The organism is Haloarcula sp. CBA1122 (assembly GCF_009741785.1).
GTDB classification, from domain to species: domain Archaea; phylum Halobacteriota; class Halobacteria; order Halobacteriales; family Haloarculaceae; genus Haloarcula; species Haloarcula hispanica.
This window is the reverse complement of sequence record NZ_WPCB01000002.1, coordinates 57672-153867: the sequence shown is the minus strand read 5'-3', so window position 1 is coordinate 153867 and position 96196 is coordinate 57672. Positions and strand designations below refer to the sequence as shown.

Annotated in this window: 84 protein-coding genes and 4 pseudogenes (1 of these 88 running past the window's edge); 45 read left to right on the top strand and 43 right to left on the bottom strand. The window is 61.8% G+C overall.

The annotated features are described in order from the left end of the window. Window positions 1-160: 160 nt before the first annotated feature. From GJ630_RS01700 to GJ630_RS19410, 6 genes are all read right to left on the bottom strand, one after another. Window positions 161-985 (bottom strand): nucleoside phosphorylase, encoded by an 825-nt coding sequence (locus tag GJ630_RS01700; RefSeq protein ID WP_014040070.1) that lies wholly within the window; start codon window positions 983-985, stop codon window positions 161-163. Next, a complete protein-coding gene (gene cdd, locus GJ630_RS01695; protein WP_004593122.1) occupies window positions 982-1368 on the bottom strand; it encodes a cytidine deaminase in 387 nt (128 codons plus the stop codon). Before cdd ends, GJ630_RS01700 begins: the two co-directional genes overlap by 4 nt. 71 nt (window positions 1369-1439) lie before the next feature. Then, window positions 1440-2807 carry a phosphopentomutase/phosphoglucosamine mutase gene (locus tag GJ630_RS01690; RefSeq protein ID WP_191449285.1) on the bottom strand — a complete coding sequence of 456 codons (1368 nt, stop codon included), beginning with the start codon at window positions 2805-2807 and terminating at the stop codon, window positions 1440-1442. Between the two features lie 44 nt (window positions 2808-2851). Next, a complete protein-coding gene (locus GJ630_RS01685) occupies window positions 2852-3652 on the bottom strand; it encodes an FkbM family methyltransferase (RefSeq protein WP_050037852.1) in 801 nt (266 codons plus the stop codon). Between the two features lie 201 nt (window positions 3653-3853). Then, on the bottom strand, window positions 3854-4576 hold the full coding sequence (psmB, locus tag GJ630_RS01680) for an archaeal proteasome endopeptidase complex subunit beta (protein WP_191449284.1): 723 nt from the start codon (window positions 4574-4576) through the stop codon (window positions 3854-3856). A 93-nt stretch (window positions 4577-4669) separates the two neighbouring features. Beyond that, window positions 4670-4840, bottom strand: a complete 171-nt coding sequence (locus tag GJ630_RS19410; protein WP_004593118.1) for a hypothetical protein — start codon at window positions 4838-4840, stop codon at window positions 4670-4672. 273 nt (window positions 4841-5113) lie between these two features. Between GJ630_RS19410 and GJ630_RS01675 the strand changes: the two genes are divergently transcribed. The 3 genes from GJ630_RS01675 to GJ630_RS01665 all read left to right on the top strand — a co-directional run bounded on the left by GJ630_RS01675 (window position 5114) and on the right by GJ630_RS01665 (window position 6365). Then, the gene (locus GJ630_RS01675; RefSeq protein ID WP_004515717.1) at window positions 5114-5485 is read left to right on the top strand and encodes a DUF555 domain-containing protein; all 372 of its coding nucleotides are present in this window, start codon (window positions 5114-5116) and stop codon (window positions 5483-5485) included. A gap of 71 nt (window positions 5486-5556) precedes the next feature. Further along, a complete protein-coding gene (locus GJ630_RS01670) occupies window positions 5557-6099 on the top strand; it encodes a CBS domain-containing protein (RefSeq protein ID WP_004515718.1) in 543 nt (180 codons plus the stop codon). A gap of 86 nt (window positions 6100-6185) precedes the next feature. Next, window positions 6186-6365: a hypothetical protein gene (locus GJ630_RS01665; RefSeq protein ID WP_014040074.1), complete on the top strand. Its 180-nt coding sequence runs from the start codon at window positions 6186-6188 to the stop codon at window positions 6363-6365. A gap of 27 nt (window positions 6366-6392) precedes the next feature. Here GJ630_RS01665 and purM read toward each other — a convergent pair whose 3' ends face one another. Genes purM through GJ630_RS01650 form a run of 3 tightly spaced genes read right to left on the bottom strand, consistent with a single transcriptional unit; the run spans window position 6393 to window position 9673 of the window. Beyond that, window positions 6393-7409 (bottom strand): phosphoribosylformylglycinamidine cyclo-ligase, encoded by a 1017-nt coding sequence (purM, locus tag GJ630_RS01660; protein WP_064287906.1) that lies wholly within the window; start codon window positions 7407-7409, stop codon window positions 6393-6395. A 60-nt stretch (window positions 7410-7469) separates the two neighbouring features. Continuing rightward, window positions 7470-8144, bottom strand: coding sequence for a site-2 protease family protein (locus GJ630_RS01655; RefSeq protein WP_014040076.1), 675 nt, complete (start codon window positions 8142-8144; stop codon window positions 7470-7472). Continuing rightward, entirely contained in the window at window positions 8144-9673 is a 1530-nt protein-coding gene (locus GJ630_RS01650; RefSeq protein WP_050007622.1) for a TraB/GumN family protein, read from the bottom strand. The genes GJ630_RS01655 and GJ630_RS01650 overlap by 1 nt, the downstream gene beginning before the upstream one ends. A 247-nt stretch (window positions 9674-9920) precedes the next feature. Between GJ630_RS01650 and GJ630_RS01645 the strand changes: the two genes are divergently transcribed. The 4 genes from GJ630_RS01645 to GJ630_RS01630 all read left to right on the top strand — a co-directional run bounded on the left by GJ630_RS01645 (window position 9921) and on the right by GJ630_RS01630 (window position 11573). After that, the gene (locus GJ630_RS01645) at window positions 9921-10196 is read left to right on the top strand and encodes a PadR family transcriptional regulator (RefSeq protein WP_004515723.1); all 276 of its coding nucleotides are present in this window, start codon (window positions 9921-9923) and stop codon (window positions 10194-10196) included. Window positions 10197-10253: 57 nt separating this feature from the next. Continuing rightward, the gene (locus GJ630_RS01640; RefSeq protein WP_008309716.1) at window positions 10254-10697 is read left to right on the top strand and encodes an acyl-CoA thioesterase; all 444 of its coding nucleotides are present in this window, start codon (window positions 10254-10256) and stop codon (window positions 10695-10697) included. A gap of 110 nt (window positions 10698-10807) precedes the next feature. After that, on the top strand, window positions 10808-11263 hold the full coding sequence (locus GJ630_RS01635) for a hypothetical protein (RefSeq protein ID WP_014040079.1): 456 nt from the start codon (window positions 10808-10810) through the stop codon (window positions 11261-11263). A gap of 130 nt (window positions 11264-11393) precedes the next feature. Beyond that, window positions 11394-11573, top strand: a complete 180-nt coding sequence (locus GJ630_RS01630; protein WP_014040080.1) for an HEWD family protein — start codon at window positions 11394-11396, stop codon at window positions 11571-11573. Between the two features lie 133 nt (window positions 11574-11706). Here GJ630_RS01630 and GJ630_RS01625 read toward each other — a convergent pair whose 3' ends face one another. Next, window positions 11707-14532, bottom strand: a complete 2826-nt coding sequence (locus GJ630_RS01625; RefSeq protein WP_050037857.1) for an oligosaccharyl transferase, archaeosortase A system-associated — start codon at window positions 14530-14532, stop codon at window positions 11707-11709. Between the two features lie 96 nt (window positions 14533-14628). Between GJ630_RS01625 and aglG the strand changes: the two genes are divergently transcribed. Then, window positions 14629-15564, top strand: coding sequence for a glucosyl-dolichyl phosphate glucuronosyltransferase (aglG, locus tag GJ630_RS01620; RefSeq protein ID WP_191449283.1), 936 nt, complete (start codon window positions 14629-14631; stop codon window positions 15562-15564). A 24-nt stretch (window positions 15565-15588) separates the two neighbouring features. Here the strand turns inward: aglG and GJ630_RS01615 are convergent, their stop codons facing one another. From GJ630_RS01615 to GJ630_RS01605, 3 genes are read right to left on the bottom strand one after another with little or no spacing between them, the layout of a single operon-like run. Continuing rightward, window positions 15589-16692 (bottom strand): sulfatase-like hydrolase/transferase, encoded by a 1104-nt coding sequence (locus GJ630_RS01615; RefSeq protein WP_064287911.1) that lies wholly within the window; start codon window positions 16690-16692, stop codon window positions 15589-15591. A gap of 56 nt (window positions 16693-16748) precedes the next feature. Beyond that, on the bottom strand, window positions 16749-17714 hold the full coding sequence (locus tag GJ630_RS01610) for a lysylphosphatidylglycerol synthase transmembrane domain-containing protein (RefSeq protein ID WP_064287912.1): 966 nt from the start codon (window positions 17712-17714) through the stop codon (window positions 16749-16751). A 25-nt stretch (window positions 17715-17739) separates the two neighbouring features. Further along, window positions 17740-18774, bottom strand: coding sequence for a glycosyltransferase family 2 protein (locus GJ630_RS01605; protein WP_014040085.1), 1035 nt, complete (start codon window positions 18772-18774; stop codon window positions 17740-17742). Between the two features lie 236 nt (window positions 18775-19010). Between GJ630_RS01605 and GJ630_RS01600 the strand changes: the two genes are divergently transcribed. After that, entirely contained in the window at window positions 19011-20711 is a 1701-nt protein-coding gene (locus tag GJ630_RS01600; RefSeq protein ID WP_023843212.1) for a glycosyltransferase family 39 protein, read from the top strand. A gap of 105 nt (window positions 20712-20816) precedes the next feature. Further along, window positions 20817-21962, top strand: a complete 1146-nt coding sequence (locus GJ630_RS01595) for a glycosyltransferase family 4 protein (RefSeq protein ID WP_044951781.1) — start codon at window positions 20817-20819, stop codon at window positions 21960-21962. Between the two features lie 3 nt (window positions 21963-21965). Here GJ630_RS01595 and GJ630_RS01590 read toward each other — a convergent pair whose 3' ends face one another. Next, window positions 21966-23366, bottom strand: coding sequence for a flippase (locus tag GJ630_RS01590; protein WP_023843213.1), 1401 nt, complete (start codon window positions 23364-23366; stop codon window positions 21966-21968). A 183-nt stretch (window positions 23367-23549) separates the two neighbouring features. Between GJ630_RS01590 and GJ630_RS01585 the strand changes: the two genes are divergently transcribed. The 4 genes from GJ630_RS01585 to GJ630_RS01570 all read left to right on the top strand — a co-directional run bounded on the left by GJ630_RS01585 (window position 23550) and on the right by GJ630_RS01570 (window position 28270). Next, on the top strand, window positions 23550-24497 hold the full coding sequence (locus GJ630_RS01585) for a hypothetical protein (RefSeq protein ID WP_050037858.1): 948 nt from the start codon (window positions 23550-23552) through the stop codon (window positions 24495-24497). Window positions 24498-24585: 88 nt separating this feature from the next. Then, the gene (locus GJ630_RS01580) at window positions 24586-25767 is read left to right on the top strand and encodes a glycosyltransferase family 4 protein (RefSeq protein WP_044951784.1); all 1182 of its coding nucleotides are present in this window, start codon (window positions 24586-24588) and stop codon (window positions 25765-25767) included. Window positions 25768-25835: 68 nt separating this feature from the next. Continuing rightward, a complete protein-coding gene (locus GJ630_RS01575) occupies window positions 25836-26813 on the top strand; it encodes an alkaline phosphatase family protein (protein ID WP_014040090.1) in 978 nt (325 codons plus the stop codon). A 2-nt stretch (window positions 26814-26815) separates the two neighbouring features. Next, on the top strand, window positions 26816-28270 hold the full coding sequence (locus GJ630_RS01570; RefSeq protein ID WP_064287916.1) for a sulfatase: 1455 nt from the start codon (window positions 26816-26818) through the stop codon (window positions 28268-28270). Here GJ630_RS01570 and GJ630_RS01565 read toward each other — a convergent pair. Beyond that, complete coding sequence (locus GJ630_RS01565; RefSeq protein ID WP_014040092.1) at window positions 28261-29109, bottom strand: TrmB family transcriptional regulator; 849 nt, start codon at window positions 29107-29109, stop codon at window positions 28261-28263. The two genes, GJ630_RS01570 and GJ630_RS01565, sit on opposite strands and share 10 nt — an antisense overlap. Before the next feature lie 328 nt (window positions 29110-29437). On the opposite strand from GJ630_RS01565, the gene aglJ reads away from it, so the two are divergent. After that, a complete protein-coding gene (aglJ, locus tag GJ630_RS01560; RefSeq protein WP_014040093.1) occupies window positions 29438-30508 on the top strand; it encodes an S-layer glycoprotein N-glycosyltransferase AglJ in 1071 nt (356 codons plus the stop codon). 1 nt (window position 30509) lies between these two features. Here aglJ and GJ630_RS01555 read toward each other — a convergent pair whose 3' ends face one another. Together GJ630_RS01555 and GJ630_RS01550 are read right to left on the bottom strand one after the other, a co-directional pair. After that, window positions 30510-30836: a hypothetical protein gene (locus GJ630_RS01555; RefSeq protein WP_008309691.1), complete on the bottom strand. Its 327-nt coding sequence runs from the start codon at window positions 30834-30836 to the stop codon at window positions 30510-30512. A gap of 46 nt (window positions 30837-30882) precedes the next feature. After that, window positions 30883-31233 carry a helix-turn-helix domain-containing protein gene (locus GJ630_RS01550; protein WP_014040094.1) on the bottom strand — a complete coding sequence of 117 codons (351 nt, stop codon included), beginning with the start codon at window positions 31231-31233 and terminating at the stop codon, window positions 30883-30885. 136 nt (window positions 31234-31369) lie between these two features. Here GJ630_RS01550 and GJ630_RS01545 point away from each other — a divergent pair, with 136 nt between their 5' ends. Beyond that, window positions 31370-31789 (top strand): DoxX family protein, encoded by a 420-nt coding sequence (locus tag GJ630_RS01545; RefSeq protein ID WP_191449282.1) that lies wholly within the window; start codon window positions 31370-31372, stop codon window positions 31787-31789. Between the two features lie 115 nt (window positions 31790-31904). After that, window positions 31905-33563: a rhomboid family intramembrane serine protease gene (locus tag GJ630_RS01540; RefSeq protein WP_191449281.1), complete on the top strand. Its 1659-nt coding sequence runs from the start codon at window positions 31905-31907 to the stop codon at window positions 33561-33563. Here GJ630_RS01540 and GJ630_RS01535 read toward each other — a convergent pair. The 7 genes from GJ630_RS01535 to GJ630_RS01505 all read right to left on the bottom strand — a co-directional run bounded on the left by GJ630_RS01535 (window position 33560) and on the right by GJ630_RS01505 (window position 41779). Next, entirely contained in the window at window positions 33560-34186 is a 627-nt protein-coding gene (locus GJ630_RS01535) for an METTL5 family protein (protein WP_191449280.1), read from the bottom strand. The genes GJ630_RS01540 and GJ630_RS01535 overlap by 4 nt on opposite strands. Window positions 34187-34236: 50 nt before the next feature. Continuing rightward, window positions 34237-35796 carry an ATP-binding protein gene (locus GJ630_RS01530; RefSeq protein ID WP_191449279.1) on the bottom strand — a complete coding sequence of 520 codons (1560 nt, stop codon included), beginning with the start codon at window positions 35794-35796 and terminating at the stop codon, window positions 34237-34239. Window positions 35797-35892: 96 nt separating this feature from the next. Next, window positions 35893-36966 (bottom strand): ATP-binding protein, encoded by a 1074-nt coding sequence (locus tag GJ630_RS01525; RefSeq protein WP_191449278.1) that lies wholly within the window; start codon window positions 36964-36966, stop codon window positions 35893-35895. A 2-nt stretch (window positions 36967-36968) separates the two neighbouring features. After that, complete coding sequence (locus GJ630_RS01520) at window positions 36969-37415, bottom strand: response regulator (RefSeq protein ID WP_008309678.1); 447 nt, start codon at window positions 37413-37415, stop codon at window positions 36969-36971. Continuing rightward, a complete protein-coding gene (locus tag GJ630_RS01515) occupies window positions 37408-39339 on the bottom strand; it encodes an ATP-binding protein (RefSeq protein ID WP_191449277.1) in 1932 nt (643 codons plus the stop codon). Before GJ630_RS01515 ends, GJ630_RS01520 begins: the two co-directional genes overlap by 8 nt. A gap of 64 nt (window positions 39340-39403) precedes the next feature. Then, window positions 39404-40450, bottom strand: coding sequence for a diphthamide biosynthesis enzyme Dph2 (dph2, locus tag GJ630_RS01510; protein WP_050037863.1), 1047 nt, complete (start codon window positions 40448-40450; stop codon window positions 39404-39406). Window positions 40451-40504: 54 nt separating this feature from the next. Next, entirely contained in the window at window positions 40505-41779 is a 1275-nt protein-coding gene (locus GJ630_RS01505; RefSeq protein WP_050038286.1) for a methyl-accepting chemotaxis protein, read from the bottom strand. Window positions 41780-42044: 265 nt separating this feature from the next. On the opposite strand from GJ630_RS01505, the gene GJ630_RS01500 reads away from it, so the two are divergent. After that, complete coding sequence (locus GJ630_RS01500) at window positions 42045-42443, top strand: YlbF family regulator (RefSeq protein WP_008309674.1); 399 nt, start codon at window positions 42045-42047, stop codon at window positions 42441-42443. Window positions 42444-42596: 153 nt separating this feature from the next. Here the strand turns inward: GJ630_RS01500 and GJ630_RS01495 are convergent, their stop codons facing one another. After that, the gene (locus GJ630_RS01495) at window positions 42597-43046 is read right to left on the bottom strand and encodes a universal stress protein (RefSeq protein WP_050037864.1); all 450 of its coding nucleotides are present in this window, start codon (window positions 43044-43046) and stop codon (window positions 42597-42599) included. Between the two features lie 112 nt (window positions 43047-43158). On the opposite strand from GJ630_RS01495, the gene GJ630_RS01490 reads away from it, so the two are divergent. From GJ630_RS01490 to GJ630_RS01480, 3 genes are all read left to right on the top strand, one after another. Beyond that, window positions 43159-43992, top strand: a complete 834-nt coding sequence (locus GJ630_RS01490; protein ID WP_050037865.1) for an MBL fold metallo-hydrolase — start codon at window positions 43159-43161, stop codon at window positions 43990-43992. A 171-nt stretch (window positions 43993-44163) separates the two neighbouring features. After that, window positions 44164-45261: a hypothetical protein gene (locus GJ630_RS01485; RefSeq protein WP_050037866.1), complete on the top strand. Its 1098-nt coding sequence runs from the start codon at window positions 44164-44166 to the stop codon at window positions 45259-45261. 39 nt (window positions 45262-45300) lie between these two features. Further along, on the top strand, window positions 45301-46197 hold the full coding sequence (locus GJ630_RS01480; protein WP_050037867.1) for a hypothetical protein: 897 nt from the start codon (window positions 45301-45303) through the stop codon (window positions 46195-46197). An 8-nt stretch (window positions 46198-46205) separates the two neighbouring features. Here the strand turns inward: GJ630_RS01480 and GJ630_RS01475 are convergent, their stop codons facing one another. From GJ630_RS01475 to GJ630_RS01445, 7 genes are all read right to left on the bottom strand, one after another. Beyond that, entirely contained in the window at window positions 46206-47150 is a 945-nt protein-coding gene (locus GJ630_RS01475; RefSeq protein WP_050007405.1) for an ABC transporter permease, read from the bottom strand. Then, complete coding sequence (locus GJ630_RS01470; RefSeq protein ID WP_023843219.1) at window positions 47147-48148, bottom strand: ABC transporter ATP-binding protein; 1002 nt, start codon at window positions 48146-48148, stop codon at window positions 47147-47149. Before GJ630_RS01470 ends, GJ630_RS01475 begins: the two co-directional genes overlap by 4 nt. After that, the gene (locus tag GJ630_RS01465) at window positions 48135-49520 is read right to left on the bottom strand and encodes a nitrous oxide reductase family maturation protein NosD (RefSeq protein ID WP_064287923.1); all 1386 of its coding nucleotides are present in this window, start codon (window positions 49518-49520) and stop codon (window positions 48135-48137) included. The genes GJ630_RS01470 and GJ630_RS01465 overlap by 14 nt, the downstream gene beginning before the upstream one ends. Further along, on the bottom strand, window positions 49517-50317 hold the full coding sequence (locus GJ630_RS01460; protein ID WP_014040109.1) for a hypothetical protein: 801 nt from the start codon (window positions 50315-50317) through the stop codon (window positions 49517-49519). Before GJ630_RS01460 ends, GJ630_RS01465 begins: the two co-directional genes overlap by 4 nt. A gap of 30 nt (window positions 50318-50347) precedes the next feature. Then, window positions 50348-52330, bottom strand: coding sequence for a TAT-dependent nitrous-oxide reductase (nosZ, locus tag GJ630_RS01455; protein WP_191449276.1), 1983 nt, complete (start codon window positions 52328-52330; stop codon window positions 50348-50350). 1 nt (window position 52331) lies between these two features. After that, the gene (locus GJ630_RS01450; protein WP_050007404.1) at window positions 52332-52844 is read right to left on the bottom strand and encodes a plastocyanin/azurin family copper-binding protein; all 513 of its coding nucleotides are present in this window, start codon (window positions 52842-52844) and stop codon (window positions 52332-52334) included. 242 nt (window positions 52845-53086) lie between these two features. Continuing rightward, window positions 53087-53683 (bottom strand): hypothetical protein, encoded by a 597-nt coding sequence (locus GJ630_RS01445; RefSeq protein ID WP_252718688.1) that lies wholly within the window; start codon window positions 53681-53683, stop codon window positions 53087-53089. A gap of 665 nt (window positions 53684-54348) precedes the next feature. Between GJ630_RS01445 and GJ630_RS01440 the strand changes: the two genes are divergently transcribed. The 9 genes and pseudogenes from GJ630_RS01440 to GJ630_RS01400 all read left to right on the top strand — a co-directional run bounded on the left by GJ630_RS01440 (window position 54349) and on the right by GJ630_RS01400 (window position 63648). Continuing rightward, the gene (locus tag GJ630_RS01440; protein ID WP_014040113.1) at window positions 54349-55155 is read left to right on the top strand and encodes an IclR family transcriptional regulator; all 807 of its coding nucleotides are present in this window, start codon (window positions 54349-54351) and stop codon (window positions 55153-55155) included. A gap of 733 nt (window positions 55156-55888) precedes the next feature. After that, window positions 55889-57171: pseudogene (gene gdhB, locus GJ630_RS01435) on the top strand (glutamate dehydrogenase GdhB). A 6-nt stretch (window positions 57172-57177) separates the two neighbouring features. Continuing rightward, a complete protein-coding gene (rocF, locus tag GJ630_RS01430; RefSeq protein WP_049942903.1) occupies window positions 57178-58125 on the top strand; it encodes an arginase in 948 nt (315 codons plus the stop codon). Between the two features lie 177 nt (window positions 58126-58302). Continuing rightward, a complete protein-coding gene (locus GJ630_RS01425; protein ID WP_014040115.1) occupies window positions 58303-59625 on the top strand; it encodes an aspartate aminotransferase family protein in 1323 nt (440 codons plus the stop codon). A 59-nt stretch (window positions 59626-59684) separates the two neighbouring features. Continuing rightward, window positions 59685-60473 (top strand): basic amino acid ABC transporter substrate-binding protein, encoded by a 789-nt coding sequence (locus GJ630_RS01420; RefSeq protein WP_014040116.1) that lies wholly within the window; start codon window positions 59685-59687, stop codon window positions 60471-60473. 4 nt (window positions 60474-60477) lie between these two features. Next, a complete protein-coding gene (locus GJ630_RS01415; RefSeq protein ID WP_014040117.1) occupies window positions 60478-61158 on the top strand; it encodes an amino acid ABC transporter permease in 681 nt (226 codons plus the stop codon). Beyond that, window positions 61155-61906, top strand: a pseudogene (locus tag GJ630_RS01410) (amino acid ABC transporter ATP-binding protein). Before GJ630_RS01415 ends, GJ630_RS01410 begins: the two are co-directional and overlap by 4 nt. Further along, window positions 61903-62889 carry an amino acid ABC transporter permease gene (locus tag GJ630_RS01405; protein ID WP_191449275.1) on the top strand — a complete coding sequence of 329 codons (987 nt, stop codon included), beginning with the start codon at window positions 61903-61905 and terminating at the stop codon, window positions 62887-62889. The pseudogene GJ630_RS01410 and the gene GJ630_RS01405 overlap by 4 nt, the downstream one beginning before the upstream one ends. 42 nt (window positions 62890-62931) lie before the next feature. Further along, window positions 62932-63648 carry a helix-turn-helix domain-containing protein gene (locus GJ630_RS01400; RefSeq protein WP_191449274.1) on the top strand — a complete coding sequence of 239 codons (717 nt, stop codon included), beginning with the start codon at window positions 62932-62934 and terminating at the stop codon, window positions 63646-63648. 352 nt (window positions 63649-64000) lie between these two features. Here GJ630_RS01400 and GJ630_RS01395 read toward each other — a convergent pair whose 3' ends face one another. Both GJ630_RS01395 and GJ630_RS01390 read right to left on the bottom strand, forming a co-directional pair. Further along, window positions 64001-65038, bottom strand: a complete 1038-nt coding sequence (locus GJ630_RS01395) for a tyrosine-type recombinase/integrase (protein ID WP_064287928.1) — start codon at window positions 65036-65038, stop codon at window positions 64001-64003. Further along, complete coding sequence (locus GJ630_RS01390; RefSeq protein ID WP_151103272.1) at window positions 65035-65448, bottom strand: DUF5805 domain-containing protein; 414 nt, start codon at window positions 65446-65448, stop codon at window positions 65035-65037. The genes GJ630_RS01395 and GJ630_RS01390 overlap by 4 nt, the downstream gene beginning before the upstream one ends. A 1442-nt stretch (window positions 65449-66890) precedes the next feature. Here GJ630_RS01390 and GJ630_RS20255 point away from each other — a divergent pair. Next, entirely contained in the window at window positions 66891-67013 is a 123-nt protein-coding gene (locus GJ630_RS20255; RefSeq protein WP_004962120.1) for a hypothetical protein, read from the top strand. 382 nt (window positions 67014-67395) lie between these two features. Here GJ630_RS20255 and GJ630_RS01385 read toward each other — a convergent pair whose 3' ends face one another. The 3 genes from GJ630_RS01385 to GJ630_RS01375 are packed head-to-tail and all read right to left on the bottom strand — an operon-like array spanning window position 67396 to window position 71002. Beyond that, window positions 67396-67821, bottom strand: a complete 426-nt coding sequence (locus tag GJ630_RS01385) for a hypothetical protein (RefSeq protein ID WP_191449273.1) — start codon at window positions 67819-67821, stop codon at window positions 67396-67398. Between the two features lie 47 nt (window positions 67822-67868). Then, window positions 67869-69791 (bottom strand): HAMP domain-containing protein, encoded by a 1923-nt coding sequence (locus GJ630_RS01380; protein WP_191449272.1) that lies wholly within the window; start codon window positions 69789-69791, stop codon window positions 67869-67871. Between the two features lie 2 nt (window positions 69792-69793). Further along, the gene (locus tag GJ630_RS01375; RefSeq protein WP_371726776.1) at window positions 69794-71002 is read right to left on the bottom strand and encodes an ABC transporter substrate-binding protein; all 1209 of its coding nucleotides are present in this window, start codon (window positions 71000-71002) and stop codon (window positions 69794-69796) included. 336 nt (window positions 71003-71338) lie between these two features. On the opposite strand from GJ630_RS01375, the gene kdgK1 reads away from it, so the two are divergent. The 3 genes and pseudogenes from kdgK1 (at window position 71339) to GJ630_RS01360 (ending at window position 75212) form a co-directional block, all read left to right on the top strand. Next, window positions 71339-72298 carry a bifunctional 2-dehydro-3-deoxygluconokinase/2-dehydro-3-deoxygalactonokinase gene (kdgK1, locus tag GJ630_RS01370; RefSeq protein ID WP_014040128.1) on the top strand — a complete coding sequence of 320 codons (960 nt, stop codon included), beginning with the start codon at window positions 71339-71341 and terminating at the stop codon, window positions 72296-72298. A 100-nt stretch (window positions 72299-72398) separates the two neighbouring features. Continuing rightward, a pseudogene (gene pyk, locus GJ630_RS01365) lies at window positions 72399-74188 on the top strand (pyruvate kinase). Window positions 74189-74240: 52 nt separating this feature from the next. Next, window positions 74241-75212: an ROK family protein gene (locus GJ630_RS01360; RefSeq protein WP_014040130.1), complete on the top strand. Its 972-nt coding sequence runs from the start codon at window positions 74241-74243 to the stop codon at window positions 75210-75212. A gap of 30 nt (window positions 75213-75242) precedes the next feature. Here the strand turns inward: GJ630_RS01360 and GJ630_RS01355 are convergent, their stop codons facing one another. The 4 genes from GJ630_RS01355 to GJ630_RS01340 all read right to left on the bottom strand — a co-directional run bounded on the left by GJ630_RS01355 (window position 75243) and on the right by GJ630_RS01340 (window position 81780). Next, the gene (locus tag GJ630_RS01355) at window positions 75243-76418 is read right to left on the bottom strand and encodes a Cdc6/Cdc18 family protein (protein ID WP_014040131.1); all 1176 of its coding nucleotides are present in this window, start codon (window positions 76416-76418) and stop codon (window positions 75243-75245) included. 62 nt (window positions 76419-76480) lie between these two features. Further along, window positions 76481-77572, bottom strand: coding sequence for a hypothetical protein (locus GJ630_RS01350; RefSeq protein ID WP_014040132.1), 1092 nt, complete (start codon window positions 77570-77572; stop codon window positions 76481-76483). Window positions 77573-77575: 3 nt separating this feature from the next. Beyond that, entirely contained in the window at window positions 77576-79108 is a 1533-nt protein-coding gene (glpK, locus tag GJ630_RS01345; protein ID WP_023843226.1) for a glycerol kinase GlpK, read from the bottom strand. Between the two features lie 128 nt (window positions 79109-79236). Beyond that, window positions 79237-81780 (bottom strand): extracellular solute-binding protein, encoded by a 2544-nt coding sequence (locus tag GJ630_RS01340; RefSeq protein WP_191449270.1) that lies wholly within the window; start codon window positions 81778-81780, stop codon window positions 79237-79239. A 350-nt stretch (window positions 81781-82130) separates the two neighbouring features. Between GJ630_RS01340 and glpA the strand changes: the two genes are divergently transcribed. The 3 genes and pseudogenes from glpA to GJ630_RS01325 all read left to right on the top strand — a co-directional run bounded on the left by glpA (window position 82131) and on the right by GJ630_RS01325 (window position 86497). Next, complete coding sequence (glpA, locus tag GJ630_RS01335) at window positions 82131-83861, top strand: anaerobic glycerol-3-phosphate dehydrogenase subunit GlpA (RefSeq protein WP_151146486.1); 1731 nt, start codon at window positions 82131-82133, stop codon at window positions 83859-83861. Next, a pseudogene (gene glpB / locus GJ630_RS01330) lies at window positions 83851-85124 on the top strand (glycerol-3-phosphate dehydrogenase subunit GlpB). Before glpA ends, glpB begins: the two are co-directional and overlap by 11 nt. Further along, a complete protein-coding gene (locus GJ630_RS01325) occupies window positions 85121-86497 on the top strand; it encodes an anaerobic glycerol-3-phosphate dehydrogenase subunit C (protein ID WP_191449269.1) in 1377 nt (458 codons plus the stop codon). The pseudogene glpB and the gene GJ630_RS01325 overlap by 4 nt, the downstream one beginning before the upstream one ends. Window positions 86498-86522: 25 nt before the next feature. Here the strand turns inward: GJ630_RS01325 and GJ630_RS01320 are convergent, their stop codons facing one another. Next, complete coding sequence (locus GJ630_RS01320; protein WP_008309612.1) at window positions 86523-86975, bottom strand: universal stress protein; 453 nt, start codon at window positions 86973-86975, stop codon at window positions 86523-86525. A gap of 97 nt (window positions 86976-87072) precedes the next feature. After that, window positions 87073-89769 (bottom strand): phosphoenolpyruvate carboxylase, encoded by a 2697-nt coding sequence (ppc, locus tag GJ630_RS01315; protein ID WP_050037886.1) that lies wholly within the window; start codon window positions 89767-89769, stop codon window positions 87073-87075. A gap of 153 nt (window positions 89770-89922) precedes the next feature. Between ppc and GJ630_RS01310 the strand changes: the two genes are divergently transcribed. From GJ630_RS01310 to GJ630_RS01280, 8 genes are all read left to right on the top strand, one after another. Next, window positions 89923-90627 (top strand): helix-turn-helix domain-containing protein, encoded by a 705-nt coding sequence (locus tag GJ630_RS01310; RefSeq protein WP_008309609.1) that lies wholly within the window; start codon window positions 89923-89925, stop codon window positions 90625-90627. Between the two features lie 108 nt (window positions 90628-90735). Then, a complete protein-coding gene (locus tag GJ630_RS01305; protein WP_191449268.1) occupies window positions 90736-92148 on the top strand; it encodes an ABC transporter substrate-binding protein in 1413 nt (470 codons plus the stop codon). Window positions 92149-92150: 2 nt separating this feature from the next. Continuing rightward, window positions 92151-92963 carry an ABC transporter ATP-binding protein gene (locus tag GJ630_RS01300; protein ID WP_151103278.1) on the top strand — a complete coding sequence of 271 codons (813 nt, stop codon included), beginning with the start codon at window positions 92151-92153 and terminating at the stop codon, window positions 92961-92963. Next, entirely contained in the window at window positions 92960-93658 is a 699-nt protein-coding gene (locus GJ630_RS01295; RefSeq protein ID WP_371726743.1) for an ABC transporter ATP-binding protein, read from the top strand. The genes GJ630_RS01300 and GJ630_RS01295 overlap by 4 nt, the downstream gene beginning before the upstream one ends. Beyond that, the gene (locus GJ630_RS01290; protein ID WP_191449267.1) at window positions 93655-94644 is read left to right on the top strand and encodes a branched-chain amino acid ABC transporter permease; all 990 of its coding nucleotides are present in this window, start codon (window positions 93655-93657) and stop codon (window positions 94642-94644) included. The genes GJ630_RS01295 and GJ630_RS01290 overlap by 4 nt, the downstream gene beginning before the upstream one ends. A gap of 139 nt (window positions 94645-94783) precedes the next feature. Beyond that, complete coding sequence (locus GJ630_RS01285) at window positions 94784-95947, top strand: branched-chain amino acid ABC transporter permease (protein WP_371726740.1); 1164 nt, start codon at window positions 94784-94786, stop codon at window positions 95945-95947. Further along, window positions 95944-96099, top strand: coding sequence for a hypothetical protein (locus tag GJ630_RS19400; RefSeq protein WP_197427612.1), 156 nt, complete (start codon window positions 95944-95946; stop codon window positions 96097-96099). The genes GJ630_RS01285 and GJ630_RS19400 overlap by 4 nt, the downstream gene beginning before the upstream one ends. After that, window positions 96096-96196, top strand: the start of a protein-coding gene (locus tag GJ630_RS01280) for an alpha/beta fold hydrolase (RefSeq protein WP_191449265.1). The gene runs 754 nt beyond the window's last position; only the first 101 of its 855 coding nucleotides appear in the window; the start codon lies at window positions 96096-96098; its stop codon lies beyond the right edge, outside the window. The genes GJ630_RS19400 and GJ630_RS01280 overlap by 4 nt, the downstream gene beginning before the upstream one ends.

Here is a 96196-nt window from a genome sequence, read left to right as displayed (position 1 = left end):
ACGACCGTCTCGCTCCCGCTGGTCGCGAGAAGTGAAACCGCGCGCCGATGGCGCGCGGTATGCTGTTTCTACCGCGTTGCGACTGCACAGCGCCCGCCGCCGCTACCGCTCTGCTACTGCAACAGCACCTGCTGGCGGCTAGCAGCGGTTAGAAATCGGACTAGCGGTCGATAGAGAGGCCGGCGTGCCACCCGTCGGCGTCGGCCTCCTCGACGGCCGCGTCCATCTCGGCGAGATAGGAGACGGCGAGGCTGGCGCATTTCGCTGCCTTGCGCTCGCCTTCGGTTCGGAACTCGCCGGTGACGCGGTTGGCGTACACCGTACAGACAGCGCCGGCCCGCAGGCCGTACAGGTTCGCGAGCGTGAGAATCGTCGCGGCCTCCATCTCGAAGTTGAGGACGCCGGCCTCTTGAAGCGCCGCGATGCGTTCGTCGCTGCCGCTGGCCTCGAAGTCCTCGAACCCCGGGCGTGACTGCCCGGCGTAGAAACTATCCGTCGAGCAGGTGACGCCGAGGTGGTAGTCGTAGCCGAGTTCCTCGGCGGCGGCGACGAGTGCCGAAACGATCCGATGGTCGGCGCTGGCGGGATAGTCCTCGCGGACGTACTCCTTGCTGGTCCCCTCCTGCCGTACTGCGCCAGTCGTGATGACGAGGTCGCCGATACTGGCTTCCTCCTGAATTGCGCCACAGGATCCAACCCGAATAAAGGAGTCAGCGCCGACGCGGGCCAGTTCTTCGAGCGCGATTGCGGCCGACGGGCCGCCGATACCCGTCGAGGTCACAGAGATGGGCGTGCCGTCGTGAGTGCCCGTTGCCGTGCGGTACTCGCGGTGCTCGGCGACGATGTCGTGGTCGTCCCAGTAGTCGACGACCTTTTCGACGCGCTCCGGGTTCCCCGGCAGCAGGACGCTGTCGGCCACGTCGGCCTCGCTCACTTCCAGATGGTACTGTACGTCGTCGTTCGGGTCTTCACTATCGCTTGTCATTTGTCGAGATGGTCGCTGGTGATTGTTGTCGGCAGGAGCTCCCCGAGCTCGTACACCGTCGGCTCGTCGCCGTCGGTGATGATCTCGAACGACTCGTCACAGAACTCGCTGAACGTCTGTCGGCACATCCCACAGGGAGTGACGCCGTCGCGCTTGCCAGAGGTGACGGCGACGCGTTCGAATGACTGGTGGCCGTCGCTGACAGCCGCGCCGATGGCTACTTCTTCGGCGTGCAGGCTGTTGCTGTAGTTGGCGTTCTCGATGTTACAGCCGGTGTAGACGCTGCCGTCGCTCGTTTCGAGCGCCGCACCGACGGTGTACTCAGAGTACGGTGCGTACGCCTCATCGATGGCGTCTCTCGCTGCGTCGAGGAGGTCCTCCATGCACTGGGCGTCGAAGGGCCGTGTAGAAATTCTATCGGTCTCGGAAGCGGGCGGGCGTGCCTGCTTCGGGTTCAGGCGTCGGCTGCACTGACAGCGTCAACAGCGTCACGGACCGCCTGTGTGGTTTCCGAGACCAGCGCGTCGATGTCGTCGCTCTCGGCGTAGACGCGGACGTACGGCTCGGTGCCGCTCGGGCGAACGAGGGTCCACGACCCGTCGTCGAAGGAGAGCCGGACGCCGTACTCCGTGGAGACGTCGGCCTCGGGGAACGTCTCGGGGAGGCTAGATTCGAGTCGGGCCATCGTCTCGGCCTTGGCGTCGTCAGGGCACTCGACGCTGACCTTCTCGTAGGGCCGCTCGGAGATGACGGCCCGCCTGTCGGCGACGCTCTCCTCGGCGAACAGGCGCGTCAGCACGGCCGCGCTGGCGACGCCGTCGATCCAGCCGCCGAAGGCGGTGTGAATGTGCTTCCAGGGTTCGGCGGCGAAGACGACTTCGGTTTCGTCGGTCGCATTCGCACGAACGTCGGCGATGCCGACGTGGAGCGAACCGAGGTGGATGCGCTCGACGCGGCCGCCGGCGGCCTCGACACGCTCGTCGATACGCCCGGAGGCGTTGGGCGTCGTCACGACCACCGGGTCCGAAACGTCAGCGGCACGCGTATAGTGCTCGGCGAGCATCGCGAGTATCGTGTCCTCGTGGATGACATCGCCGTCGGCGTCGACGACGACGATTCGGTCGGCGTCGCCGTCGTGGCCGAACCCGAAGTCAGCGTCGGATTCGGCGACGAACTCGCGGAAGTCGGCCAGCGTCTCCGGCGTCGGCTTGCTCTCGCGGCCAGGGAAGGTACCGTCGACGTTCGCCTCCGTCGCCAGCACGTCGGCACCCAGTTCCCGGAGGACCTGCGGCGTCGCCACGCTGGCCATGCCGTTCCCGCAGTCGACGGCGACTGTCAGCCCCGACGGGTCGCCGCCGAGCGACTCGGCGTAGTCGGCGACAGCACCTCGGTACTCGTCGAGGTAGTCGACCGATTCTGTGTCGCCCCAGTCGCGCCAGGCAGTCGGCGTCGAACCGTCCTCGATTCGCCCTTCGATGCGCGTTTCGTCGTCGTCGCCGTACTCGGTGCCGTCGGCGAACACCTTGATGCCGTTGTCCGTCGGCGGGTTGTGGCTCGCGGTAATCATCACGCCGTGGCGGCCCTGTGAGGCATACGCCAGTGCCGGCGTCGGCACGCGGCCGACTCTGACGACTCGCGCGCCGGCGCTTTGCAGTCCCGCGGCCATCGCATCAGCGAGCGCTGGCGAGGTCACACGACCGTCGTACCCCAGCACGAACGTCTCGCCGTCCTGCCCAGTCGCCTGTCCAACTCGCAGTGCAAGGTCCGGCGTCACCTTCGATACGACATCACCGCGGATGCCCGCGGTCCCGAACAGTTCCATACCGGCGATGCGGAAGCCGACCGTATAATTCTCTCGTTCGGACCTCACTTCTTCCCGATGAGGAATGTGTCGCCCTTGCCGTCGCGGACGACCCGTTCAGTCACAGCAAAGCCATGTCCCTCCAGCTGGCTCCGGATACCAGCCACGGAGTGGCCGCTGGCCTGAAGCCGGTCTTCGTGGACCTCACAGTAGACGAGGCGACACGACGGCTGGTTGAGTGTCGCCGAGAGACCATTGAGCACAGCGCCCTCCGTCCCTTCGACGTCGACTTTGATGGCAGTCGGTGCCGGCAGTTGGTTGTCGGCGATGAACTCGTCGCCGTGTCGCTTGCTAATTGTGATTGTCCCGTGCTCTTTGGCTGTCGTCACCAGCGAGTGCCCGGCTGAACCGACTTTTTCGAGCGTAATGGAGAGTTCGGCCTTACCGTCTTCATCAACCAGCGCGTGTTCGAACAGGGAGATATCGGCGCGGTTGTGCTGCATGTTCTGTCGCAAACGCTCGGCGTTGTCGGGATGTGGTTCGAACGCGATGACCGGGTTGTCGGTCACCTGCGATGCCAGACAGGCGTACAGGCCGATATTGGCCCCGATATCGTAGAACACGTCGTCGGGCCGGAGTTCCCCCAGTAGATCGGCGAGTACCGGCCGTTCGTCTATTTTCCAGAGGTCAGTAAACTCGTTGTAGGTTGGTATCAGAAACTCTGTGCTGACATCACCGACCGTGACCGCGTACGTGTCCCCGGCGAGGCGGTAAGAGAGAGACCGATAGCTGCCGTAAGCGTAATCGAGAGGTTTCCGGAATCCGAAACGAGACGCCATCTGAACGACGATATCGGAAGACATCATTGGAGAACACAATTCAGGCATGTTACGTATGCCTGTCGAATCAAGGTCGCTTGATTCGAGATATGCACACGCTCTTTTCAGACGGCGGTACCTCGGGCCACAGTTGCCCGTACCAGGGGTTCGAGCGCGCTCTTACGGAAGCCAGTCTCGGCATAAAAAACGGGTCCGATATCCGGGAAACAGCCCGTGTAACGCTTGTCGCTACAGCAGTTCGTCGAAGTCGTAGCCGTTGATGTCGACACCCTCGCTCGTGACATCAGCCAGGAAGATGCCGTTGCCGGACCCGGTGTCACGCTCGGCGGCGGCGTTAATCGAGGCGGCAGCGACTTCCTTGGCCTCTTCGTTGGTCATGTCTTCCTCGTAGCGGTCTTCGAGGGTCCCGTACGCGACGGTGAGCCCGGAGCCGGTGACGGTGTAGTCGTCCTTCATGACGCCGCCGGCCGGGTCGATGGAGTAGACGTGGTGGCCGTCGTCGTCGACGCCACCGAGGATAGGGTTGATGGCGAAGAAGGGGCCGCCCCGGGCGAAGTTGCCGGCCAGCGTCGAGAGGGCCTTCATGCTGATGTCCTCGCCGCGTCGTGCTTCGTAGAGGTTGACCTCGGCGCGAAGCGTCCGGATGAACGACTGTGCGCCGCCGACGCTCCCGACGAGGGTCAGCGCCGCCGTGGGGTGAATCTGCTCGACCTTCTGGACGTTCTTGTTCGAGACGAAGCGACCACCGAGCGAGGCGCGCATGTCAGTCGCGATGACGACGCCCTCGGACGTGCTGATGCCGATGGTGGTCGTCCCGGTCTTGTTCACCTTCTCCGAATCCTGTGCGGACTGTTCGGGGAGCTCGCCGACTTCGGGCGCGTACGGGTCGCTCTGGAACTCGTCAGCAGCCTGGGGTCCAGAAAGCTCCGACCCCGGAGTCATATCTCGCATTACTGTGCGATACTAGTCGGGCGCTGATAAAACCTCTTTTCCTAGTGGGGCCTGACCGCCACCGTCCGGCCAGGCGGCTATCGGCTGCCCGCGTTACGCGCTCGCCTGGTCGTAGGCCTCGTTGAGTCCCGACACGGCCCGGTCCATCGGCAGTCGGAGACCGAACTGCTCCGTGAGCATCGCCACCGGCAGCAGCATGATGCCCAGCAGCAGGGTGAGTTGATACAGTGCGAACAGCGTTGCGGTGTACAGTCGAGCTACCATCTTCCTCGGTCGTTCCAGAGTGAGTCTGGTATATAAGTCTTGTCGCCGGATTTCAGTTGCGGACTATCGATTGTGAAGAACTACTGGCCCGCTGTCTTGCGGTTTGCTGAAATGCCTGAGAAAACGGACGACTACCCGAACGACTCCCCGATCAGACATAATGGGAACGTGAGTCAGAGGGCTGGTTCACATAAGTTATAGAGATAGTAATGGTGACGTGCGCAACAGAAGCGAATCAAAACTATCGAATAGTCGGGCCACGAGAGCTAGTGTATGAACTACCTCGTGGCGATGGAAGCAGCCTGGCTGGTTCGTGACGTAGACGACATCGACGACGCTATCGGTGTCGCAGTGAGTGAAGCGGGGAAGCGGCTCAACGAGGCCGAGATGGACTACGTCGAGGTCGAGGTCGGCGCGACCGGCTGCCCGGCCTGTGGCGAACCGTTCGACTCGGCGTTTATCGCGGCCGACACGGCGCTTGTCGGACTGGTGCTCGAAATGGACGTGTTCAACGCCGAATCCCCCGAACACGCCCAGCGGATCGCCAAGAGCGAGATCGGTGGCGCACTCCGGGACGTCCCGCTGAAAGTCGTCGAGGTCTTCGAGACCGAAGCCGACGAGGACGAAGCCGAAGCCGAAGCATAATCGGCGCTCCACTTGATTCGCCCGCCGCAGTAGCCGTGGGCTTTTTATATTACCTCTGGTAATTAGCGGATATGGACTTACCGACGCCACAGGACCTGCGGGAGCGCCGCAACGAACTCGGGCTAACTCAGAGCGAACTGGCGGAACGGGCTGACGTCTCTCAGCCCCTTATCGCTCGTATCGAAGGTGGCGACGTGGACCCGCGGCTGTCGACACTCCGGCGGATTGTGACCGCCCTCGAAGAGGCCGAAGGCGGTATCATCAAGGCCCGCGACCTGATGAACTCTCCCGTTGTTGGCGTCGCACCCGACGATTCCGTCCACCAGACGAAGGACCTGATGGACGAGAAAGGGTACTCGCAAGTCCCCGTCATCCGTGACGGGGCACCGCAGGGACTCATCGGGAACTCCGACATCCGCCAGCGGCCCGAAGAGAACGTCGGCGACCTTCCGGTGGCTGAAGTGATGAACGAATCTATCGCGACCGTCGAGCCCGACGCACCCATCGACGAAGTCGATGCTTACCTGAACCACAATGCCGCCGTGATGGTCGTCGAAGGCGGGGAAACTATCGGTGTCATAACCGAAGCGGACATCGCGCGTACGGTCAGCTAACTCCGATTCTCAGATGCGCGAACCGCGATAGTGACTCCGTAATGCCCGTAGGAGGGGCTTAAAACCGAAAACGGTGTCAGGGGTATATGTCTATTCTCACCAATGAGAGACGTATCGACATGCCCAATCCCAGCGACCCACTGTATGCCGAACTCGAAAAGGCCCTCGAGAACGCTGAAAGCGAAGCGGCCAGATACCACATCCGGCAGGCACTCCAGATACGGATCGCGGAGGAGACCGCCGGCAAAGACATCTTGTCCGCCTGATCGGTTTCTGTCAGCTCTTCGAACCGCTCAGTCGGTGAGTTCGAGCCCGTGAATCGCGACCGCCTCGTCTCCGTCAGCTACCGTCCCAATCACGCGAGCGTCCTCGCTTTTCTCGACGATCTCGTCGGCGTCAGCTTCGGGGACTGCGGCGACGAACCCAGTACCCATATTGAACGTCCGGTGCATCTCTTCGTCGGTTACCTCGCCTTCCGCCTGAACGAACTCGAAGACGGGCTGGGCCTCGAAGGGGTCCGTGATCTCGTACCGGTGACTCCCCATCCGCGTGAGGTTCGTCCAGCCGCCGCCAGTGACGTGGGCGGCCGCGTGCGTCTCGTTGGCTCGGAGCGGCTCCAGTACCTCACTGTAAATCCGTGTCGGCGTCAACAGTTCCTCGGCGATGGTTCTGTCGGGGTTCGGCGGGAACGGGTCGGTGTACTCGTGGTCCTGCGTGACCGCCTCGCGTGCGAGCGTGAGGCCGTTGGAGTGGATGCCGGAGGACGGCCAGCCGACGATGGCGTCGCCGGGTTCGGCCTCGCCGGGGAAGACGGCGTCTTTCGGTGCCAGTCCGGCGCAGGTGCCGGCGATGTCCAGCCCCTTGATGACGTCCGGCATCACGGCAGTTTCGCCGCCCACGAGCGCCACGCCGGCCCGCTCGGCCCCCGTCCGGAGCCCCGCGCCGATGTCCTCGCTCGTCTCCTCGTCCGGCGTCTCGACTGCGAGGTAGTCGACGAACGCCACCGGCTCGACGCCGGTCGCGATGAGGTCGTTGGCGTTCATCGCGATGCAGTCGATACCGATAGTCGAGTAGTCGTCGACGGCCTCGGCGACGAGGAGCTTGGTGCCGACCCCGTCCGTCGCGAGCGCGAGGTACTGGTCGCCGATGTCGACGAGCCCCGCGTAGTCGCCCTCGAACTCGCCGGCCGCGCCGATAAGCGCCTTCGTTGCCGCCTCGCTGGCGTCGATATCCACGCCCGTCTCCGCGTAGGTCAGCCCATCCGCGTCTTCCTCGTCCGTGTCGTCGGTCTCGGGTTCACCGTCGGTCATACCCGAGAGCGTGCGTGGCGCGGGCAAAAGAGCGTCGTTCCGGCGGAGCGTTGCGCCCGCTCAGAGAACGAACAGCGCGCCGACTCCGAGCAGAATCGACGGAACCGCCACGGCGAGAAACACCGGTGTGCTCCATTCCCGGACCGTTCGGCCGTCGAGCGGACCGAACGGCAGCATGTTGAAGCCGGCGAGCAGGAGATTGATCTGCAGGCCCATCCGCGCGACCTCCCAGAGGAAGCCGCCCGTACTCGACAGGAGCGCCGCGACGAACGGCACGAGGAACACGACGGCGAGCGCGAGGTTCGTTACCGGTCCGGCGACGGCGATGAGGCCGTGTTGCTTCGCCGTGAGACGGCCACGATGAACGACCGCGCCCGGCGCGGCGAACAGGAAGCCGACGAGGCCGCCCAGGACTGCGAACCCGAGCATCCGGTAGTCGGCCTTGAACGCGGCGATCTGACCGAAGCGGACGGCGACGACCTTGTGGGCCAGTTCGTGCAACAGGAAGCCGACGCCGACGGTCAGCAGGCTGACGGCGAACGTGCTGGCGATTTCGGCCGTCGACAGCCCGCCGAACTGGCCGAAGACGATGCGGCGGAACTCCCGTTCGAGGAAGAACGTAAACGCCAGTCCGAGCGCGAGCCAGGCGACGAGGAGGTCCCGGAGTTCGCGCTGGCTGAAACTGAGGCCGCCGACGGTCCGGCCTCCAGCGGTTCGCTGTCGGCGACCCGCCATCAGAGGACCCCCACGAGAATCTGCGTCCCTTCGCGGACGCCCTGCCAGAGCAGGCGCGAGACGCCCTGCATCCCGCCGATGTCCGACGAGATATACGGGATCAACACCGGGAAGACGACGTATGAGGCGATTGCGCTGCCGACGTTCGTCAGCGCGACGACGAGGATCAGCCGGAACAGCGGCACGTCGCGCATCTGGCTGACGAGGTCCATTACCGGCGACTCCTGGTCGTTGAGTATCTCGTTGAGCGTCGCGATATCGCTGATGTTGACGGAGATGTATCGCAGTTCGACGTAGCCCGCGAACCAGCCGGCGGCAAGCAGCGGAAACAGGCTCGTCAGCCAGCCGAACGCGCCGGCGGCGGCCGCACTCGACCAGTGTGCGCCGGCCACCTTCGCCAGTCCGCCGGCCAGTACGGCGTTGACGGCGACCAGCGCGACGAACAGCTCTAGCAGCACCGCCTGGCTCGCGCCACCGAGGATGAGCAGGCCGAAGAAGACGAGGAAGACGACGCCGAAGCCGTAGCCGACGAGCTTGTACAGTGAAAAGCGACGACCGCCTTCGGTTCCAGTGAGCGACTCCATCGGTGGGAGCGTCTCCGGGTCGTCGAGATAGCCCTGAATCCCCTCGCGGTGGCCGGCTCCGACAACGGCGAGGACGTGATAACCGGCCTCACGGAGGGCGATGAGCCGATGGGCGATGAACGCGTCGCGTTCGTCGATGAGCGCCTCCGCGCCGCCGGGGGAGAACTGACGGAACTCCTCCATCATCGCGCTGACGACATCAGTGTCGGTCAGTTTCTCCATGTCGAACTCCTCGACGTCGGCCTCACCGCGGAACCGGACCAACAGGGCGGCGATGGGAATCCCGATGCCGGCCGCGACGACACAGATGAGCAACAGCGTGTCGAGCAGGCCCTCGGCCGTCCCGCCAAGACCACCCGGCAAAACCGAAAGGGCACCGCTCGGAACGATGAACGGGCCACCGAAGGCCCCGGCGACGACCGCAAACAGCCCGCCGAAGACGGCACCGATGGTCAGCCCGACGGTCAACGGCGGCCCCATCTCGGCTGCGAGGCTGCCGACGAGCTTGAGTTTCTCGACGGCCGTCAGCCGCGCCCAGAACCGCTGGACGGTCGTCTGAATGTCTCGGTCGACGAGTGCGACGCCCAGACCGAGCCGTTCGGCGGTGTCGATACCCGCCTTCATGTCCGCACCCGGCTCGATGTCGAACCGGTCGCCCAGTCTGGTCTGGATGTACGACAGCATCCAGTACGCGAGGAACTGAAAGACGGTGTTCCCGCGAAGAAGATCGCTCGCATCGAGATCGTCAGGCGTTTCACCCTTGATCTGGCGATACCGGCCCTCGTCGAGTTCGACGGCGACGATATCGGGCTCGGATTCTTCGATCGCTGATTCCACTTCCTTGACGCTGTGCTCGGAGACGTGGGCGGTTCCGACGACATCGACGCGTCCCGCTCCTGACGGGTCCGGGAACTCGTCTGCCGCCGACTCCGCGTGTTCGGTCATCACCCGCGTTACACATTCGTTTCCTTTACCCTTGTCGGGTCCGGGTGACTGCCGAGAAACGGCGGTCGAAATCATGTTTGCGGCATTGTATGTTCCCGTTACGCGGCGAAGCTATTACCGACTCTCGTGTTAATACAGCCACAGATGCCGTGGTAACTACTGGACGGTGTCGGGGTTTGTAAATACGCAATAGATTTGCCGATTCAAAAGACTGATATGTACAGGGTCAAACTGTATCGGATATACGATGTATGACCTGACTGGATTCCAGCGGGACCTGCTGTACGTCATTGCAGGCCTTGACGAGCCCCACGGGTTAGCGATCAAGGAAGAACTCGAAAACTACTACGAGAGCGAAGTCAACCACGGCCGACTGTATCCGAACCTTGACACGCTCGTCGAAAAGGCGCTTATCGAGAAGGGCGAACGCGACCGCCGAACGAACTTTTACACGCTGACCAAGCGCGGCCAGCGCGAACTCGACGCCCGGAAAGAGTGGGAAGCGCAGTACGTTTCGGCATAGCCACGTTTTCGACGCCCGTCCGACAGACTCAACCCAGGTGCTGGCCAACCTCGCGCCATGCCGACGGTACTGGAAACCTATATCGAGAACCGCTGGATGGTTCAGCCCAACCACTCGAACCACCTGGGTTCGACTCACGGAGGGAACGTACTGAAGTGGATGGACGAACTCGGGGCGATGTCGGCGATGCGCTTTGCCGGCGAGACCTGCGTCACCGCGCGGATGGACCAGGTGAACTTCAAACGGCCGATACCTGTCGGTGACACAGCTCTCATTGAAGCGTTCGTCTACGACACGGGCGAAACGAGTGTCAAAGTTCGACTTCGAGTCGCCCGAGAGAACCTCAGAACCGGCGAGACTGAGTCGACAGCGGAGTCGTACTCGGTGTACGTCGCGGTCGACGAGGACAGGAACCCGGTTCCCGTTCCCGACGTGACGGCCGAGACTGACCGCGGGGAACGACTGCGACAGCGCGCCCTCGACGGGGAAGCGAACCGCTGATACTGTCTGCTGTACTCACGCAATGGATATTGCCACCTCGGAGTGACGACGACCGTCAGAGAGACAGCCAACAGTACGACCTTTATTCCGCTCCGCTGCCAACCACGACTATGACACTGGATGTCGAGACGCCGGAACGGCCGGAACTGTCCACCGGCGTCGCTGCCGACGAGTACGACGACGCCGAAGTACAGGGCGACGAATACCGGCGCGAGGAGCTCGCCGCGGCCCTCGACGACGGCGCGTGGGCGGAGGCCTTCGAGGAGTGGGCCGCGGACGCGTCGCTCGATGCCGACCAGTGGGCCATCGTCACGGATCTAGGCCTCATCGAGGAGTTCGATTTCTTCTGGGACTCCTTCGCGGGCCGTGTCGGCTACCATGCCCCGGGCTTGCCCGAGGACTGGCGTGAACGGGAGATTCACCCGGACATCGACTCCTGGGGTACTGTCTCAGGTATCAACGCCGGACTGACCGAGTTCGGACAGGTCGTCTGTGAGGTGCTGGCCGACGAGTACATCGACTGGGAAGCGGAGGAAGTCGGTGCGGACGACCTCCCGGACTTTTGAGCGTCGTATCGTTTGCACTACCCGGGAGTCAGTGTCGGTACAGCACACCCACGGCGTCGGTTGCGAATCGCTTCGGACAGCCCGGTCAGGGACCGGCAGCCTGATAACGACCCACGCGCTTGCACCAGATATGGCTGAAATCGTCACCCCACGCAAACGCGAGTGTGAGCGGTGTGGGCGGGTCGACGAGTGGGACCCAGAACAACACAGTTGGCGCATCGTCACCGACGACGACACCAAGCAGTCCGGCGACCCGCACTGCCTCCACGAGTGGGACATCAACGGCACGTTCAATCCGCTAGCCGAGTGAGCGCGGTACCGCTGCTGTCGGTTTTTTCGCGAGCATGGACCACTGCTAGAACGCGGCCCGTCGACGAAATCCTGTAAAAATTCTCAGTTGGACCGAACAGTCGGCCTGACGGTGACTGACCGCTGGGACTCCGTTATGCGCCCGCTTCAGCCGCGTCCTCGGTCATCGGGGTGCGCGATTCACCGCTGGTCTCGTCGCCCTGCTGAATCGTTATCGGCTCCAGTTCGACGGTTGCGGCGGAGTCGTCCTCGCCGATGACCTGTCCTTCGGTCACCTCGGTCGTGCCGGTAAAGCCGGTCCGGTTCCCGTCGTTGGTCCCGATTGCTGTGAACTGGTACTGAGTCTCGGCACGGACGCTCACGTTCGTGTAGCCCTCGTCGGTCCCCCAGTCGTCGTATCCGGTAGTCGAGTAGGGAACGGTCATCTCGAAGTTCCCGTTCTGGTCGGTCTGGGTCCGCTGGCGGTAGACGAACGTCTTGTTCGTGGCCGGGTTACGCATCTCCACGGCGGTCCGCACTGTCGTGTTCGCCGGTCCAGTCCCTTCGACCGTCGCACCGGGGACGCGCTCGAATATCTTCGTCCAGGCCGAGTGCCGGTACTGCGAAGTGTCTGGGAACGCCTCGGTCTCACTGGACCCAACCAGGCGGTAGTGCTCCATCGCCGGAACCCGCTCGGGTGGAGCGCCACCGTACCCACCGAGTTGTGAGGTCGTGTCCTGTTCGACGTACTGACGGGCTTCCTCCATGCTCTGGAACTGGCGAACGATCTGTCCCTGCCGCTGGCCCTCCGGTTCCTCTTCGTTGGTCGGCGCACCACGGTACTGGCCTCCTTGGCGAGTCTCCTTGTTCTCCCAGTCGATGACAATCGGTTGCGGCTCCGCGGCACTGCCGTGGAACCGGTACAGCCGAGTGACCATCGTCTCGTAGTAGGCCTGCTGCTGGAACGTCACCTGCTGGACACCGCCGCCCCGAGACTGGACGTACATTCGACTGTAGAAGTCACTGGCCTGCACCCCGTCGACGAATGCCGATGGAGCGAAAAACTTGCCACGGTAGGGGTCGTTCCCGTTCGTCTCGACCATCCGCCAGTCGACGGCCACGTACCGCGTCTTCGCGTCATCCTCGTCTGTGCTGTCGAGGACATCGTTCGCCCGCGTTTCGTTCTGTGCAACTAGGAACGGGGCAGCCGTGTCCGTTCCCTGCTGGAAGGGGTTCGCATTCGGGACGCGCTCGGCCCTGGTAGTAATCCAGTGCCCGTAGTCCCACCACGACAGGACGCCGTACTGCCCTTCCTGATAGTCGAAGTCCTCTTGTTGCTCGTACGTACCGTAGTAATCGAGCGTCGCGTCGCCACCGGAGCCGTACGCGCCCTCCGCAGGCGTGTTCCCTTCCATCCACTGCAGGCTCTCGTCCCAGCCCTGGATACTTGGGCCGGGGCCGGTCTCGCCAGCCTCGACCGGCGACGTCGTACCGAAGGCGAACAGCGGGACGACGATGACGAGGAGTACCGCGAGAATTGTTATGACCTGATAGTATTCGATCCCGTCGTCGGCACTGAAATCGAACCAGAGTATAAACCGACCGACGACCATCCCTGACAGCACTGCGATTGGCGCAGCGATATAGTACGCGAACCGCTGCTGGGTGAACGTAGCAAGCAGAATGAACAGCGCCCAGACGACGACGAGTAGCTCTTCGGCGGGGGCGTCGTCGGAGAGGAGCTGCTTTCCGAGCAAAAACAGGCCACCGATCGCCGCAACGATGACAGCGAAGCCGTGTGCGTTAAACAGAACGCCGGCGTCCCGCAGTGGGGCCGCTTCGCCGACGGTGCTGGCCGTTTCGCTGATGGAGAATCCGATGACCCGCATTACGTTTCGCGTAAAGAATTCCCACAGAGTAGGGGTCAAGACGGCCATCAGGACAGCCCCGATAGCGAGAATCCCGAACACGGTCGCAGGGTACACGTACCGGCCGTACTCGCGCTGCTCCATGAATCGGGCCAGCCATGCCATGAACACGCAGCCGAGGCCAACGGCCAGTGCCAGTCCCGGCTGTAGCAGCGACTGAGAGGTCGCTGTGATTTCAAGGACGGTGATTCGAGACGCGCTCACTACAGCGGTAGTTATCATCGTGATTGCGCCCGCGATGGCCGTGTGTTCCGGGCTGCTGTCGTGAACATACTCCAGACACAACCGGAGCAGGAAGAAGACACCGAGAATCCCGAGAAGGAGTACACCCGGCGGCCAAACCCAGAGATACAGGGCAATCGCCACACCGGCCAGCATGGACCAACTGATGGTGTCCCGCAATGCATCGATATCTCGCTCAAGGAACTGCTCGTAGATCGGCTTGTCCCGCGCGGCGACGCTGACAGCCACCATGACTCCGAGGACACCGAGTACCTGAAAGAGCGCTTCAGCGACGTGGTGGTCGGAGAAACCGACGAGGCTCCGTTGCAGGAGCCACCCCGTCGAGAATGCCATCACAGTAACTGCAGTTACACCGCCGAGGCGGCCGCCGAGTCGCCGTCCGATGAGGTACGTCGGAATCGCAACGAGTGTTCCGAACACGGCTGGCGCGAACAGGACCGTCATCGCGACCGTCTGGTCGCTGGGTGAACCCAGACCGATAATCAGGGCCACTGTCGCGATGATCTGGTCGAACAGCGTCCCGAACTGCCCGTTACTGGTTCCGTATGGGAAATTCGTCCAGGGGTCGAACGGCATCGTCGAGGGCCAGTTCTGGACCACGTACTGCGTCGAACGGTAGTGGTACCAGGCGTCGTTCCCGCTGAAGAGCACCTCGCCGTCAACGATAAAGTTCTGCCAACTCCGGACACGATTCCACAGCATGAACCCGAGCAGTACCAGGAGGACCGGAACGTGGTACCAGCGCTCGGCCCACTCCAGGGCGGACTCGAGTTCGGGGTTGTCGTCAAGATAGCCCCGTGATTGACTCATTGCACGGAAAAACTGCCAAGGCGCGCATAAGCCTTTTGACCTCTGTGCGAGCGCAGGATGGAAACGCCTAACAGCACCGGTGGCACACCACCGACCATGCGAGTCTCGGTCGTGCTCTGTACGCACACGATGGAGCGGTACGACGACTGCCGGGCGGCGGCCGAGAGTGTCTTAGCCCAGACCTACGACGACGTGGAACTCGTACTGGTCTCGGATGGTAACCAAGAAGTGTACGAACAGTACGACTCTGACTACGGCGACCGGGACGCTGTCCTGACTCACTGCAACGATGCAAACGTCGGACTGCTAGAGAGCCGGAACAACGGGGCCGAAGTCGCCACCGGTGACGTAGTCGCGTTCATCGACGACGACGCAATCGCCGATGAAGAGTGGGTCGCGGCGCTAGTCGATGCCTACGAACGACACGACGCCCTCGCGGTCGGCGGCCGAATGACGCCGGCGTGGGTCGCCGGCAAACCGAGCTTTCTCCCCGAGGAGTTCTACTGGCTCATCGGCGTCACCCACCGTGGCTTTGGCCCGAATGGCGACCCCGACGAACCCGGCGTCGTCCGCAACACCTTCGGCTCGAACATCTCCTTCGACCGGGACGTGTTCCTTGAACTGGGCGGCTTCGACGACGATATCGGCGGCCGCCAGGGCGAGAAGAACCTCCAGGGCGGGGAGACGGAACTCTGTGCGCGCTTGCGAACGGAATACGACGAGGGAGTGTACTACACCCCGGACGCGCTCGTCGCGCACAAGATATTCGACTACCGAACCGACCCCGGGTGGCTCGTCGACCGCGCGTTCTGGCAGGGGTACTCGAAGCGCGGCATGGAGGTGTTTGTACCGGAATCGACCGGCGAGGAGTCCGATTTCCTCAGCGACCTCCTGTTTCGGTTCCTCCCGTTACGTCTCCGTGGACTCGTCGAATCTCCGTCGCTCGGCGCAGTCCTGCAGCTGGTCTTCCTGTTTCTTCTCACCAGCAGTGTCGGCGTGGGATACCTTTACGGAATGTACGTCTGGAGATAGCACTGACCGGTCTACAGTACGACGTTACTCAACGTATCCAAGGTCCTGAAGTCGCTCTTGGACCTCTTCTGCCTGTTCGTTCCTTTCGACATGGGTATCAGTACCTGCTTCCGTCATCGATACACGTCCATCGGTGCTGGTAACGGTGTAGTCGTTGGTTGCGAGTCGGAGTGAAGCCGTATTGTGCCAGGGCGCAATTGTCAGCGTATACGACCTGGATTCTGATCGAATATCGATACCGTTCCACTCCTCGGGCGGATCTATGCCGGCTTGAGTAGCGATCATCGGCCCAATGTCGAGGAGACTACACCGATCTCCAGTAAGCGAAATATCGTTGCTGACAATGGGAACGGTGACCAGCTTATCGGCTGTTCGCCTGCGCTGTGGTTGATGATAGTAGTACCCCTCTTCCCCGAATTCATCGCCGTGATCTGAGGTGAATATGAACGTCGGATCACCATCGAGATCCATCAAAAGATCTTCAATGACGGTATCGACTCTTGAGAGGGCATTTTTATAGGCCGATGTAATCTCTTGGTGTTCGGAATCCTTGAGCGAGGACGGTGAAAACAAGGCTTTCCTATCGAGTGACCTCGAAATGGCGTCATCACCACGGCCATATGGCCGATGGCTACCCATTAAATGCACCCACATGAACCGAGGCCCAGTAGCTTCGTTGAACTGCTCTATTGCTTGCTCGACAACCGCTTTATCAGTCGGAAGATCGGACATTTTCGCATGTGGCGGAAAGAAGCGATGGTAGACTTTTCGAAGAAGATCAAACTGCCCGAGAATCTCCCGTCGGTTGCTGCCGCGATTGCCTGCATCAACGAAATTCTCGTACTTATCGAACCCCTGATTGAAATTGAACACTTCGTCAAGTTGTGGGCTCGGAGCTAGACCGATTGTCGTGTACCCGGCGTTCGACATGACTTCGGGTATTGTTGGTCCAGCTACAGCCGACTTCATCGTTGCCTGGTACTGACTAGACAGGAGGCCTGCTAGACTCGGCCTGGTGTAATGGCCGACTGTCGTTCCCGATTGTGTTGGGAATCCCGAAAGAAACTCCATCTCTTCGATGTAGTCATACCGGACCGAATCAGCTGTAATCAGCACGATATCGTTCATTTACTTGGGATTGACAGTCGGGCATTATATCCCTTCTTGAATCAGGTTTCGAAGTTTCAGGAACGGAGAGTATGAACGGCATATACGGCGCCACCGATAATATTGTTTATTACTCGGAGAATAAGCTGCATTACGACTCCGAACGTCAACGCGACACCGTCTCCGACTCCCACCGAAGTGAACAGATATAGATACGCGCTCTCACGCACCCCAAAGCCTTGGATTGATATCGGCAAAAAGAGGAAGAGTTCCACTAGTGGAATAAATACAAAAAAGTACACGAGTGGTATCTCAATCCCAAGCCCCAAGGCGACGACGTAGTTGCTGGCGATCAGTAAGACTCGGAACACGACCGAAAGTAAAAGTGCAATGACCACTGCTCGTTTGGCTTGACGATACTCGTACACTGCAGTGTACAATCTTTCAGCCCGGTTCCCGATGTCGAGCACTTGTATGTCAAAAATCGTTGTTTCTAGGACTGGACGTAACAGGTCAGTAAATAGCAATAGTGGTATCGTAATTATCCCGACCGCACAGCCGAGGAGTACCATATCTGCGATCCGAGTCGGAACTAGTTCGTAGCCAAATGCGACCGCAACCAAAACGATACACAAGATCGAGTAGAGGCCAGCAATCCGCTCAATCACGACAGAAGAAACTGATGCGGATCCGTCGTTTGTATCCGCATAGAGGTAGTACATCCGTGCAGTGTCTCCACCGATAATTGATGGGAGGAACGCATTGAAGAACTGGCCGATGTAGTAATAAACCCAAGCGGTGAGGAGCGTTAATTTTATACCTTTCACAGAAAGCAGAACTCGCCACTTCCAAGCGCTGAGGCCGACACCAAGAACACTTAGTCCAACAGCGATAATTAGTGTGACTGGCTCAAGCGTTTGGAGATGTTCAATGAGTGTGTCGAATCCGACTCTACTGATCACATACCAGAGTAGTATTACACTGATAGAAACGCGAAGCAAAGCCGAGAGGATGCTACGGATGTCTGTGTTTCTTCTTGACATACTAATACAGGGTGTCAGCTATAGGTCACTTGTTTTCCGCGCCACCGCCGATAACTACTTCCACACGGTAGGGGTCTCTCTCAATGTAGTGTAACTTTGTAATCATCTCCGCCAGAAATCCGAACATAATCAAAATAAGGCCAAATAGAACGAGTGCAACCGTTAGTACAAGTCGGGGAAGATTTGGCAGTAGCGGGACACCCAATACGTACTTCGAGAACACTGCATGAATCCCGATTAGCATCCCTATCCCAAACGAAACCAATCCGAACCCACCGAGGAAGTGAACCGGTCGGGTTGAGTACCGGTTCCAGAATACCTGAAACAAGAGGTCAACAAAGCCCCTTATGAGTCGTTTCGTGCCGTATTTTGAACTGCCCTCCGTCCGGGGGCGATGGTTAACTGGGATTTCTGTAATTCTGTAGCCCCGGTTGTACAATTTTGCCGGAATATACCGGTGACCCTCTCCATACAACTCTATTTCGTTAAGAGCATCTGACCGATATGCCTTCAGAGTACAACCGAAATCGTGGATATCTGGCCCGGTCCAGCGTGCCATCCGTGTCTGTATCGCGGATGGTATCGTCTTTGTCAACGGGTCGTTCCGGTCTCGCCGCCAGCCACTGACGCAATCATAGCTATCGGATTCGCTGTCCCCACTTATCAACATATTGAGGAGGTCCGGAATGTCTTGTGGGTCGTTCTGTCGATCAGCATCAAGAGTTACGATAAATTCGCCAGTTGCTTGTTTGATACCCGCGTTCAAGGCTGCACTTTGTCCAAAGTTGCGGGACAGTAATAATCCGAGAACGTTCTCATTGTGTTCTGCCAAGTCACGGATAACGCTCCTAGTACCATCGGTACTACCATCATCAACGATAACGATGTTATATGGCGAAAATGCCGGTTCGTCCTGGAATACTGACTGGATTTCCTCGATTAGTGGCTCGACATTATCCACTTCATTGTACGCTGGCAGTACAACGGAGGTTCGAACCTTGTCATGGTCTTCACCTGTGAATTCACTTGCGTTACCCCGTACGTCCTCTGTCGTCGCCATTATGTGATGCCGTGACTGTGATTCTTCAAGCAGGTTTATTAACAGTTGTCATTCACAGTACTGCCCACGATAGAAATCATATAGAGTCGTTGTATCGGTAGTTGTTAGTAATTGTCTTCTGGGGCTGGAGAATACTCAGTAATCTCAGCACGAAGAACAAGTTATGATAACCATGTGCAGAGGGTACTCTCGTAAAATCGCACAGACTATTACAGTCAGTGGGTAATCAAGAAGAAATGCCCTCTAATCTGTGGAACAGAATCAGTAAGTCGGTCCGACGTGAGCCGGTTGTCCCGATCATTGCGCTCGCTGCGTTCCTGTTGATGTTCTTCGGTACCTGGCGACTGCGGCCGCATCTGACGTTTCCGGACGAAACCGGCGCTATCGAACTCGCTCTCAGGATGGGATACGAGCAGAACCCCTTCATCGATAACTTCCGGAAGGGTGGGAACCTTCACCTCTACCTTCTGGCGCTCTCTTTTGTCCCGGTGACGCTGTACTGGCTCGTGACCGGACAGTTCGGCGACATCATGTCGGGCGCAGCTAGCGTCGGCAGCTCGCCGAGCTGGGGTGTGTCGCCTGATCTTCTCACAGCCTTCTACGACGTGCTGTTCGCCGGTCGGCTAGTATCTGTCCTGTTCGGTGTTGGGACTGTTGTCGTCCTCTATTACCTCGGTAGAGAACTACTGGACCGCCGTGCCGGAATCCTTGCGTCCGTTTTTCTCACGACTTCTGTCGGGTATGTCCTCACCGCCCACTACGCAACTGAGGACGTCCCGATGACGTTCTTCCTCATGCTCGGGTTCCTGCTAACGGTTCGTGCGTTTCATTCGAGAGAGACCAGAACGCTGTTGGCTGCCGCACTGGTCGCTGGCCTGGCAGCGTCAACGAAAGCAACGGCCGGGCTCCTCGTTCTTCCGATCGCTATCGTCATCATCGAACGCCACTGGGACGGGTCGAGGACCGTTGGTGAGTTCGTCAAAGCGGTTTGGAGGTACCCGACGCTAACTATACTCAGCTACGTCACTACAACGCCATCGATATTCGTCCATCCGGGTTCATGGGCCGACGAGATATCTCGATATATCTACCGAAGTACGAGCGATTCTGTTGCGTACAATTGGTCGGACCCGGGGTGGCTCATCCAGCTCGCACACCTCGCCGAAGGGCAGGGAATCATGCTATTCCTGTTTTCTATACTGTCCGTACTGCTTGTCATCGCCTTCCTCTTGCGGGGTACCCTCGACAGTGCGGTTTGGCTGTTGCTCGTCTATGCCATCCCGTACTTCATCGTCATCACGCAAGGGAATATGACACAGTTCCCTCGGGTAATGCCGCTCTTCCCGATTCTCGCGGTCCTCGCTGGTATCGCTGGCTCGGAGTTGAGTCAGTTCTCCCATCCGGTCCGTCTAGCCGGGATCGGACTTCTAACGCTTGTCATTGTCTTTTCTGGCGTACACACGACCGTTGGTGTCGCAGATATTAACGAATCACGTCAGGAGGCCACGGCGTGGACACACGCCAACCTAGATAGCTCCGACACTGTTGACGTGTACTCGCAGCAAGTGTATCTCCCAGAATTTCCAGACGAGACAACTGTGAACCGATATGAAATCCACTCCACCTTCCCCCGAGAAAACTGGCAGCCAGGGCTTGAACGTCTGGACTGTAACGCGCCCGAGTACGTCGTGCTCTCCAGTTACCACTACTTCCGCTTTTTCAAGGATCCGTCCGTGTTCCCGGATGTGACTGAACGCATGTCGGCGCTGTTTGCCGAGGAAGACTACGAAATCGTCCGGACGTTCGGTCCGCCGGTGAACACCGAACTCAGCGCGGAGCGAAAGTTCAGAGACAGCGCCGGACTTTCGTCGTTCCCCGAGGACGGAAATCCGACTATCCTCGTGATGAAGCGGATAGACGATGAACCGACCTGTTAATGACAACTATATGTCTAAATCACTCCCCGGGACCCGTTCTCTCCACCCACGGACACTACAGGGTAGCCAGCGAATCACCCGTGACACTGGGCGAAAGTGGCATCTATGACTGACGAATCGCTCCAGAGCGTCTGCGTCGTGACCCATCCCCTCGCCGCTGCTGGCGAGAACGCCACACGAAGCCTACTCGACATCCTGTCGGCTGTGACATCAGTCGCGCTCGTGACGGCTGACCTGCCGGCTGATTCCGAGATTCGCGACCGGCACGAACTCGTTGAGCTCACGCGAAAAGGCGCGGGCGACTCCGTCGTCACCGCCGCCGTCCGGTTCCTGCTGAACCAACTCCGGATGTGTCGCGTTATTGCTGACCGTGACGAAGACGTAGTCCTTTTTTTCGGCGCAACGTCGTACCTGCTTCCCATTATCGCGGCTCGGTTGCTCGGTAAAACGGTTCTCGTCGAACCCCGCGGCGACGTGCCGCTGACGCTCCGGCTGAACTGGGAACAGCAGTTGCCGGACCCGGTGGCTGCCGGGCTCGCCGGTGCCGTCCGTGCACTCGAACGAGCCGGCTTCGCCGCGGCTCACGGGGTCATCACGTACACGCCCGAGATGGCCCGCCAACTGGACCTGCATCCGGAATCCCCGACCGTGTATCCGATGGGGGCGCGCTACGTCCGGACGGACGAATTTCGCGTCCAGCAGCCCTACGCCGACCGCGACCGCGTCGTTGGGTTCCTCGGACGGCTCGACGAAGAGAAGGGCATCCGGGAACTCGCTTCTGTCGCCGCGGAACTACCTGGTGACGTGACGTTCCGGTTCATCGGCGACGGTGACCTCCGTGAGTGGCTGGAAACCGAACTCGCGTCTGAAATCGAACGTGGCGCAGTCGAACTCACCGGCTGGGTTGATCACGACGACGTACCCGATCAACTCAACGATCTCTCGCTGCTCGTGTTGCCGTCACAGCCGACGGAGGGACTACCGACGACAATTCTGGAGGCGCTGGCCTGCGGAACGCCGGTACTGGCCTCGCCGGTTTCGGGCGTTCCAGACGTTGTCCGCGAGGGCGAAACCGGCTTCCTGCTCGATTCACGGGAGCCGGCGGCGCTTCGACAGACAATACTCGATATTCTGGACCGAGACGACCTCGACAGCATCAGCGAGAACGGACGCGATCGAATCGATACCGAGTACAGCTTTGAGGCGGCCTGCGAGCGGTACAGGTCGATACTTGTGGCGTGCAATCGGTAGGCGCTACACCATCTGTAACACGCGCTCTCTGATTTCGCGGTCCGTTGCCATGCCGAGACCGTACGCGACGACGCCGAGTGCGACTAAGCCACCAAGCTTCAAAAGCGTCGATGGCGGGAAGATGGTTGACGCCGCGTACACCACTGCGCCCATCATTAACGCTGTGACCGTCTGCCTTCCGAGCGCCCGCCAGTTTGCTGTCACAGTGATGAACCGCCGGAGATACGCGATCTGAATGACGAGCGCGATGCTGACTGTCGTTATTGTTGCCGCCGCTGCACCGAACGATCCGAGTTCCGGGACCAGTAACAGATTGAGTACAACGTTTGCAACGAGGGTCAGCGCTGCCGTCCGGAATACGAGATTCGGGTGGCCGATCCCCGTGAGCGTCCGCTGGATCAGGATTCTCGGGGCCTGCAACAACTTCTCCGCCATCAGGAGGATGAGGATTAACCCACCCGTGTCGAAGTCATAGACGAGTTGCATGAATGGATCGGCGAGTATCGCTACACCGACTACGGCGGGGATGACAAGCAGGAGACCATATGTGAAGCCTTCGCTTAGGGCCGTTTCAATGCGACTGTACTCATTGCGTGACGCCCACTCGCTGATAGATGGAAACACTGCCTGGCTTAGGGCTTGGCTAGCCATTACTGCGACTACACTGACCTTCCAAGAAGCCTCGTATACGGCAACAGCGGTCTTTGACGCGAAGTATGCCAACACGAGCGTGTCTGCCCAGTTGTATGCTAGGGAACTCACACTATTGAATGATGTATACTTCGAGAAACTCCAGAGGTCTCTGACAGTTTCCCAAGTTGGGATAGATAGCGTACTTGATAAGGCGAAGTAAAATATGACAAACTTCACGACAACTCCAATCAAGACACCATATAACAGAGCAAATATCTTCAACCCGGCTATGATTAGCGCGATACTTGTTACTATACGAATTACTTCACCAAAGAGTTCGATAAGAGAGCTAAGCGCCACTCGCCCTTCACCACGAAGGGCTGCTCCGGTAAGCCATCTCCCGGTACTGGAAATAATAAATACAATCAGTAAGGGTACGGCCGCCACACCAATGTATTCGTCTACATAGCCTTCAAGTACGAACAATCCGAGAGACATAATTACAATTGGAGCGAGTGTTATGAGGTATCCTGCAGTCAAGTACGACCCACGCTGTTGAGTTGTCGTTTCGCTGATTCGCTTCTCTATCCCTGTATCGACTCCAAGCCGCGCTCCGGTCATCAGCACGCTCGTGACCGCATCAAAGGTGAAAAAGATTCCAAGAACCGTTCCTCCGAGAGTTTGAGCAAAATATGCGGTTCCAACAAAACCAATTAGACTCAGTACGATATTACTGGCGTATATAACAACACTTGACCGGTCGATATCCATCGATATCTGTGGATTTCTTCCATATGTTTATTATTCTGTCCTTATTAAAACAACGAGGGTTCTTAGCGATGCTAGATGTTGTCACTCAACTCGACTCTCCAATTGTACCGTATTTAATTATCCAGGCCTGGACAGGGTGCCATTTCAAAACATTCATTCGACCACCAAATCAACACAGTACAGATGAGCTTCTCTGATTGGTTTTTTGATACAGTGGACCGCCTACAATCAGATCCTTCTCCAAAGAATCTCGAGATAGCACTCAGAAAGTTATGGGCCGGCTTGCTCGGGAGATTCGCTCCAAAGCAACAGGAAGGGCAGGTGGTTTGGGACGAAGACTGGGATATATTGGTCATCTTGGACGGATGCAGGGCTGATGCCATGGAAGAAATCATACAGGGAACTTCTTATCAATCTCTTTTTGCTGATAGCAAACTCGAGACGCGCTGGTCAGTCGGCGGTACCAGCTCTGAATGGATCAAAAAAACGTTTAATGAAAGACATTCAGCAGAGATCCAAGAAACCGCATATATCACAGGCAATCCATATACGGACCAGATACAATACGATGAGTTTTCAGAGTTCACTCATTTTGGGATCGCCAGTACGGAGTATGATATTCGGACGGTTTCGCCTCGGAAACTGACTGATCACGCGATTAACACTTGGAGAAAACGCGACGAGAAGGGCGTTGATAGAATGATTGTTCATTATATGCAACCGCATGCACCCTTCCGGTCGCGACCAGAGTGGTTTCGTGAATTCAAGGGCACAAAGAAGTTCGGTAGCAAAGTCTGGTGGCGCCTCTGTGATGGCACCGTTTCGCACGATGACTTCTGGACTGCATATATTGACAACCTAGAGTGGATACTGGAAGAAGTTAGTATCCTCTCAACGTCTATTGATGGCTCCATCGCTCTAACCGCTGACCACGGCAATGCAAAAGGTGAATGCGGGGTATATGGCCACCCGAAAGGAGTTCCGGTCAGTGCTGTAAGAGAGGTCCCGTGGATTACACTAGACGGGATAGATACTGAGGAATATACCCCTGAGTATAATGTCTCTGATAGCGGCGGAGATGATCAAAAGCCTGCCCGTGAATCGCAACTTGAAGCCTTAGGTTATAAGTGATAATCATATCTGAATACACTCCATGGCTATCTGGCTAGTAGAGAGACGACAAGAATAACTGTTAATTCCCCCATCTCCCACCATCAGTATGCCGCGAGTTCTCATCGGACCGACCAAAACAGACATTCATAACAACGAATACGGGAAGAGTTACAATCTCCTGAATAACCTGTACGACGATAATTTTACTGTCGATATATACACGAGATCAGTTTCTGATACTCTTAGACCGGAAAACGTTACTGTGTATCCGCTTGGGGGCTCTAACAGGATCTCGTTCTATAGTTATTTGTATTATAGACTTTTAAGAGAACTTCGGGAGGGATCTGTTGATATATATCACCACATGAATCTCAGCTACAGGTGGTTCAATCCAATCCTCGTTTCAGAGCTTCATGACAATGTTCCTGTCGTCGTTGGACCGTGCCAAACAGGGCATGCCATCATGGCTGAGGAATTCAATCGGATGCTTTCTTCTTGGGTAGGGAGAAACCTTCCGAGGCCATTTACCGATCCACTTCACACAATTGTTGACGCGACTCGCGATGTAATCCTTGATCCACCTCGGATGGATTTGTTCAAGCGAACGCTTGACGCCGCAGACCGAATTGTGGTTGTCGATCAAGAAGCCTACGAGATGTATGCTGACCTCGTTGACGAATCGAAGCTCCGGACGATCCCGCTGGGCGTTGATCCGGACGTCTTCGAGTACAGTGAACCGGACGACTCACATGAACTCGTGGCCATCGGTAGCCTTCGGGAACGGAAAGGCTATGATATCTTGATCGAAGCACTTGATCAAATCCAGCAGGAATATCCCGAAGTCCAGCTCCACGTCTTTGGTGACGGGCCGCAAGAAGACGAATTGGTCGCTCAGGTCAAGCATCTCGATCTAGACGAAAACGTCACGTTCCACGGGTATGTTGACCAGTCTATTGTCCGAGAACACTTATCCCGAGCACGTGCCTTCGTCCACCCTTCTCGGTCAGAGGGCTTTTCCATGGTCCGTCTGGAAGCCATGTCGACCGGCTGTCCAGTGGTCGTTACCAATGTTTCTGGAGCAAACGAAATGGTCCGCGACGGGGAGGAGGGCTTTGTCGTTCCGACAGAGGAACCGGAACCAATCGCAGACGCCGTCACCACCTTGCTCTCCGATTACGAACTCACGAAACAGATATCCAGACAGGCACGAGACCGTGTTGAGGAGAAGTACGACTGGCGGAAAATCGCGGAGGAGTACCTCGACCTGTACCGTTCGCTGTCTGGCTAAGGTCGTACCGCCGTCTATCGCGTGCATCGAAAGGTCTTAAGCCGTCGACTGAGACGTTCAGGGTAGATATGGTCCTCGTAGTGCTGGGTATCGATGCACTCGACCCGGAACTAGTAGACTCGACGGCACATCCGAATTTGACGCTCGCTGACCACCACGCTATCGAGACGATCAGGAGCGTCGAGGGCGGCCCCAGCACGCACGAACTCTGGCCGACGATCATTACCGGGCTCAGGCCCCCGGAACACGGCATCACGCTTGACGACGGCGTTGCCTGGGAGAACCCCGTCCTCCGGTTCGGGAGTGCTGCCGCGGACTACCTTCTCCCGTCGGGGCTGCAGACGCGTCTCGGCGCGTGGCTACTGAACAACACCGAACAGGACGCGTTCCGGATCCCGGCGACCTACTACGAGGAGAACGGCCTGTCGACAGTGTTCGACGGCCGGGAGGCGGCTCCAATCGGCATCCCCAACTACGTCATCGACCCGGACACGGAGGACCGCGAACACAGCCTCCGGCGGAACCTCGGCGACCTCTTCGAGCGCGACCTCGAAGCAAAAGGCGGCCACTCGTCGACAGACCCGGCGCTGTTCTACGAGCAGTGCCTCGAAATGTCGATGGTTCGCCTCGCTCGCGCACGTCGGGCGCTCAGAGGTGGGCGACACGAACTGGTGTTTGCATACACGAGCGGGCTCGACCTCATCGGCCACGTTGCGTACGAACAACCGTCTCTACAGGACCGCGCCTATGAAGAACTCGACGAGTTCGTCGGCGAGGTTCGAGACGACCTCGGTGACAACGACGAGCTACTGCTCGTCAGCGACCACGGTCTGCAGGACGGCGTCCACACCGATGAGGCGATGGTTGCGGGGACCGACGCAGCCATGGTCGACGCAATCGAGAGTGTCGTCGACGTCCGGGCGGCTATCGAAGCCGAACTCGACGAAACAGACCACACGTCGACACCGCAGGTGACGGCGTCGGACGACGGCGACCGGTCGGGGGAGGAAGTCAAAGAGCACCTCGAAGATCTCGGGTATATGTAGCCATGTCGGGCGATCCAAACATCTTGCTGGTCATCCTCGACAGCGTCCGTGCACAGAACCTCAGCGCCTACGGCCACGTCAACGAGACGACGCCGTTTCTGGACTCGTTCGCCACAGGGCGGGCGACGCTGTACGAGCAGGCCCGAGCGCCTGGTGCGCGGAGCGTCACGAGCCACGCGAGCATTTTCTCCGGGTTACACGTCGAAGAACACGGTGTCGTCTCGGCGGGGCATCGGCTCGACCCGTCGGCGTCAGTCTTCGCACAGCTGCGAGAAGACGGGTACAGCACCGGCGTGTTCACCGAAAATGACTGGCTGACGGCCGTCGATGTCGGACTCCGGGACGGGTTTGACGAGATCGTCGGGGCGCGGAACGTCCCGTTCCCGGGCGCAGTCAACCCCCACGAGTTTGTCTCGAACGAGGGACGGGGACAGTACGCGGAGTTCGTCAGACTCGCGCTGACAGACGACGCGCCGCTCCGGTCGCTGGCAAACGGTGTGGCGACGAAACTCCAGTCCGATTACAAGCGGTTCCTCCCGGATAGCGTCAGAGCATCGACGCCGGCGGACGTCTACGTGGATTCGCTGCTGGACTGGAGCGACCGACAGGACGGGCCGTGGGCGGCGTGTCTCAACCTGATGGACGCCCACATTCCGTACGAACCGATGCCGGACTACGACCAGTGGGGGGGCTCGGAGGCGTCGTCGTTGCAGGCTTCCTTCGAGGACCAGAAGTGGGACTTCAACGGCGGACACCGTCCGTGGTGGCAGAAGAAGGCGGTCGAGTCGCTGTACGACGGGGGGATTCGCCAGATGGACGCGGAACTCGAACGGCTCGTTTCGTCGCTCGAACGGCGTGGTGAGCTTGATGACACGCTTCTCGTCATCACGAGCGATCACGGCGAGGGCTTCGGCGAACAGAGCGACGTTCGGCCGGGTGTCCGGGTCGCCGAACACGGCGTCGCGATTCACGACAGCGTACTCCACGTCCCGCTCATCGTGCGCTATCCGGGCCAGACCGAGTCTCATCGGGTCGACCGTCCCGCGTCGCTGGTCGAATTTCCGCGGGTCGTGAACCGGCTTCGGGCCGACGATCAACAGACTGCCGGCTTCTGTCCCGACGGACCGGTCCTCGCTACTGCGGTCGGCCTCGACGAGCCGCTGCAGGAACGCGCCGGTGCGTACGTCGGGGACCTGTCGCCGTGGACCGCCACGTCGCGAGCGGTGTTCAAAGACGACAGTGAGGGAGTTGTCAAGTACTGTACTAACCGCGACCGCGCCGCCACCGTCGTCAGCCGCGACGCCCAGACGTCGTACAAAGTGTCCGACGGCGGTGCGGAACACGTCGACAGCGCATTCGAATCGATAGAGGAACTCGACGTCAAGACGGCGGGCGAGGACTTCGACGACCTCGACGACGGGACGTACCAGCGGCTGGAAGACCTCGGCTACGTCTGATGGGCCGTTTCGACGCTCTCGTACTCCCAGATCAGATCGAAGTACCGCTTCATCCCGGCGACGAACGACCCGTTGTCCGTAATCGCGGCCTGGCGCATGTGGTTGGGAACGTCCGGCTCCTCGACCAGTAGAATCGCCTCGCCGCTGTCGTAGTCCATGCTCGGGTCGACGAGCGTGCCGCGCCAGGGGAGTTTCTCCGTGCTGAACCGCAGGTCGACAGCGGGGAACTCCGCCGTCAGCCGCTCGACGATGTCAGCCTGGATGGCTGCCTTCTCCGGTGGGAGTTCGTCGGGATGCAGGAAGAGAACGCTGACTTCGACCCCACGGTCGAGTGTCTTGGCCAGTGCACGCTCGACGTTGTCGAGGTAGGCGAAGCTATTGGTGATAACCCGAAGCGTCTCGGCGGCGTCGTCGTATAGCCGTCTGGTCTCGCGTTCGCTCGGTTCACCCACGTCGACGACGTGGAACAGTTCGGCCGTCGGCGAGATGTCCTCGCTGGCGCGGTCGAACCGCGGTTCGTACTCGGCGAGGAACGCGTCGCGGTAGGAGTCGATGTCGGCGGCGAACGATTCGTATGACTGTCTGTGGTTCTCGACTGCCCGGTCGAGGATTTCGCCGGGCGATTTCGGCTGGTATTCCTTGGGACGACCGGGAATCACCTTGATGAAGCCGCGGTCGGACAGCGCCTCCAGCACGCCGTAGACGCGGGCCTTCGGGATGCCGCTCGCTTCAGCGAGATTCGGGGCCGTCGTCCGGCCGAGCGAGAGCAACTGTTCCAGCGCCGTCGCCTCGTATTCGGTCAGCCCGACCAGGTCGAACACGTCCGCAGGGTCGCTCATACACGCTCATGTGTGGCAGGGGATGTAAAACGCGTCGCCCATCGCCGGAACCTATTAGTGGGTGGCTGTGAGTAGTTACTCGCAGAGTGAGTAACATGACTGCGACATCCCAGACCGAAGAAGACGATCACCTGGCAGACATCGAAGACGGCTGTGGCTGCGCGGAGGTCTGGGAGCACATGAGCGAGCAACGCGACGACTGACACGGCTGTTATCAGTTGCTTCCGACTGTCGCCGCTTGCTTGCCGATGACCGCGGGAAGTTAAAACAGAATCCGCACGCGGCCAGACCCGCATTTATTTGCCTTCGCGTGGATGACGTTGAATCAATGGCCGACCGAGACGACGTCTGTATACTGTTGCCGACATTCAACGAGGCTGAGACTATCGAGTCGGTCGTGTCCGGGTTCCGCGAGCAGGGCTTCGACGACGTCCTCGTCATCGACGGTGGGTCAACCGACGGGACACAGGACATCGCCGAATCGGCCGGCGCGCGGGTCGTCGAACAGTCCGGCTCGGGGAAGGGGCAGGCCGTCAGGGAGGCGGTGACGCGCCACATCGAGCAGCCGTACGTCCTGATGGCCGATGGGGACGCGACCTATCGGCCCGACGAGGCGGACAGGCTCCTCAAGCCGCTGTTGTCGGGTCAGGCTGCCCACGTCATCGGGAACCGGTTCGCGGATATGCAACCCGGCGCGATGACGAAGCTGAACCAGATCGGCAACCGCATCATCAACAGGGCCTTCGAAACGATTCACGGACGGGACCTCACCGATATCCTCTCGGGGTATCGAGCGTTCACGCGACAGTCGTTCCAGCGGAGTTCGCTGACGGCGTCGGGCTTCGGTATCGAGACGGAGATGGCCGTCGAGTGTGTCAAACATAACGTCTCGACGGCGGTGGTGCCGATCACCTATCAGCCCCGACCAGACGAGTCCGACACGAACCTCCGTCCGTTCCGGGACGGCGCGACGATCATCCTGACGCTGTACCAAATGGCGAAGACGAACAATCCGCTGTTTTACTTCGGAAGCGTGGGCCTCGGGAGCACCGTGGTCGGGTTCCTACTTGGAGCGTACGTGGCCTACGACTGGGTCGTCAACAGTATCTCACACGAGGTGATTGCCGTTGTCGGCTCGTTCGCCATTCTACTGGGGATTCAGCTCCTCATGTTCGGCGTCTTATCGGATATGCTCGTGGCGGTGAATCGCGAGCAGACGCGCCGGTTAGAGGACATCGCAGTCCAGCTCACACACGAGAGCCGTAGTCGGCCGGTGGATGTGTTCGACGACCAGCGGGTCGGCGACGCAGAGCACGGCAAGAAGGGCGACGCGGAAGACACCGGAGACAGCGACATAGAGACAGAGCCGGCGGTGTCCTCCCACAGTTCCGACGAGTAGCTCAGAACGGGACCAGCGCGCGTAGCTGGGAGAGAATACTGTTTCTGGTGGCTTCCCGTTTCCGTTCGAATATCGGATGAAGGTCGTTGAGTAGCTCCTGCTCGTTGTCGAACTCCGTGGCGGTCGTCTCCTCGAGTGCCTCGGCGACGGTCATCGAGTGGCCCGACGCGTCGAACGGGACCGCGATGTGGCCGGCGGCGTCCCGGACCTCCCTCGCCGTCGCGGGATACTCGATGTCCACGTCCGACAGGCGGGCGTCGAGTGCCGCGATACCGAACTCGATGACGTCTGGCTCGTCGCTGTTATCGGCTGGTGGCCGTACTCCCATTGGTAAAGCGATGGGGCCGGGGGATAGAAAAGTCTGCGTTGTCGGATCAGCTCTGGCAACCGGCCAGCCACTCCTCGGCCCAGTCCTCGATTTCGTCGAACACTGGACAGAGGGATTCGCCCTTGGGCGTGAGCTGGTAGTACGTCGCGACGGGGGCGTCCTCTTCGAGCCGCCGGTCGACGAAGTCCATCTCCTGGAGGTCGTCGAGGACCCGCGAGAGGGTTCGGGAGCTGGCGTCGGTGGCGCGCTTGAGTTCGTTGAACCGCTGTTCACCGTTCTGGAGTTCGTGGAGCACGACCAGCCGCCAGCGCGACCCGATCTGTTCCAGCGACTCGATGACGGCACACGGCCCGCTCTCTTCCTCCTCGTCCGCGGTGGTGAATACTTCAGATGACATCGGTGCTACCTGGTATCTTCCTTGTCCGGGAACGTACAAATAGGTTCGCATACGAACCAAGTAACGTAATGAAACTACCAATCGCGGTTCGACAGTCTCGTAGCGAAACCACTCCTGTACCGGCGGTGAGCGCCTGATGGCGTTCGAGTCCGCTGGTGCGGGCGAACTGTTCCTGCTGGGACGAATCCTGTTCGGCGGCGTCCTCGCCTTCATGGGCCTGAACCACTTCCAGAGCGCTGAGCAGATGGCCCCCTACGCGGAGGCAAAGGGGCTCCCGGCACCCGTGGCGTCGGTCTACGGGAGTGGCGGGTTGCTCCTCGTCAGCGGCGTCCTCGTCGTCATCGGCGCGTACCCCGTTATCGCGGCCGGGGCGCTGGCGACGTTCCTCGTCGCCTCCGCCGTCACCATGCACGACTTCTGGGCGGTCCCGGACGACCAAGTACAGGACGAGATGACGCAGTTCCTCAAGAACGTCGCCCTCGCCGGCGGCGCGCTGTCCCTGCTTGCAGTGGCCGGCACGTCGTGGCCGTACAGCGTCGGTATGTCCCTGTTTTGAGGTGACGCGTTCACTGGCTCGGGTTGCCTGACACCGACCCGTTCCCTGTTTGTCACTGTTGGAGAGTGACACCTGCCGCCATCCATAAGCCGTCCCGTACCTGAACTGTGCATGAATGATGCAGTCGCTGCCGACGCCGGCCATGCCCGCGTGGCTCCCGTGGCAGGAAGCGGTCGTCCTCATTGTGGTGCTCGCCGTCCTCGTTGCCGTCCGCCGCCTGTCGGCCGCGCGACCTGGCGACGGCGTACGGGCGCGCCTCTTCCTCGGCGTTCCGTGGGGGACGCTGCTGACGATGGCCGGCGTCCTGGCGGTGTATCTGTTCCTGCAGGGCGCGTGGTGGCACCCGCGGAACCCGCTTGTCACGCCGTTCCGGACGTGGTCGTACTTCTACCCGTTCGGGATGCTCACCGGGGCGTTCACCCACGGCAGTCAGGGGCACATCACGGGGAACCTCATGGGCACACTGGTGTATGGGACGGTCGCGGAGTACGTCTGGGGACACTACCCTCGCAAGCGCGGGGTGCAGACCTTCACGTCGCTGCGGACGAACCCGTTCGCCCGGATTCTGGTCGTTCCCGTCGCCATGTTCGTCGTGGGCGTGTTCTCCGCGGTGTTCGCTATCGGGCCGATTGTGGGCTTTTCCGGCGCGGTGTTTGCCGTCGCCGGGTTCGCGCTCGTGACGCGGCCGACGCTGTTTCTCGGCGCGTTTCTCGGGAACCGCGTGCTCGACCTCCTGTATTCGGCGCTTCGCTACCCCGTGTCGACGGCCTCGGGTCAGACCCGGTTCGTGACGCCGTGGTGGTCCAACATCGCCATCCAGGGCCACGCCATCGGCATTCTGGCTGGCGTCATCGTGGCCCTCGCGCTACTGTGGAACCGGGACGAACGCCCCGACACGCTCCGGGTGTTCTTTGCGACGCTCGTGTTCGCCGTCGCCCAGGGCCTGTGGGCGGTGTATCTCCCGCTCGGCGGCGGCCGGTTTCGGCTGTTCCGCTGGGCCGGGACAGCGCTGGTGTTCGTCCTCGCGCTCGTCGTCGCAGCGGCGACCGTCGGTTCTGACCGGAGTTTTCGCCCTGGATTCGATCGTCGCCCGGCCTCACTCGCAGTGGTGGTCCTGCTCGTCGTCCTCGGCGCACTGAGTCTCGCGGCCGTCCCGACGAACGTCGTCGACCTGCAGGACGACCAGCTCCCTGAAGGCGGCATCGAGGTCAGAGACTACGTGGTGACCTACGACGAGAACGTGCCCAACGCGTACTTCGAGAGCATCTGGGTCCCAACGCAGCGGGAGGGGGCGAGCGTCAACGCCAGCGGTGTCATCGTTGCCAGCGCGGAGCGTGAGGTCTGGATCGCCGCCGTCCAGCCGGGCCAGCTCGCCGTTGACGGTCAGGAGCGGGTCACAGTCGGCGGGCCGACCTGGCGTGAATCGGTGTACGCAAACCGGGTGGACTGGTCGGTACTCGGCAACGACAGCGTCTATCGGGTCCAACTCAGGCGTGAGGGCGGCCAGCCCCGGACGGCCTACACCTCGGAGCCGTCGACGGCGGACGTGATACTGGATGGGCGGAACGTGACAGTGGCTGCCCAGCAGAACGGGTTCGACGTGAGCGTAACACGGGGGAACGAAACGGTCGGGCAGGCACCGCTCCCGGCGAACATGACGCAGACGCGGATCGGCGGGCTGACCTTCGAGCGGAACCGCTCACGGCTGTACGCAGGGACAGATGGCACTCGCGTCAAAATTGCGGAGCGTCGCCAGCAAGCGGCGCGGAACTAGGTCCAGTCGATGCGGTACACTTCCGCGGTGATCGCCTGCCGGTCCGACTCGTGGAACTCGAACTGTCGCGGCAGGTCGAACTCCGTCTCGAAGGCGTGGGTCACCTCGCCGCCGTTGTCGTCAGTGAAGGATTCGACAAACGATTGGCTTCCGTCGTTGTGAATCGAGTACGAAACGCCCGCGATGGACGCGGCAGTTTCGAGAAACCGTCGGTCAGCGTGTTCATTGTCCGACTGTGCGCCAAAGGGCGGATTCATGACGACAGTGGTTTCCTCGACAGGAGGTGCCAGCGGGGCCATGGTGGCATCTGCTCGAACCCACGACACTGGCGTCGTCGACCCGACCTTCCGCTCGTTTTCGCGCGCCGTCGACAGCGGTGCAGGGTCGATATCTAGCCCGACCACCCGCGCCGGCGACCGCAGCGCTGCACCCAGCGCCAGCATCCCGGTGCCACAGCCGAGGTCGACGACCGTCTGTCCCTGGATATCGTCCTGGAGGTCCGCAGTATGGACCAGATGCGCCGCCAGGTCCGGCGGTGTCCGGTACTGTTCGAGACTGGCCCGTGGGTTGTCGAACCCGGCGACAACGGCGAGTTGCTGGGCGAGCGCACTCTTTGTCGGCATTACTGGAGATACGCCCGATTCATTCAAAAACGTTTGGAAATGCCCAGTAGTTATTCCGATGGAAGTGCGACGACGAATTCGCTGCCGCCGAGGTCGCTTTCTTCCACCCAGATGTCGCCGCCGTAGCTGTCGACCATCACCGACACGAAGTAGAGTCCGAACCCGGTCCCCGTCGACTCGGTTCCACGCTCCCCTTTCTCGAAGATCGCCTCGCGCTGTTCGGGCGGTATCCCGGGGCCGTCGTCCGCGATGCGAAGGTGGACCATCGAGTCGACGCGTTCCGTCGTCACCTCGATTGTGGTGCCTGAACCGCCGTGTTCGACGGCGTTCGTCAAGATGTTCCCGACAACATCGTCGAGGAGGTCGTCAGCCACGACCTCGATGCCGTCAGGGATGTCTGTTTTGAGTGTGCAGTCCTCGTCCATCGAGGCCGCTTTTCTCGTGGCCCCTTCGACGACCGGCCCCAGTGCGATCGTCTCTGCCTCGGTCAGGCCGTCGTCAGACATCGTGCTCAGCACGCTCCGGACCTTCTGTGTGAGGTCGACGATATCCCGACTCCAGTCCAGAATCGTTTCGGCGTACGTCGCCTGTGTCCCGCCGAGTGCGTCTGCAAGCGTTTCCGCACGCGCTTCGATGACGGTCATCCCGTTGAGGATATCGTGTCTGAGGATGCTGTTGAAAAACTCCATCTGCTCTTCGCGGCGCTTGAGATCCGTGATGTCTGTCCCCTCGACGATTATTTTCTGCACGGTACCGTCGACCGCTACTGGTCGGGCCACGACAGAGGTCGAGATCCGCTGGCCGTCTGCGCCGATATGCTCGGCCTCGAACCTGACCATCTCACCGTCCATCGCCCGCTCGACAGCATCCTGGCAACGGTACGCCACTGCCTCACTGTGGTTCCACCAGGGCGTGTCCCAGAACGGTTCCCCGAATATGGCTTCGTCATCAGCATCGACGAACCCGAGCGCTGTTTCGTTCGCTCTGAGGAGGTTTCCGTCAGCGTCGAGGATACCGATGAACGTCTCCGGTGAGTTGAACGTCGCTTCCAACAGCTGCTGGCTCTGCTCGCGTGTGTCGACAGCTAGCTCGCGTTCGATCTCCGCTTCGACCCACTGCGTGAGATGCTCGAACAGCGTCTGTTGCCAGTCCGAGAACTCCGAAATCGCCTCGTTGTCGTTGACGAAACACAGCGTTCCGTACTCCGCCCCGTCCGCCCGAAGCGTCGTGCCGACGTACGCCTCCAGTCCGAACCGCTCGTAGGCGCGGTCAGTCGACATTGACTCGCTCGCGTTGGTGACGATGTGTATCCCGGATTCGTCGAGGGTGTGTCTGCAGTACGTCTCGGAAAGTGGTGTCTCGTCCCCCGGCGTAATCGTCGAAGACAGGCCGCTACTGGCGACGATTGTGTGTTCGTCGCCGGAGACGACCGCGATATGCCCGTTCGGAAACCCCAGGTGCTCTCGACCGACGTCCAAGACTGGCTCGACACGCTCCCGAAACGAGGTCCCGCTGGCCGCCATCGCTGCAGTGAGGTCCTGCATAGCTGCCAGATAGCGATCTCGCTCCTCCGAGTCGCTACCCTCGGGACAGTCCAGCGGATCATCCATAGCAGGTGACTCGGTCTCCCGGGAGTTGAAGATTCGGACCCGTTTCTCAGGAGCTGAAATGCACCCGAGCGATGACGGTGTGACAAGCAGCCACCCCTACAGAGTCGCGTGCGGGAGTTCGACGTAAAACGCTGCGCCACCGAGGTCGCTGTCCTCGACCCAGACATCGCCGCCGTAGCTCCGGACCATCGTGGCCACGAAGTAGAGGCCGAAGCCAGTACCGCCGGACTCAGACCCTTTCTCGCCACGTTCGAAGATGCGGCGGGCCTCGCTGTTCGAAATCCCGTCCCCGTCGTCCGCTAAACAGACGGTCACGACGCCTTCCTTGACCGTTGTCGTCACGTCGATGGTCACGTCTGGTCCGGCGTGTTCGACCGCGTTCAGAAAGAGGTTCCCGAACACGTCATCGAGCAACTCGTCAGCGACGACAGTGACCGCCTGTGGCTCGATAGTAACGGTACAGTCGTCGCTGACTGACCGGGCGCGGTCCGCCGCATCGTCGAGGACAGTCTGTAGCTCCCGGTGTTCGTGGTCCCGCCCGCCCTCCTCGGTGACCGTCTCCAGCACCGCCCGGACCTTCTCGGTGAGTTCGATGAGGTCGTCGCTCCACTGGACGATGGTCGACGCGTACTCGCGTTCCTCGCTGTCGAGCGTGTCTTCAAGGAGCTCGCCACGCGCCCGGATGACGTTCATCCCGTTGAGGATGTCGTGTTGCAGGATGCTGTTGAAGAAGTCCATCTGGTCGGTCTGGCGCTGAATGGCACGCTGCTGGCGGCTCCTGACGACTGCATACCGGAGCGCTCTCACGAGTCGGTCGCCGTCCAGATCCTCTTTCGGCAGGTAATCCTGTGCGCCCCGGTTGATCGCTTCGATAGCCACCTCCCGGTCCTGCATCCCGGTGAGGACGATGATCGGCACTCCCTCTACGATCTCGGTTGCCCGGTCAAGGGTCGCAAGCCCTGTTGACTCGGGGAGTCCGAGGTCCAGCAGTACCACGTCGTAGGCCGCCTCCGAATGCTCGGCGACCGGCGCAAGCGATTCGACATGGGAAATCGTCACGTCGTCGACGAAGTGCGCCACCGCCGGCGAGTTCAGGTGATGCTCGACGAGGCGGGCATCGCCCGGGTTATCCTCGACGAGGAGCACGTCGAGATGCACCGTCTCAGCCATCGTTATTTCGGCGGCCGCTTGACGACCGTAAGGAAGAAATCTTCAATGCTGCTCACGATGTCGACGAAGCCGTCGAAGTCGACCGGTTTCGTCAGGTAGGCGTTCGCGTGGAGATCGTACGATTCGATGATGTCCTCTTCCGCCTCGGAACTGGTCAGCACGACGACCGGAATCCGCCGGAGCGACTCGTCGCCTTTCATCTCTTCGAGGACTTCCTGCCCTCCTTTGCGGGGCATATTGAGATCGAGCAACAGCAGGTCCGGCCGCGGTGCGTCGCCGTACTCACCTTCCTGCCGGAGGAACGCAAGCGCCTCGACGCCGTCGTTGACGACGTGAAGGTTGTTCAGCACCTTCCCCTTCTCCAGGGCTTTCTCGGTCAGTTTGACATCGCCGGGATTGTCCTCCGCCAGCAGAATCTCCACCGGCCGCCCCTCGCTGGAGTCAGTCATCGCCATTCACCTCCGTCACCGCGGGCAGCGTAAATTTGAATATCGCGCCGTCGTCGGACGGTTCGACCCAGATGCGGCCGTCGTGGCGCAGGACGATTCGCTGGCAGACGGCCAGCCCGATGCCGGTGCCCTCCGTGTCGTGGGCACCGGCGCGGTGGAAGATGTCGAACACCTCCTCGCGGTCCGCCGCCGGAATCCCCGGCCCGTTGTCCGAGACGGTGAACGTCACCATGCCGTCGTCTTCTTCGGCGCTGACCTCGATACGGGGTTCGATGCCGGCCTCCGTCGCGTACTCGATGGCGTTTTCCAGCAGATTCTGGAACACTTGGCCGACCTGGTTCGAGTCGGCGTCGACGCGTGGCAGTGACTCTGCCGTGATGGTAGCGTTCACCTCCTCTATTCGCATCTGCAAGGCGTCCAGCGTCCGGTCGAGGACCGCTTCCGGGTCCGTCTCCTCGAAGTCACCCGCCTTCGTCTCGACGCGGGAGTACCGGAGCAGGGCGTCGACCATCTCCTGCATCCGGTGGGCACCGTCGACGGCGAAGGCCATGTACTCGGCGGCCTCCTCGTCGAGGTCGTCGCCGTATTCGCTGTCCAACAGGTCGACGTAGCTCGACACCATCCGGAGCGGTTCCTGCAGGTCGTGGGACGCGATGTAGGCGAACTGCTGGAGCGCCTCGTTCGAGCGCTCTAGTTCGGCCTGTTTCGATTTGAGCCGCGTCTCGCGTTCGATTCGCTCCAGCGCGGCAGCCGCCGTACTCGCGAGAATCTCAAGCAGGAACCGCTCGTCGCCGTCGAACGACGCCACGGTCTCGGACCCGATACACAGCATCCCCTGGTCATCGAGCGGGAGACACAGGAGCGTCCGCATCGGCATCGCCGGCGCTGACGGGTTCGACAGTTCTTGATAATTCTCGATAACGGTCGGCTCGCTGGTGTGGAAAATACGGTTCTCGTCGCTGTCTGGCCCCATCGGCGGGAGATCCGCCGCCGTTTCCACGCCGGCGAAGTCGGTCGCCTTTGCCGTCGCGCCGATTGGATAGAGCGTGTCGTCGCCGCTGTCGTGGGACCATATCGCGGCGAGCGGCTGGTCGACGATACGCTGTGCAATCTGTGTGACTGTGTCCGCGGCCGCAGTCTCTGTGCGGCTGTACAGCAGTTCGTTCGTCGCGTCGCTGAGCGCCTCGACGCGCTCCTCGCGGCGTTTGAGGGCGGTGATATCTCTAGCTACACTGACGACCTGTTTGAGTTGTCCGCTGTCGTCGAACACCGGTCGATACCACGTCTCGAAGACGAGGTCGTCGACTTCCTGTGTCACGCGGACTTCCTCCCCGTCGAGGGCCTTCTCGACGGCGGTGATGATGTCCGGATACTCACTGTACGTCTCGAACACCGATGTCCCTTCGAGGTCGCCGGGTTCCATTCCGAGCCCTTCCAGCCCCTTCCCGGCTGAATACGTGAACACGCCGTCCGGGTCTAGCGTAAACACCACGACAGGGAGATTCCCCATCAGGGTGTGGAGCTGTTCGCTCTGTTCTGCGTGTTTTCGTTCCCGCTCGCGGATGCTGGTCACATCGTGAATGAACGCCACAACACGGGTCTCGTCGCCGAGAGCAGCTCGCTTGAGCGTTACCTCGACCAGTTGGTCCGTGCTGTCGGGTCCCTCCGTTGCCCACTCGACCTGCGCCGAACCTGACGTGGCTGCCTCGGCTATCAGGTCGTTTGCGTCCGCCGTGGAGAACCCCGGCGGACTGAACTCGCCGACGTGCATCCCGACGATGTCGTCCGGAGTACACCCCAGGAGCGCGCCCGCGGCCTGGTTGGCCCGGACGACGGTTCCGGTGTCGGCGTCGTGGATCATAATCGGGTCCGGACTCGCCTCAAAAACGTCCTGATAGATAACAGCGTCCTCTGTAGAAGCCATGGACCGTATCAGCGCCCGCGCTACAAGACAGTACGCCCCTTGTTATCAGCGGTGAAAACTGGCGCTACCAGGTACCGTGAAAGGTGTCGAACTCCAGGGATTCGAGCGGTTTCTCGCCGATAGCGATTTCGTACTCGCCCGGTGTGAGCATCGGCTTCTTGAACTGCGGGCCGTCGTCGGTGGTGATGCGCGGACAGCCGGTGTTGACGTAGGCGTCCATCCCGAAGTTCGTCAGCCGGTCCGGCGTCACCTCGTCCATGGTTATGAGGTAGGCGTTCTCGTTGTTGTCGACGATCTCCTGGGCCTTGTCCCAGCGGCCCTGACCGATCTTGGTACAGAAGATGACGCCCCAAGACTCGGCGTCCATCGCGCGGTGGACCGCGCCGTAGCGTTGCTTCATGAACTTCTCCGTGTCGGCGACGGTGACGACGTTGTTCACCGGATCCGCGATGACGACGTGTTTCTCGGGGTGTTCCATCGCCAGTCCGAGGGGGTGGAACTTCCCGCCACCCACGTACAGCATCTGGTCGGCGTCTACGTCGGCGCTGGCGTAGTTACAGCCCAGCACCTGGCCCTCGTGGGTGAGCCGCTCGTCGCCCCGGCGCGTGTGGACTGTGTAACCGCGCTCCTCAAGCCACTCGCGCATCTCGTCGAACTTGTTCATATGCTGGGCCGTCGTCACCAGCCCCACGTCAGGGTCCTCTTCGGGGTCCGCGAGCTGTTCCTCGCGGGCCTGCTCCATGATGGGGAAGACGTCGACGTTCGAGAACAGCGGTACGTAGATGATCTTGTCCGATTCCTTCATCGGCGAGTGGCCGAAGTGGACGAACACGTCCGTCCGGCGCATCATGTACGTGTCGAGGTCGCAGGCCCCGTAACACGGCTGTCCCGAGAGCAGCACCGTCACGTCGTCGGGGAGGTTCTCGCGGAGGTCATCGGCGACGGCCGGGCCGCGGCGCTTCAGTCCCTCGGGGAACTGCAGGCCCACCTTCTCGGCGTCTCGCTCCTCGACGGCTTCGACGATTCGGTCGAGCTCGTAATCCCACTCGCGGTCGTGTTTGAGCGACAGTCCGGTGTTCCGGAGGTCGCCGTCAGTCCGCTCTTGACTCATTGCAACCCTGTATCGGTTCGAGCGGCATAACCCCCGTGTTTCGGCGAGCGACAGTTACTCCATAATCTCGGCAAGCTGTCGCTCGACCCGCTCGACGTTCTCCTCTAAGTCACGAGCCATCTGGTGTTGCGTCCCGTTGGCGTCAGCCAGTTCGTCGATAGACTCGGAGACCTCGGCGGCACGCTGGGCGATTTCGTCGATCATGCTGGCGATTTCTTCGGCGCTTGCGGCCTGGTCGTCCGTCGCCTCCGCGACCTCGCTGATACCCTGTTCCGTCTCCGAGGTCGCGTCGAGGATGGCCTGCTGGTTGTCTAGCACCGTCTCCAGATCGGTGAGGGCTTGCTGAACCGCATCGGTCGTTTCTTCGACGTTTTCGGCGGTGTTGTCGGCCATCTCGCGGACCTCGCCGACGATGCGCTCGACCTCGTCGGCGTGCTGTTTGGACTCGTCGGCCAGTTCCTTGATCTCGTCGGCGACGACCGCGAACCCGTCGCTGTCGCTGTTGCTCCGCGCGGCCTCGATGTTGGCGTTCAGCGCCAGCATGTTCGTCTGGTCCGCGATGTCGTTGATGACCTCGACGAACTCGTCGATCTCCTCGATGTGGCCGCGGAGTTCCGTCGAGTCCGACGCGACCTGTTCGGCGGACTCAGTCGCGTCCTCGACGCGTTCGATGGTTTCTTCGGCTGTCTCGACGGACTCCTCGGCGAGCTCCCTGGCCTCGCCGCTCTGACTGCTCACTTCCTCGGCGCTGGAGGCGATTTCCTCGACTGTGGCGCTGAACCCGGAGACCTCGGACTGGACCTCGTCGAGGTTGTCGGACTGCTCGCCGGCCATGTCTTTGATCTCGTCGGACTGCTCGGTAACGGCCGCGGCGGAGTCGCTGATTTCGCCGACCGCCGACTCGACGTCCGTCGCCATCTGGGACTGGAGGTTCTGGAGCGCTTCGCGCTGTTCGACGATATCGCTGAAATCGATCAGTAGCTCTAGCGCACCGATAGCGTCCCCGCCGGGGCCCATGAGCGGGATCGCCACTGCCCGCGCGTGTGCCATCGTCCCGTCGGGTCGTTCTGCCGAGCGGAACTCGTCTTCCCGGACTGGCTCCCCGGTTCTGATGACCTCCTGGGCGAGCGTCTCGTCTTGGCCTTCCGTGCCAAACACGTCGTAGGCGTTCATCCCGACCGCCTTGCTCGCCGGGAGCCCGAGCAGGTTTTCAACCGTCTCGTTCCAGTGTGTGATATCGCCATCCGCGTCGACGACGAACGCCCCTTCCGGTAGCTCCTCGACAAGCGACTCGAACGCGTGGAGCCAGAACTCCTCGCTGTTATCCATAGACTCCGGCAGCAGTTCCCCCGCTGTAGCTTGTTTAGCCATTATTGTAAACAGCAATGAACCGGGTAAATGATTTCTGGCCGATTACAACTGCTGATAACTGAGTGGCGTCATATTGACACCGAGGAGAGGCGGGAATTCACGACTGGAACAGAGTCCCACGGGGTAACAGACGCAGCCTGTCGTACCAGCACTGGGCAGCTATCCCGCCTGAAACAACCCGGTTTCGGCAGGCCTATACCGCCCGAGTCCATACCAATCGGTGATGAGCATCGAGACCGATACCGCCGCTGATATCGACGGTGACCACGTCGAGGCGCTCGCTACAGAGTTCGGCGAGGCAATCGCCGAGCTACCGGTGTACCAGCGATTCAAGGAGACGAAAGACGCCGTCGAGAACCACGACGAGGCGCAGGCGGCCATCAAGGAGTTCGAGCAGATCCGCGAGGAGTTCATGCTCGCCCGCCAGACCGGCAACGCCTCTCAGGAGGACCTCCGGAAGGTCCAGCAGAAGCAGGAGGAACTCCACGACATCCCGGTGATGAGCGACTATCTGGAGGCCCAGAACGAACTCGAACTGCGCCTGCAGGAACTCAACGAGATCGTCTCCGAGGAACTGGCCGTCGACTTCGGCCAGAAAGCCGGCGGTTGCTGCGAAGACTGAACAGCGGTACTTCTCGCGGTCGCGTTTTTCGCTGACTCCGCAGCTACCGGTCAAGAACGCAGATGACGCCGACAGCTACCATCCGTCAGCCGCACTGTTCCACCGACAGTTATGGCCAGTCAGTGACACGGCCCCGCTGGCCGTGCTGTGCTGTCACTCCTCGACTTCGGTTTTCACCACGACCGCCGGTCGCTCGGTCAGCCGAAGCACCTTGTCGGTGATGCTGCCGAGGAGACTTCGGTACTCCGCCGGCCGCCGCTTCGTCCCGAGGACGAGCAGGTCGACGTCCGCCTCGTCGGCGGTTGCGATGATGGATTCGGCAGGCCGTCCGTGTTTCAGGGTTGTTGTTACGTCGACGCCGGACGCCTCCGCGTCATCCTGTATCCGGGCCAGCGTCTCCTGGCCCGTCTCTTCGAGGCCGTGTTCCGGCCCCTCCGATTCGTCGACGTACTCGTCGCCGCTGTAGGCAGTGTACACGTCTTCGTCGACGACATACAGCGCGTGGAGGGCCGCGCCGTGTTCCGCTGCGAGGGCAATCGCGTGGGACTCGGCGTTGGTCGAGGCTTCTGTCCCATCCGAGGCGAGGAGGATGTGATCGTACATACAGGTCGTATTTCTCCCAACTGGGAAATAAACCGAGGGTTCCGTTCTCAGACAGCGGGAGACACCCGGCGTCTTCGAAACATCTTAGCGACCGGGCGTGGCATCTCTGCACATGACAGTCGAATCTGATTGGGACGACTGGCTCCCGCGTGCGGTGGAGTCGGCGACGCCTGACGGGCTGGCGATCTGGTATCTGGGCTGTAACGGCTTCATCGTGAAATCGAGCGGCGGAACGACCGTCTTCATCGACCCGTATCTCGGCACGGGCGACCCCCCGCGGACCGTGCGGATGGTCCCGGTGCCGTTCAACCCCGAGGACATCACCGAGTGCGACGCGGTTCTGGGCACCCACGAGCATACCGACCACGTTCACGGGCCGTCACAAGCGCCGATTCTCGCCGGGACGGGCGCGGACTATTACACGACCGACAGCGGTCACGATGTCATCCGGGAGGAAGCGTGGCTGGAGAACTACAGCGTCACCGACGACCAGCTCCACGAAGTCACGGAGGGTGACACGCTCGAAATCGGCGATTTGACCGTCCACGTCGAACCGGCCAACGATCCCGACGCCGAGCATCCGGTGTCGTACGTGTTCGAACACGAATCCGGCACGTTCTTCCACGGCGGCGACGCCCGTCCCGGCGAGTTCGAAACTGTCGGCGAGCGCTACGACATCGACGTCGGCGTCCTCGCGTTCGGGACCGTCGGGATGATCGACGACAAGGAGACCGGCGAACCCACACGAACGCAGTGGTACAACGACGAGAACATGATTATCGAAGCCGCGAACGAACTCCAACTGGACACCCTCGTCCCGACCCACTGGGACATGTGGAAGGGGATGACGACGGAGCCGACCGTCCTGCACAACCACGCCAACAGCTTCGCGCATCCCTCGACGCTTTCAATCGTTGAAATCGGCGACCGGTACGATCTCGACTGACAACGGTCTGCCAGTGTCGCACGGACGGTCTGTCCGTCTTTGCTGGCTCACGTCCTGTTCGTGTTACTGAGGTTACGTCTCTATATTATATTAATCAGTATCGTATAGAAAAAAGGTGTAAATGTTGGTCAGGTACGTACCTTTAATACTATTGCTGAGACCATACAGACCATGAGCAATTCGCAAGCCTACGACGAAGTTACTGTCACCGCAGATGGCGTGACAGTGACCAAGCGGTTCGAGGCGGACGAGTTCCCCGTACCCGCGATAGCGTTCAATCTCACTTCACGGCGGTCTGTTCCGGTGACGGTCAGGCTAGTCGACACCGTTCCAGAAGACGTAGCAGTCGAGGATCTGGGCTTTCACCCCGAGTACGGCAGCGAGTACTGGGACATCAACGAAAACCGGATCGCCTTCGAGAAGGAACTCGAACCCGAAGCTGACTACACGACCGTCTACGGTATCCGTGCGACGGGCACCGACGACGTCGAGAAGTTCCTGACGGAACCCGAAATCGAGAGTGTGAACCCGCCTCTGGACGAGGACGAGGAAGACCTCGTCGGTGGGGGCGACGAGGCTGTTCGGGACGTCATCGCCGGTGACGCCGACAGCGTTCCCGGTCTGGAAGACGATGACGACGAGGACATCGAGACGCTGGACCTCTCGGACCCGAACAACCCGGACTCAAGCGTCGAAGCCCCGGAAGAGAGCAACGCCGCACCGGCAGATTCCGAGGTCCAATCCGGCGCTGTCGTCGCGACGATGGCACAGGAAATCCGCGATCAGAACGTCTCCCCCGAAGACGTGAAGCTCCTCAAGCGTGCGCTCGACGCCGTCTCCGAGGACGACAGCGACGCCGGCGGCGTCAACGACGCCCGGATCCAGCGCATCCAGAGCGATGTCGCGGACCTCCGTGCGTACACCGACGCTCTCGAGGAGTTCCTCGAAGAGAACGGTACCGGCGAGGACATGATTCAGGAGTTCGGCGAGCGCCTCGATTCCTTCGAAGCGACTCTAGAGGATTTCGAGGACGAGGTCCAGTCGGCGACGGATGCAGCCACGTCCGCCTCCGATCAGGTCGACGACCTCTCCGGGGATGTCGAGAGCGTCGAAGGGCAGCTTGACGCCCTCGAAGACGATATCGAAGCTGTCCGCGAGGAGATCGACGACGGCGAACTCGCCGACCGGATCAACGAAACCGAATCGGAGATCGAAGAGCTCAAACAGTGGCGCGAACAGCTGTCGTCGGTTATCGGCGGCGGCGAATAACCGAACTCGTTTTACCGGTCCCCCGTCTGTGCCTGCATAATGACGACGACGAGAGTGGCCGTGCCGCGCAAGGGCCGGCCCCTCGAAGCAGTGCTGGAGCGACTCGCCGGGCGCACGGGGACCGCCGACCTGGCCGACGATATCATCTCGACGCTTCGCTACGAGAAAGCCGTCACCAAGGGTAACCAGGACGCGGTCGCCGACGTGTACCATCGCATCAGCGACTACTCCTCGCTCGATGAGCCATACGAGCCAGAATACACGCTGCTCCGCGACGACCGCGACGGGATGCCACGGCGGATCGTCTTCGACAGCGTCACTGTCCCGACCGAACACGGTGACGTCCAGCTGGTCGGTCGCGAGGAGCCGTTCCGGGCGCTCCGGACCCACGAGTTCGCGCTCGGGTTCGACAGTGCCGACCTCGTTCTCGAAGAGGTCGTCCAGCTTCGGGACGAACCGCTGACCGCCATCGACGAAATCAACGACCGCATCGACCCGCTGGATACGGACGTACGGGTCGTGACCGGGCTGGGCGATACGGTGTACCACACCCTGCTGGCGACGCCGGATGTCATAGACACACAGGACGGCCCCCTCGACCGGGCCTTCGTCACCAACTACGAGGGCGAACTCTGCATCTCACCGCGCTACGAGCGGCTCGTCGAAGCCGTTCTCGGAACCAGCGCGCTCGATGGCATTTCCTTTACCTATCCGACGGAGGGCGGCGAAGAAGAGGAAGACATCGCGGCGACCGGCCTCGGCGTCTACCTCACCGTCACGGGGTCGACCGCGCGCGACCACGGCCTCGAACTCGGCGAGCAGTTGTTCCCCAGCGAGACCGTGCTTCTGGAAAACGCCCACGAGCGCACCGAGACCACGAAGCAGGTCGCCGGTCTGTTCGAGGAGCCCGAAGAAACAGCGCTGCAGTCGGTCTAAAACCGTTTTCAGAGACGCCGTCGCTGGATGAGTTTCGCAGCGACGCCGATGGGCACGATGACCCACGCCACGAGCGCCGCGGCGACCATCGGCACGGTCAGCCCGGCCTGGGCCAGCACGCTGCCGAAGCCACCGGCGACCACGTCCACCTGTGAGAGCGCGAGCACGCGGAAGCAGTCCACGGGGTTGAGCAGTATCGCCGCGGCGATAGCGCCGGAGCCGAGGTCGAACCCCGCAACCGCCCCCAGTGCGACCAGATCGTGCAACAGCGCGACCCACAGCCAGATGGCCAGCGTCGCACCGAGCGCGTGGGTTTTCGTCCGCGAGACCGTCGAGACCAGCACCGCAACGCCCAGCATCGCACAGGCGGTCAGGACCGCAGCGAGGGCGACGGCGGCGTACTGCCCGACGCTGGCGAGACCGATATAGCGGACGGTCAGCAGCGCGCCGGGGACGAAGCCCAGCAACATCGCGCCGGACAGCACCGCCGCCCGGCCGATGGCAGTCCCGACGACGACACGGCCTTTCGTCACCGGGAGCGCGAGCATGAGTTCGAGCGACCCGCGCTCGTCCGCCCCGACGATGGCGTCGTAGCCGACCGCCAGCGCGGTCAGCGGAACGAGGTAGACGCCGAGTTCGGCGATAGTCGCGATCACCGCGTCGAAGCGACCCGGGCCGACCGAACTCGCGCCGAACTGGACAACCGCGGTGGTGAAGAGACCGAACAGCAGCGCCACGCCGAGCGCCCACCGGCTCCGCACGGCCAGCCGGTACTCCCGGCGAGCGATGGTGAGCAGGCTGCTGTCGGCAAACCGAGCAAGCGCCGATTCGTCGGCAGCGTCCGTGGCCGTACTTCCCTCGGTTCCGCCGTCGTGTAACCGGGTAGCCGGAGCGTCGACCGAAACGACGCCGCCGTCCGGGGTCGGATCTGTCGAGGAGTCGCCCTCGCTCATGCCGGCTCACCTCCGGAGTCCTCGGTCGCCGCCTCCGCAGCCGCCGCCGTGCTGTCGGAGCCGGTGTCATCGCTGTCGTCCGCCCCGACGGCCTCGTGGAACGCGGCCTCAAGGCCGGGTTCGCGGACCTCGAAGCGGTCGATGTCGTACCCCTCACCGACGGCGGTCAGCAGGTCGTAGGCGTCGGTCGGCGTAGTCCGTGCCGTCACCGCCGCGCCGGAGCGGCTGACGCTGGACACTGCCTCGTGGTCCCCGAGGTCGGTCGCCGCGTCGCTCGCAGCCGCCTCGGACGCGAGCGACAGCGACACCGTCACCTCGTCGGCGGCGGCGCGGCGAAGCTCCTCGACCGGTCCCGCCGTCGCCACCTGTCCGTCGGCGATGATGACCGCCTCCGAGCAGAGCCGCTGAATCTCCCCGAGCGCGTGCGAGGAGAAGACGATAGTCACGTCCGTCTCGGCCGCCAGGGATTCCACGACCTCGTGGAACGCCCGGATGCCGTCGGGGTCGAGCCCCGCGGTCGGTTCGTCGAGTATCAGCACGGCCGGCTCGCCGACGAGTGCCGTGCCGAGGCCGAGCCGACGGTTCATCCCGTTGGAGTAGCCGCCGACGCGGCGGTCCGCGGCGTCCGCGAGTCCGACGGTGTGCAGGATGCGCTCGACGTGGTGTGCCCGGTCTTCCCGGGGCACCGAGCGCATCCGGGCGTGGAAGCTGAGTATCTCGCGGCCGGTCAGGCTCGGCGGGAAACCGGCGTGCTCCGGCAGGTAGCGCACTCGCTCGCGGACGGTGGTCCCGTCGGTCGGGTCCGCGCCGGCGACGGAGACGCTGCCAGCGTCCGGTCGGTTCAGCCCGACGAGCAGTTTGAACAGCGTCGTCTTGCCGGCCCCGTTCGTGCCGAACACGCCGAGGGTGGCCCCCTGTTCGACAGACAGACTCAGTCCGTCGAGCGCCTGCACGTCGCCGTACGCTTTCGATACGTCGTCGACATCAATCACATTCATAGTAGCTCCTCCAGTTCTCGTGGGGTGGTTCGGTGAGCGGGCGGGCGTCGACGACACCGGGCGACTGGACGACGGGCACGGACGACTCGGCCAGCCGAACGGCGTCGAAGGCCGGGCTACTGGCGAACACCCGCGCGGCGGGCTTTTCGGCAGTCACTTGCTGGACGGTCCCGGCCGGCTGGTAGCGGGTGTCGCCGACGCCGTCGTCGTCAACATCGGTCGGGTTCGCCCGGGACCAGTAGTTCCCGACGCTCTCGTTCCAGTGGACCTGGTCGCTCATCACCGCGAGCACCGGCCGGTTGTTGCGGATGAAACTGTTCTCGGTCACGGTTCCGTCGGTGCTCCCCGCGGCGATGTGGACACCGATATCGTTGCCGACGACGAGGTTGCCGACGATGCGATTGCTGACGGAGTTGTAGACGAACAGCCCGTTCTCGTTGTCGACGAGGTGGTTGCCGCGGATGTCCGTGTCGTCGATGCTCTTGACGAGGATGCCGTGGCCGGACTGCCCGCTGTTGTTGACCGCGACGTTGTCCTCAATGACGAGGTGTTTCGACACCATCAGCGCGTACCCGACGTCGTTGTTGAAGGCGGTGTTGTCCCGCAGGTGCGAGTCGTCCGAGTACATGTAGTGGACCCCATACCGGAGGTCCCACATCGTGTTCTCGCTGGCGTTGACGTCTTTGGCCCAGTTGAAGTACAGTCCGTCCCGGACGGTGGTGATGTCGTTGTTCCGGATGACGCTGTCCTCGGTCTTCCAGATCTGGACGCCGTTGCCGCGTTTGGTCAACTGCGTTATCTCCTCGCGGCCGACGATGGTGTTGTTGCGGATCTCGGCGTCGTCGACGCCGTCGAGCCAGATGCCGAAGGTCATGTCGGTCACGCGGCTGTCGCGGACGGTGACGTCGCTTCCGTTGACGAATATCGCGGCGTCGTTCGTCGCGGCGCTGTAGCCGCTGTTGCGGACCCAGAGGTCCGCCACGGTGACGCCCTGCGCTTCGACGGCGAGCACGTCGCCCTTGCCGTCGCCGTGCAGCAGCGCTGACCCGGGACCGTTCCCGGACAGCGTGACGTTCCGCGTCGTTACGACGAGAGTCTCGTCGAAGCGACCGGCAAGCGTGACGGTGTCGCCGGGGTCCGCCGCATCGACTGCCGCCTGTGCGCTATCGTAGGTCTCGCCGTCGACCGTTGCGGTGCCGTCGGCCGACGGGGCGGTGAACGAGTCGGTCTCGGGCACGTCGGGGTTGAAGGCGAGGTCGTCGCTGCCGGTCGGGCCGGCGCTGGCCATCCCGACAGCCACGACCGACAGCACGAGCAGGGCCGCGGTAGCGACGGCGAACACGCGCTCGAAATCGTGGGACAGTGGGCTCATGAGTGGGTTTCTGGTTGGTCAGATTTGACCGCGGTGGTCGTGGGGCGGTGCGGGGCGTCATCCTCGTCGTCGGTGTCGCCGTCACGGCCGAGGCGGTCCCGAACGGCGTCGGGAAGCCCGGTGAGCCCGCTACGGAATCGGGCCGGGAGTTCGCTGAACGTCGCCGCCTGGTCGCGGTAGTAGTACGAAACCGCGAGCAGTCCAACGGCAGCTGCGGCCATGTACGCGCCGAGGCCGAACCGGGAGACGCTCGTGATGTTGGCGACCTGATACTGGCCCCACAGCGGCGGCGTGAAGCCGTCGACGCCCATCACCGGCGCGCCCGGGTCGAGCGTGTGGCCGGCCTGCCAGAGCCGGTACTGGATATCGGCCAGCATCACGGTGAACACCAGCACGGTGCCGCCGAACTGGTATTTCAGGCCGCGCTTGAGCTTCTCGGTAGTCGGTGCGACGGCGACGAACACCGACAGCAGTGACACGCCGATGAACGCAACGGGCCCGAGCGCCCACTCGGGCACGTCGATGGCGTTCTCCTCAACGGGGAAGTTGGGCTCGACTAACACCGGGTCGGGGAAGTAGAACCCGACGTAGTGGTTCAGCCGCGCCATCTCGATGAAATCCCCAGTCAGGTGGGGGTAGGCGTACAGGGAGACGTGCAGCGTCGTGCTCGGATACTGGACCGCGTCGACGCTGATGTGCCACATCGGGAACGCGAGCGCCGCGACGAACAGCAGCGCCGCTCCCACGGGGAGGCCCCGTCGAATCTCGCGGAAGTCGTCGATGGTGGGTCGTTGCATGGCTGAACACCTCCGAAATGGGTTGTGTCGCTACCCCTCCGCCGGTTCGACGATCATCCGGCTGCGCATCTCAAGGTGCAGGGCGCTACAGAAGTACGTGCAGTAGATCCAGTACACCCCGGGGTCATCAGCCGTGAACGTGACTTCGCGGGTGTCCTGTGGGGCCACGGCGTAGTTGATGTCGTGCTCGGGGATGGCAACGCCGTGGATGATGTCCTGCACGCCCTCGATGTTGGTCGTGGAGAGTTTCACCTCGTCGCCCTCCTGAACCGTGAAGTCCGGCAGGCCGAACTCCGAGCGCTTGGTCGTCATTTTGACGTGGACGCTGTTCTCGCCCGTGCGCTCGACGCCGGAGTCCTCCTCGGTGATGTAGGTCTCCTCGTAGTCGTCCTTGTCGTAGACCTTCTTGGCGTCTATCTTGTCCTTGTGGGCGAACACGCAGTCGTGTGGCTCGGGGTAGGCCGGGTGGTCCGCGACCAGTTCCATCTCCTCCTCGCCCTGGCCGATGTGGATGAGCTGGTCGTTGTCGGGCATAATCGGGCCGACCGGGAGGAACCGGTCCTTGGAGAGCTTGTTGAGGCTGACGAGCCACTCCCCGTCGGGGTCGGTCGTCATCGCCTCAAGGGCCTGAATGTGCCCGGGGTTGTAGTGGACGTCCTGCTTCTCGATGATGGGGTCCTCGGACCCTTCTTCGGCCTCGACGGCCGCCTCGATGTCCCACTTGACGGCCTGTGAGTCGATGAACAGCGACGTGTAGGCGTGTCCGTTGCCGTCGAAGGTAGTGTGCAGCGGGCCGAGCCCGACGCGCGGTCGCCCGGCGACGACATCCTCCGGGTCGGAAGAATCGGCCAGCGCGTTCAGGTCGATCATCGTCACCGTCGGCGAGAGCTTCCCCGCGACGAAGGCGTAGTCGCCGTTCGGCCCGACCTCGACACAGTGGGGGCTTTTCGGCGTCGGGATGTACTTCACGATCGGACGGTCGCCCTGGTTGAGCGAACTCCCCTGCGTGCCGTCGACGACGGGGATGCCGTTGACCTCCTCGTAGTTGCCGTTCTCGACGGCCTGCTCGATGGCCGGGATGTCGAAGGCCTTGACGTTGTCCCGGTCGTCCTTCGTCATGCCCTGAATGTCGGTGGCCTCCTCGCTGTTGTACGCCGAGGAGATGGCCCACCGACCCTCTTTGCCGGTGTCGACGATGTCGAGGTTCCCGTCGACTTTGACCTGCCACTGGGTCTCCATCGACTCGGGGTCGACGGCGACGAACAGCGACGTGTAGTTGTCCGGGTTCTTCGCGTCGGTCCCGTCGTTGGGCAGCGGCACGCGGAACTCGCCGTTGCCCAGCACATACTTCGTGTCCGGCGAGAGGACACAACAGCCGTGGATGGCCTGCATGTTCGGGACGTCCGTGATGGCGTCCGTCTCGAAATACGTGAGGTTCACGCGGGCGATGCGGCCGTTGGCCTTGTCGTTGACGTACAGGTATTCGCCGTCGTAGTCACCGTCCGTCTCCGAGAGGTTCGGGTGGTGATTGTCACCCCAGCTATACCCGCCGCCCTCTTCCAGCATTTCCTGAGTCCCGTCAGTGAACCCATAGCCCGACGCACAGTCGGTGTTGAACACCGGAATACGGGTGAGTTCCCGCATCGACGGGATACCGATGACCCGCAGTTCGCCGGAGTGGCCGCCGGACCAGAAGCCGTAGTATTCGTCGTGTTCGCCCGGTTCGACCGTGTGGCTCGCGCCGCTGCCCGAGGGTGTCGACTGGCTGCCGGCACTGCCATCGCCACCGCCGGTCAGCGCTGAACAGCCAGCGACGGACCCCATCGCACCGGCGGCGACGCCGGCCTTCATGAAGTCTCGGCGACCGAGCGAGAGGCCGGGCAGCCCCAGCGAGAGGTCGTTGTCCTCAGTCGTTTCGTCCGGTGACTCGACCTCCGCCAGTACCGAGTCGAGGGTTTCTTCGTACTCTTCGAGGACTTCGTTCGGATCGCGTGGGGTTTCGTTTTTGCTCATATCAGACCACCTTGATTGTGCCGACCATCCCGTTCATCTCGTGGGGGATGCAGTAGTACTCGTAGGTCCCCGTCGTCTCCAGCGTAACCTCGTAGCTCTCGCCTTTCGGAATGTTGCCTTCCTGCCCGTTACTGTAGCCGTCTTTCGCGGCCTGCAGGGAGTCGAACCCGCCGGACGCGAAGTAGTCCGCGCCGTCGGGGATCTCGTCCTCGTAGGCCGTCACCGTGTGGCCGATGCTGCCGACGTTCTCGAACGTGACCGTCGTGCCTGCCTCGACCTGGATTTTCTTCGGCTCGTATGCCAGTTCGTCCGTCATTTCGACGGTGCTCGTCTCGGTCCATTCGGACCCGCTCCCGCCGTCACTGGACTCGGTCTCGCCGCCGTCTGATCCGTCACCGCCGCTACCTGAGTCGCCGTCACCGCTACTGTCGGAGCCGCCGCCCGATGAACAGCCAGCTAGCGCGACTCCAGCCGCGAGACCCAGACCGCGAACGAATGTTCTACGCGTTTCCATGGTAGCTCACGGCTGCAACTCGAAGACCAACCTGTATATATAGGGAACCGCACTCTCATCTCGCAGGAAGCGGGGCGAATATGTTCGCCCGGAGATAGTGAATGGTGTCCTCTCGTGACGGTTGCCGCGGAATACAACGACTGTGTACTCGTCTCAGTACTCCTCAAGTTGGGAGGGTGTGCCGGCGTCCAGTTCACCGCGCTTCAGTGACGCCTACATCTGTCTGCCAGAGAGCCGCCCGTTCAGCTGTCCACAGATTCCTGTAACCGCGCGAGACTGGTCAACACCGGATACGTCCAGAGTTGCTCTTCGTACATGTACGTACAGAACTCGTGTGTCTCGAACCGGTAGACGCTTGAGTGGAGCTGGTCCTGGCGCTCCTGTAGAAGCGCAGTAACGTCACTCTGGAACGTCTCGCGATACCACTCGGGCACGACTGTGCTGTCGAGCGTCTCGATGATCTCCTGCAGACTGCTGCGGTACTCCAGCATCGACTCCTGTTCGATTTTGACAGCGCGGTCCAGCGAGGTCCGTTCGTCGATTGCTTGCTCGGTCGCTGCCACCAGCGAGCGTTTGAGCGGCGGCGAGAACCCGACGTTCGTCTCGGGGTGAAACAGCGCTGCGTAGTCCGGCCCAAACTCGATAGCGACGTTCTCGACCAGTGATTCGTCGTACACTGACTCGTAGTGGTCGACAGCCAGCACCGTGTCGGCGTAGGCGTCCCGTAGCGCTTCGACGGGGTCTGATGCGGACTGTCGACCTCGCGCACCGACGGGGGGAGGAGGGCTGGTCGGCGGGGTCGACGGCACGCAGGCGCTGGAGGAAGTCTTCGAGACCACCTTGCTCGGCCGCGAGCTCCGTTTCCTCCACGTCAAGCACGGAGAGAGCCGTCTCGATCGGCTCGAGAATGTGGTCTCGCCATGTATGCAGGAACCACTGCGTGCCGTCCTGCGCAGGCGTCGTTGACATACTAGTGTCTCGTTCAGTAACAACAATAAGTGTTTTAGTTACCGGACAACACCCCCGTGTTCTGGACGACTATTTATATATCCTTGTCGGCTAGCACCACCGTCTCCGGGACCCATCGTGCGGTTTCGATCTAGCAGCGATTACGGTACTGTAGAACAGCAGCAGATTCCATCAGAGGTAATTATATCTGTATTCATCATTTCTGGATAGAAAAACAGACTATATTAGAAACGATCCCGAACTTTCAATCTAGAAGTGCGATATACGATATTGAAATTGATAGCTTAAGGATAAATAACTCGTTAGTAGGTGCAAATTGACCGTCAATCTGAACGCCTCGATAAGACAGCGCCCTACGGCTCACAGCACAGACACACTCACAGCTCGGCTGTTACCGATTCTGTCCGCAATGAGTCGGACGGTCATACTGTGCGTGGCATTACTCCCTGTCGGTCGGTAGCGTCCAAGCGGGTGTTCCGGTCGCTCATCGCTCACATCCGGGTTTTTAAATAATGACGGCAACTCTACTGGGGTAATGACCGACGACGCCGACACACAAAACACGGGCCGGCGAATACAGTCCGTGGAGAACGCCTGCGAGATCATCGAAGCCGTTCAGGAGTCAAACAGCGCGACGTTGCAGGAACTGAACGAGCGAATCGAGCTCTCCCAGGGAACGCTTCACACGTATCTTGCGACGCTGACCGACTGTGGCTTTCTCACGAAGGACGACGACACGTACCAGCTCGGTTTTCGGTTCGTCACGATGGGCGAACACGTCCGCAACGAGACGGAACTCTACACCGCTGGACAGGAGGAAGTGGACAAACTGGCGGACAGGTCCGGCGAGTACGTCCATCTGGTCGTCGAAAACGACGGGCGCGAAGTCGCCATCTACGAGCGGCGAGGGGAACACGCCGTCGGGATGGACTACCACCTCCAGTTGCGGGAGGCCCCACAGCACCTCCACGACAGTGCTTCGGGAAAGGCGATCCTCTCGTGTCTCCCGTCCGAACGCGTCGAGGAAATAATCGACCGTGAAGGGCTCTCGCGACAGACACAGCACACGATTACGGACCGAGAGACGCTCTGCGACGAGCTAGAGACCATCCGGGAGCGAGGGTACGCGACGAACGACGAGGAAGAGATTCGGGGCCTTCGGGCGGTCGGTGCGCCGATTCTGGACAACGACGGGACCGTCGTCGGCGCGGTCAGTGTGACTGCACCGACCAGCCGTCTGAAAGGGACCCGTTTCGACACCGAAATCCCAGAGATGGTGATGGAGGCCGCGAACCTCATCGAAGTCAATCTCGAAATGACCTCGTTTGACCGGGGCACGTAACGACGGTGTCGGACACTCGTCTCCATCTGTCGGCGACGACCACGAAACGACGACGGCGTCCGGTCTCCGACATTTGGATAGCTCAAATCTCGGCTGTGCTACTGTGACCGTCGAACGGAGCGATTCACCCAGCAAATGAGCCACAATAACAGTCGTACCATCGTTAGTAAGAGGTCGAGGTAGCGTATCAGGCCCGATAGCCAAGCCTGCAGGCTGTTTCCGGCGGGTCGCCGCGGGAGTTATACCTGTCGTGGGTGGTCTCTCTCAGTACAGTGCTCCGACACTGCTGTGCCAAGTCTATTTTTGAGATAGTCAAAGCACGGGGAAATTCTCTGTTCAGTACTAGGCCATGGTATAGCACGTCTGCGTCGATATTCTGCTATCCGGCGTGGCTTCATCTGACCAGTGTGGCCTCGCCTATGTTGAGCATATCAAAGCTATATTTATCGGATATTCTGCAAATACGCCACTAATCTGGCCCATAATACTCTATAAGCGACGAATGAAGATGTCTGCTTGGTTTTGCTATGTTCAAACTATTTGTCCCGCAGACAGTCCCAAATATTTATTAACAATACCGGTATTGGTGCCGATACACTGTCTCACTCCAGCCGTCGGATGTTGACAGTCAGGACGGAAGCAGCGTGCTGAACGACGCAGCGTACTCGCCCCATTGGTCCCGAAGCGAACGGGCGTACGCACCGGAACCAAGAGCCGAATCCACCAACCAATCATGAGCACACAGAAGGAGCCATCAGAACAAGCACCAGACGACGATGAATCGCCAATCGCGACAGCCCGCCGCCAACTGGAGCGGGCGGCCGAACACCTCGATCTCTCCGAGGGGCTGCTTGAGCAGCTCCGTCACCCATCGAAAACCGTCGAGGTGTCTGTCCCGATCCGCCGAACCGACGGGAGCGTCGAGGTGTTCAACGGCTATCGCGTCCAGCACTTCGAGGTCAGAGGGCCGTACAAAGGCGGCATGCGATACCATCCGAGCGTCTCCGCCGAGGAGTGTACGGCGCTGGCGATGTTGATGACGTGGAAGTGTGCGGTGATGGACCTCCCCTTCGGCGGCGCGAAAGGCGGCATCGTCGTCGATCCGTCGACGCTCGACGCACAGGAGACCGAACAACTGACCCGTCGGTTCGCCGAGGAGCTCCGCGAAGTCGTCGGGCCGACGAAAGACATCCCAGCACCCGATATGGGGACCGACGAACAGACCGTCGCCTGGTTCATGGACGCGTATTCGATGCAGGAAGGCGAGACGGTCCCCGGCATCGTGACCGGCAAACCGACAGCGGTCGGCGGGACACACGGCCGCGAGGAAGCACCCGGCCGGAGCGTCGCCATCGTCGCCCGCGAAGCGCTCGACTACTACGACGGAACCGTCGAGGGTGCCACTGTCGCCGTACAGGGCTTCGGTGCTGTCGGCGCGAACGCCGCACGCCTCCTCGACTCCTGGGGCGCATCCGTCGTCGCTGTCAGCGACGTCGACGGCGGCATCTACGACGAATCCGGCCTCGATATCGAATCGATTTCGGCTGACGGCGACGAACACGGCCAGCTAGGGGACGTCGACGCACCACGGCAGATATCTAACGCCGAGCTGCTGGAACTCGATGTTGACGTCCTCATTCCCGCGGCAGTCGGGAACGTCCTTACCAAGGAAAACGCTGCAGACGTGCAGGCGAGCATCGTCGTCGAAGGGGCGAACGGCCCGACAACGACAGCAGCCGACGCTGTGTTCAAAGAGCGCGACATCCCAGTCATCCCGGACATCCTCGCCAACGCCGGTGGCGTCACTGTGAGCTATTTCGAATGGCTCCAGCACATCAATCGCCGGAGCTGGTCCCGCGAGGAGGTCAACGAAGAACTCGAAGCCGAGATGCTCGATGCCTGGGAGGCTCTCCGGACCGAAGTCGAGGACCGTGACGTCACATGGCGAACGGCTGCCTACATCGTCGCGCTCTCACGAATCGGTGAGGCTATGACGCCCGCGGGCTATGGCCGTAGCAACGGATGTCCCTTCAGTCTACCCACTCGCGAGACCACAGTCGTTCCGTGTCACCTGTCGCGGTGCTCGGTGTCCCCTTCGCGCTCGGCGCCGACCGGCGTGGCGTCGACATGGGGCCGTCGGCGATTCGCTACGGCGGCCTCAGTACCGCCCTCGATACGGCCGGCGTCGAATACACTGACGCTGGGGACCTCGCACTGCCGACGCTACAGTCGCAGTCGGCGACCACCGACGACGGCGCGAAGTACCTCGATGCGATCGCCGAAATGACCGACACCCTCGCCGACCGGGTGGCGACGGAAATAGCCGACGGGAGCGTGCCGCTGGTGTTAGGCGGCGACCACTCTATCGCGATGGGCACGATGCGTGGCGCGGCCCAGACGGACGAACTTGGCGTCATCTGGTTCGACGCCCACGGCGATTACAACACCCCGACTACGTCGCCTAGCGGGAACGTCCACGGTATGCCGCTTGCGGCCGCCCATGGCTACGGCGACTTCGCAGAGATGCCGTGGGCGACCGCCCCGAACGTCGCCGAGGAGAACACCGCCATCGTCGGAGCGCGGAGCCTCGACGCTGACGAACGAGCGGTCCTCCGTGAGAGCGACATCTCCGTCTTTACCATGGAAGATATCGACAGGCGCGGTATCGGACCGGTCACCGACGAGGCGCTCGACATCGCGACCGACGGCGTCGACGACATCCACGTCAGCCTCGACCTCGACTGGCTCGACCCGGACGACGCGCCGGGGGTCGGGACGCCAGTCCCGGGCGGCGTCACCTACCGGGAGGCACATACGGCGATGGAACGGGTCGCCGACCGCGACGCCGCCGAATCGGTGCTGCGCTCGCTCGACGTCGTCGAGGTCAACCCTATCCTCGACCAGCGCAACACGACGGGCGAACGAGCGGCCGAACTCGCCGCCAGCGCGTTCGGCAAGCGGATCCTGTAGCGTATAGTAGCCATTGAAAAATCAAGGCACACCTGATCGCATGACGGCAGTGCGATCAGTGTGTACATCGTTTCAATTGTTACTATAGCTTCGAACCGCGGCACGCACCCAGTTGTGTGGCCGGCACGCGGGGCCGGAACACAGTGATTTATTACCAATGATGGCGATTGTGATAACATGGACCGCAATACTGCGGAGCCGCGTGTCGATAGCCTTCCCGGCCCACAGAGCAGCGAGTGGGTCGAGTACCACCACGAAACCGCCGCGCCGAGCACGTACGTGTACGATTTCGTCTGGGACATCACTGAAGACGCAATCGGTCCGTTCTGTACCGATGCGGACGGCAACGTCCTGCTCGATTTCACCTGCCACGTCGCCGCGTCACCGCTCGGCTACAACAACCCGAAAGTGCTCGACCGCGCCGACGAGTTCGACATGGTCGACCCGCTGAAAATAGCCGGCCAGGACTTCTACGTTAGCACCGGCGGCTCGCCCGACGAAACGTCGCTGCCGGGTCCCGCCCACCTGATGGATAGGCTGACCGACATTACCAGCCACTACGACTTCGACACCGTCTTCCTCTCGAACTCCGGCGCAGAGGCCGTCGAGAACGCGATGAAGATCTGCTACGACAACTGCGAGACGCCGAAGTACGGCATTACCTTCGACGGCGCGTTCCACGGTCGGACCCTGGGAGCGCTCTCGCTGAACCGTTCGAAGTCCGTCTACCGCCGGAAGTTCCCCGAACTCAGCGGGATCCACGACGTGGAGTACTCCGAGGCCGGGGTCGAGCGCCTCCGTTCGAAACTCGACGCAGACACCGGCCACATCCCGCCCGAGGAAGTCGCATTCCTCATCTTGGAGCCGATACAGGGCGAAGGCGGCTATCGCGTCCCGAGCCCCGAGTTCCTCTCGGCCGTCGACGACCTCTGCCGGGAACACGACATCCCGATCATCGCCGACGAAATCCAGTCGGGAGCCGGCCGCACGGGCGAGATGTGGGCTGTCGACCACTACGACATCGAACCGGACGTCATCACGAGCGCGAAAGCGCTCCGGGTCGGCGCGACCATCTCCCGCTCGGACATCTTCCCGTCCGAAACGTCGCGACTCTCCTCGACGTGGGGGGCCGGAGACATCCTCGGCTCCATGCGCGGCGCACTGACACTCGCCGCTATCGAGGACCACGACCTGCTGGACAACGCCGCCGAGAAGGGGACGTACTTCATGGATCGGCTCCGCGAGGTTTCGGCGGACCGTCAGCTGGTCGAGGACGTTCGCGGTCTCGGCCTGATGACCGCGCTGGAGTTCGATACGGCTGACCGACGCGATGCCGTGATGGAAACCGCGCTCCAACACGGCCTTCTCACGCTCGGCTGTGGCCAGAAATCCCTCCGGCTCCTCCCGCCACTCGACGTCACCGAGCGCGAACTGGAACTCTGTCTCGACATCCTCGATTCGGTGTTTACCGAGGTTGCAGACCCTGTCGCGTCGGCCTGACCCTCGCGACTTCTGCGGTAACCGAAATGTTAAAATATGATTGATTCGACTGTGGGACTATGCCACGAGAGGCACGCGTAGACAGACGGAGGTATCTGCAGGCAATCGGTGGCACTGTCGCGACCCTGTCGGTCGCTGGCTGTCAATCGGGCAGCGGGGACTCACAGACGCTCACCGCGGGAACAGCGCCGGGCTTTCCGCCGTTCGAGATGAAGCAGGACGGCGAACTCGTCGGCTTCGACGTCGAGTTGCTGGAAGCTGTTATCGCGGCGTCGGAGTACGAACTGAGCGGGTGGGAAGAACTGGAGTTCAAATCACTCATTCCGGCGCTGAACAACGGGAACGTCGACGTCGTCGCGGCAGGCATGACGATCAACGACGACCGCGACGAAGCGATCGACTTCTCCGACCCGTACTACAGTTCGAACCAGGCCATCGTCGTCCGCGAGAGCGGGTCGTTCTCGCCGTCGTCGTTAGACGACCTCTCCGGAGCGACGGTCGGTGCACAGAAGGGGACGACCGGCGAATCCGTCATCAAGGACCAGCTCATCGAAGCGGGAACGGTTCCGGAGTCGAACTACAACGCGTACGGCAACTACGTGCTCGCCGTCGAGGATTTGCTGAACGAAAACGTCGACGTCATCATCATCGACGTCCCCGTCGCGAACTCCTTCGTGGCGGACCGCCCTATCGAGTCCGCGTTCGTCCACGAAACCGGCGAGCAGTTCGGCTTTGGGGTTCAGTCCGGCAACGACGAACTCGCGGGTGCGCTCAACAGCGGGCTGACTACCGTCGAGGACGACGGGACGTACCGGGACCTGACCGAGAAGTGGTTCGGACAGAAGTGAGGCCATGGCAGCAATCCTACTCCAGACCGCTGACTGGCTGTTCGTCGCCAACAACTGGGGCCTGTTGCTCGGCGGGACAGCTGTCACCATCGCGCTCACCGTCTCCAGTATTCTCCTGGGATTCGTCGTCGGGTTCCCGGCCGGTGCGATAGAGGTGTACGGCTCGGACAGGGCCCGGCGGTTGGTCGAACAGGTCGGGGTCGTCCTCCGTGGCACCCCGCTGCTGGTCATCATTATGATTCTGTACTTCGGCCTCTCTATCTCCAGTAGCGCGTTCGTCACGGCGACCATCGCGCTCGGTCTCCGGAGCGCCGCCTACCAGTCACAGATCTTCCGCGGTGCGCTCCAGAGCGTCGACGACGGACAGCTGGAAGCGGCACGCGCCGTCGCGATGTCCCGGTTCGAAGCGATTCGACACGTCGTCGTCCCGCAGGCGCTCCGCCGGAGCGTCCCGGGGTTCCAGAACGAGTTTACCATCGTCCTCAAGGACACAAGCATTGCCATCGTCATCGGAATCGGCGAGCTGCTGACGACGGGACAGAACCTCTACGAAGGCGGGCAGTCGACGGCGGCACTCGAAATATTCCTCGCCGTCAGCCTCGTCTACTTCGTGCTGACGTTCGCGACGAATCGGTCGCTCGACAAGCTCAGTGACTACTACGCCGTACCGGAGGGAACGACATGACACAGCCACTACTTTCAATCGACGACTTGCACAAGTCCTACGGGAACGAAGAGGTACTGGAGGGCGTGGGCCTCGAGATGGACCAGGGCGACGTGACGGTCCTCATCGGCCCCAGCGGCTCGGGCAAGTCCACGCTGCTCCGATGTGTGAACCGACTGACGGAGATCAACAGTGGCCGGATCGCCCTCGACGGGCAGGACGTGACCGGAGCCGACACTGACGTCAACGAACTCCGAAAGGAGGTCGGCATGGTGTTCCAGGATTTCAACCTCTTTGCGCACCTGACGGCGCTCGAAAACGTCACGCTCGGCCCGAAAAAGTACTCGGCATGGACGCTGCTGACGCCGAGGAAGCCGGCCGGACCCATCTCGAACAGGTCGGATTGCTGGAGCAGGCCGACTCCTACCCCGCTGAACTCTCCGGCGGACAGAAACAGCGCGTCGGTATCGCGCGCGCACTCGCGATGGACCCGGAACTGTTACTGTTCGACGAACCGACCAGCGCGCTCGACCCGGAACTCGTCGGCGAGGTCGTCGAGGTGATGCGCGACCTCGCAGCGGAGGGCATCACGATGCTCGTGGTCAGTCACGAGATGGACTTCGCGCGGTCGGCCGCGTCGGACATCGTGTTCCTCGACGACGGTGAAATCGTCGAACACGGCCCACCGGAGCAACTGTTCCAGAACCCGACAGCGGACAGAACCGAACAGTTCCTGAGCAGATTGCACGCACACGAGGAGACGGCATGAGCACGGCCGAATCGACAACGTCGCCGAATCCGGGGCTCCGTGACCGCGTGGAGACGGTCTTCACCGTCCGCCCCCTCACAGTCGGCCTGGCACTGTTCTGGGTCTGGGTTCTCGCCCGCTGGACCACTGATTTCGTTCTCGCGGGGGTATTCGGGCTTGACCGCGGCACGCCGTTCGTTCCGGCGGCCCCGTTTCTGACGACAGCGGACACTGTCGCCTCGCTCGCCGCGTCACTTGGTGTTGCCGGAGCGCCGCTCGTGTGGTTCGCCAACGCGCTCCGGTTTGCCGCCGACGCGACGGCGTATCTGCCGGCACTGGCCCACGGCGTCTGGACGACGGTGCTACTGACGGTCTTCAGCGTCTGTCTCGGGTTCACGCTGGCGCTCCCGCTCAGCGTCGTCCGTGTGTACGGAGGGCGGTGGGCCCGGTGGTTCGCGCTGTCGTACACGGAACTCATCCGCGGGACGCCATTGCTCGCCCAGTTGTTCGTCCTCTACTTTGCGACCTCACTCACGCAGGTTCTCAGAGGCGTCCCGGGGGTCGGCGTCGGATTCATTCCCGCGCAGGCGTTCTGGGTCGCTGTCATCAGTTTCACGCTGAACAGCGCCGCCTACCAGTCCGAGTATCTGCGCGCGTCACTGGAGTCCGTCGACGGCGGGCAGTTGACCGCTGCACGCGCCATCGGGCTCTCGAAGCTCGAAGGGATACGGTACGTCGTCGTTCCACAGGGCCTCCGACTCGCGCTTCCCAGCTGGACGAACGAACTCGTGTACCTCATCAAGTACTCCTCGCTGGCGAGTTTCATCACCGTCCAAGAGCTGTACGGCCGGACGAGTACCATCGCTAACGAAACGTACCAGTATACCGAACTCTTCGTGCTGGTGGCGATACTGTATCTGGCCCTGGTCGTGTCGGCATCAGCACTGATGGACCGAGTTGAATCGCACACCGCAACCGCCGGTGTCGGACACACCAGACAATGATTACGCTCTTAGGGTCACCGATCAAATATCTCAGCACATCCCATGAGCCAAACCGATAGCGCCGGAGCACGGCTAACACTCGACCTGTGGCACCCGAACTGCTGGGCTATCGAAGCAACCGACCACACCGATGGCGGTATCCTGGCACATACGGTGCAACAGACCGTCCAGTCGCCGACAGCATCGGTCAACGGCGTGTTTACGGCGTACGGAGCCACGAAGTCGGCTGTCGAGGACTGCCTCGACGCAGTCCGTGCGTCACCTCACGCCGGAGAGATACAGGAACTTCAGGCACGCATCGGACACAAGCGCGATGCACCGGGAACCGTCGTCAGACAGTTCCTGCTAGAGTACGACCCAGAAGAGTTAGTCTGCCCAACACTCCTCGAACACGGATTCGTCCACAGCGCGCCCGTTCGTATCGAAGACGGGCGCGAACGGTGGCAAGTGAGCTTCACCGGAGAGCGGCCCGAAATACAGTCCGCACTCGATGCCGTCGAAGCCGACGCCGACGCTGACGTGTCGGTCGAGTCCATCGTCACGCCTGACAGCGACTCCGAGCGGTCGGTGGGTGGGCTCCGAACCGACTCGCTAACGCCGGCCCAGCGGCGCGCGTTCGAAGCGGCCCGCGAGGCCGGCTACTATCAGTGGCCGCGTGGGATTTCGGTCCGCGAACTCGCCGACCAGATGGATATTTCGAAGACCACGCTCCTCGAACATCTCCGAACTGCGGAGTCGAAACTTCTGGACCCCGAGTAGCCCTCCCAGGGACCTGCATCCGGAAGGGTCTACGTCTGAGACGTGCGTGATCCCGGCATCTGCAGCCACCAGTAGGACGTTCCATTTCGAGCCGGTATGATCTCTTGTAGTCCGGTCGGGAGTCCCCCAACAAGCGCGTGCCAGAGCGCTGCTCGGTCGAGCTACCTGCTGGGAGGCCCCGCAGTGTAATCCGGCCGCACCTCCTGTCTCGTATGCGGCTATCGAAATCGTCCATTGAGACAACACAGCTGAGAAGCAGAATCCGCCCAGTTCTATATAGCGCTATATGATTTATTAGTTCAGCAGCCACCACCCGGAGTGCGGCAATAGTGTTGAATAGACAACAATAAAATCACAGTAGCGAGTAAATTTCGGCCTCGTACACATCCCTGACCCGAGTTCCCCATTCGTGGGTGTAGGTATCGATGACGTCCTGTGCCACGTCGCCTCTGAGGTATTTGACGACGCCGCGATCACCGGTCCGATCCCGAAGGTGTGTCGTGAAGAAGTGCCGGAAGTAGTGCGGCGTAACGTTCTCTTCGGCTCCCCCACCGTCCGAGTACCAACCGAACTCGCGCGCGTGGGATTCGACGATGTGGTGTACCATATTCGGCGTGAGTCGCTCCCCCCAGCTGTCGCTTGTAGACACAAACAGCGGCGCTGCTGGGGACTGTGTGTCCGGCCGAATTGCGAGCCAGTGCCGCAGCACTGATGCCAGTTCGGCGTCGACAGGGATCGTCGTCTCCCGTTTCCGCTTGTTGGACGCTGTCCGCTCTTCCCCGTTACTGGCCTCGCCACGAGCCGTGTCTGCCGCGACGAACAACGAGTCCGGACGCCCGTCGAGCCCCGCTCGGACCGGGATCTCCGGTCTGGGGCCGGGGGTTTCGAGGTTGAGGTCACGGATATCGAGGTTACACAGTTCGCCGGCCCGCATACCCGTTTTCAGCAACGTCACTACGATAGCCCGCTCTAGCGGATGTGGGACGCTGTCGACGAACGTCCGCATCGACTGGAGGTCGATTTCGCGGCGGGTCGGGTCGGTATTGATGGACTCGTCCATCTCTTCCATGACCAGCGTCATCGGGTTCGATTCGAAGACACCTACCTGTGTCATGTACGCGAAAAACCGGTGTAGATAGGAGGCGTACGTCGCGACTGTACTTTCTTCGACGTTACCGCGGAGGCTGTGAACATATGCCATGCAGTCCCGGTGGGAGGCCTCCTGGACGGGAATGGGCTGGTGGCCGTCTGCCAGATAGGACTCGAAGTCCCGAAGGACGCGCTCGTAGGAGGCACGAGTTCGGTCGCTCTTTCCGTGGTACGTGATGTCATCGAGGAAATACCCGACCGGGTCCGACTCGGCGTCCGGCGTGGTCGTATCCGTGCTCATTCGTCCCGAACGTACCCTCCGTGTCGCCCGCTGTACTGCACTTCGTTGTTGGACTGCAGTTCCTGCAGCGTCTCTTCGAGGCGTTCCTCGATATCGTCGGTCAGTCCGGCGAGCAGGTCGTCCCACTCGTAGTAGTCTCCGTCAGCCAGAATCTCTCGGACCCGGTCTTCCAGCCCGTCACCCCCAGGGGTAGCGTCCGGAGAACGGGGTTCCTCGCTCTCGCTCTCAGCGGCGTCCGACTCGGTTGTTTCGGATGCTACTGGCTCGAACCCGCTTCGGCCCGCCTGTACCATCGTCCGGACGAACTCGCTTTGACTCATATCCAGTTCCTCGGCGTGGGCCTGCCACTGTTCTTTCTGGTAGGCCGGAATGTACGTCCGAACCGTCGTTCGTTCACTGTCACTGGACACATTTTACCCTGGGACGCCGGGGACTTCAATGTAGTCCCATACTCAGGGATAAACACACTTATTTGGGTGCGTGGTACCCTATTTGCGGGAGTTATGCGCCGATACTGATATTAGTCTGTCATTTTAGCAGTAGATAAGGTCAGATACACAAATACAAAAGGGGCGTAGATTTCTGTCCCTCATCTGATCGGTCCATTCCATTACCCGGATAAAGTGCTCTGTTGAATAGCGGTGTTGGTTGAGGTGGTCGGAATTTGAGTCGGCTTGTTAGTAGCTGACGCTAGTGGTCTCAAGACCGGGGTCGTCTCAGTGTAGCTCAGATGCCGCTATTCAACAGAGCAGAGTAGACTGCTGTGTTGAATAGCGGTGCTGGTCGGGACAGTGGAAATTTGAATTGACTTGTCAGGGGCTGATGCCGGTAATCTCAAAATCGGTGCCGCCTCACCGTGGCTCAGGAGACGCTATTCAACACAGCAGGATAAAGACGTATGGTAGCACAGTCACGGATTGTCAATACGAGGCAGTGTCGTTCTGATCTAGTGAGAGACCACTTCGAGTGGGTCCGAGACTATTCCGGCCTGGTTCAGCTACTCACCAATACTCAAACCAGTGGACCGGACAGTCTGTCGCAACCGCTCAGGTGTCGCAGACCCTTCCTGCATACTGTCCCCTTGCTCTCTCACGCTGCATACCGACAGCCGCGACTTTCCCGGATGACACGCGCGTCAGTTCTGGTGACGCGCCTGTTGGCGCTGTTGCCAAATGGAGAGGCCGTCTATGTCCCGCCGTAATCGCCATATTACGACTTTATTGGGGGAAGCCGTCGTTGCCTAAGTATGCCGGGACTGTTCTCTCTCGGACTCAAGGCCCCAAAGTGTACTCCACAAGCTGCTAAAGCGCGCACCCGTCGCTGCTACAGTGCCAGTCTTGGCGACCCTCGCTATCGTGACCCTACACACCACTGGTTCGCTGCAGTGGCCGAAAAGCGCCCTCTCGCCACGAGAACACGATTTGGTTCTGTTCCGTCGTGACTCGGTTGGGAAACACAGATCGCCATTAAAATACCCTGTCGACGGTTCCGTAGCCAAATGCAGAATGGCCTTCCTCAGAAGCGACCGCTGCGTACCGGTGACTTCGGTTACGGTCAGCCATATTCGATATTTCCGCTCCCGACTGAGCGGAATGTCCCGCTTTCCACCACCGTCCCTGAACGCTCTGTTCAGTGCAAGGTATAGGACGCTGTCAGCAACCAGATACGTGACCTACTCGAGCCTTGCTATCCCTTTTCCACATGGATCACCCAGGTATATCGAAAGTGGACCCAATATAAACCGCGAGTGCCAGAGAATGTCGGACTGAAACCCTACTTCATTAGCGTGTCCAGGCTGAAGCTAGCGACATGCGCGTTCGACGATACGCACTCTCTCAGGCGGGTGGGTCCGATGGCTAACGACGCACTTGTCCTTTTGTTCATGATTGCGATTGTACTCGTAGTCATGGCTGTTACCCTTATTGGTGGGTTCTATCTGGTCAAATACCTCGTCGAGCGGACGTTCAATTCGTAGCTCGATCCCCCAGAGCGCTGACTGTGGAGCAGACTGACTGAGATTTTCCTAGGCACCATCTTGTAATTACTGATAGTAATCCCTATACTACAGCCACAGTGGTCCATCTGGTCCCCATAAATTGCATAGCGCTATACTGAATTTTCGTCAGCTCGACCTTCTCGGATCGGAGATCAGGGACCCCAATGAGCGACAGGACAGAGCGCGCTGTCACGTCGATGGACACCTGAAAAGGCTGTTCCGGGTCACGCCCACCTCTGTGGCAAGGACAGTCTCTGCCCGCGAGCTACTCGAATGTCAGCGTTGGGTTACCGTGAAAACAAAGGCTATCAGCAGAAACCAGCGCTGTATAGCAGCCAGTTCATGGTCCGAGTCTCCACTGTCAATTCCCGTCACTCCCGGTCGCCACTCCCAGAATCGTTGTCTCGGCGTCGAAATATGTCGGGGCATCGGTATCGATTTCGAATTCAAGAACGGTTTCAAGATCACCGGTCCCCTCAGTGAGTTGCTCGGCGAGATCCGTATAGCCCTCTGCGAGCGTCCGGTATTCGTCGATTTCGTCCTGTTTCGCCTGTGCTCGCTTCTGCTTGGCCTCGATGTTTTCGACAGCGGCTTCCGCATCGGGTTCCGGTCGGCCTGAACTTTCAGACAATGTCGCACGAGCGTCGGCGGTGTCCTGTTCGATTTCTTCGAGCAAATCGGAGAGCTCCGCACTGCGCTGGTCCAGATGGCCAGCAAGAATCGCAGCCTGGGTTCGACAGTACTCGGCGAGTTCCGCCTGCGAGATTTCTCCTGCGTCGTCGCTCATTGAAAGAAGTACGTCGCCAGCGCGAAAATCGGTTTCGGTGAACCGGATTACTCTTCTTCCTCTTCGCCCAGACTCTGTGACGGACCGCCCGAGAAGACGAACTCGTGCTCGGCTTCGGTCTCGAAGCGGTTCAGGATGTCACCGAGTGGCTTCGCGTAGCGTTTGAGCTGTTCGGCACGCGAAGACACTTCGTTGAGCTCTGCGGCCTGCTCTTCGGCTGCGCCGGCCACGGTCTGGGTTTCGGCCATCATCTGGTCACTTGTCTCGGCTGCCGACTGTAGCGTCGTCGCCACCGTCCGGAACCGCTCGAGCGAGTCACCAAGGTCGATGTCCGGATTGTCCGCTTCCAGTTCTTCGAGCGTGTCCACGAGGGTATCGAGGTCCTCTGAGATGGTCGCGAGGCGGTCCTTCTGGTCGTAGGCGTCGTCGGAGATTTTCTGTGTGGATTCGGCCACCTGCTCGGACGCGTCACGGACGGACTCCGCACTCGACAGAACGACGTCTCCGGATTCCGCGACTTCGTCGGCGAAGCTGTTGAGCTGACCGATCGTCTTTTCGAGTTCGTCGACCATGCCGTTGAACTCGCTGGCGATCCGGTCCATCGACTCGTTCTCGCCGTCGGTTGCCATCCGCTCGGTGAGGTTTCCAGCGGCCGTCTCCTCCATCACGTCGGAGAATTCTTCGGCCTTCTTCTGGAGGTATTTGTTGACTTCAAGGGCTTCCGCGCGGGAAACCTCTGCCTCTTTCTGTGCACGCTCGGCCTCGTTGATCTGTTGTTTGAGCGCGTCGCGCATATCAGCGAACCCGCTGTACAGGCGGCCGATATTGTCGATACGACTGGTGGCGATCTCGACGTCGAGGTTCCCCTGTCGCATCTGGTCCGTCTTTCGGGTCAGGCGGTCGATGGACGTTGCCGTGTTGTACCCGAGTATCGCACCGACGCCCGCGATGAGCAACACCATCAGTGCCGTGCCGATAAGTCCGTACTGCTGGACGTTCTGGACGAAGCCAAAGACCGCGGAGTTGGGTGCGTGTACGAGAACGACCCAGTCAGTGCCCTGAATCGGTGCATAGCCGACAGTGTAGCGCTCGTTGAGTACGTCAGTCGCCGGCATGTCAGCGGTGACGCCGGACTGTTGCTCCGACGAGCGGAGGTCATCTGCCGCGTCGATCGGTTCCGTGGCAGGGCTGTTCGAGCTATACGACTGCAGCATGTTTTCGCCGAGGCCGCGGCTCCCGTCTCTGGGTTCGTCGATCATGACGACCGCCGACCCGTTGACGACCTGCGTGAATCCGCCTTCGGCCCTGTTGTTCCCCTGAAGCGAGTTCGCGATTTCGTCGAGCGAGTACTCGATGAGGATATACCGGTTCTGTGAGGCATCGACAGGACTGGCGAAGCCGACGACCGGGCCGGAGTTCGTCTGGTACACGTCGGAGACGGCGACATCGCTTGCCGTTTCGAAGTTCGCACCGGTAAGCCAGGCCCTGCTCGTCGATTCGAGCGCCGAGTTAGTTAGCACCTGTGAGTTAGATGTGCTGGCGACAACCTGGGATTGGCCGGCATTCCGTTCGACCAGATGGATGTCGGCAGCATCTGCGGACAAGGCGGCTTTCCGATTGTTGAGTTCGATATTGATATCGTCTGTCTCACTACTGGCCCAAACGTCGTCGGAAGAGACGAACTGGGTCGATAACCGGTTTCGATCAACCCACTGTGACAGGATATCAGCCTCCTGTGCGGCGGCGTTTTCGTAGTCGCTCAGAACCTGTTGTTCCGTGTAGTTCTTGACTTGCTCTGTCGCGGCAAGGCCGATGAGCCCAACCGACAGCGCCATCACGAAGAGGACGATACCGAATTTGAGTGCGAAGTTTCGCCGGATGAAATCCGGGACGACTGTTGCAAGAATCCCACCGGAGGCGTTCGAATCGTTTTCTGAACTGTCTGGTATCTGTGTGTCTCCTGAACTCATAGCTAGTTCCCTCCAAGCGAGCAGTTAGCCGCTGGACCGCTGTCGCATGCGTACTGTACATCCGCTGGTTCCCCAACCAGGCCGTAGTAGCTGCCATAGGACTGCCGTACCTCCGGCTTTCCTCTCACGACCGGCACTTGACGCATCGCCTGGTGATCACAGGCCCGGAGAGTCTGTGCTCCGAGACCGGCGTCGTACTCGTGTCCTTCGAGCGCTCCGATGACATCGATCGGATTGAACGTTCCCGCCCGCTCGGCTGCACTGGCGTATTGCAGCGTTTGCGTGTATGCGATGTGGGCTGCTCCTGATGGGGACGCCGATTTCGAGGTCCCCGTCGAACTGCCGTACTCCTCACGGAACGTCTCTCGGAAGGTATTCGACAGCGGCGAGTTGATCTCCGGACTCCAAGCGACCGTTCCGATAACACCCTCTATCGCATCGCCTGCGGTCCGAGCAATATCTCTCGAGGCTATCGGAAGGACGATATTCGACTCCGGGAACTCCTCCCGGAACGCTCTGAGTGCGTTTACTGCGTCGAGGCCCCCCAGTCCGAGCACTATCACGTCGAAATCGACCGACTTGATGTCTTCTGCGTACTGAGAGTAGTCGGTCGTCCCGACCTGTGCAGTTGTGTCCCAAACAGGTGCCCAGCCGAGATTCCCGAGGGCTGTATCCATCTCATCCCGGAGCGTCTGTCCCCACTCATTGTCCTGGGAGATCTTGACGTAATTGACGTCGTCTCCGAACTCGTTACTGAGGGCCGGAGCCAGCGCTTTGGCCGCCATGTGGTTGTTGTACATCTCGCGGAAGGAGTACCGGTTGCAGTCGATACCCGTCAGCGAGTTCGCGTTGGCCATCGTCGCCATGTACACGACCTGGTTCTGTGCGGCGACCTCCTGATTGGCCAGGCCGGAATTGCTGGACGTTCCGCCAGCAAGCATAATCACCTCCTCGCTATCAACAAGCCGCTGTGCGTTGCTCCGGGCGGTCTCCGAATTACCACCCGTGTCTTCGACAGCGAATTCGACATCCTTATCGAGAAGTCCGTCACCGTCCAGCGGTGACTCGTACTGCTCGCTCGTTACCCACCCACCACCGTTGTTAATGTGCTTGACCGCGAGTTTGAAACCTCGGAGCTCCTGCTTGCCGGCCGTTGAGTATGCCCCCGAGGAAGCGACGTTGAAACCGAACGTCACCGAATCCCCGGACACCGGAAAGTTTCCAACTGGCGTTGGGGTCGGCGTCCCGTCCCCATCTGTCACTCCCTCGCTGCCACCACAGCCTGCAAGTCCGGCCAGTCCGGCCGCACCAATCGAACGGAGTAGGTTCCGCCTAAAGACGGACGGCCCACCACCATCTCTCCCTGAATCCATACTGGCGTGTCTAAATTAGTATAGCACATAAACTTTTGGAGAAAACTTATACTGTCCATAACCCATGACGAAAAATACGAGCTAACGCCCTCCACCCCAGTAAGGTGTAATTAACAGGTCCGTTAGACGACGGGTTCTCCGGGATTTATACCCAGCCAGTGAGCAACGTCGGATATGACGGAGTTAGTTACGTTCGGTGAGACGATGTTGCGGTTGTCGCCACCTGACGACGAGCGACTGGAGACTGCAGACCAGTACACCGTCAGGGCGGCTGGTGCGGAGTCAAACGTCGCGGTCGCTGCTCAACGGCTTGGGCTCGATGCATTGTGGGCCTCAAAGCTCCCCGACTCACCGGTTGGTCGCCGAGTCACGGGAGAACTCAAACACCATGGCGTATCGGTCGATGTCGCCTGGGACGACTCGGACAGCGCCCGACAGGGAACCTACTATCTGGAGCAGGGTAGTCCACCGCGGGGCAACGATGTTATCTACGATCGCCAGAGCGCCAGTGTCACGACCGCCACACCGGGGGAGCTTCCGACGGAGACCATCGCGGACGCCGCGGGATTCCACACCTCGGGTATCACACCGGCGCTCTCAGAGACTCTCGAATCGACCACTGCTGACCTCCTCTCGCTCGCACAGGACGCGGGCACGACCACGAGCCTCGATCTGAACTACCGCTCGAAGCTCTGGACGCCGGCGGAAGCCCGCTCGGTCCTGACCGGGCTATTCCCGTCTGTCGACGTACTCGTCGTCGCCGAACGCGACGCGAACGTCGTGTTGGACCGGACCGGTGATGCGGAAACGATTGCCCGGGACCTCGCCGCCGAGTACGGGTTCGAAGCAACAGTAATCACCCGTGGCAGCGACGGGGCGCTCGCGCTTGCCGACGGGGCTGTAACGGAGCAACCGACGTTCGAGTCGACCGACGCCCATCCGGTCGGGACCGGCGACTCCTTCGTCGGCGGCTTCCTCTCGCAGTATCTCTCCGGTGGCAGCGTCGCGGACGGGCTCGCCTGGGGTGCTGCGACAGCCGCACTCAAACGGACGATTCCGGGTGACATTGCCGTCGTGTCACCCGACGAGATCCGTTCGATTCTCAGTGGCGACACGGAAGCGATTTCCCGGTAGCTACGCCGTCCAGCAAGGTTCTTATCCCTTCGCGGGGAACGGCAGGGTATGATTAACTATGAACGCTGTAAACTGTGGCTCCCCAGAGACGGAGGTCACAATGCGTAGCGCAAAGATTGTCTGTACCCTCGGCCCTGCGTCGGACTCGGTCGACGACATCGCGTCACTTGCAAAGGCCGGGATGTCTGTTGCCAGACTGAACGCGAGCCACGGTTCGCCGGAACACCGCCGTGAAATGATCGATCGCATCCGCGAGGTAGACGAGGCGGTCGAGGAACCGGTCGCGGCCATGCTCGATATGCCTGGGCCGGAAGTCCGGACCGCGGAGATCGACGAGCCGATTCAGCTCACGGAGGGGTCCACCATCCGCTACGTCGTCGGCGACGACGCGACGCCCGAGGAGGTCGGCCTCTCGCAGTCGATCACGGCGGTCGAGCCGGGCGACCGGGTGTTGCTTGACGACGGACGCATCGAGACGACTGTCGAACGTGTCGAGGACGACACGGTGTTTGCGACCGTCGAGAACGGCGGTGAACTGGCCGCCCGCAAGGGTGTCAACGTTCCCGGCGTCGAACTCGACCTGCCGACGATTACGGCAAACGACGAGCGAGAACTCGACGTGGCCGCCGAGAAGGAGCCGGATTTCGTGGCCGCGTCGTTCGTCCGTGACGGCGAGGACATCTACGAGATCAGCCAGGCGCTCGAAGAGCGCGGCGTCGACATCCCGATCATCGCCAAGATCGAACGGGCCGGGGCCGTCGAGAACCTCGACTCGATCATCGACGAGCCTACGGCGTGATGGTTGCCCGCGGTGACCTCGGCGTCGAGTGCCCGCTCGAAGACGTGCCGATCATTCAAAAGCGTATCATCCGTCGGTGTCACGAGGCCGGCGTCCCGGTCATCACGGCCACCGAGATGCTCGACTCGATGGTCCACTCCCGGCGGCCGACCCGCGCGGAGGCCTCAGACGTAGCAAACGCAGTGCTTGACGGCACCGATGCAGTGATGCTCTCGGGCGAGACGGCGATCGGTGACCACCCGGCTCGCGTCGTCGAGACGATGGACCGGATTATCCGCGATGTCGAGAGCAGCGAGGAGTACGCCGAGTCCCGGGAACAGCGCGTGCCAAACGCCGGTGACACCCGGACAGACGCGCTCGCGCGCTCCGGTCGGTTCCTCGCTCGCGACATCGGGGCGTCGGCGATTGTCGCCGCGTCCGAGTCCGGCTACACCGCTTTGAAATCGGCCAAGTACCGGCCCTCGATCCCCATCGTCGCGTCGACGCCGAGCGAGCGCGTCCGCCGGAAGCTCGCGCTCTCGTGGGGTATCACACCCGTAACGACCGAGTACACCACCGAAGGCGCTGATGCCGTCATCCAGACGGCAGTGCAGGCGGCTCTCGACACCGAAGCCGCGGACAGCGGTGACACGGTCGTCGTTCTCTCCGGGATGATGACTGAACTGGAGGGGATGAACACGGCGAACATGCTGAAAGTCCACGTCGCGGCCGAAACAGTCGCTAGCGGTCGGTCCATCGTCGACGGCCTGGTGACCGGCCCCGTCCACCGGATTTCGACAGCGCCGCCCCGGGAGTCGCCGGGCGACCTCTCGAACGTCCCCGACGGGGCTATTCTGGCAGTGCCCGAAGGGTTCGACGGCGAGTTCGTCGGCGACACCAGCCGCATCGGGGGCATCATCGACGCCCACGAGGGCGTCACGAGCTACGCGGCCATCGTCGCCCGCGAGCTTTCGATTCCGATGATCTCGAACGCGGATTTGCCCGATGCTGTCTCCGACGGATCGACCGTCACACTGGATTCGGAGCGCGGCGTCGTCTACGAGGAGGCTGTCGGGAGGGAAGACATCTCGGGCAGGGAGCGAGACTACTGACCGCGGTAGAATCTGTGTAGTTAAGTATCGGTGGGGCAACCCTTCGACCAGCATGGGCGCTTACGCAGGGGTCGACCTCGGAGCGACACATATTCGGGCTGTTATCGGTGACGAGACGGGTTCGATACTCTCGTCACACAAAACTGAGACACCGCGTGGACCGGCAGGTATCGCGGTCACGGAGGCGGTCCTCGACGCGATCCGACAGGCCTGTGACGCCGCCGATATCGCCCCCACAGACGTGGTTGCCGCCGGTATCGGGTCCTTCGGTCCGATGGATCTGGCCGAAGGGGTCGTCGAAAACCCCGCGAACCTCCCCGACACCATCGACCGGATTCCGCTGACCGGGCCGGTGGAAAATCTCATCGGCAGCGAGCGGGTGTCGCTGCACAACGACGCCAACGCCGGCGTCATCGGTGAGCGGTTCTACTCGGACCGGAGCCCCGATGACATGGTGTATCTCACAATCTCCTCCGGGGTCGGTGCCGGGGTCGCTGTCGACGGGAATATCCTCTCAGGCTGGGACGGCAACGCTGGAGAAGTCGGCCACTTGACGATCGACCCACATGGGTTCATGACCTGTGGCTGTGGGCACGACGGCCACTGGGAAGCGTACTGTTCGGGCGAGAACATCCCGCGGTACGCCACACAACTGCACCGGGAGGACCCCGTCGAGACGGCGCTCCCGATCGAGACTGAGGAGTTTTCCGCGGCGGATATCTTCGAATATGCCGGCGAAGACGAGTTCGCGTCCCACGTCCTCGACCAGATCTGTCACTGGAACGCGATCGGCGTCGCGAACATCGTCCACGCGTACGCGCCCCTCGTCGTCTACGTCGGTGGGGCCGTTGCGCTCAACAACCCCGAGCAGGTGCTAGACCCGATCCGAGACCGGCTCGACGACATGGTGATGTCGAACATTCCGGATATCCAGTTGACGCAGTTCGGTGACGACGTCGTAGTCCGTGGCGCACTGGCGTCCGCGCTGACTGGCGGCACAGGTGACCCGTCACAGCGCGTTTGAAAAGCGTCGACCTGACCGCGAAACGTCGGCCTACTGTTGCAGGTCGTACAGCCGCCGGAAGGCCGTCGGGGGGAACCGCGGTTCGACACGGCTCGGCGGGCGGCCCTGTCCGTTGGTGGTCGTCGCCTCGACACGGTCGACGACACCGGATTCGGCCATTTCGTAGAGGAACCGTTTGACCGTCCCGGCCGAGAGATCGACTGATTGTGCCGACGCAATCGCCTCCGTCGTTGCCGTTACCGAGGAGCGTTCGCTCTCCTCCAGGTCGATGAGTTCCCTGAGAACGGCCTGTCGGTTCGTCGGCAGGGAGAGGACGACGCCCAACGAAATGCAGGGGTCGGGCACCTCCGCGATGGCCGCGTCGACGTTGGCCTGTGTGATGCGGTCCTGGCCCCGTTCCTCGGCCAACTCCGCAGCGATAAACAGTGCGGCAAGGGCATCGTGGGCGTTTCCGTCCGCCCAATCGGCGATATGCCTCGCCAGACCGTGATCGAGTCCCTGCTGAGCCAGCCCGTTCGAGGTTCTGGTCATCAACACGTCGACGAGCATCTGCCGCTGATAGCGGTCGATACTGATCGACTCGGCGGTGTACCGCGTCAGTTCCGTTGTCGACGGGTCGTCGCGACCGATAGCGAGCCAGCTGACGTTGCTCGGTAAGCCAGCAAACAGGTCAACGAGGGCCGGGGCCTGGATGCTCTCCGGTTCGCTGATGTGGTCGACTGCAATGACGATGCCCGTGCGTTGCTCTCGTACCAGTTCGTGGAGTCGGGATTTGAGCGTCTCCGTCCCGATCCCGTGTTCCGGCACCGATTCGTCCACGAGCGAGTCCAGCACTGCATGGTAGAACGCGAACTCGCTTGCGGTCTCTCGGGCGTTCACGTAGACGAACGACGGCGAGGTCGGTGGCTGTGCACGGGTCGTCGTGTGGATAATCGCCTGTTGTTCCGTCGGGAGCTGTTCTAAATTGGCGAACAGCGCCGTGATAACTGCGGACTTCCCTGAACCACGGGGGCCGTACACGTACGCGTTCGGCGGAAGCTGCCCATCGAACACCGGATCGAGGTGGTCGAGTAGGCGCTCGAGCACCGGACCGCGGTCAGCCGGCTCCTCTATGTGGACGACCGGTGAGATCGACTCGTAATCCTGAATGAGCCGTGGCTCACCGTTCCGGCGTTGTCGACGCTTGATTCTCGCTTCGATGTCCATGCTTGGAAATTAGATCGTGTGTATATTCGATTGGACCTGTAAATAAAAAGCCGTATGAGTTCTTACGGCAGGGGGATCGCTGCGGACGTCGTGAACACTCCAGCCAGTGCCAGAATGCCCAGGATGAGGGTCGTCGTGATGATCGAGGCGGCTGGCGGGTCAAAGTGCGTATCCGAGTGCGCGTAGAAGATGCGCTGGTAGACCTCACCGAACAGCGCACCCAGGATACCGAAGAATGCGCCCAGTCCGAGCGCGACTAGGACGCTCGCTCCATCCGTCATCGCCATACTAGCGACGAACGTTGCTGGGAGCGTCATGTGGTGTGTGACCGGGAATTTCTCCACGCCGAGGTTCAGGAACAGCAGACTCGCTGCTGAGATACCGAACGGGAGGAAGAGACTTCCAGTCTTCGCGAAGATGTACGCACCGAGGATGCCGGTGATGAGCCCGAGCATTGCGACGTGTGTCCACTTGTACTGGTGTGGCAGCCACGGCTCGACAGCCGGTCGCTCGGCAGCCATGGCTCCGCCATCCGTTGCGACTTCTTCACTGTTGCTCGACCGCATCTTTCCGCTCTCGAACGGCGACATATCGAGCAGGCCACTTCCGCGGGCACGGCCGATAACCGGGTAGCCGAAGACCAGACGGGCGATAACAGCCGTCAGGATAACGCCTGCTGCAGGCGGGTCGATTGGAATCCCGAGTCCGCCGGACGTCTGCCGGATTGCCATCCCCAGGATGCCGAACACACCACCGACGGCGAGGACGTCCGGTCGGGTACCGAGGGCGTAGGCGATGTCCTTCGCCGGGTGGTAGTCACCGTCGTCCGGCTCGTACATTCCGTCGTACTTCGCAGCGTAAGCGGCTGCTGCCACACCACCAGCGAAGGCGACGTGTGGCCCGAACACGGGACCGAAGGCCAGCGGGCCGACGATGCCGGCTCCGTACCCACCGGCGCCACCCGCGATGACGTCAGGAGAACCGCCGACGAACGACTCTGAGACGACGTTGCCGGCTTCTCCGATAAGCACCATGAAGCCGGTGAAACAGAACGCCGGGAGTGCACCGATAGATGCCCCGAACGCGCCGCCCGCGAACGCCGCGATGGCGAGGACGAGCATATCGACTGCCGTGAGTCCGAATGCGATTGCCATCTGTTATTCCTCCTGTGCCCAGTCGCGGGAACGGTCGACGGCGTCGTCCCAGCGATCGTACATCTTGTCTGCCTTCTCGGCGTCCATCTCCGGCGAGAACTCCTTGTCGACCTGCCAGTTGTCGCGGAGCTCGTCGACGGTGTCCCAGTACCCGACGGCGAGACCGGCCGCATAGGCCGACCCCAGTGCGGTGGTCTCGTCGACCTGCGGGCGGGCGATATCCGTCTGGATGATGTCCGACTGGAGCTGACAGAGGAAGTTGTTCTTGACTGCACCGCCGTCGACTCGCAGCGTCGTCATCTCGACACCGGAGTCTTCCTCCATCGCCTCCGCGAGGTCGCGGGTCTGGTATGCGATGGATTCCAGGGTCGCACGCACGATGTGCTCCTTTCGCGTTCCGCGAGTCATACCGACAATCGTCCCGCGGGCGCGGCCGTCCCAGTGCGGAGCGCCGAGCCCCGTGAAGGCCGGCACCATGTAGACACCGTCGGTCGATTCGACCGAGCGGGCCAGTTCCGCCGTCTGGGCGGCGTTGTTGATGAGGTCGACGTCTTCGAGCCATTCGATTGCCGCGCCGGCGATGAAGATGGAGCCTTCAAGCGCGTACTGGACGGGTTCACCGGACATCTGGAAGCCAATCGTCGTCAGCAGGCCGTTATCGGAGGCGACTGCTTCGGAACCGGTGTTCATCAGATAGAACGCGCCGGTACCGTAGGTGTTCTTCGCATCGCCCTTGTCGAAGCAGGTCTGGCCGAACAGTGCGGCCTGCTGGTCACCCAGCGCGCCCGCAACGGGGACTTCCTCTTCGAGGAAACCGTCCGCGTCGGTGTGACCGTACAGGCTCTCGTCGGAGGACGGGCGGACTTCCGGAACCATGGACTCCGGGACGCCGAACTCTTCGAGGAGTTCGTCGTCCCACTCCATGTCGTGGATGTTGTACAGCATCGTCCGCGATGCGTTCGAGACGTCCGTGATGTGGTTGCCGGTGAGCTTGTAGATGAGCCACGCGTCGATGGTCCCCATCAGGAGTTCACCGTCTTCGGCCCGCTCGCGGAGGTCAGCGCCGCGCGAGCTCTGCATCTTGAGTGGCTCCGCGTTGTCGAGGATCCACTCGGTCTTGGTTGCCGAGAAGTAGGCGTCACATTCCAGCCCGGTCTTCCCCCGGATCCACTCGACCTTGTCTTCCTCTTGGATCTCCTCGACGCGGTCGGTGGTTCGGCGGTCCTGCCAGACCAGCGCGTTGTGAACCGGCTTGCCGGTCTCTTTGTCCCAGACGATCGTCGTCTCACGCTGGTTCGTGATGCCGAGTGCCTCCAGCTGTTCGGCACCGACACCTGCATCCGCAAGCCCCTTGGTCACGACTTCCTGCGTGTTTTCCCAGATTTCGACGGGGTCGTGCTCGACCCAGCCGGGCTCCGGATAGATCTGTTCGTGCTTCTCGTAGGCGTTCGCAACGACCTGGCCGCTATGGTCGAATACCATGAAGCGAGTGCCAGTCGTTCCCTGGTCGATCGCGCCAACGTATGTGTCTGCCATTGTTGTGTTCTCCGTGGTGGAGGTAGCTTATTTATGAAAGCTACCACCTTGACAGTAAACAACATAGTGAACCATTATAAAGATTACTAATGGTGATGTTTGGCTAGTAAAGAAAGGACGGGACGGCGCTACCGGTCGGAATCGTACCGCTCAAGCTGTTTCGTGACCTGTGTGTCGAGTCGGTCGAGCGCGGACGGGACCGAGTCGGGCCCGTCCATACTGTCGACCGCGTCTTCGATGATCGTTCGCACCGTATCGAACGGACCGATCTGTGCGCCCCGTGTCGCCGTGGTGTCGCGTGTGTCGACGAGCTGGTCGAACGCCGTTCTGTAGTGTGGGTTCTGTTCGAACCAGTCCGCCGACCGGAGCTGCGGAATCGCATCGGCGTGCACTGGGAAGTACCCGGTTTCCTGATGCCACCGACGCTGCTGGGCCGGTTCGGTGAGCCATGTGAGGAACTCGCCGACCGCGTCGTGCACGGCCTCGGAAACCGCATCACCGACCCAGAGAGACGCACCGCCGACGAGTACGCCGGTCCGGTCGTCGAGGACGGGGAACCGGCCGGTTCCGACGTCGAAGTCAGCGCTGCTTTCGATGCTGTTCAGCGACGATGTCGAGCCGATCAGCATCGCAGCGTTCCCCTCAGCGAAGTGAGTCCGAGCGGCTCCTCTGGCTTCGATGCCGGGGTCGTGGTACAGTCCGTCCGCTTCGAGGCCTTTCCACCACTCGAATAAGTCGTGGGCGAACTTCCCGTCGAGATGGCTCTCCGTTGGCGACCCGGACCGCCCGTTGTTCTGGTCCACGAGGAGCTGGTCAGCCTCGGCAAACCACTGTTCGACGAACCACGAGTAGTTCGCGAACGTGATACCTGTATCCACGCCTCTCCCGTCGACGAGCTGCTCGGCCGCGCTTCGTACGTCAGCGAGGGTTTCCGGCGGTGAATCGTGATCGAGCCCCGCCTCCCTGAACGCGTCGCGGTTGTACGCCATCACCGGGTTCGACGCGTTGAACGGGAGCGAGTGGAGCGTCCCGTCGAACCGGTAGTAGTTCGTCACCGGGTCGAGCAGTGAGTCGATGTGGGCTGTCGGGAGGAGTTCCTCGACAGGTCTAAAGTATCCACTGTCGCGCGCACGCGTGGTGCCGATCTCAAATATCTGTGCGATTGCCGGTGGATTACCGTTTTCAGCGGCGTTCAGCGTCGCATCGAGCGTCCCGCGGTAGCTCCCTTTCGACCGCAGTGCGAGGCTGATGCCGTCAGTCTGTGATTCGAACTCGCGGACGAGTTCTTCAAGCAGTAGCGCTTTCTCGCCGCCCATCGCGTGCCAGAACTCGACGACGGTTCCGTCCGTGTTCGCCGCCGCCGAACCGGTCGCAAGTTCGAAGGAATCCAGCGACGCGTCCAGTGATTCGGCCCGCTCGGTGAGCGTCGACACCCGCGTCGAGACCTCTGCGAGTTCCGTCGTCTGGTCCGCTGCGGCGTCGGCGGCGATAGCCGCCTCTTCGGCCGTCCGGGCGCTGATGTCCTCGACGTCGTCGACCATCGACACGACTTCTTGCGTGGAGTCGGCCTGCGTATCCGTCGCATCGTCGATCTCCTGGACGCTCGAATCGACCTCCTCGACCATCGAGACGACAGAATCCAGTTCATCGAGCGCGCTGGCGACTGACGAGCGGGTGTCTTCGACACTCTCCCGCGTATCGTACATCTCCGAAACCGTCGTGTCGGCTTGTTCGTGGACCTCCTGAATGGAGGCTGCGATCTCGTCGGTCGCCTCCTTCGTCTCGGTCGCGAGCGATTTGACCTCCTCTGCGACGACGGCGAACCCGTCGCCGGATTCGCCTGCTCGGGCCGCTTCGATGTTGGCGTTCAGCGCCAGCATGTTGGTCTGGTCCGCGACGTCCGTGATGAAACCCACAATCTCCTCGATGTCCGACAGCAGGTCGTTCAGTTGCTCGACCTTGTCGACGGTCGCTTCGGCGTTGTCGGTCAACCGGTCGAGCGTCGTCATCGCCGAGGACGCCGACTCCAGTGCGGATTCGCCTCGAACGCTGGCTTCGCCTGACGTGTCCGCGACCTCGTTTGCGGCGCTCGCTATCTCCTCGATCGTCGCCGAGAGGTTCCGCATCTCGTCGGAGATCGACTGTATCTCGTCGCGTTGCTCGTCCGACCCGGTCGAAATCTCTCCGACAGCGCCACTCACGTCCCGGCTGGCGGACTTGACCGACCCGAGACGGGTGTCGACCTGTTCCGTTGCGGCGGTCACCTGCTCGCTGAACGACGCCATCCGGTCGACGGTGTCGGTCCATTCCCGGAGCAGTTCACTGTATGCGTCGTACAGCGGCTCAGCTGCCTCAGCTGGTGGCTGCCCCGGTTTCGCAGTGAGGTCGCCGTCGGCGTTCGCCCTGGCAACAGAAGTGAGACGGTCGACAGCGGTTTCGAGCGCTTCACGTTCCGCCCGCTCTTGTTCGAGTTCCGCCGCCAGTTGCTCACATCGTGCTTCCAGCTCCGCCTGTTCAGGACCGTTTCCGGTCTCTGTGTCCTTCTGGAGGGCTTCTGCTGACGGCGGTTCAGTCTCCGACTCGTTTCCGTCCCGCCCCTCTGTGACGCCGCCGTCGGTGCGTTCCCCGTCGGGCGGCTCGTCTTCTGAATCAAGTGGGTTCCATTTACTCATTGTCGCTCCCGTTGGCCGAACGGCCAACACGTTCTCGGGAATAGTCCACTATCAAAATATATAATAGTTACTGTCGAAACGGTAGGAGTGATAATTAATCCGTGAGCGCGGTTTCTATCCTGCAACGTCGTCTGTAGTACGTCAGTAATTGAAAATGTGGAGTTATCTCTCGAATTTGAGAGAATATGTTCAACCACTGCCTTGACCAATCAGTAAAAAATAATGTGGTGTGCGTTTCCGATTAACAGTGGGTGTCACCGGGATTCCTCATGATTACATAGAAAATTTACTGCCCAAGCACCAGCAACGGTAAAGTGAAGTGTATGCGCTCCAAACCCACGGAAAGATAGATGGGACCGACACCACACATCGCCGTCATCGGTGGCGGCTCGACTGGGGCGGGCATCGCGCGGGACCTCGCGATGCGCGGGCTCGACGTGACCCTGGTAGAACAGGGAAACCTGACCCACGGGACCACGGGTCGGATGCACGGGCTGCTCCACAGCGGCGGGCGATACGCCGTTTCGGACCAGGCCAGTGCGACCGAGTGTATCGAGGAGAACCGCGTCCTCCGAGACATCGCCAGTCACTGCGTCGAAATGACTGGCGGCCTCTTCGTCAAGCGGCCGGAGGACTCCGAAGAGTACTTCCAGAAGAAACTGAGCGGCTGTGAGGAGTGCGGGATTCCCGCGGAAGTCGTCTCCGGCGAGGAGGCTCGGGCGATGGAACCCCACCTGGCGAAAGACATCGACAAGGCAATCAGCGTTCCCGACGGGGCCATCGACCCGTTCCGGCTAGTCGTCGCGAACGCCGCGAGCGCACAGGAACACGGCGCACGCATCGAGACACACTCCAAAGTGACCGACCTCCTCGTCGAGAGCGGCGAGGTTGTCGGCATCGAGGTCGAACACGACTCCGGCCCCGGAAAACGCGTCCACGGCACGGAGGGCGGAACCGAACAGATCCGCGCCGATTACGTCGTGAACGCGACGGGAGCATGGGCCGGTCGCATCGGCGACATGGCCGGACTCGATATCGAAGTCCGCCCCTCCAAGGGCGTCATGACCATCATGAACATCCGCCAGGTCGACACCGTCATCAACCGCTGTCGGCCCAAGGGCGACGCCGATATCGTCGTGCCCCACGAGACCACTGCGATTCTGGGCACGACCGACGAGGAAGTCGAGGACCCCGAGGACTACCCCGAGGAGCAGTGGGAAGTCGACATGATGATCGACACCCTCTCGGAGCTGATTCCGATGCTCGACGAGGCGCGAACCATCCGCTCGTTCTGGGGCGTTCGCCCGCTGTACGAACCGCCGGACGTCGGCAGCGACGACCCGACGGACATCACGCGTGACTTCTTCCTGCTCGATCACGACGAGCGCGACGACCTGCCCGGCATGACCAGCATCGTCGGCGGGAAGTTCACTACCTACCGGATGATGGGCGAGCAGATCGCCGACCACGTCTGTGGGAAGTTCGGCATCGACGCCGACTGCCGGACCGCCGACGTGCCCCTGCCCGGCAGCGAGGACTTCTCGGTGCTGCGGGACTACATGGACGAGTTCGGGCTCCGCTCGCCAATCGGTCGCCGGAGCGTCGAACGGCTCGGCTCCCGGGCCGACGAGGTGCTCAAGACCGATGGGCCGAACCCGACGGTCTGCGAGTGCGAGGGCGTCACCCGCGCCGAGATTCAGGACGCCATCGAGGGATCCGGCTCGGACCTCAACGCCGTCCGTATCCGTACCCGCGCGTCGATGGGGAACTGTCAGGGTGGCTTCTGCTCGCACCGGATGGCGAGCGAACTCCACTCGGAGTACGACGAGCCGGTCGTCCGCGAAGCCTGGGACGAACTGCTACAGGAGCGCTGGAAGGGCCAGCGACACGCTCTCTGGGGCGAACAGCTCTCCCAGGCGGCACTGAACTACGCACTGCACGCCACCACGCAGAACCGCGACCAGGACCCGGCTGACGGCGACCCGGTCGATTTCTCGGCGTTCGATTCGGGCCGCGGACAGACAGGCGGCAGCGTCGACAGCGCGGACGTAGCCGCCGACGGAGGGACAAATGGCTATTGAGTCGGAGGTACTCGTCATCGGCGGCGGCCTCGGCGGGCTGACCAGCGCGCTGGCGGCCGCTCGTGAGGGAGCGACGTGCGATTGGTCTCTTACAAGCAGAGCACGCTCCGGCAGGCGTCGGGTCTGGTGGACGTGCTCGGCTACACACCGGACGGAGACGGGCCGTTAACCGACCCGTACGAGGCGATTCCGTCTTTGCCGGAGGACCATCCGTACCGGAAAGTCGGCGTCCAGACGGTCCGGGACGCACTGTCGCTGTTCGACGACGCGGTCCCGACCTACGAAGGCGACCACACGGACGCGAACGCGCTCCTGCCGACCCACGGCGGGAGTATCAAACCGACCGCCCGCTACCCGGCCGGGGCCAGCGCCGGCCTCGCCAGCGATACCCGCGACACGCTGCTGGTCGGCATCGAGGAAATGGTCGACTTCGACGCCCCGCACGTCGCCGCCCATCTCGACGCAACGGGCGTGCCATTCGATGTCCGCGGCGAGACCATCCGGTTCCCGGGCGACCTGCGCGCGGACGCGAAGGTCACGCGGTACGCCAAACTGCTCGATACTAACAGCGAGGTCGCTGTCCGCGGGCGAATGGTCCCAGCCCGCGAGGCGCTTGCCCAGCGCGTGAACCCGTTGCTGGAGGACGAACAGCGGGTCGGCTTCCCGGCGATTCTCGGCGACGACAACCCCGGTGCGATCCGTGATGCACTGGGCGACCACCTCGGCGTCGACGTGTTCGAGGTCCCGATGGGGCCGCCGTCGCTACCCGGCCTCCGACTGGAGGACGCGCTGTTCTCGGCACTGGACGAGGCCGGGGCCAGCATCGAGACCGGCAATCCGGTTGTCGATTTCGAGGGCGAGGACCGTATCGAGAAAGTGTTCATCGAGAAGAACGGCGCGAAGATACCCAACAGCGCCGACCAGTACGTCCTCGCGACCGGCGGCTTCGTCGGCAAGGGCGTCGAGTCCGACCGCGAGGGGGTGTACGAACCCGTCTTCGACTGCCACGTTCCCCACGCCGCGGACCGCTATGACTGGTTCGAGGGTGAACTGTTCGGCGACCACGAGTTCGCCCGCTACGGCGTGGCGACCGACGACGACCTTCGACCCCTCGATGCGAGCGAGCACAGCGAGTTCGAGAACCTGCGCGCTGCCGGCTCCGTACTGGGCGGCTATGATTTCGCCGCCGAGAAATCCGGTAGCGGGGTCTCGATCGCAACAGGCTACGCGGCGGGCCAGCGCGCCGCACAGGAAGCACGATGAGTGACGCTGAAACCCCACCAGAGACAGAGTTTGACCCGGTTGCACCGAACACAGGCGAGGAGTTCGAACCAGTTGATGTCTTCCCCGACAGCGACGACTTCGACCTCCGGCCCGGCGCGGACTCCTGTTTCAAATGCTCGACCTGCGACACGAACTGCCCCGTCGCGGAGGTCGACGACGACTTCCCCGGCCCAAAGTTTCAGGGCCCCGAGCAGTGGCGGCTCAAGCAGTCCGACGACGACCACGAGATCGACGACTCGGTGATGGACTGCTCGAACTGCATGCGCTGTGACAACGCCTGCCCATCGGGCGTCCCGCTCAGCCAGATGCACAACACCGCTCGCGGGGAGTACGTCAGCGAGCAGATGGACAAGCTCTCCGTCGAGTACATCCGGAACCGCATCCTCGCGAACTACCGCACCTCCGCGTTCTTCGCGAGCAAGGTCCCGCGGCTGGCGAACTTCGCCATGAACTTCGGGCCGGCCCGCTGGGTCATGGAGAAGACGCTCGGCGTCACCAGCGAGCGTGACTTCCCAGAATTCGCAAAACAGACCTTCCGCGAGTGGTGGGCCGACCGTGGCGGTCAGGTCCAGTCGCGAGAGAACGCGAGAGCCGCCCGCAAGCGCCGCGGCCTCCCCGAGGACGCCGAGAAGAAAGTGGCGTACTTCCACGGCTGCTACTCCAACTACAACACGCCGGAAGTCGGCAAGGCGACGGTCCGGGTGTTCGAGGAGTTCGGCTACGAGGTCGTCGCACCCGAGCAGAAGTGTTCGGGGACGCCGATGTTCGCAAACGGGATGCTCGACGACGCCCGCCGCCACGCCGAGACGAACGTCTCGTCGATGTCCGAACTCGTCGACGAGGGATACCACGCCATTGCCTCCTGTACCTCGTGTTCGATGGCGCTCCGACAGGAGTACCCCGAACTGTTCGACATCGACGGCATCGACAAGGTCGCCGAGAACACCTTCGAGGCCGTCGAGTACCTCCGCATTCACGAAGACCTCAAGGGCGAGGTGCAGGCGGCCGACGTTGACGGCGACCTCGCCGAGGAGTTCGCCTACCACGCGCCGTGTCACTCGCGCAATCAAGGACTAGACCGCCAGGCCGTCGAACTGTTCCGCGATCTCGACGGCGTCGAAGTCGAGGACGTGGGCGACTCCTGTTCCGGCATCTCGGGGACCTACGGCTGGAAGGAAGAGAAGTACGAGAAGTCCATGGAGATCGGCGAGGAGATGTTCGAGCACATGGACCACGCCGAGGGCGAAACCGGTATGACCGAGTGTCCGACCTGCGCGATGCAGATGGAACACGGCAGCGGCTACGAGATCCGGCATCCGCTCGAACTGCTCGAAGCCGCGCTGGTGGAGTAACTGAAAAAACTCAGTTTCTGCGGTCTTAGTCCTCGCCGCGGACGAACGTGACCGGACACGGCGCGTTCAGCATGACTTCCTGTGCGGTGGAACCGAAGACGGCCTTCCCGGTCGGCGAGCGCTTGCGGCCGCCGACGACGACGAGGTCCGACTGCGTGGCCTCGGCGAGGCTGACGATCTGCTCGCCGTGGTTGCCCACGGCACCGCGCACCTGTGTCGACAGCCCGGCGTCGTCGAACCGCGAGACGAGTTCCCGGACGGTTGTGTGGCGGTCAGCGACCTCGTCGGGGTCGGCTTCGCCGGTCGATTCGAATTCGAGCCTGTCGACGACGCCGTCGTACTGGTCGTCGGTGAATACGTGTGCGACGATGACTGTCGCGCCGGCCGGGCTCGCGATATCGAGCACGGCGTCGGCGAGTTCGTCGATTCGGTCGGCGTCGTTTGGTCCAACTGCAAGAAGAACAGTTTCGAGTGCCATACCGGCTACTCCGGGGGAAGACGCCTAAATCCTTCGATGGGTACTACTTTTGTAGTAAGTCGTTCGCACGATGCCGCACCCAGTGTCGATCAGTGCCTCACCCGGTGTTTTTCATCCCGGCCGCGATACCTTGGACGGTCAGCCGCAGCGTCCGGCGCTCGGTATCGGTTCGGTGGGACTGCTTGAGCAGGCGGACCTGCAACAGGTTCAGCGGGTCGACGTAGGGGTTCCGGCGCTCGAGGTTCTCCTGCAGCCACTCACGCGAGAGCAGGCCGTCCTGCCCGGTGATTTCGAGCACCTTCTCGACGGTGTCCTCGTACTCCTCGACGATACGCGGGTAGATGCGCTCGCGGAGTTCGGGGTCGGCCAGGTCGGCGTACTCCTCGGCGATTTCGAGGTCAGTACGGGCGAGCGCCAGCGACGCGTTGTCGAGCTTCGTCCGGAAGAACGGCCAGTTCTCGTACATCTCCTGTAGCGTTTCCATGTCGCCGCCGTTTTCGAGGTAGGCGTCCAGTCCGGTCGCGATAGAGTACCAGCCGGGGATGATACATCGGGCCTGCGTCCAGGAGAACACCCACGGGATGGCCCGGAGATCCTCGACACTGCGGTCCTCGCTTCGGGAGGCCGGCCGCGAGCCCATGTTGAGGTTCTCGATGACGGTGATCGGCGTCGCCTGCTCGAAGAACTCGACGAAGCCGTCCGTTTCGAGCAGGTCCTGGTACTCGTTGCGGGCGGCGTCGGACGCTGTCTCCATCGCCTCCTCCCACTCGTCGGGAATCTCCTCGACGGGCTCCTCAATGGCGTTTTTCCGCGCCCGGATCTGGGCGTTGAGCATCTGTTCGAGGTTGCGCTCGGCGATGTCGTGGTTGGCGTACTTCTCGGCGATGGCCTCGCCCTGCTCGGTGAACTTTATCTGACCGGTCACTGTCTCGTTCGGCAGGGCCAGCATGGCGTCGTTCATCGGGCCGCCGCCGCGGGAGATGGAGCCGCCGCGGCCGTGGAACAGGCGCATCTCCACGTCGTAGTCATCGGTGATGTCCGCCAGTCGTTTCTGGTTGTTGTACAGCGACCAGTTGGCGGCGAGGAAGCCGTTCTCCTTGTTCGAGTCGGAGTAGCCCAGCATGATCTCCTGGATGTTGTCCCGGGCCTCAAGAGCCTGGGAGTAGGCCTCGTTCTCGAACAGCGTGCCCATGATGCGGCGGGCTCCGGAGAGGGCGTACTCCGATTCCAGCAGCGGCACCACGTCGAACCCGCAGTAACCGGGCAGGTCGACGATGTCGACCTGGTCGGCGAGAAACAGGACCTCAAGGGCGTGACTTGGTTCTTCACACCAGGAGATGGCGTAGGTGTCGATAGCGTCGATGCCGAACTCGTTTTGCCAGTCGGCGGCCGCGCGGAAGCGGTCGAGGACGCGGGTGGCGTCCTCCGAGAGCCCCTCGGTGTCTTCCATGTCGATGACGGGGTTGTCCTGGAGGATAGCCTCGGTCAGGAACTCGACACGCTCGTCTTCGTCCATGCCGGCGTAGTCGATGCCCTCGCGCTCGACGGATTCGGCGATGGCATCGGTGTGCATCTTCCGGTGGTCGCGCAGGTCGAGGCTGGCGAGGTTGAAACCGAACGTCTCGACCTTGCGGATCAGCGGGTCGACGTGGGCCTCAGCGATGACCTCGGCGTCGTTCTCACGGAGACTGTCGGCGATGACGCGGAGGTCGGTCAGCAGTTCCTCGTCGTTCTCGTAGCCGCCCTGGCGAACGTCGCTGACCCGGATGACGGACTCGCGCATCAGCCGGAGCTTCTGGCGGTAGGGCTCGTCCGGATACCGTTCCTCGGCCTCCGTGGCAATTCCGGGGAGCCTGGACTTGTGACGGTCCAGTCGCTCGTTGAACAGCGCGTCGGTCGCGATGTTCGAGGCGTCCTGACTCAGCACCCCGGAGAGTTCCTTGAGCTTGTTGCGGTACAGCGGCAGCACGGTGTCACGCTGGCGCTCCAGCGTCTCCTCGGTCACCTCAGTGGTGACGAACGGGTTGCCGTCGCGGTCGGAGCCGGCCCACGAGCGGAACTCGTAGAGTGTGTCGATGTCGATGTCCTCGTCGTACACGTCTTCGAGGGTGTGTTCGAGTTCGTCGTACACCTCGTCGATAACGTCGAACAGGACGTTTTCGAGGTACCACTGGACGTTCAGCGCTTCGTCGGTGACCTCCGGGCGGCGGTCTCGGACCTGCGGGGTCTGCCAGAGACTCGTCACTTCAGCGTCGAGGTTGCGCTCGATGCGTTTCTGCTCGCGGTCCGTGAGCCGCCGCTCGTCGAGTCGTTCGATGTCACGGGCGACCGACCGGAGCTTCGCCTTCACCGTCTTCCGGCGGGCTTCGGTGGGGTGAGCCGTGAACGTCGGCTGGATGAGAACGTCTTCGAGCACCTGCTCGAACTCCTCCGGGTCTGCGCCGCGTTCGGCCAGGTCCCGAACGGCTTCCTCGACGCTGTCGGCCAGTACACCCTCCTCGCTCCCCTCTCGGATTTCGCGGACCCGTTCGCGCTCCTCGGCGAGATTGATAAGTTCGAAATAGGTCGTAAACGCGCGTGCGACGATATCCTGGGTCTCCGGGTTCAGTCGGTTCAGTGCCCGGTGGACTTCGTCCCGCGTCTCGGCGTCACCGCGCCGGTAGTCGATACACGACGTTCGAATGGTTTCCACCGTTTCGAACGCCTCGGTCGAGGTTTGTGCTTCCAGCACTTCGCCCAGGAGCGCACCCAACTCCCGTACGTCCTGGTTTATCTCTCTGGCGTGCAAAGTCATACCACTTTCTCCAGAACCGAGCCCTAAAACACTATTGAAACGGTGTATCAGGGATAGACGTTCGTGAAGAACCCGGTTTCGGGAAATAGCTATTATTAATCGTGGGGTTCTTTACCGTATCACACGAATCACACAGGATACAGTGGACTGCCAATGATAGATATCGCCCTGGACATGGAGCAGTACGACTGTCCCTTCATCGACACGACGGCAGACCACGACGTCGCCTTTGCAGCGGTACACTGGGACTTCGACCAGCGTGCGCGGGAGTTGGAGACGCGGATGGTTGTCGAAGCCGAGGACGCGGGGATACTCGATACGGGGCTGGACAGTCTGCAGGCCCACGAGAACATGAACGACTGTGCGCTGTTGCGCCGCGAGGACAACGCCGCCCACATCCGGACGACTATCGAGGAAACGGCGGCGATGCAGACCATCCGGGACAACGGCGGCTACATCACCGGCCCGTTCCACATTGAGGCGGGCAGCGAAACCTGGCACGTCGGATTCGACCGCGGCCGGGACGCCGATACGACGCTCTCGGAACTCGACCGCGACAACGAGTACGACGTGGTCGAACGCACGTCGACGACGCTCCCACAGCTCCAGGACCTCGTGCAGAACGCCGGCGCGGCGATGACGCTCGTCGACGGCTGCCGGGACCTCTCAGACACCGAACGCGAGACGCTGGAAACCGCCGTCTCCGAGGGCTACTTCGAGTCGCCCCGGGACGCGACGTTGGGGTCGCTTGCCGAGGACTTCGGCGTGTCCAAACCCGCCGTCTCGAAGAATCTCCGACGCGGCGAGCGGAAGATGATCGAGCGCGTCGTCGAGGCGCTGGACGACATCGAGGACTGATTCTGGCCGTGGCCGTCAGTCCAGTTATCTTATCGCACGAGAGAGTCATCTCGCGTTAACATGTTAACTCGCCACACTATGTGGCCAGCGAGTCTACAATAATCTGTTATGCAGAATACGGCTACACGGAGGCGCGTTCTCGGCGCGCTCGGTGCTGGCGTTGTCGGGCTCAGCGGCTGTGTCAGTGACGACTCATCCATGACTGAACAGGACGATTCGGACGGCGGGACGACGGACAGTAGCACGAACGGCGAATCGGGCGGCAGTGGTTCGGCACAGACCGTTAGTATCGGCGTGCTTCAGCCCCGCGCCGGCGACCTGAAATACTACGGCGACCAGTCGCTGTGGGGCTTCCTCTCCGGGCTGGCGTACAAGGGTGAGACCGATCCGCCGACCGACCCCGGCAGCGGCGAGGTAACCATTACCGCTGGTGACACGGAGTACCGCCTGCTAATACGGGACACGGAGTTCTCGGCGGACACGGCTCAGACGGCGGCGACGAACCTCGTCGAGAACGAGAGCGTGGACATGCTCGCCGGCTGTGCGTCCTCGGCGGTCGCCAGCCGGGTCGTCACGACGGTCGTCAATCAGGCGCAGGTCCCCATCATGCTCGGTCCGGCGGCGTCGGCCGACATCACGTCCAACTCCGAGACCTGTAGCGACCTCGTCTACCGAGCGAGCGAGAACACCGCGATGGACGCCCGCTCGGGCGGGAAGTACGTCGCCAGAGAGACGGACGTATCGAGCGTCTACCTGTTCGGCGCGGACTACAGTTTCGGCCGCGCGGTCGTCAACAACTACCGGGACGTGCTGGAGGCCGAAGGCGTCGATATCGTCGGCGAACGCTTCGTCGAACAGGGGTACGCTGAGTGGGATGGGCTGCTTGACAACGCCGAGGAAGCCGGGGCCGAAGGCGTCGTCGGCGGGTTCACCGTTGCGACGCTTCCGGCGATGTTCAACGCCTTCCTCTCGGGTGAGTACTCATATCGGGTGTTCGGCGGCTTTGCCACCAGAATCACCAACAGCGTTGTCGGCGGGACGATGCAGAGCGTACTCGGCGAGCCCCTGACAGCGGAGAAAATCAGGGATTCCCGGCTGGGGCCGTTCACGACCCGCTACCACTGGAACCAGTACGACAACCCGATCAACGACGCGTTCGTCGACAGCTACACCAGCGCTTACGGCGTCGTCCCGGACCTGTTCTCGGCGGGGACCTTCACCGGCGCATCGGCGATCCACCAGGCGGTTCAGGAGAGCGGGTCGACCGAGGGCGCGGATATCGCCGACGCCCTGAAGGGGATGACCGTCACCGACACGCCGAAAGGCGAGAACGGCTACACCTTCCAGGAGTACAACAATCAGGCACAGTCGGCGATGACCGTCGCGAACCCGATTCCGACGACTGACGAGTGGGCCGATAACTGGGGCGCCGCCATCATGCCCGGCGAACCGCTCGCTCGCATCAGCGCCGACGAGACGACCATCCCGCAGGACAGCGACCAGATGGACTGTTCACTGTAGGTATGCTCAGAACACAGGGACTGACCAGAGAGTTCGGGGGACTCACTGCTGTCGACAGCGTCGACTTCGAACTCGACGCGGAACTGTGCTCGCTCATTGGCCCGAACGGGGCCGGCAAGACGACGTTCTTCAATCTGCTGACCGGGAGCCTCTCGCCCACCGAGGGGACGGTCGAACTCCGGCGTGACGGACAGTGGGAGGACATCACCGACGCGTCGCCCCACGAGACGGCCAGCAAGGGCATCCATCGGTCCTATCAGGTGACGAATGTCTTCCCCAACAGCACGGTCTTGGAGAACGTTCGAGTCGCTGAACAGGCTCACAGCGACGACGCCACGACCTTCTGGCGCAACGTCGACCACTACGACGAGTTCACCGAGCGCGCCCACGAGATTCTGGACCGGGTGGGGCTCTCCCACCGGGCCGGGGACCTCGCGAGCACGCTGAGCCACGGCGCAAAGCGCAAACTCGAAGTCGCCATCGCGCTGGCCGGCGACCCCGCAGTGCTCCTGCTGGACGAGCCAAACGCCGGCGTCTCCTCGGAGAGCGTCGACGAAATCCGGGACCTCATCGAAGCAGTGGCGGAGGACTACCCAGTCCTGCTGGTCGAGCACAACATGGACATCGTGATGGGCGTCTCCGACCGCGTCGTCGTCCTGCATCAGGGCGCGGTCATCGCAGACGGGCCACCAGCAGAGGTGCGAGCTAACCCCGACGTACAGTCGGCGTATCTCGGTGGCTACGAACCGGGCAGCTTGGACGATGACACGACAGCGACCGGGTCCGGAACGGACTCGGAGGAGGGGACGGCGTGAGCCTGCTTGAACTCGGCGGCGTCCACACGTACTACGGCGACAGCCACATCCTCGAAGGCGTCGACCTCTCCGTCGAGGAGGGGGAGGTGGTCGCGCTGGCCGGCCGCAACGGCGTCGGTAAGACGACCACGCTGCGGACGATTCTGCAACTGACACCGCCACGCGAGGGGTCGATCACCTTCCGCGACGAGTCGCTGGTCGGGCTGGAGACACACGAGGTCGCCGAGCGCGGACTGGGATGGATTCCGGAGGACCGTCGGATGTTCAGCCAACTCAGTGTCGAGGAGAACCTTCGGGCGGCGATACCGGACCCGGACGACGTGAGCGACGGCCTCCGACTGGCCTTCGACTCGTTCCCGATACTCGAAGAGCGACGCGGGCAGGAGGCCGGGACCCTGTCGGGCGGCCAACAGCAGATGCTCGCCATCGCCCGCGGGCTGGTCGGCGACAACGACCTGCTGCTGGTCGACGAACCGAGTGAGGGGTTAGCCCCCCAAATCGTCGCCGACGTGGCCGAGGCGCTGTCGAAAGCAAGCGAGGATGTGACGATGCTGCTGGTCGAGCAGAACCTCCCGCTGGCGCTCGACTTGGCCGACCGGTTCTACATCCTCGACAAGGGCCGCGTCGTCGACGACGGCGACACGGCGGCGGTGACGGCCGACGACGAGCGGTTCAGGAGGTATCTGTCGGCATGATACTCGAAGCGCTCGTGGAGTTCCTGACGCTCGGCGAACTCGGCGGTGTCATCGTCAACGGGCTCGCCAAGTCAGCGCTGTACGTGATGATTGCCAGCGGTCTGACGCTGATTTTCGGCCTTATGGGCGTGTTGAACTTCGCCCACGGGTCGCTGACGATGGTCGGGGCGTACCTGGGCGGCCTCCTGATGGTCGTGACGGTCACCGGCGGGACAGCGCCGCTTACCCGCCTCGGCCTGTTCTTCGTCGCCATCGTCGTCGTGTTCGCGCTGCTGACGGTGCTTGGCGGCGCAATCGAGACGACCATCATCCGGCCGCTGTACGACCGGCCGCCGATATACCAGATACTGCTGACGTTCGGGCTGACGCTCGTCATCGAGGAGGTCGTCCGCATCGTGCTGGGCGTCTACGACCTCCAGCCGCTGTCGGACTGGCAGGCAGCGCTGGCGACCAAGCCCCAGTTCCTGCGGGAACCGGTCGCGCTCGGCCCTGTCAGTGCCGGGTGGATGTCGCTGTTCCAGATTCTGCTGGGAACGATCACGGTGGTCAGCATCTGGGCGTTCCTCACGAAGACCCGCTATGGCCTGTACATCCGGGCCGGCAGCGAGGACGCCGAGATGGCGTCGGCGCTCGGCATCGACGTTCGCCAGGTGTTCACCGTCGTGTTCGCGCTCGGTATCGGCCTGGCTGGCGCGGCCGGGACGCTGCTGATGTGGGACCCGACCTGGGGCGCGAGCGTCCCGCTGGCGGCCGAGACGCTGCTGCCGGCGTTCATCGTCGTCATCGTCGGCGGCCTCGGGACGTTCCGGGGCACCGTCGTCGCCGCGCTGGTCGTCGGGATGGCCGACGCGGTGACGACCTGGTGGTTCCAGAACGTCATCGAGTTCACGGGCCTGCCGGAACTCGTCCTGTTTCTGGTCCTCGTGGTGACGCTCATCGTCCGCCCGCAGGGCCTGTTCGGCGTCGAGGAGGTGGGGGGCCATTAGCGCTGAAACCGAGGCCGACGCCGAGGCGGCGTCCGAGCCACCGACCCCCACGACTGTTGAGACGGGCTGGCCCCGCGAGTACCTGCGGGACCACACCGCTCACATCCTCGTTATCGCCCTGCTGGCGCTGTACCCGCCGGTGTATCACACGCTGTTGAACTCGCCTGTCGGTGCCGAGACGCAGATGCTCCTGCCGACCGTAGAGACGATGGTCGGCGTCCTCTATTTCGGCCTCTTTGCTATCTCCTTTGACTTCATCAGCGGCTACACCGGCTACCTCTCGTTTGGCCACGCGGTGTTCTACGGCACCGGCGCGTACACCGTCATCCTCATTGCTAACGGGAAGCTGCCGTTGCTTGGCCCCGGGACGCCGTTCATGCTGTCCCTGCTGGTCGGCGGTCTCATCGCCGTCGTGCTGGCGATGCTCGTCGGCCTCGTCTCGTTCCGGCTGTCGGGCGTCTACTTCGCGATGATTACGCTCGGCTTCGCGCAGGTGTTCTACGTGTTCGTCCGCGGCTGGGACTACGTGGCGACCAATCCCCGGGACGGCCCCGCGGTCGGGCCGAGCCACGCCGAAGGCTTCCAGATTGGGGTTCCCGGCATTGACCAGCTGTCCCTATCAATCGGCGTACTCACCGGCGACGAGGTGGCCCTGCTTGGGTCGACGCTGTCCGGGACGGAAGTGTCCTACTACATGATCGGCCTCGTCGTCCTCGCGTGCTACTTCGCCATGCAGCGCGTCATCCACTCCCCCTTCGGGCGGGTGATGATAGCTATCCGGGAGAACGAGGAGCGCGCCGTCGCCATCGGCTACAACACCTACCTCTACAAGCTCGGAGCCTTCGCGGTCAGCGGGTTCTTCGCCGCTGTCGCCGGTGGACTATTCGCCGGCTTCAAGCGCTCAGCCAGCCCGGAGAACTCCTTTTACTTCCTGGTAACCGGCGACGCCCTGCTGGCGAGTATCATCGGCGGCTTCGGCACGCTCGCCGGCTCGCTGTACGGGCACCTGTTCGACGAGACGGTTCGGGAGTTCCTCTCGAAGGCAGGCCAGGGCGGCGGCCTGTTGCCCTACCTGCGTGCCCTGCTGGGCCAGGAGACGCTTGACATGACGCTCGTCGGCGAGACGACCATCGGCGGGCTCATCGACCTGCTGTTGAACGGGCACGCGAGCCTCTACGTGGGTATCGTGTTCGTCCTGTTCGTCCTTTACGTCCCCGACGGACTGCTCGGGACGCTGCGAGCACGCATCGGCGGAACGTTCGCCGAGGCGCTGCCGGCGAAACTTCGGGGTGATTCGGAATGACGAAACCAGTCAGAACGACCATCGAAGCGCCCGACCGACCGACGACCTGGGCCTGGGGCAGTCCCTCCCCGCTCGTCTGGCTCAGGGAGACGCACCGACAGCGAGAGGACCTGGCGTGTGACCGACCACGAGCGGAGACCGTAGAACAATGAGTGCAGACGCCCGCTACTTGAAGGATTTCCACGGAGAAACAGTGACTGTGAACTACGCGCACAACGACGACGTTGCCCTGGCCTACGAGCGTGAGGG

Bases quoted from the DNA above. Each gene is read 5' to 3' on its own strand.
- GJ630_RS01535 (WP_191449280.1), bottom strand. From the start codon at position 34,186: ATGCCGACAAAGAGTGCGCTCGCCCAGCAACTCGCCGTTGTCGCCGGG.
- purM (WP_064287906.1), bottom strand. From the start codon at position 7,409: ATGACCGACGGTGAACCCGAGACCGACGACACGGACGAGGAAGACGCG.
- GJ630_RS01350 (WP_014040132.1), bottom strand. From the start codon at position 77,572: ATGGCAATCGCATTCGGACTCACGGCAGTCGATATGCTCGTCCTCGCC.
- GJ630_RS01300 (WP_151103278.1), top strand. From the start codon at position 92,151: ATGCTCAGAACACAGGGACTGACCAGAGAGTTCGGGGGACTCACTGCT.
- GJ630_RS01305 (WP_191449268.1), top strand. From the start codon at position 90,736: ATGCAGAATACGGCTACACGGAGGCGCGTTCTCGGCGCGCTCGGTGCT.
- GJ630_RS01420 (WP_014040116.1), top strand. From the start codon at position 59,685: ATGCCACGAGAGGCACGCGTAGACAGACGGAGGTATCTGCAGGCAATC.
- GJ630_RS01605 (WP_014040085.1), bottom strand. From the start codon at position 18,774: ATGGCGACGACAGAGGACGTACGGGGTAACGCAAGTGAATTCACAGGT.
- GJ630_RS01505 (WP_050038286.1), bottom strand. From the start codon at position 41,779: ATGGATAACAGCGAGGAGTTCTGGCTCCACGCGTTCGAGTCGCTTGTC.
- GJ630_RS01635 (WP_014040079.1), top strand. From the start codon at position 10,808: ATGACACTGGATGTCGAGACGCCGGAACGGCCGGAACTGTCCACCGGC.
- GJ630_RS01520 (WP_008309678.1), bottom strand. From the start codon at position 37,415: ATGACTGACTCCAGCGAGGGGCGGCCGGTGGAGATTCTGCTGGCGGAG.
- GJ630_RS01340 (WP_191449270.1), bottom strand. From the start codon at position 81,780: ATGAGTAAATGGAACCCACTTGATTCAGAAGACGAGCCGCCCGACGGG.
- GJ630_RS01665 (WP_014040074.1), top strand. From the start codon at position 6,186: ATGTCTATTCTCACCAATGAGAGACGTATCGACATGCCCAATCCCAGC.
- GJ630_RS01395 (WP_064287928.1), bottom strand. From the start codon at position 65,038: ATGAGCACGGATACGACCACGCCGGACGCCGAGTCGGACCCGGTCGGG.
- kdgK1 (WP_014040128.1), top strand. From the start codon at position 71,339: ATGACGGAGTTAGTTACGTTCGGTGAGACGATGTTGCGGTTGTCGCCA.
- GJ630_RS01655 (WP_014040076.1), bottom strand. From the start codon at position 8,144: ATGGCGGGTCGCCGACAGCGAACCGCTGGAGGCCGGACCGTCGGCGGC.
- cdd (WP_004593122.1), bottom strand. From the start codon at position 1,368: ATGGAGGACCTCCTCGACGCAGCGAGAGACGCCATCGATGAGGCGTAC.
- GJ630_RS01600 (WP_023843212.1), top strand. From the start codon at position 19,011: ATGCCCTCTAATCTGTGGAACAGAATCAGTAAGTCGGTCCGACGTGAG.
- GJ630_RS19410 (WP_004593118.1), bottom strand. From the start codon at position 4,840: ATGGTAGCTCGACTGTACACCGCAACGCTGTTCGCACTGTATCAACTC.
- GJ630_RS01425 (WP_014040115.1), top strand. From the start codon at position 58,303: ATGGACCGCAATACTGCGGAGCCGCGTGTCGATAGCCTTCCCGGCCCA.
- GJ630_RS01645 (WP_004515723.1), top strand. From the start codon at position 9,921: ATGTATGACCTGACTGGATTCCAGCGGGACCTGCTGTACGTCATTGCA.
- GJ630_RS01525 (WP_191449278.1), bottom strand. From the start codon at position 36,966: ATGGCTGAGACGGTGCATCTCGACGTGCTCCTCGTCGAGGATAACCCG.
- GJ630_RS01440 (WP_014040113.1), top strand. From the start codon at position 54,349: ATGACCGACGACGCCGACACACAAAACACGGGCCGGCGAATACAGTCC.
- GJ630_RS01320 (WP_008309612.1), bottom strand. From the start codon at position 86,975: ATGGCACTCGAAACTGTTCTTCTTGCAGTTGGACCAAACGACGCCGAC.
- aglJ (WP_014040093.1), top strand. From the start codon at position 29,438: ATGGCCGACCGAGACGACGTCTGTATACTGTTGCCGACATTCAACGAG.
- ppc (WP_050037886.1), bottom strand. From the start codon at position 89,769: ATGACTTTGCACGCCAGAGAGATAAACCAGGACGTACGGGAGTTGGGT.
- GJ630_RS01675 (WP_004515717.1), top strand. From the start codon at position 5,114: ATGAACTACCTCGTGGCGATGGAAGCAGCCTGGCTGGTTCGTGACGTA.
- GJ630_RS01575 (WP_014040090.1), top strand. From the start codon at position 25,836: ATGGTCCTCGTAGTGCTGGGTATCGATGCACTCGACCCGGAACTAGTA.
- GJ630_RS01700 (WP_014040070.1), bottom strand. From the start codon at position 985: ATGACAAGCGATAGTGAAGACCCGAACGACGACGTACAGTACCATCTG.
- aglG (WP_191449283.1), top strand. From the start codon at position 14,629: ATGCGAGTCTCGGTCGTGCTCTGTACGCACACGATGGAGCGGTACGAC.
- GJ630_RS01625 (WP_050037857.1), bottom strand. From the start codon at position 14,532: ATGAGTCAATCACGGGGCTATCTTGACGACAACCCCGAACTCGAGTCC.
- GJ630_RS01485 (WP_050037866.1), top strand. From the start codon at position 44,164: ATGAGCAATTCGCAAGCCTACGACGAAGTTACTGTCACCGCAGATGGC.
- GJ630_RS01475 (WP_050007405.1), bottom strand. From the start codon at position 47,150: ATGAGCGAGGGCGACTCCTCGACAGATCCGACCCCGGACGGCGGCGTC.
- GJ630_RS01415 (WP_014040117.1), top strand. From the start codon at position 60,478: ATGGCAGCAATCCTACTCCAGACCGCTGACTGGCTGTTCGTCGCCAAC.
- GJ630_RS01360 (WP_014040130.1), top strand. From the start codon at position 74,241: ATGGGCGCTTACGCAGGGGTCGACCTCGGAGCGACACATATTCGGGCT.
- rocF (WP_049942903.1), top strand. From the start codon at position 57,178: ATGTCCCTTCAGTCTACCCACTCGCGAGACCACAGTCGTTCCGTGTCA.
- GJ630_RS01595 (WP_044951781.1), top strand. From the start codon at position 20,817: ATGACTGACGAATCGCTCCAGAGCGTCTGCGTCGTGACCCATCCCCTC.
- GJ630_RS01310 (WP_008309609.1), top strand. From the start codon at position 89,923: ATGATAGATATCGCCCTGGACATGGAGCAGTACGACTGTCCCTTCATC.
- GJ630_RS01585 (WP_050037858.1), top strand. From the start codon at position 23,550: ATGAGCTTCTCTGATTGGTTTTTTGATACAGTGGACCGCCTACAATCA.
- GJ630_RS01515 (WP_191449277.1), bottom strand. From the start codon at position 39,339: ATGGCTTCTACAGAGGACGCTGTTATCTATCAGGACGTTTTTGAGGCG.
- GJ630_RS01325 (WP_191449269.1), top strand. From the start codon at position 85,121: ATGAGTGACGCTGAAACCCCACCAGAGACAGAGTTTGACCCGGTTGCA.
- GJ630_RS19400 (WP_197427612.1), top strand. From the start codon at position 95,944: ATGACGAAACCAGTCAGAACGACCATCGAAGCGCCCGACCGACCGACG.
- GJ630_RS01630 (WP_014040080.1), top strand. From the start codon at position 11,394: ATGGCTGAAATCGTCACCCCACGCAAACGCGAGTGTGAGCGGTGTGGG.
- glpA (WP_151146486.1), top strand. From the start codon at position 82,131: ATGGGACCGACACCACACATCGCCGTCATCGGTGGCGGCTCGACTGGG.
- GJ630_RS01450 (WP_050007404.1), bottom strand. From the start codon at position 52,844: ATGGAAACGCGTAGAACATTCGTTCGCGGTCTGGGTCTCGCGGCTGGA.
- GJ630_RS01590 (WP_023843213.1), bottom strand. From the start codon at position 23,366: ATGGATATCGACCGGTCAAGTGTTGTTATATACGCCAGTAATATCGTA.
- GJ630_RS01690 (WP_191449285.1), bottom strand. From the start codon at position 2,807: ATGGAACTGTTCGGGACCGCGGGCATCCGCGGTGATGTCGTATCGAAG.
- GJ630_RS01500 (WP_008309674.1), top strand. From the start codon at position 42,045: ATGAGCATCGAGACCGATACCGCCGCTGATATCGACGGTGACCACGTC.
- GJ630_RS01580 (WP_044951784.1), top strand. From the start codon at position 24,586: ATGCCGCGAGTTCTCATCGGACCGACCAAAACAGACATTCATAACAAC.
- GJ630_RS01460 (WP_014040109.1), bottom strand. From the start codon at position 50,317: ATGCAACGACCCACCATCGACGACTTCCGCGAGATTCGACGGGGCCTC.
- GJ630_RS01355 (WP_014040131.1), bottom strand. From the start codon at position 76,418: ATGGACATCGAAGCGAGAATCAAGCGTCGACAACGCCGGAACGGTGAG.
- psmB (WP_191449284.1), bottom strand. From the start codon at position 4,576: ATGCGAGATATGACTCCGGGGTCGGAGCTTTCTGGACCCCAGGCTGCT.
- GJ630_RS01465 (WP_064287923.1), bottom strand. From the start codon at position 49,520: ATGAGCCCACTGTCCCACGATTTCGAGCGCGTGTTCGCCGTCGCTACC.
- GJ630_RS01405 (WP_191449275.1), top strand. From the start codon at position 61,903: ATGAGCACGGCCGAATCGACAACGTCGCCGAATCCGGGGCTCCGTGAC.
- GJ630_RS01670 (WP_004515718.1), top strand. From the start codon at position 5,557: ATGGACTTACCGACGCCACAGGACCTGCGGGAGCGCCGCAACGAACTC.
- GJ630_RS01570 (WP_064287916.1), top strand. From the start codon at position 26,816: ATGTCGGGCGATCCAAACATCTTGCTGGTCATCCTCGACAGCGTCCGT.
- glpK (WP_023843226.1), bottom strand. From the start codon at position 79,108: ATGGCAGACACATACGTTGGCGCGATCGACCAGGGAACGACTGGCACT.
- GJ630_RS01400 (WP_191449274.1), top strand. From the start codon at position 62,932: ATGAGCCAAACCGATAGCGCCGGAGCACGGCTAACACTCGACCTGTGG.
- GJ630_RS01650 (WP_050007622.1), bottom strand. From the start codon at position 9,673: ATGACCGAACACGCGGAGTCGGCGGCAGACGAGTTCCCGGACCCGTCA.
- GJ630_RS01615 (WP_064287911.1), bottom strand. From the start codon at position 16,692: ATGAACGATATCGTGCTGATTACAGCTGATTCGGTCCGGTATGACTAC.
- GJ630_RS01610 (WP_064287912.1), bottom strand. From the start codon at position 17,714: ATGTCAAGAAGAAACACAGACATCCGTAGCATCCTCTCGGCTTTGCTT.
- GJ630_RS01550 (WP_014040094.1), bottom strand. From the start codon at position 31,233: ATGTCATCTGAAGTATTCACCACCGCGGACGAGGAGGAAGAGAGCGGG.
- GJ630_RS01290 (WP_191449267.1), top strand. From the start codon at position 93,655: ATGATACTCGAAGCGCTCGTGGAGTTCCTGACGCTCGGCGAACTCGGC.
- GJ630_RS01685 (WP_050037852.1), bottom strand. From the start codon at position 3,652: ATGATGTCTTCCGATATCGTCGTTCAGATGGCGTCTCGTTTCGGATTC.
- GJ630_RS01540 (WP_191449281.1), top strand. From the start codon at position 31,905: ATGATGCAGTCGCTGCCGACGCCGGCCATGCCCGCGTGGCTCCCGTGG.
- nosZ (WP_191449276.1), bottom strand. From the start codon at position 52,330: ATGAGCAAAAACGAAACCCCACGCGATCCGAACGAAGTCCTCGAAGAG.
- GJ630_RS20255 (WP_004962120.1), top strand. From the start codon at position 66,891: ATGGCTAACGACGCACTTGTCCTTTTGTTCATGATTGCGATTGTACTC.
- GJ630_RS01470 (WP_023843219.1), bottom strand. From the start codon at position 48,148: ATGAATGTGATTGATGTCGACGACGTATCGAAAGCGTACGGCGACGTG.
- GJ630_RS01380 (WP_191449272.1), bottom strand. From the start codon at position 69,791: ATGAGTTCAGGAGACACACAGATACCAGACAGTTCAGAAAACGATTCG.
- GJ630_RS01480 (WP_050037867.1), top strand. From the start codon at position 45,301: ATGACGACGACGAGAGTGGCCGTGCCGCGCAAGGGCCGGCCCCTCGAA.
- GJ630_RS01565 (WP_014040092.1), bottom strand. From the start codon at position 29,109: ATGAGCGACCCTGCGGACGTGTTCGACCTGGTCGGGCTGACCGAATAC.
- GJ630_RS01555 (WP_008309691.1), bottom strand. From the start codon at position 30,836: ATGGGAGTACGGCCACCAGCCGATAACAGCGACGAGCCAGACGTCATC.
- GJ630_RS01640 (WP_008309716.1), top strand. From the start codon at position 10,254: ATGCCGACGGTACTGGAAACCTATATCGAGAACCGCTGGATGGTTCAG.
- GJ630_RS01385 (WP_191449273.1), bottom strand. From the start codon at position 67,821: ATGAGCGACGACGCAGGAGAAATCTCGCAGGCGGAACTCGCCGAGTAC.
- GJ630_RS01545 (WP_191449282.1), top strand. From the start codon at position 31,370: ATGGCGTTCGAGTCCGCTGGTGCGGGCGAACTGTTCCTGCTGGGACGA.
- dph2 (WP_050037863.1), bottom strand. From the start codon at position 40,450: ATGAGTCAAGAGCGGACTGACGGCGACCTCCGGAACACCGGACTGTCG.
- GJ630_RS01495 (WP_050037864.1), bottom strand. From the start codon at position 43,046: ATGTACGATCACATCCTCCTCGCCTCGGATGGGACAGAAGCCTCGACC.
- GJ630_RS01530 (WP_191449279.1), bottom strand. From the start codon at position 35,796: ATGGATGATCCGCTGGACTGTCCCGAGGGTAGCGACTCGGAGGAGCGA.
- GJ630_RS01490 (WP_050037865.1), top strand. From the start codon at position 43,159: ATGACAGTCGAATCTGATTGGGACGACTGGCTCCCGCGTGCGGTGGAG.